This window comes from Streptomyces sp. NBC_01474 (assembly GCF_035918215.1).
Taxonomy (GTDB): domain Bacteria; phylum Actinomycetota; class Actinomycetes; order Streptomycetales; family Streptomycetaceae; genus Streptomyces; species Streptomyces aureus.
The window spans coordinates 1-115,343 of record NZ_CP109449.1 but is presented as its reverse complement, the minus strand read 5'-3'; the positions used below and the strand labels follow the sequence as shown (position 1 = coordinate 115,343).

Sequence of the window (115,343 nt, the reverse complement as noted above, 5' to 3'; positions counted from 1 at the left end):
AGGCCGCCGAGCCGGCGATACCGAGGCCCCCGGCGATCAGACCGAGCAGCAGCACCCAGCGGAAGACTGGGCGCCCGCGCCGCTGCGCCGGACGGGCCCGGACGAGGGCGGTGGTGCCCGGGACGCGGACGACGCCTCCGCGCTCGGGGGTGCCGGACCACCACAGGGGGCCGTCGGACGCCAGCGTCCGGGAGTCGACGAGCGTGCACCTAAGGTGGACCGACTGGTCGGAGTCCGGCGTGCGCAGGGTGACCACGGGCCCGCCGAACCTCCGGCGCCGTACATACGCGGGGTATCGGGTCCAGGGGTGAACGCGCAGGGCCCGCCTCATGTGGTGGGCGTTGAGCGTGAGGATGACGCCGCTCGTGAGCGGCCCGGCGCAGGCGACCCAGTAACCCTCGCCGTCGAAGACGCCGGCGACTTTCAGGACTACGGTGAGCCAGAGGATGATCGTGCCTGCGGCGAGCGTGCGCGTGGCTCGGCGTTGGTACGCGGCCAATTGCTGCGCCGTCGCGTTGTCCTGCACGGCCGGAGCGTCCTGCGCCGCGACAGCCGTTCTTCCTACGGCCGGAGCGGTCTTCTCCGCCCCGGCCTCGGCTCTGTCCTGCTCGCCCACCGGCCCCCCAAGTCTCGGCGGAAGCAGGATAGTTGACTGCACCCCGAATCGTCCCAGCAAAGGCGCCGCCCGCTCCACATTCAGCGTCACGAACATGCCTGCGGTACCTGGCAGCGTGGCGACAAGGAGCACGCCCGCCCGGCCTCCGAGTCCGCAAGGGCGTTGTATGGGCGGCCACCCTGCCCTCCGACAGCCCCACCGGCGTTTTCCGCAACGGCCAGCCCAGCAGCATCCCCTTCGAGACCAGCTGACATCCCATGCCGGAGCAACGACCAGAGGGGCGCGGTCTAACTCGACCCGCCATGCCTCCATCCCGCCCGCGCCGGCCCCACGCAGCGCACCTGACCCGTGACGATGGGGCTCGCCACGGTGAGCCAGCGCTTCGCTCGCCTGAGTTGTGTCAGGCGAGTTGCCCACACTTCAGCGGGACGACGCACCGCCCTGTGTCCCGCAGAAGTGTGGGCACTGCAGGTCACACACTCGCCATACCCACGGTTTCCCTGAGACAGGTCACGACCTGCAAAAATCGCCCAGTGAGTAGGAGCGAGCTGTCCGATGTCGAGTACGCCTTCGTGCTCAATGCGAGTGAGATCGACATTCTTCCAGGAGTCCGGGGCGACCTGGAGGAGCCCATGGCGTCCGGGCCAGCGGCGGACTTGGCGACCATCCTCCTGGCCCTCGTCGATCGCGGAATGGTTGAGGTCTGCCGCTACATTCCTTGGACAGCACCAGACGGGGCCGTCGGCTACCAGCTGGGTCCTCCGATCCCGCGTGAGGACCTTCCCGGTGTGCTTGCCGTAACTGAGGAGTGGGAGTACCCGGACGACTTCGAGTGGCTGGGCAAGCTCACGCTGGTACTCACCGAGAGCTACCGGCAGGACCACTGAGCACGCACCTGGCCCGACGGGCCAACTGAAGCGCTCAGTGTGCGACACGAGGTCGCTCCGGAGAAGTAAGGACAGCCATGTGAAGGAGGTATCGATTGGCTGAACTTCGGGCCAGCGTCCAGGGCCCGTCCCCGCGCTCACATGCGTCGCTGGTAACGGCGGGGTCTGAAGCTGACTCGCCGCGGCGAGGTTGTCCTCGGCGAGGGCGTGCAGGGGCACACTGTCTGGTGCGGTCATCGTGCTGATCTCCTTCGAGGCTTCGACACTTCGAAGATCAGCCGGTGGCCGTTCATCTATGCGGGCACCATCCCGATGCCGGAGTAAACCCCCGGATCAGGTCCAACCCGTACACCACTTCCCTGGACGCAACCTCTCACACAAGTCCGGGCACCGCAGGTCAGAGCGCTGCATTGCCCGGAGAAGTCTGAGACCGGACAGCTGTCGTCGCTGCAAGAGGGGCCCGAATGTGGGTGGCTAAGGCGATCACTAGGCTCCGCGTCATGGCCAGTACATTCGGATTCACCTGCTCATACGGTGGTGTGCATCGACCTGAACGGGAGATCGCCGCCGCGGTGCCGGCCTCCTCCCGCGAGAGGCAGGAGCCGTGACGACGGACAGCCGAGTGCCGCTGACCCCTCAGGCGCCTGAAGGCTTGAGCCGACGAGCTCGGTACTTCGTTGAGGCGCACGGGCTGCGTGTTCCCCGCCGCGACCTCACGCTCTGTCGGGCGGTATGGCTTGAACGCGGGATACCCGCTGCGGAGATCGACCGGGCTGTGGCCTTTCAGGAGTGCTGGGGTGGCATCGCTCTGCCCCCTGCCCCCGCATACGAGGGCGGCCCGCGCGTTCTGGAAGCCCGTGCGCCCGAAGGCTCGGCCGCGGACGGCTGGCGGTTCCCGGCCGGCGGCTGTCGGGTCTCTATGGCTCACGGGTTCATGATCGGGCCGGGAGGCGAGTTCGGGATCGACGCTGACCGCTGGACACCCCTGCACGCCAGCACAGAGGGATGGGCGGAAGCCCTGGCGCTGGCCGATCACGCGGGCTACTGGGCCAAGACCATCACGAAGATCAAAGGCAGCGCCGTCGAAGGCCTGGACCTCGACGGATTCGAGCCGGTACCTGAAGTCCAGGGACTCACTGACGCCTGGTGGCGGGGCAAGGACTCGCTCATCGCCGTCTACCGCGGCGAAGCCTCAGGCTTTGACGCCCCCCACTGCCTCAGGGCCCACATCTACGGTGGACTCGATGCATGGGGCCTGGGCTGCACCTGACTCCCGAGGGCCAGACGCCTCGTCTGCCCGCCCGCTGAGCGCTCTACTTGGCCGTAAGGGCCAACTACGGCGCTCAGTCACAGGAGGACTGTGACTTAGTGGTCGGCTCCGGAAGTCCTTCGGGGGTGGACGTGTCGGTGACTTTGTGTAAGTTCCTGGGGTCCACCTGGTGTTGAGTCGGTTTTCGAAGAGCGGGGGAGAACTGGTTCAGCGTCTTCTTCCGGCGTGCCCGGGGGCGGATTGGCGCGTGTCGCTGGGGTCAGCGGTAGGCAGCGGTGAAGGCCCGGACGCCGGCGTCGGCATAGCGGTCGAGTTCGCTCTGCGTGTGCTGGGGGCTGCCATGGAACATGGCCTTGTTCACGGGGATCCACAGGAGCAGGCCGGTGAAGTGGTTGGCGGCCAGATGCGCGTCGGTAACGCGGAGGAGACCCTGGTCGGCGAGGCGTTGGAAGGTGGCTGCCAGGGTGGCGAGGACGCGCTCGAAGCCCTGCTCGTACCAAGTGGCGCCGAGTTCGGGGAAGGTGTCAGCGTTGGCGATGATCAGGCGCCGCAGCTGGAGCACCTTGGGCTGGGTGAGGGCGGCCAGGAACTGGCGGGCCAGGCGGGTCAGGTTCTCCTCTAGTGCCTCGGCGTCGGCCGGGATGTCGGCCACCAGGTCGACCATGGCGTCGACCCGGTCGGTCGTGGCCAGGACGATCTCGGCGAACAGCTTCTCCTTGTCCGCGAAGTGCTTGTAGACGGTCTGCTTGGAGACCGCGGCCTGCTTCGCGATGTCGTCCATGCTGGTCCCGGAGTACCCCTTGGCCATGAACGCCTGGGTCGCGGCGTCCAGGATCGCCTTGTGCTTGCGTGCGGACCGGCCTTGCTCGCTCGCTTCCATCGCCAACCTTTCAGTACTGGACAGTCCAGTTCTTGAGTGACTAATCTAGCGCCTGGCTTCGACGAGTACCACACCGTCTAGTTCTGCGCATGGGGGAATCGCATGACCCAGACCATCGGCGTTCCGGTCACGGCCCGTTTCGCGCCGGCATGGCCGACGACGCGGGTTCTGCTGGCGGGCGGCGTCACGGCAGGTCCACTGTTCCTGGGCCTCGGTGCCGTCCAGGGGCTCACCCGCGACGGCTTCGACTTCACCCGCAACGCGATCAGCCAGCTCAGCCTGGGCGATCTCGGCTGGATCCAGGTGACCAGCTTCCTGCTGACCGGCATGCTGGCCGCCGCAGGTGCGGCCGGGATCCGCCGCGCACTGGACGGCGCACCCGCCGGCACCTGGGCGCCGCGCCTGATCCGTGTGTTCGGCGTCTCGTTCACCCTCGCCGCGGTGTTCACCGCGGACCCGGGGGCGGGCTTCCCCGCCGGTGCCCCCCAGGCTCCCGTCGCCTCCCTGAGCTGGCACGGCTCCGTCCACATGCTCAGCGCCATGGTGGGCTTCCTCGCGCTGTCCGCGGCGTTCCTCGTCCTGGCCCGGCACTTCGCCATGCACCGGCAGCGCGGATGGGCCGTGAGCTCACGCCTGGTACCGCTGGGGATTCTCGCCGGATTCGCCGGCTCCTCCGCCACCGTGCTGGCCTTCACCGCCGGAGCCGGACTCGGCCTCCTGTGGCTCACAGCTGTCACCGCCCGGCTGATGACGGCCCTCCCTGCAGCACAGAAGTAGCAGCACCCGCCCACGGATCGCGGGCGCAACCAGGACAACAATCAAGATCACTACAGAGAGACAGGACACCGCAATGACCGGACCGGTGAAGGGCCCCGCCAGCTACTTCCCTTCGATCGAGAAGAAGTACGGCCGCCCGATCACGGACTGGAAGGACCTCATCCGCTCCTCGCCCCTGACCAAGCACATGGAACTCGTCACCTGGCTCAAGACCGAGCATGGACTCGGCCACGGCCACGCCAACGCGCTGGTCGCACACACCCTCGCCGAAGACAGCGGCAAGTAACCCGAGCATCCGCGCCGCCGGACCTGTTCAAGCAAGCCTGCAACACGGTCGCGGCGGCGGGTGCTGCGGCAAGGGACGGCCAGTGAGATCCACTTCTGCTGATCGGCCTGCCTGCCTTGCCTGTTGCCTCCGCCCGCCCGATATCGCTGACAACCTCGCAGAGGCATTGGCTCAAAAAGATGGCCTATGGCCACAAGACCCCCTACCAGGCCCGGATGCGCGCGCACATTGTGCTGCATGCGGCCAGGGGCCGCTCCAACGCGAGCATCGCCCGTCAGACGGGCCTGCACCTGGACACCGTGCGGAAGTGGCGAGGCCGGTTCGCCGAGGACGGCATGCCCGCGCTGGCCGACCGCCGGCGCCCCGGCCGCCCGCCTTCGTTCACGGCGCTGCAGGCCGCCCAGGTCAAGGCGCTGGCCTGCCAGTTACCCGCTGAGACCGGGGCGCCGCTGTCCCGCTGGTCATGCCCGGAGCTGGCCCGCGAGGCGATGGCTCGGGGGATCGCCCCGTCCGTGTCGGCCTCCACTGTGCGCCGATGGCTGGGCCAGGACGCGCTCAAGCCTTGGCAGCACCGCTCCTGGATCTTCGTCACCGACCCCGCCTTCCGCCCCAAGGCCCAGCAGGTGCTGGACCTGTATGCCCGCACCCGGGACGGCGTCCCGCTGGGCGAGAACGAGTACGTCATCAGCGCGGATGAGAAGACCTCCATCCAGGCCCGCTGCCGCTGCCATCCCACCCTCGCCCCCGGCAAGACCCGGGCCATGCGCGTGAACCACACCTACGGCCGCGGCGGCGCGGTGGCCTACCTGGCCGCCTATGACGTCCAACGCGCCCGCGTGTTCGGCCGCACCGAACCACGTACCGGCATCGCCCCGTTCATGAACCTGGTCACGCAGGTCATGAGCCGCGAGCCCTATGCCAGCGCCAAGCGCGTGTTCTGGATCGTCGACAACGGCTCCTCCCACCGTGGGAAGAAGTCGGTCGACCGCCTGGCCGCCGCGTTCCCAAACGCGGTGATGGTCCACACCCCGGTCCATGCCTCCTGGCTGAACCAGGTGGAGATTTACTTCTCCATCGTGCAACGCAAGGTCGTCTCGCCCAACGACTTCACCGACCTTGCCCAGGTCGGGAACCGGCGCCGAGCCTTCGAAGACCGCTACAACACCACGGCACAGCCGTTCCAGTGGAAGTTCACCACCTCCGACCTGGACGATCTGCTGGCCAGGCTCGACCGGCACACCGCCGATCACCACGAAGAATCCTCCGTCGCGGTGGCAGCGTGATCAACCCCCGAAGGACTTCCGGAGCCGACCACTTAGCGCCGTAGTTGGCCCTTGAGCGTTCTAGTTGTCCTGGCTGGGCCGTTGGCGCGGGCGCGGGTGGCTCGCGCCTGGCCCGGTAAGGGCGTTGTCACAGGTGGCGGCTATGTTGCAGCTCGTCACATACGCGAGCGGGGGAGCGGCGATGGTGGTCGAGGTGGGGTACGCGCAGGCGTGGGATCTGGAGACTCGCGTCCCATGGCGGCCGATATCCGTGGAAGAGGCCCGCGAGCGGGATGCCGCCGGGCTCCCGTACGTGGTGGTGTACCAAGCGGCGGGCCAGGAGGCTCCGCTGGAGGTTCGGCTCGTCTCCTGGCGGGATCACTATGTCGGGCTGTGGATCTACGACGCGCAGGACCGCCGAACCTGCGAGCTCGACATGCGGCTGCTGGACGACCCGACGCGGCTGCTGTGCCGGTACGTCGTCCGCTGGCACTACACCGGCCCGGAGATGACGGAATTCGACGAGGCGTGCCCGCGCATCACCGTGGAGCTCTTCCCGGACGGAAGGGGCCAGCGAACGGAGGAGTCCCAGGGCAAGCGCGGGGGCTCATACATCACCGTGCCCAGGGCCGGCGAGGACGAACGCTGGACGGACCGGCCTGCCTTCGGAGAATGGCCGCTGTTCTCCGCCCGGTCACACGGGCTGACGGAGCCACCGGTCTTCGAGACCACTGAGCCGGCCACGGCGGCCACCGACGACAGCGGGCTCGCACCCACCACCTGCTGGCGTCCGCCCCGCCCCGCGCAGCCCGGACCGATCGGTGAGCTGTTCCGGCCCGGGGTGCGCGTGACCGACGGATACCACCCCGACATGACGGTCGTGGAGCCGCGCCGCATCGGCACCCTGCGCGTACCCAGCGGGCTGCTCGCCGTCTCCGGCCCGGACATCGACCACAAAGACGGTCCGCACATCACGGTCCCCGTCCCACCCGGGGAGTACGTACTGCAGGAGGCGCAGGCCAGACACACCTACCACTGCGAGTGGGAGGAGAGCGAGGTCACGCGCACCGACACCACGGCCGTCCGCGTGCTCGTCAGCGAGGCCCCCGCCGCGACCTGGGAGATGGCGCTCAGGCCCGACGACGACCTCCGGCTGTTCATCGAGAACCAGATCTCCGGTTTCGACACCGACGGCGCCACCGGCTGCTTCGCCGATGCCGGAGCCTGGGACCCCCTCCTCGCGCTCTTCGAGAAAGGGCTGATCCAGGGAGACCCGGACCTGGACCCGGACGTCTACGAGGACATCAGCGACTCCATGTACCTGCTGCGTACCCGGGACCAGGCCACCGGCGGCGAACTGGCGGCCTTCGCGACGACAGGCGACGGCACCTATCCCGTCTGGGTCGGCCGTTCCGAGACAGGCGAAGTGGTCGCGGTCGCGGTGCTGGTAGAAGGGATGCCCGAACTGCTCCCAGAAGGCGGAGCCACCGCCGGTGCCTGACGTGGCCTACACGTAATCCGGGACCCGCCGCCGCGTCCCCCCGGACGGGACCTCCATGAACAGGTAGGGGAAACCGGGAGCCGAAGCATTCGCGCGACCAGGAGGACCGGGCCGGGCGGCGAGCAGGCTGCTAGGGGAAACGCCACACTCAGGGGCCGGAGCCGGCCAGGGGGTAAGGGTGCGTGTCAGGCCGCCTCGGCGTGAGGGTCGGGGTACCGCACAGCCTTCTTCAGGGCAGCCTCGACCTCGTAGCGTGATCCGCTCTCGTTCCGGCCGATCGCAGCATGGACTTCGACGGCGGCGTCCCGCCATGCCTTCCACGCCGCGTCATACTCGGCGTGCTGTTCCTCGCTCCAGCCGCCCTCCTGCGAGGGCGGGCCGAACCGTTCCTGCAACGCCCGCACGCGCGCGTGCGCCTCGTCAGTTGCCTGCTGCTTCTTCATCAAATCGTCGGAGATGTCTGCCACGCCCAGGGTCTTAAGCAGCCCTGCGACGATCCGACTTACCGCTCTCCTGGGTGACACGAGCGCGGTCTGCGGCACGTCCTGCGCTCCGAACTCGCTACGAAGATCACGACCAGTTTCGTGATCTTCGAGGAGCCCCGTGCGTATCTTCGCCCCGCACCGCCACCCTGCTCACCGCCGTCACCGCACTCGCCATCCCCACGGCCACTGCTCAGGCTGCACCCGGCCCCTTCGGTAGTCGTGGTGACGTCCTCACCCTGCCGCTGTAGAACGCTCTGAAGGCGATCCCGGTGCAGGCCGAGGACCGCACCGGCTACCAGCGCACCAGCTTCAAGCACTGGATCGACGCCGACAAGGACGGCTGTAACACCCGTGCTGAGATCCTCAAGGCGGAAGCGTTCATCACGCCCGAACAGGGGCCGAACTGCAAGCTGTCCGGCGGCGAGTGGTACTCCGCCTACGACAACCAGTACCTCGACGCCCCCGGCAAGCTGGATGTTGATCACAGCGTCCCGCTCGCCGAAGCCTGGGACTCCGGAGCCAGCCAGTGGACCGCGAAGGAGCGCGAGGAGTACGCCAACGATCTCGGCGATGACCGCTGATCGCCGTCTCCGCGAAGATGAACCGGTCGAAGGCAGACCAGGACCCGTCCACGTGGATGCCACAGTGGGATGCTCATGGTGAAAGGTGCTGTTCAATGCCCGCACATGTCGAAAGTCGTGCTCGGGCCGAGGCCGGGGCCGGCTAGCTCTCGCCACGACAGTCAGCCACCTCACCAGAACTCACGGGGAGCTGGCCGGCGGTCCGTCAGATCGCAGCGCGGACCGCACCTCATCGAGGGTCGGGGGGCCGGGATCAAGAACGGGCTGACCGACCTCAGATGGCCAATTGGGACGGAAACGTGTCTCGGAGTCTGCGAAGTCATTCCGCTGATACCGAGCGTCCAACGGCCGCAGCCGGATCTGTTGACGGCTGTCTGCCCACCAGATCTCGAAATCCGCAACCGTGCCTTCCGCCGGCCAGTCATCGCTCTGTTCCGGAAGCCACAGGACGTCGACGAAGCCTCCGACGCTCAGGCCGATGTCCACGAAGATCCCGATCGCACCGGGCCGGGGAACCTTCACAACGGTGCCCTCGAAGACCTGCCCGAAGCACAACCCCCGGCGAATCCGAGCCCACTCGGCATCTGTCACCACGAACGCATCTTCGCACTCTCGTCCGGGTCATGAGCAACTACACCCGAGCGGCAGGGTCCAGTCACGGACGTCGATCACCCGCCCGTCTGGGCGACACAGCACTGTCGTCGACCATTCCCCGACAGATGTTCGACTGCTGCTGAAACTCATCGACAAACGCTGTCGCTGATAGTGAACGAAGCCAGCACCGCCGTGGAGACGCCGAGCGAGGCACCGCGGCGGGCTGAACCGCTCAGGGCTTTCCGTGCCCAACCAGGCACTCCGATGGCTCCGCGGGATCTCATGCAGCCGAGCCACGCTGGATGCGGGCTGAGTCGTGGTTGAGCAGCAGGTGTCCAAGGGCACGCGAAGCGTCGACGAGTTGACCAACCATCACGGTGCTGCAGCGGTGACTCGCCCCGTCCAGAGCCAGGACGGATGCCCCGCAAAACGCCTTCCAGGCGTTGTCAGTGCCGGGTGGCAGGATGGCTCACGGTTAGTCCGGGTCGCCCGGCGGCCAGGACGCAACGAGATACGGAGAGTCGAATGAACCGCAGTGACCTGGTGGCTACGCTGGCCGACCGCGCCGAGGTGACCCGCAAGGACGCCGACGCCGTGCTGGCCGCGTTCGCCGAGACGGTCGGCGAGATCGTCGCCAAGGGCGACGAGAAGGTCACCATCCCCGGCTTCCTGACCTTCGAGCGCACGCACCGTGCCGCTCGCACCGCCCGCAACCCGCAGACCGGCGAGCCGCTTGAGATCCCCGCGGGATACGGCGCGAAGGTCTCCGCGGGCTCCAAGCTCAAGGAAGCCGCCAAGGGCCAGTAGCACCGGCACACACCAAGACCGTCCCCGGGGAGTGAGCCCTAGCCCACTCGGACTCGCTCCCCGCCGATGCCGGTCCTCCAGCCCCACTCGCAGCCCGCAACCTGCCGGCATTCTGCGGCCGGCCGCTTTGGGACTCTGGTCAGCCCGCTGGCGCAAAGATGAGGGCGCGCCTGGCTACTTTGGGACGAGGACAGGGCAGCCGCACGCGACGCCCAGTACGGTCGTTGCACCCCCAGGGGCACTGACATGGATGGAGCGCTTGGCCGCGCTCGCTGGAAAGCCGTCGTGACGACCGTTGACGGGGTCCAGCCGCGGGACCATCGGGGCCGGTGGACTCGCCGGCCCGGCTCGTCGGCGCCGCCGTGGTGGTTTCTCGTCGCGGTCGTGGCGATCGTGCTGATCGTCGCCGCCACGCAGTAGCGGGCTGCCGTCGGCGCATCGCAGGCCCGTGGCAGAGTGCGCCTGTGGATGATCAGACGCAGTACCGGCTCACCCTCCTCTCGGGCGGCCGCATGGTCATGGAAGGCACCTGGTGCGACGCGGCAGTCGCGGATCGCAAGTTCCGGTCGTGGATCGGCGACTACAGCGGCCTGAAGGACACGCGGATCGTCCTCGAGGAGCAGGTCGGCCCCGCCGGGGAGTGGCTGATCGTGAAGACCTGGCCGCAGGAGACGGGCGCTCAGTAGGGGTTCAGCCGAGATACGCGCCAAAGGGGACGACTCAACAAGCAGGGGCTCAGCACTCGCTGAGCCCCTGCTGCGTATTGCCAACCGCACCTTCCCCGGCCGCGCTATCTGACCCGCGTCACCGTCACCACGGAGTGCCGGGTCGTCCCCGCGAGGACTTCCACTACGAGACCCTGGCTGGTCGTCACGTAAGCGTCGCCGGCCGACGTCCGCGCCCTACGCCCAGGTCCCGCGTCGAGGACGTGACGGGAGATCTCCGCAGCGACGGAAGCCGTCAGCGCCTGCGACAGCACGCGGCTTCCGTCAGGTAGCCGGACCGCCACCCGGTGGGGCCGGGACGCCGGGCCGACGTACCCGACGACGTCGGCGTCGACGGTGTCCGAGTGCCGCACCTTCTTCCAGATCCGCCCTGCCCGGTACGGGGATGTGGCGCGCTTGCAGACGACGCCCTCGATGCCTTGGCCCTGGAGCGTGTCGTACCAGAGCTGCGCGACGTCCGGATCATCTGTGGCGGGAACGGCCTGGATCGGGGGCGGCACGTCGTGGAGCAGGTCGAGCAGGAGCGCGCGCCGCTCGGTGTACGGGCGGCTGCGGACATCGCCCAGTTCGGGGTGGGCGAGGAGATCCCACACGGAAGCGCGCGGGTTCGTGGAATCTGGGAGCGGCCTAACGGGGAACCCGTCCGCCAGCCTGGTGTTTCCGACCCAGAACGAGTGGGCTCGGACCGGCTGACCGCATGGTGTGGGTGCCGGTGCCTCGGAGGGCCGGACGAATCTTGATGTCCATTCGCCAGGCCATGAGTCTCGGCACGAGCCCCTGTGCTGCCTCAGGCTCCTAATCCTCAGGCGGGGCGCTCAGCCATAACGACCAGACCCGGCCCGCTGAACTCATCTGCCGGGAGCCGGAGTTCGGCGACAGGGCGCAGTCCGGCCTGCTCGATCAAGCCGACGAACTGTTCCGGCCGCCATTTGTGCGTCGTCCAGCGGACGGACACACCTCCGTAGGCCTCCGTGCGCACCGCGTCCTCGTCGCCGACGTGCGTTCCGGTGATGAAGTGGCCGCCTGGCTTCAGGGCCCGCGTGAACAGGGCGAGGACCTGGGGAAGGACGCCGCGCGGGAGGTTGAACAGTGACCACCACCCGAGTACGCCGCCGAGGGACGCTTCTTCGAGGCTGAGGTCGGTGGCGGAGGCGACGCTGAAGCGGCAGTGCGGATACAGACGGCGGGCGTTTTCGATCATGCCGGGCGAGAGATCGACTCCGGACACGTCGAGTCCGCGTTCGGCGAGGTAGGCGGTCACCGTTCCGGGCCCGCAGCCGACGTCGAGGACAGGCCCGAGTTCGCTCACGGTGTCGGCGAAAGCGTCGATCGATGCCTTGAGCCAGGGATGGCGACGGATGTCGCCCATTCCTGTCGTCGCCACCATCTCGGCGTAGTTGTCGGCCACACGGTCATAGGACTCGCGGACCACGTCGAGATCGGCCGGTCGGTCAATTTGGTGTGCACGCATCAGCCAACCATAGGGCGACGAGTTTGCTGGGGTAGGAGGCTAAACAACTCGGTTGGGTAGACAGGGCACCGCTGTGTCGCGGCCGAACGTCGCGGGCAGTGGCTCGGCTGGGGCCGCTTGCTGCGCAGGTCGCCCGGGACTCGTTCACTTCGCATCGCAGACCCGGCGGGAAACCGCAGATACACCGAGAACGGGGCACTTGAGCGGGAGCCACCTCTTCGGCCGCTACGCCTTCACCCGGCCGGCCGCACGCCCGGTCTGCGGCAGCTGCGTGATCCGCACACCGATGGCGAGAACGACGACGGCGAGCAGGACTGACCGTCACCGACCAGGGTGCTGATCACCTTGCGCGCCACCACTTGGGTCAGCCGCGTCGCGGCGGTCGCAGCCGGTAGCGGTGGCTGGTGCGTTTGTGTTGGTTATGTCCCTCACCTGGCTTGTGGTGCGCTATAGGAGAACTTGTACCCGGCGAAGTCGGCGACGTGGACGTACCCGATGCGCTGGTAGAGGGCATTGCTGGTGGGGTTGTCTGGATCCGTGAACAGGACGACGTCTGTCGCGCCCGCGGCCAGTGCTGCCCGGCTCGCCTCGACCGTCACGGCGCCCGCGTAGCCGCGGCCCCGGAGGTGGGCCGGGGTGTAGACGGGATCCACCCGGACCATGCCGCCGACCATCGAGGTCACGGCCGCCATCGCGACGGGGGTGCCGTTGGGGGTCTCCCAGAACGTGAAGTGCCTGTCGCCGAAACGCGAGTCGTCCCAGGAGCCGGCGTCAATCAAGTCGATGGAGGGCTGCTCCCCGACGTCGACACAGAACTCACGGCACCAGTGCACGACTTGCTCACGGTCCTGCCCGCCCGTGATGCGCCCCCGGCCCTTCGGGCGCGGCTGCGGTGGGGTGAGCGTGCCGAGACGGTAGAGATGCGTCCGCCAGAAAGGCGGTGCCAGCGCAGCGCCCGTGTGCCGCTGCCATGCCTCGGCGAAAGCGTCGGCAGTGTCGCGGTCCGCGATGACGTGGGAGGGCGAGTGGCCGAGGCCGGCCAGGTGAGCGGCGAGGGCGTCGGTCTGCTCGACAGAAAGGGGGGTGAGGCCCAGACGGCCGCCCGGAGTGAGATAGAAGACCGCGTGCACTTCACCTCCTGGCTGCAGTCGGCCGAAGACGGGGGCTGCGGCGTCGGGTTCGGCCGCCCCGCGTATCCGCAGTTTCTCGATGTCCGTCAGCGGCGTGTTGTGTAGGGCGGGGCGCGAGCGCAGGAAGTCCCCGGCTCGGGCGAGGAAGTCGTCAACGTCTTGGGTGAGGTGCCAGTCATTCGGGAGCATGCTTCATGATCCCGGATCTCTCCGGCACGGGGAGCACTTGCTCAATGCCTTTCAGGTTCGGCCGCGTGCCGCGGGTGGAGCGTGGGATCGGGTGTGGGGGTGGCGAGCATCGGCTCCGGCAGGGACCACGTCGAGGACATGATCGACGCCTTCCCCTTGAGTAAGCGGCGCCGGGCGGTGTCGCCCGGTCAGCGGATGCGGGGCAGGGCCTTGTCCGGGTGCGCGGTCTGCACGTACTTCACCGCGACGCCGGGGTGGATGCCGAAGAGACGGACCAAGTGGACTGGGTCGGCGGTCTGCTGGGCCTCGTAGAGGATGCGGTCGGCCCATACCTGGCGGGGCAGCAGTCCGATCTGGTCGAAGGCGGCCCTGCGTGCGCAGTAGCTGATCGGCGGCGAGGCCGGGTGACGGTAGGTATGGGAAGTGATGAGCAGATGCGGATTGGTGGCTTGTGGCCAGCGTCGTCGCCGTTCGCGCAGCCAGTCGGCTGCGAGATCGGTGCTCAGGTCGTCGAGGTAGACAGTATGGGTGTGTTCGCCCCGCCGAACCGCGAGGGTCCGGTGGGCGAGGTCGGCGTCGGCCAGGACGAGCCGGGCAACCTCCACGGCGCGCACGGCGTGAATGGCGACCAACCCGACAATGAGCCGGGCTGCGGGCCCGTCGAGCCGTTCGAGGGCGCCGGCCAACCGGTCGCTGGACAGCGGAAGCGGCAGATGGCTCCCGGCGTGCAGCCGCAGTCCAGCGGTGGGGTTGCGGAAGATCAGCCGTTCTTGTTTGACGGCCCGGAAGATGCTGCGCAGCGCGGTGAGCAGCTCGCGCCCCGGGCCGCCGGGGCATTTGGCGAGCTCCGTCCGCGCATGCTCGGTCGTGACCTGCCGCAGGTCCATTCCTGCTGCTGACCACAAGGCAAGGGCGGGCGATGCGGTGCGCAGGTAGCGGCGGATGCGCGTGTAGTCGGCGGGCGCGTGCCGGTAACGTCCGAGCCCGCGCATGACCTTTGCCCATGCGCGTAGTTGTTCGGCCATCGGCTCGGGAAACTGTGCGATCCGCTCGTGCAAGGCCCTCTCGCCGTGCCGGTCGCGTCGCTCCGCGCTCAGGTCTGGGACGTGTGAGCGGACCTGCCTCTGGACGTCGGTGAGCAACTGGGCCGGAGTCTCGGAGAGGGCGTCCGGTGCGAGAAGAGCGCGCCCGTCGAGGAAGTCGATCACCCGGCGAATCGCGGCGGCACCGGCTGGCACTGTCCTGGCCAGGGAGCGCACCTCCCGTTCGGGGATCGCCGCGTGCGGCCCCAGCCAAGCCAGTAGAGCGTGCAGGACGACGGCCGCACAGCCCGGCACACTGCGCTTGTCGACGGGCCAAGTATGCGGATAGCTGGCGGTGAACGCGTTCAGCAACTCCTGTGCCGGGGGCGGCAGGGAGGACACAACGGCGGCGGCAACGTGCTCGCGCCGCCAGGTGCGGGGCATCGCGAACAGACACAGCTGCCCTGGGCCGGTGGGCGCTGGCATCACACGGCCGTCTGCGGTGTCCGACGTACGTGCGCGTGCGTGGGCGCGCATGACGGGGCCGGACCGGTTGTGCACGACGAATCCAAGCTCCCCGGCCCGTCGTTTGAGGTGATGCGCGAGCGGTGAGGCGAACGTGAGTTGCGTGAAGGGCGCCGCCACCGTCTCGGGACCGCATTCACGCACGTACGCCAGGCAGCCACGGCACAGGCCCTCCTCGCGGTGCACGGGCAGCTCGTCGCACAGGCATCGCGGGCATCGGCCCACTGGGTAACGGTCTGGGTTGTACCACCAATCTCTGCAGCCCCGGCACCGCGTCGTGGAGATGCCCCAGCTGGCGCAGTCCGCGCATGCCCCCACCGGCCACAGCGCGGGCGGCGGGGCCGTGCGGGGCCTCAGCATTCCGGCCTGGGCGAGGATCTCAGCGGCGGCTGCCTTCAGCGGCAGCCGCACTTGGTCAAGGAACTCCTGCGCAACCAGGGCCTCGCCCTCGGCGTCCCGGATCGCCAGGGCACAGCGGATCAACCGCATCACCGTGTGCGGCCACGACGTTGTCAGGCCCGCACTGACCGCACGCTGCTCGGCGAGCGGGTACAGGGCCGCTTCCTCTGGCCATGTCCGGGCGCTGATGCGTTGGGCATGGACGCCTTCGATGCTCCGCCAGACGGGAAACAGCGTCTGCTGCCCACGGATCACCGCAGGACAGATCCGCGAGTCGTCGACCAGGCGCTTCACCTCCCGCGGCCCGAGATAAGGGCTGGCCGCACCACGAGGGCGCGGGAGATTTCGTGCCCCCTGCCGACCGAGCCCCAGCACATACAGGTGCAGCTGGTGCGGGCCCGGAAACACAGCATCGACGCCGTCCCGGATCGCTTCGCGTACTGCGATCACGCAGGGCCGGCACAGTCCGTCGCCGTCCAGGTACTCGTTCCGGCAGCACCGCGCACAACCCGCCCGTACAGCACGCTGTTTCAGCCACCCGCCGCAGCTCCAACACAGCCCGTCAACCAGGCGGTGCACTCCCCAATCTAGGCAGAGCCCGCACTGCCGCGCCGCCACCACGGCCGCCGTCAGTTCGGCGGCCGCAGCCGGCGCGGACCATCCCGGCGCGCAACCGGGCGCACCGGCCCCGCCTCGCCGCCGACCATCCGCTCCTGCTCGTCCTGGCCCGCAGCGCTCGCTACCGGCTCGGCTTCCATCAGATCGGCCACTGTGCACTCCAACGCCGTGCAGATCTTGTCCAGATCATCCAGCCGTACCGTCACCGGAGTACCGCCCCACAGGGCGGCGACCTTGCTCAGCGACGGCGTAAAACCCACCCTCGCGAAGGCCGCCTGCAGATCGACCGGCCGCCAGATGTCGCGCTTAGCCGCCGCCCAGCGCAGATTCCACTTCACCGCAAGCTCCCCATGTCCGCGACCAGCCGTTGCCCGGCCCGCGCCGCCGACGACCGCGAGCGGTCCGCCTGCTCCGGATCGGCCTGGGCCGTCGCCAGATAGTTGACCGTCGTAGTCGTCCAGCTATGTCCGAGCAACCGCTGCACCTCCCACAACGTCATCCCTCGCTCGTAGTTGTGGGTCGCGCACGCGTGCCGCAGCAGATGCGGGAACAGCTCCGCCACCGGCCCGGGCAGGTACAGCCGCGACGCCGTCTTCAGGGCCCGACGGAATGTCGCCGGGACGACCGCCGGCGCGATGGGCATGTTCAGCGCTGCCACCGGCTTCGGCAGCCGCTCGGAGGGAAACAGCAGGGCCGCCGGATGCTCCGGATTGTCCCGGAACATGCCCCGCACCTCCTCCACGTACCACCACAACAACTCGCGGCCTTCCTCGAACAGAAACGCCTCCCGCGGCCGGGGCCCGGACCCGCGGGCGCCCTTGCCCTGAACCACGAACCGGCCCCACCGTCCCGACTCCCAGTGCACGTCCTTTACCGCGACGCCACACAGCTCCGCCGCCCGCACCCCGGACAGGTAGGCGATCTTCGCCATCACGTAGTCCCGACACGCCACTGCCTCCTTGCGCGCCTGTGGCAACGCATTCCGCCACACGGCGAAGAACTCCCGCATCGCACGCTGCGAGGGAGGCACCCGCAGACCGAAGTCCCCGCGGTGGCGCGGCCGGTTGAACGGATCGACCGGCGATTCCACGACCACGCCGAACAGCCGGTGGATCTCCCCGGCGTACCGCTGCTCCAGGAACGCGAAGTACGCATCGATCTTGTTGATCTTCGCCAGAACCGTCGACCGTGCCCTCTTGCCTGGCCCGGCGAAGTACCGGTCCAACGCCGCCGGCGTGAGCTGCCACGGGAGAACGTCGTAGTGGTCGCACAGCTCGATCACTGGCTTGACCAACTGGTCGATCGACGCAGGCATCAGTCCGGCCGCATCCCTCGCCCACTGATACTCCGCGAGCGTGTCGAAGAAGTACGACTGCTCGTCCCGCTGCCCCGAGCGGCTCGATCGGTAGGTATGAAGAGAGAAGACCTCCGCCAAACCGACCGCATCACGCCCAGGGGCCATGGAACGGGTTTCGAATTCCCCCATGAACCAGCAGATTACGAAGACCACTCGCGAAATCTGCTAGCAACTACGGGAATCTCACACCCTTGAGGGATGCCTCGAACACTGGTCCTCCACCAGCCGACTTCGTCCGCTCACGGCCCTACTGGCGATGGACGAACCCGTGCGTACTCCAGTTGGCAGCGAGGCCGGCAGCCGCTCGGCCGGCTCCGCGCCCGCCAGGGCCCCGAGCCGCCCGCCATTCGCGCCAAAAACGGGAGAAGGTCCGCTGTGCACTCGACGTTGCCGACGGCGTTCCGGTGGGGGGCTCGACGCCCGTGAGCGCGGCTTGGTTTGCGACCCTGTTCGTCGTACTGGGAGTGGCGCTGCGCGCGGGGAGGGCCGACCGCGGTCGAGTCCCTAGCTGGAGAAGAACGCCGTCAGGGAGGCGAGGATCGCCAGCGCGGGCTGGGCAATGTCCGCGCCGGAAGACAGCAGGGCCCGCAGACGTTCGATACGGGTCCTGGCGGCTGGCAGGTCCGGTTCCGGGTCCGCGCCGATGCGGGCAAGGTCGTGGATCTCGCCGGCCGCGGCGTCCCGGTCAGCGGCGGCCACGTCCCGGCTCTCCAGGACGAGTTGGAGTAGCCGGGTGAGGCCGTCGGCGTGCTGGGCGGTGCCGTAGGTGTTCTGGAAGTCCCGGATCACCGTGTCCTGTGGGCGGTTGATGAACGTGGTGTTTTCGCCCTGGAAGTAGAAATTCTCCGTCACTTCAGCTCCTGAGGTCCTTGAGACAACGACGACTTGACTGTTGTGCACGGCAAGCCCTGCCGGGGGCGGAACCACGGACCGTAGCGCCGACTTGATCGCCTGTTCGGCCTCGCGGACGGCGGCGAACGCGGCGGCGTCGGCGGCACGGCCGCGAGCTAGGAGGTTCTTGAGGGCGTCGGGCGCCGGAGCGTGTTCCTTGGTCTCGAAGGGTGCCGCGTAGTAGCGGTAATAGTCGGAGGTGGGCCCGTACCGTGCCAGCCAGTGGCGTTCCTCTGCGGTTTTCGGAGTCCGCACGGAGGCCGTGACCGGACGCAGGACCCTGTCGATCCCACCGAAGAGGGACCGGAAGTAAGCCGTCGAGGTGTGCTCGATCCGAAAGACGATTTTCTCGCCTTCATGGAGCGGACCCTGCGGCGAATGGAAGAAGACCAGGCACGGGAGGAGTTCGGGGTCGAGACCGAGCAGCGAGGCGATCTCATAGGCGCCCTGCGGGTCGTACGGTGTCCAGCGTAGCCAGCGCAGAGTGGACATGACGCGGTACAGCTCAGGCTCCAGATGCCGTCGCCAGTACTTCTTAGCCGCCGGCCAGTCGGCCCGCCGTTCCACGACGAAGACCCGAGTGGCGGGCCCTGACAGCACGTTCAGGTCGTCGAAGTGGGTGCGTACGTACGTCGCGAGCTCAACGTCGGCGTCGGTGTAGAGCAGCATGCCCCACAGGCGGGGGCCTCCCGCGGGGGCATTCGCGTTCTCGGCCAGTTGTAACCATCGCAGCAGTTCGGCCGGGTTGGGCGGCCCGGCCATCATGTAGGCGCCCTCGGCCGGGTGCAAGATGCACAGGGCCAGCAGATCGCCGTCGGTCAATCCGGCCTCGCCCACGGTGAGGTGCCCGGGTAGACGTTCGTCCGTCGCAGAGTCGGCCAGCCACTCGTCCAGGACGTCACCGGGCCGGTACAGCGGTCGGATGATCCGAACGGCCTCGGCTGGCTTCGGCCGTGCGACTCCGAGACGACGAGCCTCGCTCAAGCACCGGGACTGGAGCTGGTGCACGGTCATGCCCTGCGCGTCGGCGTCGGGCACGACGATCTCGAAACCACGTGCGCGCCGATCCAGCTTCAGCCATCGTCCGGCATCGGCCCCGGCGTCGAATTCCCCAGAACCGATCAGAGCGTCCAGGGTCCGCGAGTAGCGTGCGCCGTACGGACTGTAAGTGACCTTGGACCAGTCTCCCTCACGGACATCAATGTGCAACCGCATACGTCGTCTCCCTCGCGAAGTCCCGTTTCCTGTCTGGATTATGGGGGGGCGGTATGCGGAACGCGGTATCGCTTCGTGAAGGGACCAGCAGTAGGGCTGGGCAGATCGGTATTGGTTCTGGCGTGTTGCGGGACAGGCTGGGCCGCTATGACCCAGACGACGAGGAGTAACTGCAGTTCGCGGGCGAAACTGGTACAGGCTTAAGGCGCTCGCCCCGCAACAAGTCGAACCGTACGGGAGCAACGGCCTAGCTCCCGTTCCCCTTCGAGATCGATCCCGTAGGCCTCGCAGTCCAGTAACCAGACTTCCGCGGTGGGGGTGGCGGTAGCGGGCCACAGGCCGGGCGGAGACGCCCCGGAGGGCCTGGCGGCCCGCCGGGGTGGACGTGGTCGAAGTGGCGGGTCGTCAGCACCCGGTGCCCTCCCCTGGGTTCGAACCCCGAGCGGGATTTCGTGAGGCACAGGATAACTGTAATTATCCTGTGTGAAGTGCCGTGAATTGCATCAGGTGAGAGGACTCGCCCCTGGCTGGTAGGGGGCGCCTGAGCAGGCAGGCATCGGCTGGTCGCAGTCCGGAGACACTCCGACGATCCGCCCTGACCGCCTGAAGGCTGCCCGCGTGACCTGCGGCAACCTCGCTCGTTCTCATCTAATGAACGATTCATTCGCCTTTCTCGCGGCGTGTTGGGGGTTGGCGTGGGCGGTTCCTCATGGAATGTGCCGGGGGCGGCACCGTCACTGTTCATCGTGGGCGGCGCTCCGCTGCTGCACCCGGAGAGCCAGGTCTTCGAGGGCATGCTGGCGGGGTGGCGTGATCAGCAGCTGGCCCGGAATCTGAGCAAGGACACGATCGCGGACCGGCTCCTGGCGGTACGGCGGTTCCAGCGCTTCACCAACGAGTGGCCGTGGACGTGGCGCCCTACGGACGTCGAGGAGTACACCGGCCACCTGCGGAGCGACGGGCGGGAACGGTCCCATTCCACGATCCGCGGCTATCACGGCCACGTCCGGTTGTTCCTGGAGTACGTCGCCGACCCTCGCTACGAGTGGACAGCGGTCAGCGAGCGTCTCTTCGGCAACCATCCGGCCCAGGTGTTCTTCGAGTGGAACACCGCCGTGCATGCCGCCGAGTACGAAGGCCGGCCCGGGCGCCGTGCTCTGACCAAGGCCGAGCTTCAGCGGTTCTTCGACTACGCCGATGACCAGGTGGCAGCCGCCCGAACCTCGGGCCGCAAGGGCTGGCTCCCGGCCATGCGAGACGCGACCGCCATGAAGGCCACGTACGCCTGGGGGCTGCGTCGCCGCGAGGTGATCAAGCTGGATCTCGCGGACTTCGGGCACAACCCACACGCTCCCGAGTTCGGTGAGTTCGGCGTGGTCTACGTCCGCTGGGGCAAGGCGTCGAAGGGTTCCACTCCCAAGCGCCGCAGCGTTCTGACGGTCTTCCCGTGGTCGGTGAAGGTGATCGAGCAATGGCTCGGCAGCTATCGCGCGGTGTTCGACACCGCTGCGAAGAGTGATGCCCTCTGGCCGAGTGAGCGGTCGCCGCGTCTGGACATGGGGGCTTTGGGGGACCGGTTCGCCTCCTACCGGGATGCGTTGGGGCTGCCGCAGGAGCTGACGTTGCACTGCTTGCGCCACTCCTACGTAACGCACCTGATCGAGGCCGGCTACGACCCGTTGTTCGTCCAGCAGCAGGTGGGGCACTCCTACGCGTCCACCACCGCGCTCTACACCTCCGTGTCGTCGGACTTTCGCACCCGCACGCTGCGCAAAGTCCTGGACGGCACGATCGGCCGAGCGATCAGCACTGCGACCGGGGAAGGACCGCGATGATCAGGCGACTCGGCTACCACTGGCACCTGCGACGGATCATGGCCGCGCACAACATCTGGAAGACCACCGAACTCATTCCTCTCCTGCGCGAGCGAGGCATCAACCTGTCCACCGCGCAGGTCTACCGCCTGGTCACCGACCGGCCCGAGCGCCTCTCTCTGCCGGTCCTGGCCGCGCTCTGCGACATCCTCGCCTGTTCGCCCGCCGACCTGATCGAACCGTATGTCGAAGCAGACCGGCGCAAGCGCACAGCCGGTGAGGCGGCCGTCATCGAGATCAATACCGACTTCCGTCCCGAGCGGGCTCGCATCATCGAGGACTGACCATGCCTGCACCCCGGAAGTACACCTCTGACCCGAGCAGGCACCCATCCTGTGTGCGTTGCGGCTCCTGCTACCCCGCCAGTCGGCACTGGCCTGAGGGCATCGTCTGTTTCTACTGCGTGCGCGCGGCGCGCAACCGCCAGGGAACCTGCGCTGCCTGCGGACACGAGGGCATCCTCCCGGGGCTCGACACCGAAGCGCGTCCCCTCTGCGTCCGCTGCTGCGATGTGCCGCTCGACGTGCGATGCAAGCGATGCGGCGAGGAGAACCTGGCCAATGATTCCAACATCTGCTGGCGCTGCCTGCTCACGGACAGGATCAACAGGCTCCTCGCGGGTCCGGACGGGGACATACCCGAGAGTCTGCGGCCGCTCGCGGAGGCGATCACGGGAATGCCCCGGCCGAACAGCGGATGGGCCTGGATCCACATGAACCGGCGCGTGCCAGAACTCTTACGCGGTCTGGCTGCTGGAGACATCGAGCTTAGTCATGACGCACTCGATTCACTGCCACGATCCAGAACGATCGAATACCTTCGGGGTCTCCTCGTCGCTCACGGCTGCCTCCCCTGGCGCGACGAGCACCTGATCGCTTACGGCCGCTGGCTCACCTCGAAGCTCGACACGATCGCCGATGTTGATCAGCGGCGCCTCATCGAGCGCTACACCCGGTGGCACGTGATGCGGCGTTTGCGACGAGACGACTCCGACCAACGACCCGTGACCGCCAACGCCTTCCTGCGTGCCAAGCAGCACACGACCGTCGCCATTCAGTTCCTGAGTTGGCTCGGCGACCGCGGAAGGAGCTTGGACGAGTGCAGTCAACATGACATCGACGCCTGGTTCAGTAACGGCACCACCACGCGTGGACACGCGAACAACTTTCTCTACTGGGCTATCAAGCAGCGGCTGGTCAGCAAGCTCGCCGTTCCCTGGGCACCTCACGGCAACGGCCCACTCGCGAGCGAGAAGGACCACATCGAAGCGCTCCGCGCTCTGCTTCTCCATCAAACCCTGCCGGCAGCCCACCGGGCCATCGGCATCATGCTCGTCCTCTTCGGACAGCCCCTCGCCAGGGTCGTGACGATGCGCATGGACGACTTCCGTGAAGGCCCGAACGGGCTGGAGGTGAAGCTCGGCAGAGACTGGATCGGGGTTCCGGAGGCGGCAGCCGCCGTGATCCGGGTGCATCTCGCTTCTGGACCCGGCCTCAGCACGGCCGCGAACCCGGACTGTCCGCTGGTGTTTCCCGGGCGCATGCCCGGGCGGACGATGCACGTCTACAGCGTTGCAACGATTCTCCGCGAATCCGGAATCCCGGCCATGGCCTCACGCTCCAGAGCCTGGATCCAGATGGTCCGTCAAGCCCCGCCGGCCGTCCTGGCAGACGCCCTGGGCGTGAATCCTCAGACGGCGATGCGCTATGCCGAGCGAGCCGGAACGGACTATCTGGGCTACGCGACCCTGCGAAGTCTCCAGGGACCCGAAGGCGCTTGAGGCGCTCGACTCAAGATCAGGACGTGGCCCAGGCTTCAGCGCGCCAGCCCGGCAGTTCCTTGTCCAGCCACTCCTCGACGGTCCTTCGCCAAGGATCCGAGGGATCGCTGTCGGCGACATCGGCCCAGGCGTCCTCCGCCATATCGGGGTCGATGAACAGGCTGTCGAGGTACGCGTCGAAGTTGTCGGCGACCTTCGTGAAGACATGGTTGCCCAGATACCGCGGCCAGGCGATGGCGTGGACGAACGCATGGAGCTGACCACGAGTGGCCGGGTTCAGGTCCAGGAAGAGGGTGTCGCTGCCGCCGTTGCGGGCGATGGGCAGCAGGCCGGTCAGGGGCACGTTCTCGGCGAGCCAGCCGTCGCGACTGCGCCGGTACTCTCCCAGAAGAGTGCCCCAACCGTACTCACCGGCGTCGTCACGGCCCAACTGATAGAGGTCGTCGAAGCTCTGGACCGGTTCCGGTCCACAGGCCGGCAGACGGACTGAGTAATCCAGCTTCCCCCCGCCCGCAGCTACCAAGAACGAGCGGTATGCGGGCGGCAGGGGCAGCCCGATCTCCCGCTCGAGCGCGGCGCACTCACCCAGGTCAAACGGCCTGAACGGACCGCCCACCAGGCGACCCCGATACCAACGCGAGAGCTCTTCGGACACGAACAGAGTGTCGCACCCCGCTCCGACATCCACGAGGCGCTATTCACCCCTCACCAACAGCCGTCCATACCAACATTTGTTTGAGTCACGCGGACGGAGGAATTCGGACGGAGTGTCAAGGAAACCCTGACATTGCGATGTGTCAGGGGTAGCTTGACAGCAAGCCTGAGACTCCCGGAAGCCGATCTGGCGACGACAAGACGGAACGCGATCTTCCCCTCGCTCCGCTCGACGAAGCCGTCCTCGCCACCGCCCACACCCGCTACGAGATCGTCAACGCTGTCCTGGACGACCTGCCGCACACCGGACACGAGAACGCCGACGTCCTCGCCGATGCCCTGTACGTGCAGCGCCTGGCCGACCAGCTCGTGCGGGAGGCCGTCGTCGTCGAGTGCGAGCGTGGTGCCAGCTGGGCCGACATCGCCAAGATGGCCGGCGTCTCCCGCCAGGCCGCGCATGAACGCTGGTCGCCCGTCGTCGTCGAGGGCTGGGCCCTCATGGGCCGCAAGCGCACCGGCATCGGGACGGGCACCGCTTCCGCCGAACTCGCCGAGAACCTGAACGAGTGGTTCGCCGAACTCGACACCGAGCACCGCACCGACGCCATCACCGCCACCCTGCCCTCCTACGCCGATCCCGCTGCCCGCACGCACGCGCAGGGGAAGCGCGAGCAGGCCGCCGAACTTCGTTCCCAGGAAGACGACTTGCGGCGCGCCGCCGACGACGCCTCCCACGCGAGCATGGCCGCCATCGGCACCGAGGACGCCGAGCAAAAGCGTGCCGCATGGGCCACCGCCCTGCTCGCCCGCGCCAGCGCCTACGACCGCCTCGCCGCCGTCGAGGCGCCCCTGGGCCGCGAGCACAAACGCTCTGCTGGGACCCAGCGCGCCCTTGCCCAGGACGTCCTACGCGGCGCCACCACCAAGGCCACGGGCATCGCGCAGAAGGCGACCGCGGAATGAACCGCAGCCGACAAGCCTCCCTCCTCGCCGTACAGCTCAGCGACCTCACCGGCGCGCCAGTCTCACTGGAGTACGACAGGGGGCCCCGATGGAACATGAACTGGCCCGTCGGCCCGTCGGCCCGACCGTCGACCAGATGCGCGCCCACCTCGCCGAGGCACTGGTGGGTCATCGCCTACCCGACATGCGCGACCGCACGCTGCACCTGCACCGGGGAACATCCCCCCGGGCCTGGGCCGCGCGCGCCATCGCCTCCCGACGTGAGGGCACCTTCGCCCCCGCCGTCGCGGAGGGAACCGCCCGCCACCGCACCGTGACCGACTCACCCATGGTGCGCCGGAGCGGCATGTCCCCGGCTGACTTCGCGGTGCTGGCCCACATGCGCCCCGATCACCGTGGTACGCAGTGCGCCGGCGGACGCCACCGAGGTGTTGACCGGACTGCCGAGTGACACACTGGGCCCGTGCTTCTTCCTCGCGCGGGGCGGCTCGCTGGTCTTAGAGGTTGAGCACCACCACATCGGACATCCCATCCTCTTCCCTCCCTCTCCGCCCGAGCCGCTGCTCGACGCAGCCGAGATTCCGTGAGCGTGCGCTGCAGGTAGATAATTCCGCCATGGCACGTACATCCCGAGCGCGATCTGCGGACGACGCGAAGCTCCGACTGACCTCCCCCCTCCGTGAAAAGCTCAAGGCCTTGGTGTTCGACGCGAACGCCTACGGACAGGCACGGCCTGACCTCGACCATCTTGGGCGCCTGGCCAGCCGGTTGGCCGGCATACACGTCGAGACCTGGGTACCCGAGCCTGTTGCTTGGGAGTGGGCGGAGCACCTGGCCAGCGACTGGCAGGTTTTGAAGAACGCGGCGGCCGCTGAGCGAAAGCGGCTGCTAGACGCCGGTCTCGAAGTCCCCGCGCCGACTGGCTACCCTCTCTGTCAGCCTTGGGTGAGACGTTCCGCTTCGGCGGGTTAGCCTGAGAGGGCACGACAGGAGAACCACCCCCTCATGACCAGCACCAAGCCCGCCGGATCCGACCCGGCTCCCAGGCCAAAGCGCCGTTCCTTCAGCCCGGAGTACAAGCTGCGGATCGTGGCCGAGTACGACGCCGCACCCAGGAACGAGAAGGGCGCGGTCCTGCGCCGCGAGCGCCTGTACCACTCGCATGTCAAGGAATGGCGGGCTGCGCGGGACGCCGGGGCCCTGGAAAAGCTGGTCGACAAGCGCACCAGCCCGGCCCGTCCGAAGAAGTCGGCCGCCGAGGCAGACAACGAGAAGCTGCGCCGCCAGGTGGAACGGCTGGAGAAGGAACTGGCCCGGAACAAGGCCGCGCTGGAAGTCATGGGAAAAGCTTCCGCGCTCTTGGACATGCTCTCCGAGAGCGCGGACTGAAGCCCGCCGCCGACCCTGTCGTGGACGAGGCGTTCACCGGCGTCGAGGCTCAGCTGGGCATCACGGCCACCTGTCGGCTGACCGGCCGCTCCCGCGCCACGCACTACCGCCGGCTCCGGCCCCCGCCACCACGCAGAGCACGCGCCCCGCAGGTGCAGCCGTCGGCCCTGACGGCCCAAGAGCGGGCCGCGGTACTGGAGTTGATGAACGGCGACGAGTACGCCGAGCTGGCGCCCGCGCAGATCTGGGCCCGCGAGCTGGATGCCGGGCGCTATCACTGCTCCGTCTCGACGATGTACCGGATCCTGCGCGAGCAGGATCAGTCCGGCGAGCGCCGAAGACAGGCCACCCATCCCGCCAAGGCAGTGCCCGAGCTGGTCGCCACCGGGCCCTCGCAGGTGTTCACCTGGGACATCACCAAGGCGTCCGGACCGGTCAAGGGCATCTGGTATCACGCCTACGTGATCATCGACATCTTCAGCCGGTACATCGTCGGCCACACCGTCGAGCGGGCCGAATCGGCCGTGCGGGCCGAGGAGTTGATCCGCGAGACCATCGCCCGCAACGGCATCGTGCCCCAGACCGTGCACGCGGACCGCGGCACCTCGATGACGAGCAAGAAGGTCTCCCAGCTGCTGATCGATCTGGGCGTGACGCGGTCGCACTCGCGGCCGAAGGTCTCCAACGACAACCCTTACAGCGAAGCCCAGTTCAAGACCACGAAGTACATGGCGGACTACCCCGAACGGTTCGATTCGCTGGCCCACGCCCGCGAGTGGTTCGACGCGTTCATCGCGTACTACAACCACGAGCACCGGCACTCGGGCATCGGCTGGCACACCCCCGCCTCCGTCCACTTCGGAACCGCCGAAGAGGTCCGCGACCAGCGCGCGGTCACCCTCGCCGAGGCATACGCCCGCCACCCCGAACGCTTCGGCCGCCGCCCCCGACCACCCGAGATACCCCAGACCGCCTGGATCAACGACCCGGCCAAACGCCAGGAACCCGCACCACAAACCTCATAGCGTCACGACCGTCTCACTGGACTTGAAATCTTCCGCTACGCCACCCGCGACGAAGTGATCGCGGCGGCGCTTGGCAACCTGGCGAACACCCCCAACGTGAAAATCATTGAGCTCTCGGGCCGAAGCGCGATCGAGGGGTTGAAGGACCAAGTCCTTCTCCGTGATCCGGCCAAGCGCAAGGGCGGAAGGGCCCCTGACCCCGAGAAGGGAATCAAGGGCGTCACAGGGATTAAGACCGGTGCAAGTGACAGTGCCTGGATCCGCGATGTCCTGGCGCTTGCTGGCCCAGATGAAGTCGTGATCGTTTCCAGCGACCGTGATGTCTCGGCCGCCTTCGAGGCCTGGAACAAGCAGATACCGGAGTTGCGATCCCTCACCGAACTGCGGCCAACGTTCTTCGACTTCACTGTGGACGACGGGCACGCCCGCTCCGCCATCGTCCGCTACCTCCGCGAGCGGATGCCGGCGCAGGTTGAACGGGACGGGATCGACATCGGGCGGATTGTAGGCCTCGAAGCGGCCTACACCGCTACGCGGGATGGCGACGGCACCAGCCTCAGCAGCTATGGCGCGCGCGTAACGGGCCTCGTGGCACTAGCCGGGATCGGTAGCGTCAGGGTCGAAGCGAACCAGCCCTCCGCGCCGACCCCAAACAATCGCCGAAACGGACCGGCCGACCCCGGTACGGCCCTATTGGAGGCCGCTGACGCGACGGTGTTCTTTCTGGCTACCGGTGAAGCCACTGTGCAGACCCTGCTGAACGGCGGTGATCCTGAAGTGGAGGTAGTCCCGATCAACAGTGTCCTGGTGCGTGCCCAACTCACCTTTCAGTTCGTTGACGGAGTCATCACATCCATGGCTGCCGACACCGACGCCACCGCGATGATCCTTGAGGAAGCCTTTGACGATGATGAGGCCCTTGAGGAAGCGCTCATCGAGGCGCTGAACACAGTCCCGGGTATCGCCTTGGACTCCGGCCCTCTGGAGGACCAAGTGATCGACATCCCGGGCACAAAGGCCCATGTCGAGCTCAGCACGAGCAGGTTCGGCGACGGTCAGTGGGCGACGGAGATCAACCTTTGGTTGGGCAACGACGAAGAGCAGGAGCTCGAAGGGACAGTGGGAGTGGAGTGCGAGTACGACCCTTCTTCCTGGTGGGGCGGTCGAGAAGGCTTTCAAGGGCCTGACGCCTACCCCGTATCCGTCTGGGGAAGTGGACTACACGACACCCACAAGGTTTGGGCCTTGTCTGCCTGGCTCATCGACCGTATTGATTGGCCGCAGTTCCTCGTCCTTACACCTGAGCCTGTAGCGGCGACAACCGACGAGTCCGCCGACGACTAGGCCGTGTTTCAGAAGTGATCTTCAGTCGCCAACGAAGATGAGGTAGCGATGCGGCTTGGGTTCAAGCTGCTCGGCCAGGGCGAGCACTTCTGCTGCGGCCTCGGCCTCGGGCGCTGAGGCGCTGTTCATCAGCGCCTCCAGCTCAGGGACCACGAGCCGCATCTGTGACTTGTTGAACCAGGTGTCGTCATAGGGGTCGACGTAGCCGAGCATCGGCAAGCCCAGGGTCTCGGCTCGTCGGCACAGGTCGCCGATCGCTGGGTGGGTGCTGGTTGCCAAGGCCTGCTCGGTGTAGGTCCGCGCGTAACCGCAGCGGTGGTTGGAGGCGTGGTCCTGTCCTACCTCCGTGCGAGGCAGGCCGGTGACACTGTCGCCGGCAGCGCCCCGGAAGGGCACATGACCACGGAGCCACTGAGTTATGACGAGCAGGAAGAGCTAGTCGTGATCTTGTCCACCAGTATCGAAACGATGCCAGAGGACGAGTTCGAGGCGAGCTACCAGCAGCTCGACCGGGACCACCGGTGGGAAGTCGACGACGCCATCCGCGAGTTCGCGGACAATGCCGTCGGTTCCGACACCTGGGATCAGTAGGAGGGGCGCGATCAGGGCGCGGTCGTCATTGTCTAGGTTCTAGCACTCGGTTCTACCGGGCGCTTTCGCCGGCGGTGGAGGGCGAGCCACTCAGCTTCCACCTGGAAGACTGATGGGCGCGGAATGTTCGTCCGGACTCCACGGCCGTCTTGTTCTTGGCGAAAGCCCGCTCAGCGGCCGTGGTATCCCACTGCCTCGGCGGCCTGGGTCCTGTGGGCTTGGCGTTCGGAGTGCCGGCGGCCGTGGCCTGCTTCAGACAGGAGGTGTGACAGGCCTTGCCCGACTTCGCCTTCGCGGTGGGCTGCCTGCCGAGGGGCTTGCGACAGATCACGCAGGACCGGGCGCCGGAACGTGGCTTTCGTCCTGCGTCGGCAGTGGCCTTGACCGGGGAAGCTTGTTGCGCTGGTCCTGCGCTGGTTGTGGTTGCCCGATACTCGTCCGCGCGAGCCCGGTGCCCGCCCTTGGAGGGTGCGCGGCGTGCCGGCCGGGGCACTGCAGGCGGGGCAGTTTACCGATTGCATCTGCTTGATGGTGGGCGTCTTCGGCGTCTGCTTCACGGGCGTGCTGCGGCTAGCGCTGCCGTACCGGCTGGTTCGTCGAGCCAGGAGGACCTCTGGATCTGAAGGGGCACTGGGCCCGCTCACGTGCTTGGGCGGCACGCTATCGGGAACGGTCCTGCCTGCGGAAAGCTCGCCCATCCGCTCGGCCCGACAGACGGATCGGCAGGCAGCCGATGTCGCGTGGCAGCGCAAAGGGCCAGCTTGCATGTGGATCGTTGTCGCTGCCGCAACTGACTTCCTGACCGGCTGTCAGTGCTGGGCCTAACCTGTGAGAGGCGTCTGGCTGCAGCCGAGTTGCTGCAGCAGACGGGCGACCCCGCGGCGCCCACCTGGAGAAGAGCATCCGTTAATCACGATGATGCCGGTTCCGCAGCGAATGGGCACAGGCTCGGGTACGCCACGCCGATCGGGTCGACGGATACGGATCCGTGCCCCGACCGGCAGTGGCGCGCGCAGGAAGAGGCGAAGGCGCGGGAGTTGTCGATGACGGAAGTCGACGCGCTGACGTGGCAGGACATCGACAGCCTCACTGATGTAAAGCACGTCGGCGATCTGCCTGGCTGCTGAACAGCGGGTCCGTGCACCCAGCGACTCCACATCGCCGGTGCTTGTGGCGGCCCTGACGACGGCGCGGGGCTGATGTTCGGCCCCTGGAGCCCCCGACGGTTCACGGCCGGGGGCTCGGCTGTCCTACGGAGCCGGGCTGATGGCGCCGTTGGTGTCCATGTCGAAGATGCCCTGGGTCTTGCCGTCGACCTTCAGGTGCTTGAGCCAGTGCTTTGAGAGGTCGTGCACGTTTTCGTGCTGCATCTCCCACACCACCGAATGCCCGGCGCAGTCCAGCTTGACCATCAGCTTGTGGTCGCCCGCGATGGCGTTGTAGAGCGCGGGGACCGAGAAGTTGAGTTCCGGATCTTCGCTGGACGTGTTTGCCTGCTTGTCGTACTCCCCGTACGCGATGAGGACCGGGACGCTGCCGCCGAGGACGCCGCCCTGGGCCGCGGTGGTCTTGTTCCAGCCCCACCGGACGAAGTTTCTGATGCGGTTGAGCCCTTCACCAACCGGCCCCCACGTGCTGCCCACCGGATCGCTTTTCATGATCGCGTCCCACACCACGTCCTTCATCGCGGGTTCGCGCTGGCCAGCGCAGAGCGCCTCGTTGCCCCATCCATTCCAGGTTCCCGATTTCGTGCTCACGAACATCGGGAAGCCGGGCAGCGGCAGCGAGGCGGGGGCGTTCGACGTGCCGTCGGGCGGGAAGATCGGCGCCAGCAGGAACAGGCTCGACACCTTGCCCGGGTTCTTGACCGCGTACGGCCCCATCGTGAACGCGGCCGCAGACCAGCCGATGAAGGCGACCTTCTTCACCCCGCGATTGTGGATGATCCAATCCACGACGGTGTTCAGCTCGTCCCGGTCGCTGTTCGAGTTGGTCAGCTGGAACGGATAGTGCGGCTGGCCTCCCGGGAAACCTGGAGGTCTCGGCTTCAGAAGGCTCTGCTGGGCGGGGTTGACGTTGTAAGGGTCGTCCATCTTCGGCCGCGGCGACAGCCCCGAGCCCTGGAGGTCCATCATGAAGACGTCGTAACCGGCCTTCGCCAGCGCATCCGCCCAGCTGTACGACTTGTACTCGAGATCAAAGCCCGCGAGCACCGGAACGCTCCGGCCGTGGAGCATCAGAACGGCCGTACGCTCGTCGAGGTGGCCGTGGGGCGTGCCGTCACGCTCCCGCACGAAGAGCTCGACCTGAGCCCCCTTGTTCGCGGGGACGGTGGACGTGTGGGGTATTGCGAGGTTGTGCACTTCGACGGGCATGAGGATCCGTTCTGTGAGCTCGGCCGGGGCGTCGTTGCCCTGCCCAGACCACGCTCGAGGCGCGGGACCGTCCGCGCCACAACAGGGGGGCCAGCAGTGTGACGTGCGCTTTCTCCGTGCCGGCGGCGGCCTGCTCCTGTAGTCGTCGTCCTCGAACGGCGACATCGAGGCGCCCCGTCGGCGGTCAGCTCGCCCGCCAGCTCCGCCAGCCCGGCGTGCAGCGTGGCCACCTCCCGCACGATCCGCCTCGGCGTGTTCTCCCCGCCATCCAACGAACGCAGGAGCCGTCTCGGTAGATGCGGTGCGCATCTGGCAGGCCGTCGTGCGGAGTGTTGAACGAGGTCCCGGTTCAGGCGGCGGGCAACTGGCCCAGGCGGCGCCCTTGATCGGTGGCAGCTGCTGCGAACTGGGCCAGTTCGCCGTCTTCGAAGGTGGGGCCCTGCCAGCCGGAACGGGCTGCGACGGGGGCGAGGCTGATCTGGGTGCGGTAGCGGGACGCCGCCTCGTACAGAGTGTTCAGCGCGGTCAGTGCGCCAGCGTTGAGGGCGCCGATGCGCACCACCCACACGTCCCGGGACGGGTCGAAGAAGCCGACGGAGCACAGGAGTTCGAGCTGTGCGTGCCAGGCGGATCCGTTGTCGTGTGCGGCATGGCAGATGGCCTCCAGCAGCCACCCGGGTGAGGCCGTGCGGGAGGACGTAGTCATGGTGCTGACCGTATCCGGCGGCATGACAACGAAGCTCTTTGCACAGTGGCCGGGGCGTTGATCCAGCGTGGGCGCCGGAGCTGCGGTCAGGGCCCCCACGGCCGTCGCTTGATCTGCAAACTCCCGCCACGGGAGGCAGACTTCTGGATCGCGAATGTTTTCGATCAAATTCTGTCACTACTGAGCGCGACATGCGTGGTGAAGGCTTCAGCTCGGCAGGCGTGGACGTATGTGCGCCTCAGATATATGCAGCAGGCGTTGTGCGCGGTGGCTGATTTCATCGCCGTGACTGGCTGAACTTCCTGCCGTGGCTTGTCAGGGGGGTTGTGCCCCGGCGGAGGGTGGCGAATCGGTGGCGGTAAAACGGGAGTTGGCGTGTCCTCGGCGTGGCATGTATCACACCAGGAATTTGCGCGGAGCGTGACCCGCAGGTCACACGCTGTGTAACTGAGTTGATGATCATCTTCCGTATCCTGCTTCGCCAAACGGTTAACTCTGGGCTTCTCGCGATCGGTTCTATAGGCACAACGCAGAGTCGCGTTCGCAGGAGCATCCGTATCGAGCGGATCCCTGCGTGTCATCCGAGGAGAACCTGTGAGGCCGAATCGCCTCGGGCGCTGGGACGGTTTCCGCACCCAGCGCTCACACCGTGCAGCGACCGCTGCCGGCGCCACGACGCGCCTGGCCAGCCCGTCCCAGGGCCTTGCCCTGTCGCCTGCAGCCCGCCGTGCCCCCGCCCGCACCGGCACGTACCGGCCGTACGGCGCGGGAGCGTCGCGATGCGAGGGGGCGCGGTGAACGACGCAGACGCCTTCGACCAGGAAGGCCCCGTGGCCCAGCCGGCGCACGATGCCGCCTTCGACCGGTTCTTCCGCCAGCACAAGCAAGACCTGCTGCGCTACCTCGTCTCGCGGGCCCGCACCGTCTACGACGCCGACGAAGTCCTCATAACGGCCGCCCTGCGGGTGTACAAGCGCTGGCCCTACATCGAAGCCAGCGCCAACCCGCTCGGCCTGGTCCACAAGATCGTTCACGACTGCTGGATCGACCACTACCGCAGCCAGGCCCGGCGTGCCGGCCGCGAAGTCCTCGCTGACGACCTGCAGCCGTACGTCTCCGACGGCGGGACCGTGGACGAACTCCTCAAGCTGCGCGGCTACGAGCAGCTGGATGAGGCGATGTCCACGCTCGAGCGCACCGCGCCGACGCAGGAACGGTGCATCCGTCTGCACTACTTGGAAGACCTGCCGCCCGTAGAGATCGCGGAGCGCATTGGCAGCACTCCGGCCGCGGTGCGCACCAACCTCAGCAAGGGGCGCCAGAATCTGCGCCGCCTTCTCCAGCCGACCATGAAAGAAGGAGACCGATGACGAGCCAGCACTGCCCCGACTCGCTCGGGTCCCGGGCGGCGGAGCCCGACGAAGCCGACATCGAGGAGGTGCTGCGGGCGGAGGCACGCGTCGTCGACGACATGGTCCTCACTCACGACACCGACGACTTCATGCGACGCCTGGCGCACCGGATCGCCGACCAGGCCGAGCAGTCCCCGCGCGTGGGCCGCGCGGCCAGCGAGAACCCTGTGGAGCGCAGCGAGGAGACGGCGCCTACCGCGCCGCCGACCACCGCCCGCCACGACGCCGTTCGACCACGCGGGCGCCGGGCCCGGCGCCGTCGGCCCACCCCCGTGGTGCAGCGAGACCTCATGGCCGATCCCAGGGCGACTCGCGCCTACCTGCTCGACGTCTGCGAAACCGTCCTATGCGATGTGCAAGAGGACGAGTTCGACCTCTACGAATGCGACGGAGCACGCGCCTTCGCCTGCATGCTCTATCTGCTCGGACGGCGTACAAGCGCAATCTTCTGGTGGGGGTTCGCCGCAGGCGCCGACGATGCGCTCGCCGCTCACCTGCTAGCCACCCACTACTCCATCGACGATGCCTGCCTCAACAAGGCCCGGGCCTGGCGCTGGTACGCCCGCCTCCTCGGCTACCGGGGCCGCAGGCATCTGCCCCATCTCATCCAGGACAGCCAACGCCTCAAGGAGCAGGTCGCCGCCGAACTGGCCACCAGCTACCCCTGGCCCCAGATCATGCGCACCTTCATCGACACCCCACCTGTGTGAGGGGCAGGGCCCGACAGAGGTCCCTGCCATCACCAGGAAATCCGCCCCGCCCTGCCCAATTCGTATCGCCTGCTCCAAGAAGGAGTCCTCATGACCGCATCAGCCGTCCCCTCCGAACCGCCGTCTGCTCCGCAGCGCAGACGGCGTGCGGCCCGGGTCGTGCTGGCACATCTGGTGCGAGGCCTCGCCTACGGCGCCGGGACCGCCGTTGCCGGCCTGCTCGCCTACTGGGCCCAGCAGTACCTGTGAACAACCGCACCACGCACGGACGCTGACTGGGCACCAGATACCGCTGCCGCAGCAAGTTGCGGCAGCGGGCGTCTGGCCGACGCACCCAGCCACGGTTCTCTGAAGCCGACGTGGCCCGCGCCTCTGCGCGCCGCTGCCACCCTCTGCTCGTTCTGCACCAAACCACCGCCCGCCACCGCCCCTGGGAATCCCCGATGCCTTCCCCCAAAACTCAGCCCGCGTCCCGCCGCCCGTACTTGTCCCGCCACGTCCCTGACCTGGCCCGTCACTCCGGCCGGGGGTATGGAATATCTGAAGAGCGCGGGATGCACGGGCGCGCAACTACCCCTCCGCGATACCAGCTGGCACTCGAAGCACTCGTCCTCACCACCGCCGACGACAAAGCTGTGCGCGCACTGCCTGACGCGCACCGCGACATCTGCCGATTGTGCCGCGACGTGAGGTCCGTGGCCGAAGTGGCCGCGCTCCTGGACCTCCCCCTCGGCGTCGCCCGGGTCCTCATCGCCGACCTGGCCGAGTCCGGCCTCATCACGCTCACGCACCCCGACGACACAGTCACCGACGGCGTCCGGGACACCGCACTACTCGAACGCATCCTCACCGCTCTCCACGCCTGCGCATGACAGCTGTGCCCCGCAAAGCCAGCTGACACCCCGCCGGCCAGACAGCAGAGTTCATGGCCAGAGACGTAGCCGGGAGCGGCCGAGATCACTCCTCGGCAGGCAGCCCGCTGGCGATGCGTCCCGCCAACTCCCGTGCCGCCACCGACAGGTCGCGCTTGACGCGGGCCTAGTGCTGCAACAACGCCACCACCGCCTGCGCCTCACCCAGGGTGATCAGCGACTGCCGGTCCTCTAACGGGCAGGTGAAGCCCAGCCAGGCATGGACGAGGGTCCCGTGTAGCAAGTTCTCTTGGCCCCAGTTCGATCGGGTGGCTGGAGGGTGGCACGCCCCCACCAGCCCGCCAGTGGAGCCAAAAGAACCTGGAACTCTGGTCCCATAATGAGTGCTTACAAACACGCCAACTCCGAGCGAGCGGGCCCGCGTCCGGCGCCGCTGCTCGTCGAGAAGGCTGAGAAGGGTGAGGTCTTCACTGACGACTGACCGTCTCGGCGTTCCGCGCCGGGGGCTCAGCCCTCGGCGCGGAACGCCTCGCGCAGCTGCTCTTTGAGCGACCGCTGGAACGCGGTCACCAGGGCCTGCACCACCATCGGTTGCATATGGGCCGACAGGGCCTTCATCACCGCCCGCCAGGCCGCGGTGACCGGGCCCGCCGTCCGGCGCCGGGGCCGTGCTGAGAAGGCGGGTCGGGAAGTGGCCGCGCCGCAGCGCCTGGAGCATACGGCGTGACGCTCCGATTGAGAGTCCCACCCTCCGTTTCCGCAGGTAAGGGCATTGCCGTGCGCGGCTGTGGTGTGACCAGGGCCTGCGCATGCGGTCCTGTGACAGTGATCCTTGAGCGTGTGCCATTGAAGATTGAGCACGCCTATTCTCGTGTCCATGCCATGGATTGCGCTGGTGTCCACCGCGCTTGGAGCCGTTGTGGGGCTTGGATCAGCTTTGCTGTCGGACCGCGTGCGCTGGGGGCGAGAACGCAACGAACGCCAACTGACCACACAGAGAGACATGTACGTCGCTTATCTGTCCGCCCTGCACGAGGTCAATCAGGCTCTACGCGGGGTTTCGTTGGGCGATCACCCTACGGAGGTCTCCCGAGACCTGGCGGCACGAGCCGCCTTCCGAGATGCCGGGCTCGTTCAGGCCCGCGAGCACATAGTCCTCACGGCATCAGAGCCGGTCGTCATGGCTGCGGACGCTGCCTTCCGGGCACTGCGCGCACTGCGCGACCGCATTGCCCAAGGCCAAGGACTGCGCTCGCCGGGCTATGTGGCAGACCTGACGAGCTACGACGACCGTCTCCAGTCACTGCGCAACGCCATCCGTAAGGACCTTCATGCCGATGCATTGAGCTTCCAGATACCGAGGTAGCCCATCGTGCGCCACTCAATGTTCGATGACACCCGCTCGGCTGCTGAACGGGTGGGCCGCGAAGCACCCCGCCCACGGAACTCCCGCCGCGCCAGCCCCGGTGGCTGCGCCGCAGATGCCGGAGAAATTCACCGGCCCGGCCACGCCCGAGGGCATCGAGCAGGAGACTGTCGCGCCAGTGGAGGCTCCGGCCGTCCAGGCTGCGCCCGAGCGTCCCGCCCGCCCGGCTGCGATGTCGCGCCGCCCGGCGGCGAAGAAGGTGGCGAAGCCCGCGACCGACCCGGGATTCCCGCACGGCCCGCTCGCGGTGCTGGACGGGGATGGTTCCGCGTACGGCGTCGACGGCATCGTGCTGGACTGCCCGGCCACCACCGTGCCGGAACTGGTGGAGTGGACCCTCAAGGAGTCCGGCCTCGGTGCCGCGAAGCTCAACCGGTACGGCAAGGACTCCGACCCGCTGATCGTGCTCACCGCCGAAGCCGCCGTGAAGCTCGGCCTGCCGGAGCGCCTGGAGGGCCACGAGCAGCGCCGCTCCCTCCGCCTCCCGGAGGACCACCCGGTCGTCAAGCAGGTCGCGAAGGCGAAGTGGCAGCTCACCCAGCGCGGGTTCGGACCGTGGGCCCGGATCTACCGCAAGGTGCAGGGGCGCGAGCGGCAGTGCGTGCAGTTGGCGATCCTGTCGTGGGACGCCCTCGATGAGCGGTCCTGGCCCGGCGTCTGTGAGATGGAGCCGGCCGACGTCGCCCGCGTCCTCGGTGTCTACGCCCAGCGGGTCATCACTCCGCGCGGCTCGACGGCAGTCTCGGGCCTGGAGTTGATGACGGCGCTGCGTCCGCCGACGAAGGCCGTGCAGGATCCGACGACCGGGAACTGGGTGTCCGGCTACAACGCGGGCTCGCTGGGGACGGAGTCGATGGACCCGGCGCCGCCGGAGGCCACCCCGGAGCACCCTGTCGTCGTGAACTCCGGCTGGAGGGGCGGGTTTCTCAATGAAGAGGCGTACCAGTGGGTGCGGTCGGTGGACTCGCTCAGCGATGAGGAGTGCATGCTGCCCTTCGCGGTCGGCCTGGACCTGAACACGGCGTTCCTCGCCGCCGCGGCCCGCCTGGTCGTCGGCTTGAGCGCGCCCGACCACTTCAACGCCCCGAAGTTCAACCCGAAGATCCCCGGGAGCTGGCCGGTCGACCTCTCCCACATCGAGCTGGATGCGCGCCTGCCCAGCCCGTTCACCCCGGACGGCACACGCCCGACGGGACCTGCCTGGTACCAGACGCACACCCTCGCCTACGCCCAGGAGCTCGGCTACAACATCGAGCCGATCGAGGCGTACCTGCGCCGCGAGACCGGCGCGTACCTGGACCCGTGGCACGACCGCCTCAAGACGGCGTGCGTCGACACCCTCGCCGACCTCGGCGTCACCCGGGACCTGGACGACCGCCAGTTCCTCGCCGCGATGGAGCAGCACAAGCAGGCCGACCGGGCCCTGGCCGCCGTCCTCGCCGCCATCAAGGCCACAGTCAAGGGCGGTGTCGGCAAGCTCAGGGAGCGCCCGCAAGGCCGCCACTACAAGGAGGGCGAGACGTGGCCGGCCCTTCAACGGCCCACGTGGCGGCCCGACATCAGCGCCGCCGTCATCTCCAAGGCCCGGGTCAACATGCACCGCAAGCTCAACAACATGGTGAAGATGACGGGCCTGTACCCGCTCGCCGTGCTCTCCGACTGCGTTGTTTACCCCTCGCCGGGGGAGAGCCCGCTGGACTTCCTCCCGTACGCCGCGTCCGGCAAGCCGCAGCCCGGCGCCTTCCGCCTCGGACCCACGCCCGGCCTGGCGAAGCTGGAAGGCGTCCAGTCGATGCTGTGGGCCGTCGACCTGATGGAGAAGGGCCTCAACCCGGCCCGCCACATCAAGGGCGGCGACGCCGTCCTGGACGAAGGGGAGTAGGCCGTGGCGGAGATCGAGGACGCGATCGAGCGTGCCGACCGGGAGTCGTTCACCCGGGAGCCGCCCAAGACCCTCAAGGGCCGCATCAACTACCTGCTCAAACAACTGGGGAGCGCGAAGGCCGTCGCGGCGGAACTCGGCATCACCGCCGACTCCGTCAACCGCTACCGGCGCGGCGCCCGCAAGCACCCACCCACGGACATCACCTCGAAGATCGACGACGCGGTGCGAGTCCGCTGGCAGCCGCAAGTGCGCAAGCGCCGGCGCAACCAGGCCGCCGCCACCGGCGGGATCACCGTGGAAACCCGAGCCCGATTCGGGTACACCGCGCCGGTCGGCACGACCGACGACGGACGCTTCCGACGCCTCACCGTGCACCTCCCCGCGGCCTATGCGCAGCGCCTGTTCGACGCCCGCGACGCCGGGCCAGCGACCAGGAGATGCGCGGAATCATCGCCGAAGGATTCAAAGACATCTATTTCCAGGACGGCGGCGGTCGCGCTCTTGGCCTCTCGGACGTCGCTATCAACGACATCGACTACATGGATTTCGACTTCTGAAGAGAGGAAATCCGGCGCCATCGACCGCGACAAGCGTGACTGAGCAATCCAGTTGGCACTTGAGCAGCTGAGTTGGCACCGTGAGCGCCACTATTGGCACGTGCAGCCTCCTGCACACCGCTGATCTGGAGGGCTCGTGCGGTGCTCATGCGACAGACGACGGATGGTCCAACGCCGTGCGGGCACACGCTTCGAACTCACGAACCCGCCTCCAGTTAAGTCGGACAGCCCGGCCACGTCGGTCGGGCCGTCGTGGAGCACGGACTGTATGGAACGAGAGATCGCTGGGGCGGCCAACGCTGGGATCACTGCGCAGTAGGTCGCCCTCGAGGGGGTAGCGGGTCGCCAATCGTGGCCGGATGCCCTCACTCGCTACCCGTTCAGTGCGTTGGCCACCAGATCAAACCGGCCGTTGGTCCTCGATGCGTCGCAGGGCGCGTCGCGCCAGGTTGGCCAGGTCGCCCTGGGGCTGCGCAGCAAAGTGGGTGAGACGCGGTGTCACGGCGTCATAGTCGTGGAAGCGGCACCATGCGTCGAGAATCGCGATCAGGTGCTTGCTGTCCTCCAGGTTGTCAAGGAGGGGGAGCAGAACTGGGAGGAGGGACACGCGTGCGATGGAGGAGGTGTCACCGAGGGCTTCCGCAGCAGCAAATGCCTCCTTGTGGGCATCGGTGTCTGCCTGGCTGTGTACCCGCAGGGCGCGGGCCACGAGATCAATGGCTTCGTCAACCTCCCCCCTCAGGTTGAGTCGCTCGACTACCTCATTGAAGGGCTGCATCATCCATGGGGTATCTCCGATCCGTTTGTCCACGGGCAGCGAATCGATGATGGCAGTGGCCATCTCGCCGCTCCAGGGCAGTCCCGCGTCGAGACCGGCCAGCACGGCGGAAACCCGGACCGGTACCGGTTCCTGCGCCTCGAGAGCATCGGGAATCAACTCCGTAGCGAGTGCCGGCTCCAGGAGCGTGATACCGAACAGCAGGTCGCCCCGCATACGCGGGGCGGTCTCCACCCGACAGCGGGCGAGGAGAGCGGGCAGGGCCATCTCGGTCGCACGGCTCTGCGCGACGGCCCACACCGCCAACTCCCGTACGGAAAGGTCTTGGTGAGCGAGCAGGGGCAGGAGGATGCGTAGTTGAGCGGCGACTGCGTCCCTGACGCCTGTGGGTGGGACACCATCGTCCTCGTCTTCGCTCTCGGTCGCGGCCATGGAACCGAGCAAGTCCAGCAGGATCACGCTCTGGACGCCCGTCGCAGCCAGTCGCGCAATGAAGGGAACAGCTGGGGGCGCAGAGGGGAACACCGTCTGAGAGTTGTAGATGTGCGAGGCCAGTTCGTACACGGCCGCCCGCGACGCACGCTCGTCTGATGACGTCACCTCCCGCAGGATGCTTGGGATTTCGGTTGCGTCGTACGCGGCCCACGGCTGAGAATCCAGACCATCAAAAACTGAATTCATTTCCATGTGGCAATGTTACCGGGGCTCAGTCTTGCGACCTCGAAATTTGATAATTAAGCCCATGCCGACATCATGAGGGAGAATGGGGCGGTTGCCGCTGGGCCACCGCCTCGTTCCTTTGGCTGCAGAGACTTCCTGCAGCTGGGTTTACTCGGGTTCGCCAACTGGCTTTGGGTCAGTGAAGTGCAGCATGAATCTGGGGGCGTAACCGCTTTACCGTTTCGGGTCATGCCGGAACGCCAACGCCAGCCTGGCAGCAACCCAACCCGGGCCACAGGTCGACTATCACAGTTACCGCTTACGTGGCCCCATTGTGCCCCCGACTCCGTGATAGCCCGGACGGCGGGCGGCTCACACACTCGCTGCGTCGCGCCACACCAGACGTGGTTGCGTGCGGAGGCCCGGATTCCGCCTGAGCTCCCCCTTGGGTAGCACGGGCGCCAGCGTCTCGAATACCCGTGTCATGACGGCGTCGTCGTAGCCTGTGATGGTTTCGGCTGTCTGCAACCACACTGCACCAGAAAGGAGTTCGTCCACCCGGTAAAAGGCGCCGCTCGCAGTCAGAGCGTTCGCGCCGCCGAGGATCGAAGCCAGCTCCCGGGGCACGATCGTCACCCAGGAGTATCCACGCAGGATCTCCCGACCCAACCTGATCGACCGCCGGACACCGCGACGCCCCCCAGCGGTATCCCTGCCCGTTTCCTTCCAGTTCACGGAATCGTCACACAGGTGACCGAAGGTGGGGTCCACGCGCAGGGCAATCCCGTGGACGAAGTCCGCCCAACGGTGCGAGGACGCGGCAAGGTCTCCTTCCCATGAGGGCGACAGGCTCGACATGACTTGCAATTGTGCGTGGCGTGGCTCGTCCTCGTCGGCAGTCAGAGCGGCCCGGATGACCTCACCGCCCGATTCGGCCGGCACACCGCCTTCACCCAGAATATGCAGCAGGACGTGGGCCTCCACCGGGTGACCGGTCAGTTCGCCCGCCATCCATTGCAGCGAGTGCGGCGACAAGGGCAGTGTCTCCATCAGGCCGCGACCGGGATTCCATAGCGTCAGTTCACGCCACCACCGCTGTCAGCATCCTCCGCATCTCGGGGGAACCTCACTGGCGCGTCGTTGGCTGGCCGTGGGGTGATCCAGCTGGTTGTCGCGTCAGATTTGTGCGTATCTCTTTCAGGGGCGGCAGCGATGCCCGCCTAGGGCGAGGGGCGAGCCCTGGCGGGTACTGGGGGAGAGGCGCAATGATCAGGCCCATGCGCATTCTTCTCCTTGGCGGCACCTGGTTCCTGGGGCGCGCGGTCGCCGAGAACGCCCTGGCGCGCGGCTGGCAGGTCACGACGTTCAACCGCGGCCGCAGCGCCCCCGACCTGCCGGGGACCGAGCCGGTGCTCGGCGACCGCACTAGTGCGGACGACCTCAAGCGGCTTGCCGGTCACGGCCCGTGGGACCTCGTCGTTGATACCTCGGCCTCCGAGATGGCCCCGTGCCAGGTCCTCGACGGCACGCGCGTGCTGGCGGCCGAGGCGGAGCGGTACGTGTACGTCTCCACGGTCAATGCCTACCGGGGATGGCCGCATGAGGCGCTCACGGAGGACAGTCCCGTCTATGCGGCGCCGCCGGACGCGTCCCGCGAGTACGGCGACGGCGGCGGTGTGACTGTGCATTACGGCATGCAGAAGGCTGGATGCGAGGCGGCTGTGTTGTCTCAGTTCGGGGACCGGGCGACAGTGTTGCGGCCCGGGGTGATCCTGGGGCCTGGCGAGTATGTGGGGCGCTTGCCGTGGTGGCTGAGCCGGGCCAGGCGGGGAGGCGCGATCCTCGCCCCGGGCGGGCCCGGCACGCACGTGCAGCCGGTCGATGTCCGGGACGTCGCCGAGTTCGCGCTCACGGCATCGCCCGGCGCCTACAACGTGGCTGCGCCGCGCGACCGGGACACCATGGGGGACCTTCTGGGGGCCTGTGTGGCCGTCACCGGCAGGCGCGGGCGCCTGGCGTGGGCGCCTGACGAGTTGCTCACCGCGCACGGTGTTCGGGAGTGGACCGAGCTCCCGTTGTGGCGCACGGCAAAGGGCACGTGGGCCGTCGACAGCAGGCGCGCTCAAGCTGCTGGGCTCGTGTGCCGTCCGCTCGCGCAGACCGTAGCCGACACCTGGGAGTGGCTTACGTCGGGGTCGATGCCGGTGGAGCATCCGCGCTGGGATGACCACGGCATCGACCCCGACAAGGAGATGCGCATCGTCGCCGAGCTGTGTTAGCCCTCTATGGCCAGGCGGCTGCCGGGCAAGGGCCGGGCGGCCGCGCGGGCGACGAAGTCCTCGATCTGTTCAGCCAGCGTCCGTGCCGCGGGCGCCTGTTCGAGCTGGGGCCGTGCGAGCTCGCCGCGCAGCTGGGTGACCCGGTCGACCAGGCCGATGGTGCGCCATTCCACGGGGGTGGCCAGCACCGGTTCCAGGGCTTCGTCGGCGCCGTCGAGTTCGCCGCGCAGCAGGCGGGCCCGTGCGAGGTCGACGGTTACCTGCATCTGCACCGGCCGGTCCGCGCGGGGATCGGCGTCGAGCAGCTGCAAGGCGTGGAGTGCGGCTTGCTCGGCGCGCTGTGAGTCGTTGAGGAGGAGGTACGTCGTGGCGTGGCTCATCGCGGCTCGGGCGGGCCCGAACGCGAACTCGCCGCCCACGTCGTCGTGCAGCTCGTCGCGCACGTCGGGGCCGGGGTCGAGTGCCTGCTGCACGGCGCGTTCGGCGTCGCGGGGGCGTCCCAGGTGGGCGTAGGCGCGGGCCTCGATCGCGGACAGCCGCATGTGTCCCGTGGCGCCGACTCCGCCGAACGATTTCGCGATGTGGATGTTGCGCATGGCGGCCGTCGGGCGGCCGTCCCAGTAGGCCAGGTACGCCAGTACGCCGTGCGCGTAGGCCTGGAGCGGTCCGTGCTCGATGGTCTGCCCGTACATGGCGGCCGTCCGGGCGAACTGGGTGGCTGGACCGAGCACGCCCAGGTCGAACGCGGCCACCGACAACAGGGCCCCGGCCTGCCCGGCCGCCAGGTACAGGCGCTCTTGTTGCCGTGGCCGCTGTGTGCGCTCCAGCTTGTCCTGCACGTCCAACAGAAGGGCTTCCGCGCGCCGGAACGCCGCGACGGGGTTGGTCGTCTCGTAGTCCACTGCCAGCGTCTGCACGTCGTCGTCGATCTGGTCCAGCGTCATGTCCGGCAGATGGGCCGAGGCGGCGTTTCCGGCGTGGGTGGCGGCGTCACGAGCAGTCATGGCGATATCGCTTTCGTTGAGCTCTGGGTGCAGGGTGACCGCTGCCTGGACAGGCGCGAATAAGTCCAGCACCGACGCTCCGAACATCCTGTGCAGGATGAGGGGCGCCGGCGGATTCGGCGCCCGCCGCTGCTGGCCGCTTGTCCACCGTCTCCACGTCGGCTCGGAGACATCCGCCGACCGGTAGCGGGCTTCATCGAGCTCTTTGCCGATGAGCCGACCGATCTTGCGGTACTCCTTCGCGGCCTCCTCGTAGGTCCACGCCCGCTCCAGGACCAGCGCGTGAAGCAGGTTGCGCGGCTGCTGCTGCGACATGAGGTCCTCCTGACGGACGCGCCCCGGTGGTGACAGCCGGTCAGCATCGTGAATATCGCCCGTCCAGACTGCCCGGGAACCACCCACGATGGAGGTGATACCCACCTGATAGCCCGTCTGAATTCGTGAGACCCAGGTGAGACCCCGGGCGGATGGTGCCGCTCCTGTCCCGCCGGGAGGCTAGTGGGCCAAGCACGCCAGTCCAGACGAGGGGGCGCCGTGAGCATCGTGGACTCACACCACGCCGGAACACGTGAGGGCACTGAGCCCGGCGACGTGAAGGAGCCGATCGACTTCCGGGCCGTGCGAGCTGCCATCGCGGAGGTCAACGACACGCCGCTGGCCGCGCTCGAACGTCCCGGGATCGAGGAGCGGACCCGGTGCATGGCCGCCCATGTGCGGCGCATGATCCGCGAGGACGGCCCGGAGCGCCCTGCGTACGCGACGTCGATCTTCCGCGCCGCCTACCGCGTCCTGGACTCGCCGACCACGCCCACGACGCTCGACTCGGACTGGGCCGCCTGGAAGCACCTGCAAAACCTCGCCTACAGCGCCGCCGCGCTTGTCGAGCTGCTCGATGCGGACACGGCGTGAGGGCCCGCATCCGCCTCGTCGAGGCACTGATCACCACCGTTCTGGCTGCCGCCGGCGTCGGCGCGATCGGCATCGCGTTGTGGCACAGCCTTTCCTGAGCCCCCGCCGCGTCTCGCACAGGAAGGCCGAGGCGCGGCGGGCTGCAAGATCCCGCTCCCCGGGCAGCTCCGCAAGGCATTCGGCACCCGGGGAGCGGGGCCCCTGGCACCATCCGCTCCACATCCATGGAGGATCCGATGAGCACTGCCACCACCATTCCGTTCGCCGCGCGGTCCGCGGCCCCGCCCCGCCTCGTAGAGACGTCGATCACGGGCGTGGCCTGGAACGAGGGGCTCCAGATCAACCAGCAGGCGGACGGCAGCCCCTGGCACACCGGGGACATGGCCGCCTCGACGACGGACACCAACCACGACGGGCAGGGCGACGACGTCCAGGACCCGTACTACGCGTCCGCGTCATGACCGGCGCCGCCCGCCCGGTGCTCGTGGTCGCCCAGCAGCTGGACGCGTCCGCCGACATGGTCGTCGACCAGCTCAACCGGCGCGATGTCCCGGTCATCCGCTTCGACGTCGCGACCTTCCCTCAGCAGCTCACCCTCACCGCCGCCCATGCAGCCGGTGAGTTGGGCTGGAGCGGGATCCTCGACGACGGGCGCCGGACGGCGCGGCTTGAGGACGTCCGGGCCATCTATTGGAGGCGGCCCGGACGCCCCCTCATCGCGGACACCGTCCCCGAGCCTTACCGCACGTGGGCCCAGAACCAGGCCGATGCCGCCCTGTTGAACGTCCTGGCGGCCCTGCCGGGCGTCCCGTGGATCAACAACCCGCACGCCGACCGCGTCGCCGCCCACAAACCGCAGCAGCTCGTCGCCGCGACCCGTTGCGGGCTCACCGTGCCGCGCAGCCTGATCACCAACGACCCCGCCGCCGCACGCGGCTTCGCCAAGCAGATCGACGCTCCGCTGATCTGCAAACCGATCCTGGGCGGCCGCCTGCCCATCGAGGAGGGCCGCGCACTGATGGTGGCGACCCACCACGTGGACCCGCTCGACTTCGACGACAGCATCCGCCTGACGGCCCACTACTTCCAGGAGAGGGTCGAGAAGGACTTCGAGGTACGCCTGGTCGCCGTCGGCGACCAGGTCTTCGGCGGGACTCTGCACACCACGTCCGCCCAGGCCGCCACGGACTGGCGCACCGACTACGAGCACATCGAGTACGGCACGATCACCGTCCCCGACGACATCGCGACGGCCGTACGCCGCTTCCTTGCCTACTACGGCATCGTCTTCGGAAGCTTCGACTTCGCCGTCACTCCGCATGGGGAGTGGGTGTTCTTCGAGAACAACCCCGCCGGCACCTGGGCCTGGGTGGAGAACCGCACCGGCCTCCCGATCGCCGCCGCGCACGCCGACTACCTGCAAGGAGTCACCGAATGAATTCCTGGCCGGACACCGGCACGTCGGCCGCCCTGCGGCACAAGTACGCCACGGATCTCGCCCTGGACCGCGACGGCGGGTGGTTCCAGGCGTTCGCCGACGTCCCGCGGCACGTCTTCGTTCCGCGCTTCTTCACGCAGGGCACCGACGGGGCATGGCAGCCCGTGTCCTGGGGCGACGTCGGATATCTGGAGGTGGTCTACGGCGACGCCGCACTGACGACCCAGCTCGACGAACACGGCTTCCCCACCAGCTCATCGAGCCAGCCGTCCCTGATGCTCACCATGCTGCAGGCCCTCGACGTCCACGACGGCAACCGGGTCTTCGAGCTCGGCACCGGAACCGGCTACAACACCGCACTCCTGTCGCACCGCCTCGGCGAGAAACGCGTCACGAGCGTCGACGTCGACCCGGAGCTCGTGGCCGCAGCGCTCGGCCGCCTGAAGCAGGCAGGCCACATCCCCACCCTCGCGGCCGGCGACGGCACACTCGGCTACCCGCGCCGGGCCCCCTATGACCGCATCATCGCCACCGCAGGCCTGCACGCCATCCCGCCCGCACTGCTGGAGCAGGCCACCGACGGCGCGGTCATCGTCGCCCCGCTCGGCTACGGCATCGTCCGCGCGCAGGTGACCGGCCCCGGACACGCCACCGGCCGCTTCCTGCCCACCCCCGCCCACTTCATGGCGCTCCGCTCGCCTGCCACACCGCCCAATCTCGACGCGGTCCGCAACGAGGAACCCCGGACGACGTCCGTGGCACCCCACGACGTCCTGGGGCGCCTGAAGTTCCCCCTCTCGCTCGCCCTGCCCGGCTACACCTCATGCACCTGGAAGGACGACCAAGGACAGGTCACGGCCGTCGGCCTGTGGACCGCGGACGGCTTCGTCGCAACCGTCGACACCACCGGCACCGTGCGCCACAGCGGCCCGGTCCGCCTGTGGGACCGCGTCGAGGAACTCGCGAAGACCTTCACCGACGACATCGCCCGCGACGACTTCGTGCTGACCATCACCCCGACCCGGCAGACCGTCACGTACCGCGAGCCGGACGGCCCGAGCTGGCACCTGCCCACGCTCAGCCACTGAGCCATCCCTGAACCCCGCCGGTCCGCGCCCCCCCCGTAGCGGACCGGCGGACGCAAACCGGGCCCCTGCACCTGTCGGAGGTGCAGGGGCCCGGTTGTCTTGGGAGGGCGCTCGTATGGTGTCACGGCCAGAGACAGATGAAGTGATCTCCTCATCATGGGCATCGTCTGAGCTGCGACACCTCAGAAAGAGATTCGGACAACATCCGGATGTGACTGAGCTGCAGCTTCTCTGCTCAACTGCCCCTTTGACCTGGCGCGTTGAAAGTAGTTCCGGACACGCATCTGGTGCTGGTGGGAGGGACGGTGTGCGTCAGTTCTCGTACGCGTCCAACGAAGGGCAGGAGCAGACCAGGTTGCGATCGCCGTGAGCTCCGTCGACGCGCCGCACGGGGGGCCAGTACTTGTCGTGCTCAGATGTGGCGGCCGGGCGGATGGCTTCTTCCCAGCTGTACGGTCGGCCCCAGTCACCGATCAGCGTCTGCGCCGTGTGTGGTGCGTTGACCAGTGGGTTGTCGTCCTGCGGCCACTGACCGGAGCCGACCTTGTCGATCTCGGCCCGAATCGCGATCATGGCGTCGCAGAACCGGTCGATCTCGCCGAGGTCTTCGCTTTCGGTCGGCTCGACCATGAACGTGCCGGCGACCGGAAAACTCATCGTCGGCGCGTGGACGCCGTAGTCGATGAGCCGCTTGACGACGTCGTCCACGGTGATGCCGGTCGCCCGGGTCAGCGGTCGCAGGTCGAGGATGCATTCGTGCGCGACGAGCCCTCCCTGCGCGGTGAACAGCACAGGGAAGTGCGGCGCCAGGCGATTGACACCTGTTGGTGGCCCGTCGTCGGACACAGGCGCCGGGCCGATCAGCGCGAGCCTTGCGGACCGCCTCGGCATCATCGTCGAGGACCTGGCCCGGTCCGAGACCGTGGCCAGGGCAGGCGGCTACGCGGTGCGCCCCAGTGTTTCCCGGCGCACCGCGTGTCGCGGCGGTGCTCCCGCGGCGAGGCGTTCGACCTCGCCGACAGCGAGGTCGCCCATGCGGAGCAGCTCCGTACCGCGTGAGCCCGCCACGTGCGGGGTCAGCAGGACGTGGGGGTGGCCGTGCAGTGGGCTGTCGGAGGGGAGTGGTTCGGGAGAGGTCACATCGAGAACGGCGTGGAGCCGTCCGCCGATGACCGCCTCCGTCAGCGCGTCCGTGTCGACGAGGTCGCCCCGTGCCGTGTTGATCAGCGTCGCGCCGGGAAGCATAGTCGCGAGCCGCCGGGCGTCGATCATGTGCCAAGTCTCGGGCAGGGACGGGGCGTGCAGCGACACGACGTCGCTGGTCGCCACGAGCTCGTCGAGGCCGAGCAGCTGTGCGCCCAGTTCCCGGGCTCCCGCCTCGTCGAGGTAGGGGTCGCTGACGACGAGGTCGAGGGCGTAAGGGCCCAGCAGCCTGAGCGCGAGGCGGCCGATCGCGGACGCGCCGACGATGCCGACGCGTGGTGCCCGTGGGGAGGACGCCGCGGTGGGCCTTGTCTGGCGCATGGGTTTGGGCGCTGGGGGTGTCGAACTCGACGGGCGAGGCGCTGTTCCTATGGCCTGCCTTTAAATTTTCGTTTGCCCCGCGAGTCCGGTCGGAGTCCCGGCGCCCCGCAGCAGGGTGTCCACGACGCGGGTGGCGAGCGCGTCCGTGTCGCTGCCTCCGGCTCCCTCCTTGGCTGCCTCGTGGATGAGGGCGTAGTAGACGCGCCGGGTCCAGTCGAGGTCGATGTCGGGGCGGAGCACGCCTGCCTCCTGGGCGCGGCGGAAGAGCCCGATGCAGGTGGCCCGGACCTCGGCGTGGATGCGGGCCGCCTCGGGGTGGGCGTCCTCGGCCGCGCGGTTCATGGCGAACGACCAGTCGGTCTTCACGCGGAGGACGTTGGCAGTGACCTGGTAGAGGGCGACAAGCGGCGGGGCGGCGTCCGGGCGGGCGGTGTCGACGGCGGCCGCGAACTGGCGGGCGGCCCAGCCGGTGAGCTCGTCCAGGAGCGCTTCACGGGTGGCGAACCGGCGGTGGACCGTGGTCCGGGCGACGCCGGCGGCCCGGGCGAGCTGCTCCATGGTCGCCGCCGGGTTGGTGGCCAGGACGCGCTCGGCCGCTTCGAGGATCGTCTGCACGGTCCGTTCGCTGTCGGCCCGGAGAGGCCGTTTCGCCTGCGGTTCCGTCTGCTGCTTCTGCACCGTCACGCCGACATGCTACATCTGCACTCCCTCAGGGGTCTTACTTGCGTCATCCTTGTCGCATGTTCTACGTTCATGGCGTCGGATAGGTAGCAACTCCGCACCCCGTCCGCGGGGAGAGACGACATCAAGGAGCAGTGAGTGATGCAGCACAGGAAGCTGGGCCGCACCGGCATTTCGGTCAGCAGGTTCGCGCTGGGCACCCTGCGTCTGGGGGTGTGGGGGAACACGGATCACGACGATGCGGCCCGGCTGATCCATACGGCCCTGGATGCCGGGATCAACCTCATCGACACCGCCGACCAGTACTCGGGCGGCGAGGCCGAGGAGATCGTGGGCAAGGCCATCCGCGACCGCCGCGACGAGGTCGTGCTCGCGACCAAGGGTCACTTCCCCGTCCGCTTCAAAGATGAGGACCCCAACCGGCAGGGAAACTCCCGCCGTTGGCTCACCAAAGCTGTCGATGACAGCCTGCGCCGCTTGGGTACCGACCGCATCGACCTCTACCAGGTGCACCGCCCGGACCCGAGCACGGACATCGACGAGACGCTCTCGGTCCTGTCCGACCTGGTGCGCGCGGGCAAGATCATGGCCATCGGGACCTCGGACTTCCCCGCCGAACAGCTCGTCGAGGCCCAGTGGACCGCCGACCGCCGAGGCCACATCCCCTTCCGCACCGAGCAGCCCCCGTACTCCGTCCTCGTGCGCGGCATCGAAGCGGACGTACTGCCCACCGCGCAGAAGTACGGGCTCGGCGTGCTGACCTGGAGTCCACTCAACAGCGGCTGGCTGACCGGGCAGTTCCGCCGCGGCGAGCCGATCGAGATGAACTGGTTCCGGCAGGCGATCGCCCACAAGTTCAACCTCGACCTGCCAGGCAACCAGCGCAAACTCGACGCCGTCGAGCACCTGTCGGCCTTGGCGGACGAGGCGGGAATCTCTCTGACGCACCTGGCGCTCGCCTTCGCGACGACCCACCCGGGCGTCACCTCGGTGATTCTCGGCGCCCGTACGGCCGAGCAACTCACAGACCAGCTCGCCGCCGCCGAGGTCCGGCTCGACGACGAGATCCTCGACCGCATAGACGAGATCGTCGCCCCCGGAGTCACGCTCAATCCCGCGGACATCGAATATAGGCGGCCGGCTCTGACCGACTCCGAGCAGCGCCGCAGGCCCGCCCACCACCGCTGACGGCGGTCCGCCGGCGACGAGTTCCTGCGGCACACGGTGCTGGCCGCGCACGGCGGTGAGGGCTGGCTTCGTTGATCTCCAATGACAGCGTTTGTCGACGGCTTCCGAAGGCAGTTGGCGATCAACCGGCCCTGGAATGTGGATGAGAAATGACGGCACTGCTGGATGCGAATGTGGGGACGGCCAGCTGCCCGAAGGGCGGCTGGCCGTCGAGGCAGGTAGCGACAGGTTTCGACCGGCGTTTAATCACTTGACCCGGTCCGTACGGTGTTCGAGTGAAGGACATTCTGATCGACGGACTCCGCACCGCCTATGACGCCCAACTCCGCGGTGTCACTCCGCCTGGCGGCAGTGCCCGCATCGAGAAGGACGGCCCGTTGACCCGTGTCGTCGGTTGGCACCGTGGCTTCGTCACGGGCCCACGCGACCTCGGTGTGTACGGGGCAGAACTCGACAAGCTCATAGCGCGGCAGCGTGACTTCTACGCTGCCCGTGGTGAGGCGGTCGAATGGAAGACTCGCGCCCATGACCTTCCCACTGACCTCACGGACCGGCTCACGGCGGCCGGCTTCGTCGCCGAGGACAGCGAGACCGTGCTCATCGGGCAGTCCGCAGATCTTGCCGCCGACCCAGTCCTGCCCGACGGCGTGACCCTCCGCCGTGTCACCGCCAGATCAGACCTCCAGCGCATCGCCGCCATGGAAAGCACCGTCTGGGGCGAGGACTGGAGTTGGCTCGCCAACGACCTGACCGCCCGGATCGAGAACGCCCCAGAGAACACCATCGTCCTCGTCGCCGAGGCACGCACTGAAGTCGTCTGCGCCGCCTGGCTGGTGTTCAAGGACGGCGTCGACTTCGGCGGCCTCTGGGGCGGCTCAACGCTCAAGGAATGGCGCGGACAGGGCATCTACCGGGCCATGGTCGCCCACCGAGCCCAACTCGCTGCTGCCCGCGACGTCCCCTACGTCTACGTCGACGCCTCAGCCGACAGTGCCCCGATCCTCACCCGCCTTGGCCTGCATGCGGTCACCACGACGACACCGTATGTCTGGTCGCCCTGAGCTCAGCCGGCCTTGGCAGGCTCTTCGGCTCGCGCTCGGGTGCTGCCCTGGCAAGGACCTCAGCGCCTCCCAAACTCATCAACATCACCCGACCGTGGTTCTGGGCGCCTCCCAAACCCGTCGACAAGTGACGTCACTACTGTTCGATAAAGCCACTCCCGCCGATCCTGATCGACCGACGATTCCTGGGCCGGTCAGACAGTGGGTTACAGGTGGTGGAGGGCAGAACACGCGTCGGTGTCTTACGCGGCCGCATGCGCGAGGGACTACACGTTGCGTCCCACCATCAGGCCTGGGTCGGGCACCCTACGGGGTCGGGCACCCTACGCCAGTGCCAACCGTGACCCTCAGCGCAGCAAAGTGACGGCGGCACTCGTGGCTGTACTCTCAATCTTCGGCTGGACCGCCCAGACGCCTGCGGGGATGGTCCGGCCAGCGCCGGCGAGATCCTCGGCCGTGATCCGTCGCCCCTGTGCCTGCGGGGATGGTCCGCTGGCCAACCTGGGCCGGACCAAGGCTGAGGAGTCGTCCCTGCGCCTGTGGGGATGGTCCGGCGTTTTCGGCGCCGGGCTGGAGACCGAAGTCGTCGTTCCCGCGCCTGCGGGGATGGCCGTGAGGGTATGAAGCCGACAGCCGCCCCAGGGAGAGTCCTTCAGCTGAGGGGTTTGCTCGACCGCCTGGCGTCGCGTAGCCCGCGTTTCTACTGCCGCATCAGGCAACGTTCGCCCTGCCGATGGCTACTCTGACGATGTGGCCGATGAAGAGGACAGTGGGAGCGGCTCGATCCGACGTCCCTCGTGGGACCACCCGGTAGTGGCCACCGTCGCGGCGGAACTGGGCGGCCTTGCTGTCTCCGGGTTGGTCGCTCTGGTGGGGTGGCCGTTCGGGTGGCTGCCCGACACTGGTTTCGTCCTCATCGTGACGGGCTTTATCGCGTTCGAGCCTGCGGCTGAGTTGTACCGCGGGGCGGGCCCGCCGCGTCGGCTTGCTGTTGTCGCCGCTCTCCTTGCGCTGGCAACGGTGAGCCTGCTCGTGGCTGCAGCAGTGAACTGGGCCTTTCCTGCGCTGGCTGATCCGGGCGTCGGTATCCTCGTCGGCTACCTTGTTGCGTTGCCCATCGCCGTGGCTGTGTTGGCTTGGTTCCTCACCAGGGCGAACGATGCCTGATGCGGCACTACCAAGGCGGTGTGATGCTCGCGCTGGGCGCTGGGCGCTGGGCGTGGTGTGGGGGCGTAACCCGGTGGCAGGGATGGTAGTTGGGCCGTTTAGGTTGGGTTCGGCAGTCGCCCTGCGCCTTGTCTTATCCCGAGCGTCTGGGGCTCGGTACAGGAAGGTGCAGGGCTTTGCCGAGTTCACCAGGGTGTCGCCCCCGCGCTGGGAATGAGTGAGGAACGTCTGGTCCCTCGAACATCGTCGGTCCTGTCCCGGCAGGGCCGGCAACAGGCTGACGAAACCCCACCGCGAGATCGGCGGATCTCTCTGAACGCAAAGAACGGCGCTGCCGTAGCCACTGGATACGGTGCGAGGGCCCGCGGGTGCGTCGTCACGAGAGCAGGGCCGACACGCGTGTCGCTCTGCCAGTTGGCAGAGCGCGAAGCCGAGATACGCGGCGGGTATCTCCCCGATTTCGTACACCATGCCCCCTGGCGCGGGCCCTGCGCTCGATATGCAGAGGCCTCGTCGGCACCGAGATCGTGGGCTCTGCTCTCCGGCCTGAGGGATGCCATGCTGCGACATTTCCCTCTCTGCTGGTGAACGGCGGCCATGGTAGGTCGACTTGGTAGCAGCCGACCCGATTCGAAGATCACGATCAGCCGGGATACTTGAGGACAGGGGAGGAGGTCCTCGGCGCATCACCACGTCGGCGGGGGCCTGTTCGAAGAGCGAAATGGCCAGGGGTAAGGCACCCTAGCGCGCCTGAGGTTGTCCGGGGATGGTGACGAGGTCGATGCCGGTCAGGTCACGGCTGGCTTCCCACAACCGCGCCGCTATGGAGGTGTCGGTGAGGTGGTTCCACGCCCGTTGACGTTGAGGCTTGCCGCGCAGGCTGAAGGCACGCGGTCCCCACAACTGCCCTCCGCGCACAGTGGGGTCCAGCACCGCTCGGACCGCGGGCCATGCGCCGGCGTGCTTGCCCTGGACAAGAAGGGCCGCTGGTGCACCGCAGAGCCGCGCACCAGCGGTCCGCACATGGACGGGCGGCCGTGACGGGGTCAGGGAGTCCAGCGCGCCACCGGGATGGACCACCACGCTTGCCACCGTGCTGTTGACGGCGCGCAGGCGGCGGTCGAGTTCGAGGCCGAAGTACATCTGTGCCAGCTTGGAACGTCCGTAGGTGCGTTTGGGGCGGTAGTTCTTCCGGGACTGCAGGTCGCCGAGGTCGAGCCGCTCGGACTTCGCCGCGATGCTGCCCATGGTCACGATGCGGGCCGCCGGTGCGGCCGAGAGGAGCGGCATCAGCCAGTGGGTCAGCGCGAAGTGCCCGAGGTGGTTCGTGCCGAACATGAGCTCGTGACCGTCCCCAGTCACCCGGCGTGGCGGGGCGTCGAGCGCGACGCCGGCGTTGTGGACCACCGCGTCGAGGTATTGCGTATCCAGTGATTCCACCGCTGTGCTGAGCGATGAGAGGTCGGCGAGGTCCAGCCGTACGGCCCGCACTCGCGCGTCAGGGACACGCGAGCGGATCGAGGCCGTGGCGACTTCAGCCTTTGCGGGATTCCGGCTGCCCAGTACGACAGTGGCTCCGGTTGCGGACAACTGCTCCGCGACGAAGTACCCGATGCCGGCGTTGCCTCCGGTGACCAGGAAGACGCTGTCATGGGCACGCGGCAGTTGTTGAACATCCCAGGGCGGGGTGGAGGAGGTGGACGACATGGCGACGAGGCTCCCTTTCTGTTGAGGGCGACTGCGACTGCCCTGCAGGACAGCTCGACACCCACGGTTCCAGCTGCCCTCGACACATCGCCTACGGATCACCGACGGCCTCGCCGGACGGGCCGACATCCTGCCGACGTGGTGCTGGCGTAATCAGGTGTGGGAGACCGACCACGTCCAAGCGGGCCCACGGCACCTCGCGGCTGTGGGTGTCGCTCTGGATGAACCACGACGGTGTGCTCGACGATCAGGGCAGCACCGTGATCCGCTCGCCCGGGATGCCGCTGGAGGAGAACGGGCTCGTGACCTCGTACCGGATCGGCCGGCTGCGGTACGACGGGCTGCGCCAGCTGCTGCCCCTCAAGCTGGAGGCTCTGCGGCGCGCGGTTGACGCCGAACGCCAGCGCACCGCCGCGTAGCCCCCTCTTCATGCCGCTCATGCACGTGCCAACATGTCGCTCGCACGCTCAAGAGCAGCCGAAGGGGTGGGGTCATGGGCAGGGAAGCGGCCAGCAAATGGTCCGGCTGGCGAAGCCGGGTCGTGGAGATACCCGGGGCAGGGGAGGGCAAGCCGGTCCCATTGAGGATCCGCGGGGGATTCATGACCAGTTTCGAGCTGTCTTCCGTACGCAAAGGCCCATATCACCAACGCGCCCATGAATCCCTTGTCAGGATCAATGGCCGTAGCCCTTCGCACATCATCCTGCCGGCCAACTGCAACGCCGTCGACATCCGGCGCGTCATAGTGGGGGAAGAGGCGTCCAGCGGCATGGCCAGATGGAAGCTGCGCGTCGTAGACAAGGACGCGCTGCCTTCGCTCCCCGCCAACGAGACCCGGGGCAGAGAGACCGAGACGTTCAGCTACTTCGCCCCCAAGCCCTACTACGAATACGCGCCGGTCCTGCATTACGACTTCATTGACCACCCGGGCTCGATCATCTACACACCGGCGAACGGCGGGGAAAGAAACCTACGAATCACCTCCCATGCCAACCAGAGGGGCACACTGCGCCTCCCGCAGCACGGGTACGTCACCTTGTCCTGCGACTACGGCAGATGGCAGATTTCGGTTACCTGACCCACACCCGTGCATGGCTTCAAGGAAGCCGTGTTGTGCGCCGCCTGCGACCAGGACAACCCGGCCGCCGCCGAGCTGCTGGCCCTGTTCGCCAAGAACGACGGGACTTCCCCTGGCACCATGCAGGCCTTCGGCGAACTCGCCGCGGCCTGGGTCGAGTCGGTGCGTCACCGCACGGTCGACGAGGTCGCACTAGACTTCGAGCACAAGCAGTGGCAACGCGGCGAGCTCTAACGCTCGTGAAGGCCCCGGCAGATGGCTGCCAGGGCCTTCGTCGCACTTCTCAGCGGCCCAGGGAAGCCCTACCTATCGTGGACTACGTCGACCGGGACGCCCGCTGCGAGAATCCGCGAACTTGCGCGGTTCCGCGTTCGATGTCCTCGCCTACGACGGCCAGGACGTCTGCGGGCATCCGTACACCGAGCGCCGCGCCCTGTTGCTTGATCTGCTTCACGATGTACCGCCTCCGATCCAAGCCGTTCCGGCTATCCGGCATCGCTCTGCTATCGGTTGGATCGGCTTACGGCGTCCGTCCAGCATCAGTTTCCGCAGATGGGCAGTCACGCTTCGCCTGCTGATCCTTGCGTGTGCGGGTGTGGCGGCGTACTCCGACGTGGTGTCGGGGTGCGCCGCCACGGGGTGGTGGGGTAGGGGTTGTGCTGCCGTCACGGGGTGGTGCGTGCGGGTTTTGCGGGTGGGTCCGCGTGGTCATGCGGGCTATTTCGGGTCGTTGTTGAACTTTGCTTTGGACCAGTAGTAGCCGAGGACGGTGAGGCCGAGGCTCCAGGCGATGGTGAGCCATCCGTTGTTGCCGATCTCGCTGCCGAGGAGGAGGCCGCGGAGGGTTTCGATGGCGGGGGTGAAGGGCTGGTATTGGGCGATGGGCTGGAACCAGCCGGGCATGGTGTCGGTGGGGATGAAGGCGCTGGACAGGAGGGGCAGCAGGATCAGGGGCATGGCGTTGTTGCTGGCAGCTTCGGCGTTCGGGCTGATCAGTCCCATACCGACGGCGATCCAGGTGAGCGCCGTCGCGAACAGTACGAGAAGCCCGAACGCGGCGATCCATTCGAGGGCGGTGGCGTTGGTGGAGCGGAAGCCGATGGCGACGGCGACGGCGCCGACGAGGATGACGCTGGCGATGGATTGCAGGACGCTGCCGATGACGTGTCCGATGAGGACGGAGCCGCGGTGGATGGCCATGGTGCGGAAGCGGGCGATGATGCCTTCGGTCATGTCGTTGGAGACGGACACGGCGGTGCCGATGGTGGTGGAGCCGATTGTCATGAGGAGGAGGCCGGGGACGATGTAGGCGATGTAGACGGAGCGGTCGGCGCCGCTGCCGCCGAGGCCGGCGCTCATGACGTCGCCGAAGATGTAGACGAAGAGGAGGAGCAGCATGATCGGCGTGAGCAGCAGGTTCAGGGTGAGGGAGGGGTAGCGGCGGGCGTGCAGGAGGTTGCGGCGCAGCATCGTGGTCGAGTCGCGTACGGCGAGGGTCAGTGAGCTCATCGGGCTTCCTCCTTGGGCTGGTTGGGCTGGTTGGGGATGCCGGCGCCGCCGGTGAGGGCGAAGAACACGTCGTCGAGGTCGGGGGTGTGCACGGTCAGTTCGTCCGCCTCGATGCCGGCCGAGTCGAGCCGGTCGAGGATGGAGCGCAGTTCGCGCTGGCTGCCGGCGCTGGGGATCTGCAGGGCGAGGGCCTCGTCGTCGCGGTGGGCCTCGTTCAGGGAGAGGGCGGCGTTCTGGTAGGCGTCGGGGTCGGTGAAGCGGAGTCGGATGTGTCCGCCGGGGATGAGCCGCTTGAGTTCGTCGGCGCTGCCTTCGGCGGCGATCTTGCCGTCGTTGAGGACGGCGATGCGGTCGGCGAGTTCGTCGGCTTCGTCGAGGTACTGGGTGGTGAGGAAGACGGTGACGCCGTCGGTGACGAGTTCGCGGATGATGCCCCACATGTTGTGGCGGGCGCGGGGGTCGAGGCCGGTGGTCGGTTCGTCGAGGAAGATGATCCGCGGGCTGCCGACCAGCGTCATGGCGATGTCGAGGCGGCGCTTCATGCCGCCCGAGTAGGTGGAGGCGGGTTTCTTCGCGGCGTCAACGAGGTCGAACCGCTCCAGCAACTCGGCGGCGACGCGCCGTCCTTCGGATTTGGGCAGGTGGTGCAGGTCGGCCATGAGGAGCATGTTCTCCTCGCCGGTGATGAGGCCGTCGACGGCGGAGAACTGCCCGGTCACACCGATCGCGGCCCGCACGGCCTGCGCCTTGGTCGCGAGGTCGTGCCCGCCGACGCGGATCTCGCCACAGGCGGGATCGGGGGAGAGGAGGGTGGAAAGGATCTTGACCGCGGTGGTCTTGCCGGCGCCGTTCGGCCCGAGCAGGGCGAACACCGTTCCCTCGGGGACGGCGAGGTCGATGCCGTCGAGGACGGTCTTGTCGCCGTAGGACTTGCGCAGCCCGTTCGCCGCGATGGCCAAAGTACTCATGAAAGGCGCTCCTTGGAGGGCTGTGGGTGGGTCAGAGGCTGCGGGCGGTGATGTCGCCGTGGGCGGTGGTGGCGTGGATGTTCAGCCCGGCGTCGGTGCCTTCGGTGTTCTTCAGGGTGTTGTGGATGCGGCCGTAGGTGGTGCCGGCGTCGAGGGTGGCGGAGGTGCCGCGGGCGGCGCCGATGGTGATGTCGCCGGACTCGGTGCGCAGTTCGACCGTCCCGCTCGTGGCCTCGGCGATGTTCAGGTCGCCCTTTTGTGTGCTGATCTGCGCGGGGCCGTTCAGGCGGCCGACGAGGACGCTGCCGGCCTGGAGGGTGAGGCGGGCGCCTGCGGTCTCGTCGAGCTTGACCACGGCCTGCGCGCCGTCGAAGGTGACGTCGCCGAGACGTCCCACACCGCGCAGTTCGGCGGCGGCGGTCTTCGCCTCGACGCGGGAGCCGGCGGGCAGCTGGACGGTCACTTCGACGGATCCGGAGTTGCCCAGGATCCGGTTCTTCGCCGGAGCGGCCTCGATGCGCACAACGCCGTCGGCGTAGGTGACCGTGGTCTGTTCGGCGGCCTTGAGGTCGCGGCCCTTGGACTGGTCGGCGGGCAGGATCTCGACGCATGTGTCGGTGCGGTCGGCGGCGATGAACCGGATGCGCCCCGCGGGGATGTCCAGGACGGCGGTGACGGGGGAGGGGGTGTCGAACTTCTGCATGGTGTACTCCTTGAATCCGTTGTTTCTGATGGGAGAAACGCTACGTTGCATTCAAGGATCGAGCAACAGTCTTGTTGCGCAAGAACCCTATAAGCGCAGGTAGTTGCAGGGATTTCATTGCAATGGTTTGGACTCTAATGCAACGGCCCGGGCCCCGTTCGTTGCAATGAAATGGAAGTGAACGCTATAGTCGGCCGGGCGGACCTCAGTTGCGGACGTCGGACACGGGGCGCGAGACAGGGATGCCAGCAACTGGCGCAAGGTTGCGAAGAAGAGGGAGACAGCAATGCCGGGAGGCAGACTCACCCAGCAGGAACGCCAGCAGATCGCCCTGGGGCTGGCCGACGGCCTGGCCTATGCCGAGATCGCCAGGAAACTGGAGCGGCCGACGTCGACGATCACGCGCGAGGTGCTGCGCAACGGCGGCCCGACCGCCTACCGTGCGGACCTCGCGCACCGGGCGACGCAACAGCGGGCTCGCCGCAAGGAGCCGGCGGCGCCCCGTGATCGGGGCACGCCTGCCCAGCCGCATGGGCGTGATGCCCAGGCGGTGCGTGCGTACGAGGAGATGTTCACGACCGTTCTCATACAGTCGGGCACGCCGAAGATGATGGCGCGGGTGATGTCCTGCCTGACCCTCACCGACACGGGCAGTCTGACCGCGGCCGAACTCGTCCAGCGTCTGCAGGTCAGCCCCGCGTCGATCTCGAAGGCGGTCGCGTTCTTGGAGAGTCAGGGCATGGTCCGGCGGGAGCGTGATGAGCGTCGCCGGGAGCGATATGTCGTGGACAACGACATCATGTACCAGTCGATGATGGCGTCCGCCCGCTCCACCGCCCACATGGTCGACATCGCACGGCAGGGTGTCGGCGTCCTCGGGTCAGGTACTCCGGCGGCGACCCGTCTGGAGAACATCGCCCGTTTCCTCGACTTCGTCTCCGAAAGCATCACGCGCGCGGCCGAGCAGGCCCGCGACATCCTCCATACCCAGCCCGAACCGCCGAAGGACAGCACCACCTGACCGTCCCTCAGGGCCCATGCCGCCCGGATATGGGGAGATTATCCGGGATCCAGACGTGAAGCGGGGAGCGCGTTCGCCCCGCCCCGCCGGCCGTGGCGGCCTGTCGCCGACAAGGCTGCCAAATGTAGAAGGGTGCCGGGGACGGCAACTGTCGGCCGTGCTTGATCGTCCCTTGGTGTATGACCACACCGTCCTCGGAGCCTCCGCGTTGGCTTCACTGCGGTCACGGAGCTGTCCCGGACGATCCTGTGGGCTGTCGCGGCATTCGCGTGCGTGGCTACACCGCTTGTCTGGCTCATCTTGCTGACACCGAGCGGGATGCTTATCTGGCCGGCCTGCAGCCTGGAGCCGATGTCGACCACCGCGGCACGTCCTTCACTGCCCATCTTCTCCACGAGCTCCTCCGAGCTCTTCGTGACCCTGGCACCGGACAACCCCACGTTGGCTACGCCGAGTTAGGGTCGGCGACCTTCGAGGGCTACGCCGGGTTCGAGTCAGCGACCTTCAAGGGCTATGCCGGGTTCGAGTCAGCGACCTTCAAGGGCAGCGCCAGGTTCGAGTTCGCGAGCTTCGAGGGCGACGCCTGGTTCGGGGCGGCGACCTTCAAGAGTCCCGTTGACCTTGGGCCGTTTGTGTGTGCCGGAAGGGTGTCGTTGGTTGGTGCCGTGTTCGACGGTCCGATGACCTTGTCGTGCGTGGCACGTCGGGTGGAGTGCCGGCGAACCCGTTGGATGTCGACAGCCGAACTACGGCTGCGCTACACCACGGTGGACTTCTCCCATGCCGTCTTCGAGTACCCCCTCACGATCGCCGCGGAGGCTGCCCCCTTCGTGCTCTCCGACGGGCGGCCAGTGACAGAACAGGCTCTTGCTGGCGCGCCTGACGCCACGGTGCGGATGGCCTCGATGCGTGGGGTGGACGCGGCCCATCTGGTCCTCGCCGACGTCGATCTGTCGGAATGCCTGTTCACCGGGACCGTGCACCTGGACCAGATACGGCTGGAGGGCGCATGCACCTTCGGCACGGTTCCGCCCGCAATGCACTGGCGGGGCTGGCGTCCGATCCGGTTCACCCAACGCCGCACCCTCGCCGAAGAACACCACTGGCGCGCGAGCCAACCAGGGGCCGTCCCGGGCTGGAACGTGGCCGTGTACGGCGCCGGGCGCGTCGGGCCGTTGCAACTGGCGCCGGTGTACCGCGCGCTTCGCAAAGCGTTCGAGGATGGCAAGCACGAGCCTGGGGCCGCTGACTTCTATTACGGGGAAATGGAGATGCGCCGCCACGCCGACGACATACCCCGAAGCGAGCGGGGTCTTCTGACCGCCTACTGGGCGCTGTCTGGCTACGGCATGCGCGCTTCCCGGGCACTGGCGTGGCTCGGCGCCGCCATGCTCGTCACCATCGTGCTGCTGATGGGCCTCGGGCTCCCGAAGGACGCCCCGAAGCAGGCAGCGACCGGCACCGTCCCGGCCGGCGGAGGCAAAGTCACTTTCGAGATCGACAAGGCAGATCCCCAGAACCCCACCGGGGACAGGTTCACCGGCGAGCGCTTCGAACAGGCCCTGAACGTCACCCTCAACTCAGTGGTGTTCCGCTCCGCCGACCAAGACCTGACCACTTCCGGCACCTACATCGAGATGGCGTCCCGTGTGACCGAGCCCGTCCTTCTGGGCCTGGCGCTCCTGGCCGTCCGCAACCGTGTCAAACGCTGACTCGACGGAACAGAGAAGTCCTACCCGCGTGCTCGGGCACTGGCGAGTCGCGCCGCGAGCGCCGCCCGCGCAGCCTAGGCCAACGCGCACCCGCGGCTCGGCCGCCGCAGGCTGGCCAGGTGGAGTACCCCGTTGCTGTCGCCCTTGCCGAGGCCGTGCCAACGCTGCCCCGCGGCAGGGGCTGGTGGTACGAGATCGAGTTCGACGGTTCTCCAGACACCTGAAGTTGTCTCATCTGGGGGATAGCTCGGCATCTCGCCGCAGCGGGCGGGACGTGACGACGGTGTGGCCCAACCTCGCGGCGGCCTCCATGCTTATGCGCCCGGGCACGGTCCTCGACGTGAGTGCGTCATCGACCTCGGGATAGCAGTGGGGCCGACCTGCCGACAGCACGCTGAGATGAAGCCGAGGGTGAAGACTCTGTAGAAGCTCCCGCCGGCGCTCTGGATGCCTGCAAGGGTCTCCCGACTCGCCCAGCAACTGTGAGTAACGGAGACAGCAGTGACTCAGGTCCAAGGCGCAAAACCGCCTGTTCCAGCGCAGTCCGGTGGGAACGTCGGGACGCCGCCGCAGCCGCCAGACGGAACCTCAGCAACGCCGGAACGAACATGCACTTCGTGCGCCGGCGCCGGCGGCGAAGCGGCCGTGATCCAGCAAGGCGACCTGGTCGGCGACTGGGGCAATGCGGCCGGCGCCACAGTGCACATGTCGGCCGATCACAGTTTGACAGCGAGTGGGATCAACCATGCCGTGCCCGATTACAAGTGCTCCACGAGCATGGCGGCCGGCAGCTGGCAGTTCTGGGTGCAGGACGGCTCACCGCAGAGTTTCACAGCCTCGGACTCGGTGACCGAAGGCGAGTCGTTCACGGTGTCGGCGAACAACGGCGATCCGAACAGCTGGTGCGACCTCGAAGCCCAGGTTCAGCACGATGACCAAGGCTTCAACATCTGTCTCGTCCTGGACCCCGACCAGACCTGTACCACTGAAGAGCTCCTCCGTAAGGTCTCAACACAGCCCCGGTGAACGGTGCCTTGACGCAACTTTGATCCGAGATCACCCATCGATGGTTGCTTGTGGCCATTTCGAAACGATCGGTGAGAGCAACGGGGCGTCGGCCGAGGCCACCGTGCACAGCACCGACGTGACGGCGACGAACACCAACGTCGTGACGATCCAGGGCTCGCGCGGCGCAGAGCGATCGCGGACCACGACAAAGCCCCACCACGTCCAGCCGGCCGCCCCACAGATGGCCCCGGGGGGAGCGGAGAAGTGCGGGAACGACGGTGCCCGTCGGCGTGTGGCCGCCGGGCAGCGACCGTGGGGGCGGGGTGTCACTGCCAGGCGACGAGGACCCGGTTCAGGGGGGTGTCGATGACGAACCGGCCGGGCCGCTCCTCGACGGCGGGGGCATCGAGAGACTGCAGCTCGAAGGTGGCTTCCCGGCCGCGGTAGTCACGATCCCAGGTGCGGATGGCGTCGGCGACCTTCGCGGCCAGCTCATCACTGCCGGGTCCGTGGCCGATCACGCCGAACTCCCACAACGTGCCGCCCTCGGACGTCTTGTGGTCGGACAGGCGGCGGGCGAGATAGGTGACGGCGCCCTCATCAACGGCCGCGGTGGACGAGGGGTAGGGGTCCTGTGTCAGCAGCGTGCCCTTGGCGGCCTGCGGGAAGTGCATGCGGACCAGGCCGGACGGCACGCTGCAGGACACGAACAGCTCCATCCACTCCGGCGACTCCATGGCGTGGACGCTCATGCCGGTCCACTCCATGGTGCGCGGCTGCTCCAGCACCCCGGCCAGGGCGTCGGCATCGATGTTCTGGGCCGCAGGCGCGTGGAGCCGTACCGTGCCGTCCGCGGCGAGCGGGATGTCACGCCGGTCATCGTCGGCGATGCCCCGGCGCAGCGGAACGAAAGAGTTCATCGCGCTGCCGCGGGACACCCAACGGCCCTCGTGCTGCTCGTAGACGATGGAACGCGAGACGCTGCCCTTGAGCCGTTGCGGGGTGACGATCCGGCCGCCGGCGGCGAGTTGCTCGAGCCAGGCATCAGGGACGCCGTGCGCGCCGACGGTGGCGATGATCCGGTCATACGGTGCCCCTTCGGCGTGGCCGAGGGCTCCGTCGCCGGTCAGCACGTCGACGTTGGTGAAGCCGGTGGCGGCGAGGCGGGCTCGGGCGCCCTCGGCCAGGTCGTCATCGACGTCGATGGTCGTGACGTGTCCGTCGGGGCCGACGAGGTGGCCGATGAGGGCGGCGTTGTATCCGGTGCCGGCACCGAGTTCGAGGATGCGCTCACCGGGCTGGGCCTGGAGCTGGTCCAGCATGAGGGCGACAATGCCGGGCTGGGAGGCGCAGGAGACCGGGACCCCGTCGGTGTCGTACTTGATGTCGACCGTCGCGTTCGCGTAGGCGTCGGCCAGCGGCGCTTCGGGGACGAACCGGTGCCGGGGCACGGCGCGCAGGGCGGCCTCGACCGCCGGGGTGCGGGCGTGGCCATCGGCCTGGATCTTGTCGACAAGGGCGTTGCGGAGCCGTTCGGCCTCGGACGCGGCCTCGGCCTCGGACGCGGCCTCGGCTTCGGACGCGGCCTCGGCTTCGGACGCGGCCTCGGCTTCGGACGCGGCCTCGGCTTCGGACGCGGCCTCGGCTTCGGACTCGGTGAGCGTGTCGGTGTTCACCGCGATGACGCTATCGCCGGCACAGCCGTTCGCCGCCGTGGACGCGGTGTTGTCACTCGATCCCATGACGCCCTCGCGTGCGGCGTGCCGGTGCGAGGGCGTGTCCGAGGAGTCACCAGTGGCTGCGGACGGCGGTATCCCCGACTTCGCCGGGCTCCGGTCGGGAGAATGGGGAACCGGTTTTGACTACGAGATCGGAGCCTTTGTGAGTCTGTTGGGGCAGATACTTCCGTTGGTGGGTGTTGCGCTGGGCGCCGTCACGTCGTTCCTGGCGAGCAGTTTGAATGACCGGGCACGATGGCGGCGTGAGCAGTCCGTTCGCTGGGACGAGCGGCGTCTGGATGCCTATGGCGAGTACATCCACGCGGTCAAAGAGCTCGCGGGGCGCTATCAGCGCATCGCTGCGGGTCGCGGGCTGGTAATTGGTCCGGCGCCGCTGGAGCTCACCGCGGAAGTGCTTGCCGAGCTCGGCGCGGCTGAGTCCCGCCGTTCTGCGCTGGGGGAGACCTGTGAATTGTTGGGAGACACTGACACGAACACGGCGTCCAAGACGCTGAATCACTGCCTGTGGCGGCTGGAGCACCTGGCGCGGGGCGTGCCCACGGAATCCGAACAGAGCTGGGAACAGGCGTACTTGGAGTTCAGAGACGCACAGCGGAAGTACCTCGAGTACGCACGGGTCAGTCTGGGGGTGACCGGTCCGGTCAACCGGGTTGTCGCCTGGCCCTCGGCTTGGCGGCCCGTGGGCCGGCCGTCACGCACCGAGTGATGAGTGGGCTCTGTTCGCGGGAGGCGCCAGAGCCGGCTCCGGCGACGGTGATGGTGCCGTGGAAAATGTAGGCCCTCTTGTCAAAGCGCGTTGCCTGAACGGCCCGCAGAATCCTGTCCCACGTCCCATCGGCTGACCACCTGCGATGAGATCGAAGGACTGAACCTCACCCGCGCCCTCCTGCGCTCCAAGCGCGACGAGTCCCAGCCCATGGCACGCCGACCCGCTGTCGACCTCGGCATCCCTGCACGCCGCTGTCCGAACGAGTCGGAATGACTCTGCCCATGCCAGCGCCTGGAACCGAGGAACCGACCATCGATCATCGAAGGATGACGCTCACGCCCCGTTCCTCCAAGATCTCCAGGAGCAGGTCGAACAGCGAAACCTCGCCATCGCCGGTGGGCACACGCTCTGCCAACCGCGCCCTGGCCTCGGCCGAGGAATCCCAGTGCAAGGCGAACGGAGCGGTGGCGCCCCAGCCGCCGCTCAAACAGTCGTCCAGAGCGTCAAGGTTCCAGCCGAAGTATCCGCCCGGCCCATTGATGGCCTCACCGATCGCGCAGTAGAAGCTGTCCCTGTCAACGATGTGCCGGCCGTCCAAGGTGAACACCTGGCCCGCAGGAGTGTCGGGCCGTCCCTGACGTTGGTACTCGCCAGACCACAGTGCCACCGACAGCCACGCGTGTCGGTCTTCGGGCGCCAGATCGTGCCACAGGCCGGTGCGGTTCAGGTTCCCCGCGCGGATCAAGTCCCACACCGGTTCCGCTCCAGCCACCGCGTTCTCGCACCACAGCGTCACTGTGAGGTCGACGAGGCCCACTCCATGGGCGGATGGCTGGATGCCGACGACCGTGACCTCGTTGACGAAGTAGGACCCCATGGTGGTGCCGTCGCCGTCGAGGAGGTCGAGCCAGGCGTTGCCCGCCACAGCACGACGACCGCCGACGTGATTAACGCTCTTCAGCAGGCCGCCCTGCGGCAGGCAACCCGCAAGGCGCACTCGGCGTGCTCCCTCTTCATCCGCCAGCGGCGTGAACAACCCCTCGGCCTCGTGAGCACAACCCCAGAAGTCGTCGTCGTCCTCGTCCGAGTTCAGGGCGTACTTCTGCCCCTCGTCACCCCGCCCTGACGTTCGCATCGCACTCCCCATGAGGGCGTCGATCTTACGGGCAAGATCCGCCGCTCGCCGAACCCACTGAAGATGCTGGGCCCGGCGAACGTGAAGGACATGGCGCGCGTACCGCTCGGCGTCGCGCAGGCCCGCTCCCGGATCGCCGAATTCGCCCCGGACGTCGTCCTTGCCACGGGCGGATACGTCGCCGTCCCCGCCGGCCTCGCCGCCCGCCTGTGCCGGCGCCCCCTGGTCCTGCACGAGCAGACCGTGCGTCTGGGCCTGGCCAACCGGAAGCCCGCCGGGTCCGCCACCCGCATCGCGGTGTCCTCGGAGTCCTCCCTCTCCCTGCCGCCGCAGGACGTTGCGTGCAGCAGCCGTCGTCACGGGCAACCCGGTCCGGCCGGAGGTGCTCACCGGCAACGCCGACAAGGCCGTCACCGCGCTGGAGCTGACCGGCTTCGACCGGCGCTTGCCCACCCTCTACGTGACGGGCGGCGCCCAGGGCGCCCAGCAGATCAACCAGGTGATCGCCCAGTCACTGCCCTGGCTGCTGGAGCGCGCGAACGTGGTCCACCAGTGCGGCCCGGCGAACGTCGACGAGCTGCGCACCGTTGCCGCGTCCCTGCCCGCAGCACTGTCCGGCCGCTATCACCTGACGGGTTTCGTCGGCCCGGAGCTGCCGGACGTACTCGCCCTGGCCGACGTCGTCGTGTCCCGCAGCGGCGCGGGCACCCTCGCGGAACTCACCGCGCTCGGCAAGCCCGCCGTGTTCATTCCCCTCGCCTCCTCGGCGGGCAACGAGCAGGCGCACAACGCACGCCACCTGCAGGAATCCGGTGCCGCCGTCGCGCTGGAGGGCGAGACGAGCCCGCAGCGGCTGCAGGCGGCGCTCGGACCGCTTCTGACCGACCCGGCCCGGCGTGCGGGCATGGCTCAGGCCGCCCGCGAACACGGGCGGCCTGACGCGGCGGAGCGGCTCGTCGACGTGCTCCTCGAAGCCGCCCGCACCACAACACGCGGCCTCGCCGAAATCTGACGGCCTGGACATATGACGGGCCTGTGATCACTGAGGAACGGCGCAGAGTGGTCAGTCTTCCCGCGGCCTGGTGCGCAGTGCGACCGGTGCCCGGGTTACGGCCTGCGGCTGCGCAGCGCCTCGTGGGAACCCGTACTCGTTGCGCAGCGCCAGTGCGCAGCGCCAGTGCGCAGTGCCAGTGCGCAGTGCGCAGGTGTTCGGGTTCGCTGCGCAACGGGGCTTCGGGTGTTGCGCAGCAGGCCTGTCAGGCCCGGACTCCGACTGCGTAGTGCCGACTGGGGCGGGTTGCGCACCAGGTACTTGTGCAGCCCGTACCGGTCGACGGTGAGCGGGTGGTACGCATTTTGCGGTGCCCGCCAAAACGCGTGCCGGGCATCTGAAGCGGTACGGCGAAAGGCGTACCCGTACCTGAGCGAACCGGTTGCGTTCTGCTGGCCGTGGGGACGTCTGGCAGGTCTGTGACCTGTGCTTTCTGCAGACCGGTACGCGTTTCGGTACGCGTTTTTTCGCCCCTTGTAGAACGCGTACCGGTCACCGGAGCGCGGCGGGCGCGGCCCGTCGCCGTGCCGTCCTCGAAGCCGGGTGACGCGGAATGGGCCGAGGCGGCCGGTACGCGTTGGGAAACCCAACGCGTACCGGTGCGGGGGAGTGCGCAGTGACCGCGACTGCGCACCCACGATGCTGCGCACCCACGATGCTGCGCACCCACGATGCGCAGTCGCAGTGCACTCTGACTGCGCACTCCGGGATCCCCGCTGCGCAGCGTCCCCGCCCACCGCTGCGCAGCGTCCGCGCTCACCGTTGCGCAGTGGACGATCGGATCGTGCTGCGCAACCATCCGCGAGCCCTCGCGCGGGCGGTGACTGGCTGCTGCGCAACCGGTGCGCTGTCGCGGCCCGGCGGCCCGGCGGCGTGCTGCAGCGAGACGCGTACCGGTGTGCGTACCGGCCGGCGGTAGTGGAGGGTGATGTGGCGTCGTTCGCCCTTGCCGCACTCGCTGTGCCGGCCATCGCCAGCTGGGTTGCGCACTTTGGGATCCCCGCTGCGCAGCGTCCCTGCCCACCGCTGCGTAGTCCGGGCGCAGATCGTTCACGGCCGCCCTGTGGGGTGCCGGCGTGCTGAGCGTCGTGTTGTGGCTGGTGATCGCCACCAGGCCCGCGTGATCGGCTTCGGCGACGTGTAGCTCGCCCTCAGCGTCGTCGCGATGCCTGGCTGGTGGGGATGGAGTGTGCTGTTCCTCGGTCTTTGCCGGCTGCCTCGCCGTTGCTCTTTGCCGTTCCCGGTCATCGGCGCCGCCTTGAGCCCGCCTGCACGAGCGCGGACCGTGCAACAGGACGTGGTGGAACACAGCCGGTGGTGGCAGTTGCCAGCCTCTGGACCAGGCACTTGTGTTGACCTTCACCGCTGGCCGTGTGACGGCCTGCGAATCAGATGAATAGCCCCAACTGTCCGTCATGGGCTGGGCAGTTGGGCGGAAGCCGACGGCGATCAGGCGGTCAGGCGGTCAGACGGCCAGGAACCGGTGAGGGTCAGGATCGAGCCGATCACCACGGAGCCGTAGTGCCCGGGCAGGGGAGGCCCAGTGCCTGTGGCGCCCCGCTCGAGCACCGCGGCCGCCATCAGCATCGCCGACAAACTACCCCTCAAAACCCCCAGCAAAGTCACCCGCAAAGGGGGCCTCAAACTCCCTAGTGCACCCTCCATCGCTGGAGAGAGGAAAACGGCAGGTCAGACCCGCCGGTACGGGCGTACCGGTCGTGCCGACAACCCCTCTCACGCACACTCCGACCCGGCCACAGGTGGGGAAGGAAGAAGAAGGGAAAGAGCAGACGGCAGGGCGAGGCCGGCGCGTGCGTGCTCGGGGTCGGAGCCGCGTCGTGTCGTGTTGCGCGTCGGCCGGGGGCCTCCGCGCTCGCGGCCCGATGAGACGGACCGCAGCGGGGAAGAGGGGACGGATGCGGGTGCACACCGCCTCCGGCTGCCGCACCACGGCCGGCTCTGCTGCGATGGACGCAGTTGCGCCGCCAGGCGTGACACTTCACCCGGCAGTTGGCTCCGGTCCCGTAACTACAGGCGGACCGGAGCCGACCTCTCGTGCGGTGTGCCGGCGCTAGACCCAGCCGTGTTCTGTCAGGCCACCGTCATCGTTGAGGTAGCCGAGGAGGCCTTCCTTCGGATACTCGATGAGGTCCTCGGGTAGTTCGTGAACCGTGAACCACTCCAGCCCCATGCACTTGTCGGGTTCCTGGTTGACGGGCGTGCCGTTCCACTCGGTGGCCTCGAAGAAGAACCCGATCCGCTGCACGGTGTCGTCCTGGTGGTGGTGGACGACGTGCACCAGGCGCAGGTGGTCCGGGTCGACGGTGACGCCGGTTTCTTCGCGCAGCTCCCGTGCGGCGCCCAGACGCAGGGGCTCGCCCTGATCGAGCTTGCCCGACGGCAGGTGCCAACGGCCGTGGCCGTAGGGGCCGCCGCGCTGGGAGAAGAGCAGCTGGTCGCCGTCGCGGAGGATGACATGGGTGTCGATCACGGGTTGTGCGACTTCCGGGTTCATGGTCCCTGGGGGGTGTTGGGGTCGGAGACAGTGCCGACGCTACTGACGGGTCGGGGGTGCGCGTCGGCGATTGCGGATTCGACGTCCGATGGGGTGGCATCGCCGGCGCCGAGGGTCAGCCGAGGCCACAGTAGGAGGCCGGTCTACGGGGCCGGAACGGATTCGAGGTGCTCGATCGCCCCGTTGTGGTTGTAGACCATCGCGTTGATGGCGAGGGCTTGGAGGCCGAGAAGGGCGCGTGCTCTCGCGGGTTCCGTCAGTAGTGAGACGGCCTCTGTGGTGCGCAGGACGTCCGTGTCTGCGCGCGGATCGCGGTAGACGAGGCATTGGGCTTCCTCGACGGTGAGAGGAGCGGTCACAACGAGGTGCGAGATGATCTTACGGCGCCTGGTGTGCTCTTCGTCTACGGCGACTCGGCGCTGGATGGGCAGGTCGCCAGGCATGCCGGACAGGACCAACTGTGCGGCGTGCTGCGGGCTTTGGCCGTCCTCGACGGCGCCTGTGGGCAGCACAAGGCCGCCCATCAGGCAGGGAAGGACGAGGTTGTCCACGCCGACGAGTGCCAGGACGGTGACTCCGGTGATCGCTGGGCGCCAGTTCGCGTAGCCGGAATGCTTTCGCAGCGCGGTGGCGTCTGGCTTGGTGGCCAGCATCATGTCCAGCCGCCTTCGTCGACCGCTTCCACGATGGCCTGGAGGTGCCGGGGGTTCCCTGTCCCTGGAATCGGAGCGATGTGCGGGCCGCGGGCGAGGAGCCAGGCAAGGGCGGTGGCCACATTCCCGCCGTGTGCCGCAGCGCCGGCGTCGAGGGGCCGGTAGGGCACGTACGGGATGTCCTGCGCGCGGCACAGGTCGACGACGGGGTCGTACCGGTCGTGGATGCTGAGGGTGTTCTGCACGGCCGCTACCGCTGTCTCTTTCTGTGCCAGAGCAAGGTCTTCCGGCGTGACCTTGGACAGGCCGATGTGCCCGATCTTCCCCTCGTCCTGAAGGGCGAGGAGCGTGCCGAGCTGGTCGGCGAGCGGTACTTCGGGGTCGATGCGGTGCAGGTAGCACAGCTCCAGCCGTTCGGCCTTCAGACGGCGCAGACTCGCCTCGACACACGCCCGCAGATAGGCCGGATGCCCGTGCGGGGCCCACACGTTGGGCGCCGGCCGCAGGAGGCCGACCTTGGTCGCGACGAGGAGTTCGTCCGGGTAGGGGTGCAGTGCGTCCGCGATCAGCTCTTCAACGGTGTGCGGGCCGTAGGCGTCCGCGGTGTCGATGTGGGTGATGCCGTAGGTGTGGACGGCCTGGCGGAGCACGCCGAGTCCCTGGCCGCGGTCGTCGGGGTCGCCCCAGGTTCCTGCTCCGGTCAGGCGCATGGTGCCCAGGCCGAGGCGGGAGACGGTCTTCCCGGCGATCCGGATGCTTCCGCCGGGCAGGGAGCTGGTCATACCGGTGCCTGCGTCAGGCAGAGCGTGAGCGCGTGCTCGATGGCGAGGTCGTAGCCGGCCTCGCTGTTGGTGACGCGCACATGCGGCAGGTTCTCCTCGCGCAGCAGGTCGTGGGTGTGGCGGTCGACCAGCGTGCGGTAGCGGGCGTCGTCGTCGTGTTTGCGCTTCACGGGGGCCTCGGGGTCCAGGACGGTCGCCAGGAGCAGGTCGTAGTGCCCGCGGGCGGAGGCGAGCCGGTACAGCGATTCGCGGTCCGCTCGCAAGATGGGCTGCCGGCGCCACTCACAGGCGGCGCGGAAGTAGGCGAGCGCGTCCCAGGACGCCCGGTCCGCCAAAACGACCTTCACCGGTTCGTCTTCCAGGCGGGCGCCGGCGGCGATCTCGTCGGCGATGCCCATCGCGGCGACCCAGGCGGTTGATTCCGCCGTGTGGTGCTGCATCTTGGGCAGGGGGACCAGGGCCGCGCGGCGGCCGACGTTGCCGGTGCGGGCCACCGGTACCCCGTTCGCGCGCAGCTCCATCTCGATGCGGCGCAGCAGCAGGGTCTTGCCGGTCGAATGGGCTCCCATGACGCCGATGCGCAGGGGAGTCGGGTCGTTCACCACAAGGTGGGCTCCTGTTCTGGTTCGGGGGTGCCGGGCAGGCCGGGCGGGACGGCGGCCGCGACGATGTGGTCCCAGCGGTCGTAGTGCTGGGCCATGGCGATGAGGAGCTGCGCGGTCGCGTATGCGTCGAACGTGGCGCGGTGACGCTGCGCGGGGGCCTGGCTCAGGTCTGGCTTCACGTGCTTGATCAGGGCGTCAAGGCCGTACTTGGGCAGGTCGGGGTAGGTGGCCTTGGCCAGCCGGACCGTGTCGATGACTCCGGCCGGCCGCCACTGCGGCAGGTGCGCGCACAGCACGCGGTATTCCACGTGCGCGCTGTGCGCGGCAATCCATGCAGTGCCCAGGCGCGCATGCACCTCTTCGCTGATCTCCTCCCAGCGCGGCTGCTGTTCGAGCATCTGGTTCGTCAGGCCGTGCAACTGAGCGGCAACGAACGACGTGACGGGCCTGCGCGGTCGGGTCAGCCAGGCGCCGGCGGTGCTCTGGTCGGGCTGTCCGTCGCGTACGGGCAGAGCGGCGACCTCCACCAGATCGGGCGGGTGGTGCCCGTTGCCTTCGACGTCGACGACCAGCAGCTCGGGCCAGGAGGAGAAGTTCATGGGGTGGTGGGTCCGTTCTCCGTCGTCCAGCCGATGTCTGCGCGGCCGTGCTGGCGGTGGTGGTGGGGCTTGGCGCGGTCGTGGCACTGGTAGCCGAAGCCGTGCTGGAGGTAGTAGCGCGGGGCTTCGTCCAGTCCCTCCACGACGATGGCACGATCCGTGATGGCGATCGGGCCGCTCGCGCCGAGCTCTCGCGCCTGTTGGGTGACGGCCGTCAGCTCGGGGGTGACCCATGCGGCCTCGCACCTGGCGAGTTGCTCGGGCGGGCAGATCTCGCACAGTTCATGGATGCCGAAGTGCCCGTTGTAGTCGGCCTCCCCGTGGGCGTAGGCCACGCCGCATGAGGTCTTGCGGAACAGGGCGCCCCATCCGCTGTCGCGCTCGAAGGCGGCGAGAATCCGCTGCTCGGCGACCTCCGGCATGATCTTGCGGCGAGCGGTCTCCTCGTACGGCATGGGCATGTCGTGGGCCTCGTAGTACGCGGCGATCTCCTTGCGGAAGAACAGGCCGGTGAAGACCGTCGCGTGCGCGGATTGGGACAGCTCGCGGGCGCGGGCGATGTCGGCGTCGCAGTCGTTCAGGCCGGGCACGATCGGCCGCCAGTACAGGACGGTGCGGTACCGCTCGGCGTGCTCGTACAGGGTCCGCAGACTTTTCGCCGCGATGTTGCTGTTCACCGGCTCGATCTTGGGTTCCTGGATGTTGGAGTGCGTGACCAGGACCGTCAGGCGCAGGTGCGTGAAACTGTTGAGGACGGCGCAGTCCTCGGGCGTCACCCGCCACCGGGTGATGACCAGGACGTGGTTGGTCAGGCCGCGCTCGTCGAGCTGCCGCAGCACGTTGAACAGGTGCGGTTTGACGACGGTCAGCATGGGGTCGGTGGCGCGGTTGAGGAGCTGGATCGGCGTCGTGTGCGGCCGGAAGTACGGGTGGCGGACGAGGCGGTTCACGGCGTCCTCGTCGCTCATCAGCCGCCGCGGGACCTTCATCGAGTAGTTCTCGAACAAGTGCCGCACGCAATAACCGCAGTTGAGCGGGCAGCCGATGATCCAGTTCAACGACAGTCCGGACTTGCGGTACTCGACCACGTCCGCGAGTTCTGGCTTCAAGCTGGTGATCTGCTCGACGGGAAGGATAGGCAGGGGGCGGCGATTGCCGATGATGGGAGTGCTCATCACGGTCTCCTGAGGTCAGGCGTCAGCAGATGTGCTCTGCGCCGGGAAAGCTGGGGTGAGAAGGTCGCGACGGCCGGCACCGAACCAGGTGCCAAAATCGCGGCGGGCCGCATCCGCGTCGTCGGAGGTGTGCACGAGGTTGCGCACGAGCCGCTTCTCGGCGAGCGCCGCCTCCAGGCTGTCCTGGCCAAGGTCCGCGCGGATCGTCCCTGCGGCAGCGTGCGCGGGATCGAAATCGCCCAACAGGTCGCGCAGCCGTGCGTGCATGTCCGACTCCCCGTGGGCGAGCGCAACGGTGACGCGCTGCCCCACGTACGCCTCGTCCAAGCACGCAGCGATGTCCCGGTCCAAAAACCAATCGCGGTCCACCAGCAGGTCCCAGTAGTGCACGTGCGCCTGCCACGCCGTTGCGACCAGCTCCAAGCGCCCGACAATGGACACGCCCGCGCTCTCGATCCGGTCCAGGACAGCGTCGACCAGGCCGCGTTCCACAGCGTCCGGCTTACACAGCACGACGGCCCACCGCTCGAAGTCGATACCCCTGACCACACCGCCCGCCGGCGGCCTGCCGCTCACCGCGCTCCCTCCGCCCTCGCGCAGGCCTCCCACTTGTTCTCGCACAGCCACCGCAGACCCGGATGCAGACAGTCCAGGACGTCACGGCCGACGGCGTCGCTCTCGTCATGCCTGATCTGCCGGTACACCTCGAACAACAGCACCGCTTGCTGCCAATAGGCATCGAGATTCAGGCGGGCGACCTCGTCCACGCTGTACTTCACCGTGTTGGTACGCAGCAGCGCCTCGTGTTCCAGCAGCCGCATGATCGTGTCAGGGCCAGTCGTCACCGACATCGCAGGGAACGGAAACGCGTGCGGAGCCCGGCGCAACTCCGCCTCGTTCAGCACACGCCGGACTCGCTCCACGTTGCACTCGTTCACGTGCGCCGAGCCGATGATGTGGGTGTAGTGGCCCAGCTCCAGGCCGAGTTGAATGGCCGCGTACTCCTGGATCATCGTGAACGAGAACACATCGGACAGCAGGCCGCAGTCCAGATCGTTGGCCCGCATGGTGCACACCATGTGCAAACGGCCATCGCGGACAAACAGGTGAAGACCGGCCAGGCACGCCATGTCCGGGTTGCCGGCAACAGCCAGTTCAGCGGCCGAGAACACGGGCAGGTACCCGCGTTTACTGTCGGCCTCGGTGCGCAGCAACTCCAGCACCCGCTCGAACGGGGACCATGTGTCCCCGACAGCGGGCGGATTGAACAAAGTGTGGCCGTAGGCGGATCCGCCCAGGGTGACGCCGTCCTTGGAACTGGAGCGCATCGACGGCGCGTAGTAGCCGATCATCTCCAGGTCCCGGCGGCCGGCCAGATACCAGAGCGCTTCGGCGAACTGGAAGACCGGGTTGGCCTTCCGCGCGGCGATGTAGGGCAGGCGCTGGCGCGGGTTGGGCAGTCGGAAGCTGACGCCGATGACCTCTCGTGCGTCGTTGCCGCGGGCCACGATGTTGAACTCGGGACTCTCGCAGGCCAGCCGTAACAGATCAAGGTAGGCGCCCTCGACGGTGCGGTAGGTGGGTGCGGTGAGCATCATTTCTCCAGGTCAGCGGGCAGCCGAAAGCGGCTGTTAGGCAGGGGGTGTGCTCGGGGAGGTGGTGCCGCTCGGCGTTCCGCCATCAGCACAAGAACGCCGAGCGGGGCCTAGGTGGCGGGCGTGAGCTCCGCCAGGTCCACGACTTCAAAGTCGGACAGCTCGCGCACGAGTTGGGAGGCGAGGAACCAGCGCAGCCGCGGATCGCCGTAGGGAATCGGGGTGTCGTCGCCCGCCAGGACGCGCACCCCGTCGCAGGCCAACGCGTGCGGAGTTCCGATCACTCCGTAGAGGCGAAAGCGGCGGGCCAGGAGCGCGACGTGCCCCTCGCGGCCCAGGCGAGGGCACCGGGCGGCGGCCAACTTCGCATGCTCGACACAGACGGGCGGCTGCCAGGTACGAACAGGCTGCCCCAGGCCGCTCTGGGCGGTGTGCAGGAACAGGACACCGGACCGCTCAGGCGCCTGACGGCGCACGGCTTTAGTGCTCGCAAAGCACACCTGGCAGCGCAGGCGAAGCATGGTCTCCCGCTGCCGGGACGGGTGGACCAGCTTCCAACGGGGATCTCCCGTCGGCAGCCTGTCAGTGCCGAGAGACTGCGAGACACGGGACCAGAGCACACCGTGCAGGTCACGGTCCTCGCGTCCCTCGTCCATGTAGGCGAGCCGCATTTGTCGGTCGTCTTCCATGCGGGCGCAGAGCATCAGGAAGCTCTCGGCTTCCTCGTCCCGACGGAGGGTGATGTACGGAATAGCGATGTCGGCAGAGGCGCTCATGCGGCACCCCGCTCGCAGGCGAGAGGGCGGTGCGGGGCGATGACCGTCCCGTTGGGCAGCAACTCGCCGGTGTCGTCGAAGAGCAGGACACCGTTGCACAGCAGCGTCCAGCCCGAGATGTCGTCACGTGCCATTCTCTTGGCCGCATCGCGGTCGGACTCGTCGGCCTTGGGGCAGGCGGGCATGTGCTGACACATGTGGGTTGCTCTTCCTCTCGGTCGTGTGTGGAGGCTGGGGAAGCTGCCCTCGTCGGCAGGCGCCGGTCGTCGATGGAGACACGGGATGTCGCTCCGTAGACCGATCCAAGTCCCGTCGCGGAGCTGCGCGCCGCCCCACGGGCCGGACTGCACTGCGCCTGCACTGGAACGTTCAGCCTCCTCCTGGGCGCCTGGGCCAGGGCTGGACGACTGGGAAGCGGGTTTGCGTGGCACCGCCGAACGTTGACGGGGTGCTGGAGGGATTGGCATACCTCCGGGCGACCGGTCTATTGGTCCATCGCGAGGACCATGCCGATCACCAGGCCGCACGATCCGCTGATGCAGATGATGAATAGGAGCCCGGCGTACCGGCCGATGGCGCGCATCACAACCCAACCCGCCTGTTGCCGTTCTTCACGGCCAGACGCGCGCTCAGTTCCTTCCGCACACTGAGCGGTACCACGTTGTCCGGCACGGCATCCCACTCGACGCCGCCACGGATCGGCCTCATCTGCACACGGCCGCCGATCTCACCCATGACGACGCCCATACGGTCCCTGGCGTTGTCCATGGCCAGCTCACCGATGCCTGGTCTGGTCTGCTGGTTGCTCTCCATGAATAAGAGGATCGCGATTTGGGTTCCGGCGCCAAAAGGTCCAGCTGATTACCCAACTTGGGTAACATTGCGGCAAGTAGAGAATCCGCGACGTTGCGTAGCCCTCGCAGTGTGGGAGCTTGCCCAGTGCCCGACGCCGACCGGCCCCAGGAACTTCCTGCAAAGCTGCTCACCGACCCCGAGATGATCAACGCATGTCGGGCGCGAGACTTCGCCAGAGTCTTCCGGCTGGTGAAGACCAAGGCGGGCATCTACCCGTCGATGATCGCCAGACGCTGCGACCTGACGCCCAGCCGAGTTGGCGAAGTCATCGCAGGCCAACGTCGGTTGTCGCACATGGACGTCATCGAACGCATCGCAGACGGATTACGAATCCCGGGGCACATGCTTGGGCTTGCCCGGCGGACGTGGGAAACGCCTCAGGCCCTCGTGGTCACAGAGCGCGAGGCGCCTCAAGAGCCAGAGTCAGGACAGCGGACACCCGCTTCTCTGCCAGGGCCCGATGTGGATAGCATCCTGGCATTGGCCACCCGAACAAGCCTCAGTGCAGCCACACTTGAAGCGTTCCGATCGTCCATCGAAGACTACTGGCGACGAGACGACCAGCATGGCGGCGAAGCGCTGAGGCCAGCAATCGTCGGCCAACTCCGATACGTGGTTGGACTACTCAAGGAGAGCCGACCACCGTCCATCAAGAACGGCCTGTACCAAATCGCAGCCGAGCTCGCGTGCCTCGTCGGCTGGACCTACTTCGATGCCCGCCAGTACAACCAGGCCCGCGCCTACTTCACTGAAGCACTGCAACTGGCCACGGAAGTCGACGACCGCCAGTTCATCGCTAACGTCCTTGCCTGCATGAGCCTGCAGGCCACGTATCAGGACAGGCCCGCGGACTCTCTGGCACTCGTCGCCGCCGCTCAGGACCAAGCGCGGTCATCTCTCGGCAGTACCCCACGCGTTTTGTCCATGCTGTCCATGCGCGAAGCCTTCGCTCATGCCACTTTGGGCAACCGCGATTCCACTCACCGGGCGATCGGGGAAGCCCACCATCAGTTCGGGCAGATCCAGACGAGTGACCTGGACCCGTCTTGGGTGACCTACTTCAACGAGCCGAAGCTCATAGTGGACACGGGCATCGCTCACGGCCGACTGGGTGAAGCAGAGACTGCTGAACCCTTGATCGCAGACGCATTACGAAGGGAGGACCGTACCAACCAGCGCGGGCGGGCATTTCACGCGTTCTGGCTGGCACGTACACAGCTCGACCAGGGAAAGCTCGACCAGGCGTGCCGCACCGCCACGCAAGCTCTGGAGCCGGCATCGGCCGTAGCCTCCGAGCGAGTGTCAGGCCATCTCCGCGAGTTCTACGACCAATTAGCCCCGCACCGGCAGGAACCCGTAGCCCTGGCCTTTGAGGCGCGACTACGGGAGTTCCTCCCACCGGTGTTAGCGGATTGATTCGTCCATAAGCAGGTACAGCAGGCCGACCAGCGACCCACTGCTCACGATCTCCCGACGGTCGATCATCCCCCGTACCTCTGAGAGCGGAATCCACTCGATGCGGTCAGACTCGTTCTCTTCCGTGGGCGGCCCGTCGTAGGTCGCGCCGTCCGCCCGGAAGACGTGGTGCTGCGAGTCGGTGATCCCGTTGGCAGGCTCGGCGTAGATCAGGGGCTTGATGGGCCCAGGACGCCAGCCCGTCTCCTCCAACACTTCGCGGGCCGCGGCGTCTTCTGGAGACTCGCCCTCCTCAACCAGGCCCATGGGCAACTCCCAGGCCCATGAGTCCGTGATGAAGCGATGCCGCCACATCATCAGGACCTCTTGTTGATCATTGACGACGGCGGCCACGGCCAAGTGCCGGAGGCGAACGACGTGGTACTCCCATCTGCGTCCGTCAGGCTGTTGGACATCGACCAGACACAGATTCACCCACTTGTTGGTGTAGATCTCTCGCTCACCGTGAGTCTTCCACTCCATACCTTCGGCCCCTCTCGATCGGTCTCTAGGATCTCAGACCAATCGGGGGGCGGACGTAAGTTCGCCGCTTTTCGCGTCAGCTTGACGAGATGGCGGAGTGGGGCCCGCGAAGACCCCCTCATCTTCACCATTCCCCAGTCGTCATGATGCCGTCAGTCAGCATGGGGCACAGGAAACGATCGCGTGCTACAGCACCGACCCGCAGCCGGCCGGATGCACATCCACATGCCCCGCTCGTTTGACCGGCGCGCGCCGTCCCGCATAGTCCCGTTCGGCGATGCCGATGTTCCGGTCGTCGAACTCGATGACGGCAAGTTGGGTAGGCAGTACGCCTCCGTTGGTGTTCCGGCTGCGCCTTCGCCGGTCGTCTGGGTCGTCGCCCGAGCGACCGACGGACAGGCGGTCCCGTACAGGGGAGGGGATGTCGCGGGCGAAGTCGGTTGCGTCGAAGTTCGAGCATCCCAGTATCAGTTCGTGCAGCGGTGCCGAGGGATCGAGTGTCGGTGTGACGAACTCACCGAGGCCCTCACGTACAACTACCTTGCCGCCGGTACCATCACCGCCTACCTGCAGCAACGAGGTGTCGACAAGGACCTGTTGCGGCGCCACCTCCAAAGCCCCTGCCCGGACCGGTATGTCACTCAGGAGGCGCTCATCTCGCGGGTCTGGTCGGACCGCTACCGACCTCCAGTGCCGTCCCCAATTCCGTAGAACCGGCGTGGACGAGCATCGGACGCCAGATCGCCCAACGCGCGATGGAGAAGTGGCGGCCCACTTGTCTGCAGACACGCCGCCTCGAAAGCGGCGCGTCCGGGCGGTGGCTTGGCCGGCGAACCGGGCCTCGTAGTCGCTGCGGAGTAGACGCCCAGCAGCGTGCTACTCCAGGGACCTCAGCGTGAGTACGGCTCCGTTGTAGTGGATGTTCCAGCCGTTGCGGGTGCGGTGTCGGTGGGCACCGACGAGGCCAGCGGTTGGGTGGGTGAGTGCGATGGCCAGGTCGTCGGGGAAGGGGTAGCCCGTCCAGGCCAGTTCCCATCGGTCTCCGTGTCCCTCAAGCCGGCGCAGGCCCTGTGTCACCGAGCGTCCTGGGGCGCGATCGAGGGGGTCTTGCCACCACCCGCCGATCGCCCACGTTCTGCCGCGGTCGCGTAGGGAGATGCGGACGGTGACGGCAGCCAGGAGCGTGGTGCTGGCCGGGGTCATCGCTGGGACGGCTTGGAGGGCATCGTGCTCGGCGTCGGTGAGGGCAATGCTTGCTGGTCGAATCCAATCAGCGTCTACTGCAGGGGCTACGAGCTGACGGGCAGGGCGGTGCTTCTCGGCGATGGTGAGGGTGGCATCGGTGGGCAGGTGCCGCAGACGCCACGTGTAGCCGTCGCTTGACTCGAGCCGCATCCCTGGAATACGGCCGGGCCAGTCGCGGCCTCCGGGGACGAGCCAACGCACCACTCCCTCAGCCCAGTTCGTCTCGATCTCAAACCCATCATTCCGAGGTGAGGGAGTCAAGGTGTAGGAAAACAGTCCGTATGCGCACCAGTGGCCGTGTGCCGTGTCCAGGTCGGAGTTGAACCAGCCCAGCGCCAGGAGCGCCCGTAGCCTTTGCTGCTGCGCCGTGCACTCGTCCAGTCCGAGCCCAATCCGGCCCGCCCGCACTGCGCGCCCCGCAGCGGAGGAGTTCTCTCCTGTGTACATACGCCGCACCGCAGCGGTGCGGCGACGAAGCGAATTCGGCATAGCGTGACCCTCCAGGCCTCCCGGGTCAGCCCAGCCACGCGTCAGCATCCAGCTGAAACAGCGAAGCGAAGAGAAGTGCGCAGTGGGTGCCCCACACCCTCTGGCGCTCAGCCCATCCCCGGGAGATGACCCGCACGCACACAGCCGGAGCTACGCGCGCCGGAGGCCTCAGCAGAGCATTCTTGGGCCAGCGGTGAGCACGGACGCGCCGCGCTCCTGCCTGTTCGTATCCGAAGAGGTGAATCCGGCCCGGTCTGGGTCAGGCGAGCCGAACGGGCAGTTGCCTGGTGTCGCCGGATGCGCCGGCATCCGGCGACACCAAGTTCAGGGTGGGGAACGCAGTCGTGCATGCGCCGCGAGCGTCGGCGTGCTCTTGGCCCGGTGGCTGCGAACGACCAGTGCACCCGCCGACCATCGGGTGCGCTGTGGCGTCGCCAGGTTCTACCGGGTGACCTCTTCCGGTGCTGCGCTTGTCTCGTCCTCGATCAGCCCGTAGGGAGGATGGTCCTCGTTGCGGCTGTAGCGGGCCACCACGTCGCCTTCCGTGAGGAGCGGCGGGCTGTTGTCGGCGATGATGAGCTGTGCTTTGGTACCTCGGTCCGCGAGCCAGACAGAGAGGTGATGGTAGAAGTCGTCGATCGCGACGGCATCGGCGATCAACGCATCAAGGGTGCCGCCGCCGCCGTGGCCAAGGTTCTTCTGCGGGCTGTCGATCATGAGGAAGCCAGGGTGCGCGGCGCCGGTCTCGACGGCGATTTCGAAGACGGCCAGCTGCCAGGCCAGGGTCAGCAGCGTGCGGGCGCCAGAAGACGCCTCCTGGTACGGTCCCCCGCGGACGAACGGTGTGAGGTCAGGCTTAATGAAGGGCTGGCTGAGCTTGGGGTAGCGCCACTCACGCAGGAGGTCGCCGAAGCGGCTGCTGACCTGGGCGATGATCCGGTCTCGGTCGTACGTGGCGTCACCGAGCTGTGCGCGTTCCTCCTTCAAGCGGGCGATCTGCGCCTCGTGCCGCTCCACCGCGGCGGCGCGCTTGGCGAGTCCCTCCTGGAGTTTTGCGGTGCTTTCGACCTGGTCGATGAGGCGGAGGACCTGCTCTCGCCGGCGGTGGAGGTCGTCGCGGGCGGCGAGGAATGGCGATACCGAGGGCGAAGTTGCCTCGTCCAGCGCGGCGGCAGCCTGCTCCTCAAGAATTGCCGCCTCTTCGGCCTGCAGCTTGAGCGAGACCAGTGATTCGTCCAGGTCCTCGATGTAGTTGGTGATCTCTTTGAGGCGGGCTTTGGTTGACCGGATCTCGGCCGCGACATCCATGCGGTTGCCCTCGGCTTGGCTGCCGGCGTCCGCGGCCCCCAGTGTCTGTGCCCCGTCAGCATCGGTCAGTTCGCGGCTGCACATGCTGCACTGCCCGCTCGCGGCGGTCGGGGGTGCCGGCAGGCTCTTCAGACAGGCCGGGCAGGTGGTGACGCTCAAGGGGTCGAAGAGCTGCTGTGCCTCGCCCAGCATGCCGAGTTTCAGCAGATCGTCCGCGTACTGCGCTCGCAGCGGCATCAGGCGCGCGAGCTGTGTCTCGCAGTCCCGAAGCACCGATGCCGTCCGGCGGGAACTGCGTGCGGCTTGCTGGTGTTCACGACGTAGTTGGGCGGCAAAGGCTGTCCCCGCCTGAGCTGCTTGGTCCAGTGCCTGGAGCTGGGAGGTGATGTCGGCCAGCTCCCGCTCGAACGTGAGGGGCGATGGGATGGTCTCGTCGTGGGCGACGGCGGTGGGGGCTTGTTCCTGGACGAAGGAACGCGCTGCCGCGAGTTCGACATTGGCCTGGTTGAGCCGGTCGCCGAGTTTCCTGATCCGCTGGCCGAGCTCGACGGCACGGTCGTCGTGGACGCCGAAGACGACGTCAACCACCTGCCGCAACTTGTGCTTGCGCATGTAGTGGTTCTCGAAGAGGAAGTTCTTGTCCGCGACGCGTTCGTTGGGCAGGAATGCCAACCACATCAAGTCACGGAAGCTAAGTGGATCCGTGCGGGATGTACGGCTGTTCGGGGCTTCCCGTAGCTGGACACCTTCAAGCTTGCAGTGGCTCAGTAGGAGGGCCGACAGACTGTCCGGTGCCCCCGGCGGATCGATCGGCCTACTCTCGCCCTTAGCGGGTTTACTGTCCAGCGTTCCACGACGTACGAAGGCGAACTTCGAGGGCTCACCCACCGACCGCTCGATTACGTGTGGTTCTCCGGAAAGCTCAATCTCTAAGAGGCAGGAGCGGACTCTTCGAAGCACCTCCTGATGACGAGGATGCCGCTTGGCGCCAAGCCCGTACGCAATGAACTCCAGCACCGCGGTCTTGCCCGAGCTGAACGCCCCGGCGATCACGGACAGGTTCCGCACCCGTTGTTCGATCGTGAAGTCGACCTCGTAGGACCGGTCGATCCCGGCCAGCCGCAGGCGGCGGATCCGAATGCCGGGAAGCGGCTCCATAGTGATCATCCCTCCCAAGACGTTGCCGACGCATGAGGACTCGGGCCCAGGACACTCATGAGGGCGGCTGCAGGACCGCCGTGCCCGTCCGGCCGAAGCCACCGTGCGGTCTGCTCCCGCAACCCCTTGTCGCTCAGCCTGCGGAGCCGACGCACGACGATCCTGGCCGCTGTACGAAACGAGGTGGCGTAGGTGGCTGTGAACTGTCCTCCGAGCTCCTGCCCAGCCAGCGTGATGGAGTAGACGAGAGAACCATTGCGGTTGTGGACCTGGCAGCACCCATATGCGATCAGAAGCGCGAGGTCGTGCTGGATGCGCTGCCTACGACTGGTGAACCGCTGCGAGGAAGAGGCGTACGCCAAGACTTGAGGGTCGAACCCGGCCAGCCGAAGGAGGCTGGCCTCTCGGCCCTCGGAGGGGACCACTAGGAAAGGGTTCGCGGATAGGAAGTCGTAGTAGCCAATGCGCTCCAAGCTCGCGCCGCTCGCGTCCTGCTCGGTAACAGCGGTAAGGAGCAGCAGCAGCTGAGCCAGCCGGAAGGGCACCTCGTCCTCTGGCATCACTACCGGCCGGTGTGCTTCCACAACGTGCTCCTCATCAGTTGTCTAGCGGGGGCAGGCTGTCGTGAGACTTCAGACGTCGGGATGACTGCTCGCGATCTGCCGCCAGTGCTTGACCCAGCCAGCCCGACGGCTGTCGACCAGCCGGTGCACCAACCCCCAGCTGTGCACCAACTCGAGACGCAGTACTTTCGGCAGCTTGTCGTGCTCGCTGCGCACCTCGCGCCAGACCCGTCCATGGAGAGCCTTGATGGCATCCTCGGCAGAGCACTCGTTGAACTGCATCTCCCACACGCCGTGCAGAGTGGCATCAGCGGAGCGCAGCGCAGCCACCTCTGCAGGTACAGCCTTATGCGCGATCTCCCGCGCGACCAGATCGGCATTGAAGAACTGCTGTTTGGCGGAGCCCAGCTCGATGTGGCCAGCCTCCGTCATCTGCCGCACGAAAAGAGCCGAGTCGAGCGCCGCCGCCTTGTCATCTTCCACGTCCAGAACCAGCCGAAGCTGTTCCTGGATGGGTGCGGCAGGCGCCGGTGTGAAGGGTTCGTAGTAGGCGCGGCGCACCTGGTCGCCTTCGGGGCTTTGGAGCTTCTTCACGAGCGAGGTCTCGTCCCACAGCTCGATGACGATGTTGTGCTCCCTCTCCTGCTCCTTCTTCCAGCGGTCCCACCAATTCGCCGCAGGGCCGTCCATGCTGGAGGGAATACACAAGATCCAGATCTCGATGGTGTGACCGTTTGCCGCTGCTGCCTTCAGCGCGTTTGCGAGCGACTCGCGGATCTGTCGCGACTGCTTGGTCGTGGTGACAGGCATGAAGTACTTGGACTGCCAGACGGTGATGGCGCCCCCGAGGTCGCCAGCAAAGGCGTCGATTCCCCAGTCACCTGGGTTAGCCGCGATCATGCGAACGTTCGGAGTGGTGGCGCTGGCGAGCTGAGCGAGCATCTTCTCGAAGTCTGCTCGTGCCCCGTCCGCGCTTCCGGTACGGAGCTCGTGCACTCCGAAGTGGATGGGGGGAACGCCCGCTGCCACGGCTATGGAGCTATTCAATCCGGCCACCCCCACGTCCGGCAGACAGTCCGGCCAGCGGCGTTCGGCCGACTGTTCTCGTTGCACGACGCACAGTAACGGTCGTCAGCGTACTCGTCCTGGAATCAACCGATCAAGGCGTTGCCCACCGGCTCCTGGCTGCCGGTCTGGGCGATTGACCTCCGTGACCGTGATGCCTTCAGTGTGCAGGTAGCGGGTCAGAGGCCGTAGGGGCCCGTGCATTCCACTCATGCACGTTGCAGATTCCCGAAGGTCGCCAGCATCAGCAAGATCTCCTCGTGCTTGACCATCACCGGCAAGGATTGGGACGGCGCTTGGTACGCCGCGCGTTGGCTGATGGCCCCGGCTACCGGTGGCAGACCACCTTCCAGTCGCCCGAGGTGAGGAAGTTCTTCCCTGCGCTCCACAACGAGCTGGGCGTGGAATTTCCCGGGCATGGTGGGGTTTGTGAGCACTTGGAATCTGGCCGTCGCCCGTGGATCGCAGGCGACCGGCCGCGCGTGGCCTTGGACCGCACCGTGTGACGGCTACGGCACGGCCGTCAGCAGCGAGGAGGCGTCGATCATAGCTTCCAGGTGTGGGCGGGCAATTGGTCGGCGAGGGGGGTGAAGTAGCGCTGTTCTTGCCAGGTTTCGCGGTTGCCGATGACGAAGAGGCGGCGTTTGGCGCGGCTGACGCCGACGTTGAGGAGATTGGGGCGTGAGGCGGCCCAGGCGCGGGCGCCGGGGCGGCGTGGGCCGCTGCCCAGGATGAGGATGACGACGTCGGCTTCCTTGCCCTGGGTGGTGTGGATGGTGCCCACGCGCTTCTCGGGCAGCAGGCCGCGGCTGGCGCGCTGGGCGCCGTGGACCACGGCTTTGAACGGGCTGATGACATACACGTTGCCTGCGAGGTCGACGCCGCCCTGGTCGCGGAGCTTTTCCAGGATGCGGCGCACGGCCCGGCCTTCTTCGGGGATCCAGTGGCCGTCTGTCGGCCCGTTCACCGCGAACACCCCGCCCGCACGCTGAAGCTGGGCCCACATGGTGTTCACCGCGAACTGCTGGCACAACGCCAGCGGATGCCCGGGCTCAGCCGGCCACCGCCCCGCCGGCGTGCACGACGGGCCGACGCCACCCAACGCGGCCTGCGGATCACGCCGCAGATCCACCCGCCGCGCAGTGTCCACCTCAGCCGCCGACGCGAGCCCCGCCCCCGGCGCACCCGCGCCGAGTGCATCGGCCACCAGCCCTTGACTCGCCTGCGCTGAGGGCCGGTGACGGATAAGGCCCGCCGATCCTCAGGGCCTGCTCGTCACGGCACCTCTTGAGTGTGCTTAGTGCATGGACGATGCGGGTTTTGGGGGAGTGCTTCTGCGGCCTGCCCGGCAATGTCAGTGCTCTGGGCTAGCGTCGTGGAGTCCCGCTCTCGCCTGGCCTCCATCAGCGGCCAGGCGAGAGCGGTGATTGCTCGCTCCCAACTTCTCGGCACGGGAGCGGGCCCTTCCGGATGGAAGGCCGACACCAATGGCGTCCGCTTCCATTGACGGGGGTGCGCGCCGCGATTGCAAGGAAAATCGGGAACTTCCACTCGGGCGCGCCGACTGGCCCCTGGATCCGGTCATCGGCGATCGATTGTCGGTCGTGACGCGATACTCATTGTTCCGTGATTCCATGATCACGTGGCGTAACAACTCCCCATCGTTCCATGCTGGTTGCCCTCTCCGGGAGACGGCCGGCACCCGCCCTCCGGAGAGTCCCCGCGGCGTCCGGATGGGCCGCGGGGCCACAGACGGCCGACACAACGGAGTGATCGGAATGGAACGCAAACAGATGGGGCTCATCGTGGCCACCACAGGGGTTCTCACATGGAGCATCGCCTTGGTGGCCCTCGGGGAGGCCGCGGCGATCGCAACCCTCGCCCCCGCCCTCGGCCTGACGGTGCAGCAGATCATGCATGCCTCGCGCACAGACAGCGCCTCAGGCCCGGGGCATCGCGCCGCGTCCCTGCCGGACAAGGAGGGCAAGGCCCCGTGACCTCCATGGACTCGCCCGGTTTTGGGAGACCACGCCCGGGACGCAAGCTCGGACCCATCGCAGACAGCGTGGGCAGCGCCCACCGCGCCTGGCTCGAGCCCGTACGTGAGACCTACCTGCGCAGCGGACTGACCTTGAACGACCTCAGCGGCCGTGCTCGGGTGGCCAAGTCCAAAATCTCCGAACTCCTGCGCGGCACAGGTCTATACCCGCGCTGGGAGATCGTCCTGAGCCTGGGCGCCGAGCTCAAGCTCCCGGACTGGCCGCTGCACTCCTTGTGGCGCCAGGCCGCCCTGGAGGCCCACAAGAGCAGGGAGTGGGTCGAGGGCTGCAGCGAGAAGACGCTCACCACCTCGGCCGCCCCGCCGCTGGAACACTGCGCATTCCGCGAGCTGGTCGAAGACCGCTACAGGCGTTACGCCCAGTGCTTCCTCGAGGATATTCCGCGCGACATCGCCGTGTCGAACTCCTTCGACATTCTGTGGCTTCGCTGGAACGACGCGCTCGCCAGCCCCGACCATCGGCGGTTCGCCTGGGAGGTCCTGCGGGCCACCGTCATGTCCCGCACCCCCCACCTGGACGGCCGGCCCGAACTCGGCTCAGTTGCCTTCGACACCGTCGCCCTGCGCTCCGTGTCCACCCTGACCGACCGCATGGACCAGTTCACCGAAAGCTTGGAGTTGTTCAAGGCCATCAGCCGCCTGCCTGACCACCAGCTCGACGTCACAGTGCTTCGCTCCCTGTGCGGGTTCACGCAACGGGGTGCGTCCGCCCTCCTGGGCGTCTCGATGGCGTCGGTGCGCTCCGACGAACGCCACGCCCGCCGGTTCCTGGAGAGCCTCATCTGCCCGCCGTCCAAAACCGAAGGGAACACCGCATGACCCGCATCGACGAAATCCTCTCCAGGGCCCTGCTCGTCCCCGAGCGCACCGTGCCCCGCGACATCGTCCCGCCCTGGCACCCAGACCCCCACTCAGGCGACACCAGCACCGAGCCCAACGCCGCCGCCGAAGACCTCCGTGCCCTGTGCGAAACCGTCGTCACCCACACCCCCGCTGCCGACGTCGCTGACTTCGTCACCGAACAAGTTCCCCAACCCCGCAGCGCCCTCGTCCTGGCTTGTGTCCTGCAGCTCACCGACACCAGCGAAGGCGCCCGCTTCTGGTGGGAGTACGCCGCAGGAGCCGGCCAACCCGCCGCCGCCTACTGCCTCTACCTCCACCACCTCGCCCTGGGCGAGAGCGAAACAGCCAACTGGTGGCACAGCCAGACCAACGACGTCCAGCCCCCACCACAAGACGCCGAGCAGAAGGAATCGCTCCCCACGCCCGGGACGGAATGGCACCCGGCAACCCACCCAGTCACCCAGATGCCCACCACCACAATCCTGCGCCTGCTGCGCCACCTCGCCCGCGACAGCGAACGCACCCACTCCACTGCAGTCAACGAACTCATGGACTACATCCCCACCGCCGTCGCCGTCGGCTACCTACGCGAGCCCGACCTCGACCTCCCCATGCCCGGCCCTCACTTCGCCGACGACATCAGCGCCTTGCTCGACACCGCCGCGAAGCCGTCCGATGCCCCCAGCACCCTGCCGGCACGCACGGATCCCGACGCACGACCGGTAGCTCGCAAGTCTCGCCGCGCCCGGATTCCAGAAGTCCCCGACCGTCCCTTCATCCCGAGCGGGGAGAATCCGCCAGTCGGTGAATGCCATTGAAGGGGCGCACAGCCCCGTGGTTTCACGGAGGTCTGGAGATGGACCTGAGTAACGGCCGCCAGGTTGTGTCGAAGCGCCGCGGTTGACGCCCACCTTGGTCGGCCGGACCAGCAGCCTCGCCGGCCGGGGTAGGTCGTCGAGGATGCCGCCGGTTCAGAGGGTGCGGGGACGGGGGGCCGCCGCACCACGCTGGCCTACGTGAGAGGACCTCGAGTAGCTGCCTGCCAGCTTGGCCAATCCCGGTCTACCTTGTCCCGTCCACGACACGCATCTCCTCGCTCCAGAGGGAGCCCAGCGCCGTGTCCGTGGTCGCGGTTGTACTCGGGGTACTCGTGGCCGCCATCCGCTGACCGATCTGCTGTTCGCTCCTGGAGCCGTCGGAGCGAGCGACAGCGTCGAACTGCCTGTCAAATATGGCCCATTGGACTCCCGGGATGTGACATCCCCCACGGGCAAAATGCTCAATTGCGGAATGACCTACAGAATGCGGGCGCAGCTTTGTCCCTTTTGCTCTCAAAGGGTGAAGGCCTCGGGCTACTTCTCTCCGTCGCTTAGTTCGACGCGCGCCCCGCGGCGCGCCTGAGGCGAAGGAAACGCTCATGCCCCTGTCCCAGTCCGTGACCGCTCTGCTGTTGGTCGTGATGGTTCTGGCTTTCGCGGTGGGGAGCGCCGTAGCGGTCCATCTGCGGCCGTCTTTGCAGGCTCCGCTGACCGTGGCGTTCGGTGCCGTGACCGTGGCCGCGGCCGTGCTCGGGACGCTTGTGGCCGCCTCCCGCTGACGCGCTCCCTCTGCTCGTCGTGGTGGCCGGCGGCGGGCCGGCGGACGCCTCCTCCGGCCCGCCTGGAGGCCTCGGCCTGTCGGCCGTCCAGGCGCGGTGAGATGCGACGCCGTCATTCCGGGGTACGACGCGTGGCGCTGTGCGCTCGTTCGCGGGACTGATGTAGCGGCGACGCCAGTTGGGTACGTTCAGTGGCAAGTAAGCCAGTCTCGGGCGCAGCGAGGCTCTCCCACACTCCGGTGATGCGGCCGTGGGTGCTGTTCGCAGGGCCGATCCCTTCGGGGGTCGGTTCTGCGTTCAGCACCCGCCCTGTGGAGGAGTTGGAAATGATCTTTCATGCCGTCGCTGCGCGGATTTCGAGATGGAAGCAGCCCTCGTCCGAGGGCTCGGCCCGAAGGAGTGATACGTGTGAACGGAACGGGTTAGATTCGCCGCCTTGGAGGCGACTTAAGAAGATCGTCGTTTGTCTGAGCCTGACGGGAGCCCTGATCGGCCTTGGCGCCAACGCCGGGGACTTCCTCCTGATGACCGAACGAGTTCACGATGCCGGTGGACTCTGCGCCCTAGAAGTGGTCCGCGACGTGGACCTGGTCCATCGCCTCTGCCTGTGCCCCGAGAGAGAACCTGCGGTGCCAGAGCGGGAGGACACGGAGCTTGATCCACTTTGTCTGATTGCCCAATACGTAGGTCTGATGCACCCGGCCGTGGCGGAGAAGGAGGTCGAAGCCAGCCGCCCTATCGCAGCATCAATGTTTCACTAGCGAACAATATTTAGCTTTGGTGAGTTGCTGAACGCAGGCCCCGGTCTACGCGACCGGGGCCTTTTCGCTGCCGGACCCGGGCACACACTCCTCCCATTCCGGGCCAGGACACGAGTTGATGTGCTTGGGGGGTCCGAGCACCACACCCCCTTTCGCCCGCCGGCTCAAGTCCTGCCGGGTCATGGGCCTTGGCGAGCTGGTGCAGGCACTGGCCGCGCGGCCGCACCAGCGGCTCAACTCCCATCAGGAGGCACTCTGTGGTCCCCCACGCCGTTATTACCTGGCTCTCCACCGCTCGCGGCGGAGCGGAGAACTCGGTCATCGAGCTTGCCACGCACCTTGCCCGCCTGGTGCCGAACGTCGAGGTCGTGTGGTGGCGCCATGGCGGCCGCGCCGCCGAAAACCCGGGCCCCGTACGGGTGTACGAGGTCACCGACTGGAGCGGGCATCCCGTCCATCGTCCCCGACACAGGGGCCAGCCCGGAACTCGTCGTGGACGGCCTGACGGGTATGGCCTACGACCCGCACGACCCCGTTGACCTCAGTTCTGCGCGCTGCTCGAACTGCCCGTCACCGCCATCACCCCCGGCAGCCTGACCGCGTTCGTCGAGTGGCTGTGGTTCCAGCCCGGCTGGAAGAAGGGCACCCGCACCGCGCCCTCGGCCATCGACCGCCGCCTGTCCGGCGTGGTCGTCACCGGCCGCACCGACCACCACCTGGTCCAGCTCAAGGCCAAGGTGAAGGCGATGGAGAAGACCGAAGAGACCCGGGGCCGGGGACCGGCGCCCGCGCTGCTCGCCGAGCACCTGCGCGCCACCGTGGTGGCCGCGCCCGACAGCCAGCTCGGCATCCGCGACCGCTCCATCGGGCTGACCGCTTTCGCCATCGCCGGCCGCGAGCACGAGGTCGCCTGCCTGCGCGTACCGACTTCACCGAGACCGAGCACGGCATGGAGGTCGACGTTGCGGGTCTCGAAGATCAAGCCGAGGAAGGTGCGACGCAGGCCGGCCGCGTCTCGGTGATCCGGCAGAGTCGCGCCGCGCGGTCCCCGGTCGGCAGGAGCCCATCTCGCGCACACCGCCGCAGATCGGGAGCCGTGAACAGTCACGTCCGTCTCCTTCTCGCCGCCCGCCAGGTCCGGGGCGTGTAGGCGTTCTTCGTGCGGGGTTTCTCGCCCGGATCTCGGAACACGGCTTCCCCCGGGATCTTGCCGCGGCCGCACAGCGACGGACGGACGTACGTCTCGTGGACCTGGTCCAGCCCTACGGCCGTTGACGAACCATGGCGTCCGTGCGAACGCGTCCCTGGAGCCCTGACCGGCCTCAAGCCGTCCTTCCGCAAGACCTGCGGCACGGCGACCGGTTCGAGACCGAGGTCGAAGGAGAAGCGGAGACGACGCCAGGACCGGCCCTGCACCCGCACCGCGGGGGTGCATCCACGCTGGCCCCTGGTGCGGACGCGTGGGGCGGCGTCATCGAGGACCTGGCCTCGTCCGGTTCACGGACATCGAGCACCTCGAGTTCGACCTGTAGATCTCCCAGCAGCAAGGGCCCGAACCGCCTTCTTGCGACTGAGCACTTCAGATGGCGGATGAGCGTGTGAGTCGGCGGACTGAGCGCCCGAGCGTCGGGACACCGGGCGAGCCGAAGCGCTCAGTCACACCGTTGTCGAGGAGGGTTCCTACTTTCCAAACCCTCGGCGGATCTCCTCGGCGAGGACGCCATCCTCTTCGCTCAGGCCGAGGTAGGCCCACGAGATCCCGGCGTCGGCGAGCGCCTCAGCGATGGTGGCCCTCCCGGGGTACCGGGCTTCGACAGCGTCCAGTTCGGCCGAGCGTTCTGCGATCCGTTGCATGGACGCGAGGCGAGCTTTGGCGGAAGCCGCCTCATCGACCCGCGCACGTGCCTCCTCCATGGCAAGGCGGGCGTCGACCTTCTCCCCCTCGAGGACGTCGAAGGCCATGTTCACAACCTCCTGCCCCTCCAAGTCGGGCCGTTCGGCGTGGATCTGACGGAGCTTTGCCTCCAGGCGGAGCACGGAACTCTCCGGCAGCATGTCGCGCACATTGTCCAGGGCTTTGTCGAGCTGGGCGTCGAACTGGTCAGTCATAACCAGGAAGCTAGACCTGTCCGCTTTCCGACACCAGGACCGCTCTCGAAGCCGATCTCCCCGGGCACGCCTCAAGCCGCCAACTCAAATACTCAGTCTCACTTCTGGGTGAGTCAAAGCACGATAGGTGTGACAAAGACAGCCTTGTTGTCCCCAAGATCCGAAGGAGCGCCCTGTGCCTGCCCGGAAGCGAGAAGCCCTGCCGACCGGTACCCAACTCGGCATCTATACCGTCACCGGCCCGCCGGTCGCCAAGCAAGTACTGGGCCGCAGCGGGCAGTCAGCGATGCGCAACCGGTACTTCGTTCCTCTGCGCTGCCGCAACTGCGGCCGGGAAACCGATGCACGAGAGGACGACCTGGAGCGCCGCATCGCCACGCCGTGCGGCCACTGCTACGCCGGTGTCAACGTTGACCCGGAGGAGCGCATCGCGGTCACACGGGTGTGGAACGGCCGACTGCAGTACTACGAGCGCTACCGCTTCCACGGGCAGTCCCGCACTCGTCTCCACTCCGTGTGGACGAACATGCGCGAGCGGTGCTCGAACCCGGATTCCGAGAAGTACTCCCGCTATGGCGGCCGCGGCATCACCGTCTGCGACGAGTGGAACAACTTTCGTTCCTTCGCCACCTGGGCACACACGCACGGCTACGCCGAGGGCCTCAGCATCGACCGGATCAACAACGACCGCGGGTACAGTCCGGACAACTGCCGTTGGGTGACCGACCTGGAGAACCTGATGAACCGAAGCCGCTACTTGCCCGAGCCCTTACACACGGCCCTCGAGGACCGCGCGGCAGCGGAGGGCGCAGACACCTACACCGTCATCCGCCGCGCCCTGGAAGCGGCCCGCACCAGCCCTCGACCGGCCGCTGGCGGCGCCCGGTGAGCACGACCTCCGCCCTGCCGCCGACGCAGGTGGGCGACGTGTACGAGCGCCTGACAGTCATCGAGCTGCGGGGCGTACGCACCACTTCGACCGGCGCTCGCGTCAACTTCGCCCTCGTGCAATGCTCATGCACCGACAAGACCGTCCGGGAAGTACGCCTGTCCAACCTGCGTAGCGGGCGCACCCGCAGCTGCGGCTGCCTGGGGCGCGAGAAGACGACCACGCACGGCCAGCACGCATCACGGCTGTACGGAATCTGGGCCGGCATGCGTCATCGCTGCTCCAGCCCCAACATCCGTGCCGCACACCGCTATACGGGCCGCGGGATCACCGTCTGTGACGCCTGGAACGACTTCGCCACGTTTCGTGCCTGGGCCCTGGCCCACGGCTACGCCGACGGCAAAGAAATCGACCGCAGGGACAATAACCTCGGCTACAGCCCGGACAACTGCCGCTGGGTGACCAGGCTGGAGAACCTGGCCAACCGCGCCAAGCATCTCCCTGAAGACCTTGAGCAGTGGCTGCGCGCCGAGGCAGACCGGCAGAACTGCTCACCGTACGAAGTGATCAAGCAGGCCCTGGAGCAGTACCTCGGCGTTTCCCGCACCGGCTGCCCAGCGCCACCCGCGTAGGGACGGGCGACTGGCAGGACACCCCGTGCTGCGTACCTCGTCGACCACGCGGCCCGTCTCGGTATCGATCTCGAAACGTCCGCCACGCCCCCGGCACGCGCGGGCTCCACGGTGCTCCCGTGCAGGTGGGCGCTGGAGAGAACGCTCGGCTGGCTGATGTTCCACAAGCCGCCCGGCCCGCTACTACGAAGCCCTCCCGACCCGCTCCACCGCCATGATCTACCTCGCGAGGATCGCTCTCATGGCACGCCGACTCACCAGAGAATCAACCCCAACCCGGCGAGGAATCTGGTACCTCGTCAAAGCCGTGTATCAGGACGAAGCATCGGGAAACTCCCTCTGACGCCGAGACCGGTGTAGAGCAGCAGCTACGGGTGCAGGTGCGAAGGTCAGGCGGCGACGCGGTGCTGGGCGAGTTTTGCCAGCATGACGTGGTTGGCTTCCCAGCCGTCGGGGAATTTGGCCGGCACGGACAGGTGTACTGGGTCGGTGGAGGGGTGGTTGTCGAGGAGATCGGCGATTCCTTCACGGGCGACGACGATGCAGGCCTGTCGGTGGCGGGAGGCCAGCACGCACAGTCTTCCGGCCTCGAGGTGGAATGCTGTGGCGTCGCGGCGGCCGGACAACGGGTGGACGACGATGACGACTTCGAACTCGCGGCCCTGCAGTCGGTTCGCGGTGTCGACCGCCACTTCTGGCGCGTTGGGGTGGCCGGTCCGGGCGAGGGCGGCGCGGACCAGGTCGGCCTGGTCGCGGTGGGCGACTCCGATGGCGATGTCGGCGGCCTCCAGGGCGCGGCCGTTGGGGTTGCGTTCGCAGGTGGCGACCGCGCCTCGGGCTAGCAGCCGTTCGGCGAGGTGCGCGGCTGTCTGGATGGTTTCGGTGTCGGTGCGCGGGACGTGGCGGCGGGGCAGTTCGTGCAGGGCCCAGCCGGTGCTGAAGGCTGTCGCGAGGGTCTCGTCGAGGCGGGTGTTGCCGAATCTTGTGGTGCGGAAGTCCAGGGCGCGGGTGCCGGCACCGGTTCCGGCGGTGAAGTCGGTGAAGGGGTAGAAGGCCTGGGAGATGGTGGGGGCGGCGGAGGCCGGCAGGCGCCAGGACACTGGCAGTCGGTGCACGGGGATGTGGGGGTTGTGTTCCAGCATGACGGTGACGCCGTTTTGTGTCGGGTCGTGCGGCAGCCCGATCCAGCGTTCGGTGCCGACGATCGTGAACGGGTCCAGCTGGCCGGGGTCGCCGACGAACAGGCCGTGGTCGAAGCGCTCGACGATCTGCAGCAGCATGTCCGAGCGCATCTGGTAGGCCTCGTCCAGGACTGCCCAGCCGAAAGTGGTGTCGCGGACGGTGGCCCACTTGGCGGCGGTGCCGACGATGATCTGGCAGCCGGTCAGGTCGGTCAGGGTGCGTCCGATGGTGGTGTTCGTCAGTGTGCTCAGGGCCGGTGGTGGGCTGTAGTCGCTGGCGCTCAGGCGGCCGAGGGGGATGTCGGGGTGGGTGTTGGCGAGGCGTTCGATCAGGTCGTCGACCTGGTTGTTGGTCTGGGCGACGATGATCGGGCGTTCGCCGCCTGCGGTGAGTTCCTGGGCGGCGCGGACCACGAGGGTGCTCTTGCCGGCGCCGGGCGGGGAGTCGACGACGACGGCTCTGTGGTGGGTGTCGGCCAGGTCGGACAGGATCGCGGCGGTGGCGGCGCTCGCGGCGGCGCCTGGGGTGTCGTTGTCAGTTGTCATGGCCCCACTCCTCGGCGGCGGCGTTCTCGGGTACGGCTTGATCGTCCGGTCCGTCGGGGTCGGCGCTGTGCGTCCACGGGGTGTGGTCGGAGTCCGGGAAGTTCGGTTTCGGGCGCCAGCCCGGGTCGGGAAGGTAGGCGATGTCCTTGTCCAGGTCCGGTACGGAGCCCGCCTTGGGGGTGCGGGCACGTCCCATGCCGGCGCTGACCTCCACCGTGACAAGGGTCGTGTCGCCGTCGGGGAGGACGGAGACGATGACGGCCTTGTGGCCTTTCGGCATGGACGGGCTGATCAACGTGGTGCCGGCGGCCAGGCGCAGAGGGTCGCTGGTGCGGACAGTGACGTGCGGACGTGGCACCGGCCTGTTCTTGACCACGACCCGGTCGGGCTCGCTCGCCACGACCGTTCCGGCGAATGCCTCTCCGCCGCTGCGCCGGTCGGCGAGCACAAACGGGTCGTCGAACGCTACGGCGGCCTCGAAGTCGGCCAGCGCACTCTCCAGTTGACTCAGGCGCCGTGCCGCGCCGATCGCGGTGTCCCGCTTGCGTTGCGGCAGGCCGCCGACGTCCCGGTAGTCGGAGTAGTTGGTGAAGAGCCGGCAGTCGCGATCGACGCGCCCGGCGTTCTGAGGCGCTTCGGGGACGGACCGCAGTATCGAGACGGCCCTCCATATCAGGCGCCAGGTGGGCTTGGTCTGTTCGGCGATCAGCTCGGTCAGCTCGGTCTGGGCGGTGGCCAGCGCGTGCGGATCGCCGAGTGTATGGGCGGTGTCGAATCGCTTGATCGCGGGCGCCAGGTCGCGGTTGTCGAACTCCGGGGAGGTCGTCGGCCCTGCCGGCGGGCAGACGTCCGGGTTCTCCGCATCTTCCAGAGCCTGGGCGACGCTCACCCCGGGCGGGGGGTCGATCCAGGCCATGAGTGAGGCCAGGTTCTGGTCCTCCAGTGAGCTTTGACCGGTTGCCCAGTGTTCGGTGAGCATCTTGGTGAGGGGCAGCAGCATGGAGGTGCCGGCGATCTCGGCTGTGTCGACCAGAAAGGTCAGCCACATGCCGAACTCGGGGACGACGTCCGGGACGGCGTAGGTGCCGGACGTCGAGCGGAAGCGGCACATGCGCCCGAGGTCTGCCAAGGCTTTGATGCCGCCGTGGTTGGGGACGAGGATCTGCGGCACGTCGGTGTACCAGGACCGCTCGCCTTCGCCGCGGCGGTCCTGACGATAGGAGTCGATGTAGTCCATCACGGCCCGGCCCAGCTCGGCGGCGAACGCGAACCTCTGGTCCCGGTTGCGGGGTTGGGGCACGACCAGCAGGGTCATGTCCCTCTTGGCAGTGCCGACCATGGCCGCCAGCGGGGCCCCGGCTTCTCCGGCCATCGTCAGCGGAATGATGACCAGCGGGCGGTCCGACAGGCGGTGGTGGCGGAACGCGGTCCGGGGGACCGCCGCCATGGTTTCCATCGCCTCCACGTGCGCCAGCGCCGACAGCATGTTCACGCGGCACCCCCGTACATTGCGGTCAACTCGGCACGCAGCCGGGCGGCGTGCCGCAGCGCGGCGGCCGTGTCGCTCTGGTCCGCCGTCGGCGTCAGCTGCCCGCGGGCCAGCCCCAGGGCCATCGTCGTAGTGTCGATCCCGCCGAGCTGCTCGCGTACCGCGGGGCCGAGTACGTCCAGGGAGGCCTCCGCCCGGGCGCGGGCGCGGCAGAAGAAGGCCATCTCGCAGTGGTTCAGGCAGTCCGGTCGGTACGTCGCGGGCACCTGTTCCACGGCCGCGACCAGTTCTTCGGCCGGGCGGCGGGGCCGTTGGTCCTTGTCAAGATCGAGGTCGAAGGTCAGCCCCTCGGGCAGCAGGTCCACGAGGTCGCTGATGCGCCCGATGCGGGCCAGCTGGCGGGTCAGGGCGGCGACCTGCTTGCGGGCGTCCACGAAGTCCGCGGTCGGGCGGTTGGTGAAGTCCTTCGGCGCGACCAGCACGATGGTGTCGGACACGGTCTCCGGGTCGATCCCCTCCTTCGTGAGGAGAGCCCGCAACGCGAGGACGTACGCGCACGCCTGCGTCGTCGCCGACCGCACCTGCATCGGGGCGGCCTGCCCGTCGATGATTGGGAAGCTCTTGATCTCGACGACGTAGAAGCGGCCGTCGATGCGGAAGGCGACCAGGTCCGGCTCGAGGAACGCATCCTCGCCGCCGACCTGGAGGTGCAGCATCGGGTGGTCGAACAGGGTGCCGTCACCGGTTCCCCGGGCCGCCTGCAGGAGGACCCGGGCGGTGTGATCCCTGCGGTTGCGGTTGCGGTCGCCCTTGCTGTTGTCGCCGGCGACGCCGACGTCGTTCAGGTCCAGGTACGCCACCTCGGGCAGGGTCAGTCCCAGGGTCTCGCGCAGGACACGCAGGAGTTCCGCACAGCCGTTGTCCTTCACCATTGCCTCGAAGGCATTGCCGCGAGCGAAGGCGAAGGCGGACTGACCGAAAGGGGACGGGTGGCCGGTGCGCGCGGCGATCGCGGCCTTGTCGGATCCGGAGGCGTCCAGCAGGGCGCGCAGCGTGCAGCGCGGGTTGTTCTCCAGGGCGGCCAGCGACCGGGCGTTGTAGGGCCGCCGTGATGCGGATCCGCGCAGCGCGTTCAGACGGTCGTCGACGTGTGATTTCACGGTGGTAGAGATCCTTGCGGGGGAGGGGACGGGGTGTCAGGCCCGGGCCCGCAGCGGTGTGACGTTCTGCGGGGGCGCGCCGAACAGCTGCTGGGCGTCGCCCAGCGATGTGCGGGCCCGCCGTGAGGCCTCGGCCCGGGTTGCGCGGTCGGCATGGAGGTGCACGTCCAGCTCGGTCTGGGCGGCATCGATCACCTGCTGCGGGTCCAGTGCGCTCTCGTGCCCGGGAGCGCCCCTCGGCATCGCGTCGGGGATGTTCGCTGCGAAGCGCCACAACAGCCGCAGCGCCGCCGGGCGGGGCTCTCCCTTCGTGGACGTCGTGGGAGCGTGGACCGCCTCGGCGACACGGATGGCGCTGGTGAGGAAGTCGACGCGCGGGGACAGTGGGCCGATGATGCGCTGTTCCAGCGTCCAGGTACTGATGGTGACGAGCGCCCGTACCGGCGTCAGCAGGTCGTGTGACAGCGCCGGGCAGAGGTAGTACGGCCGGGCTCCGGGGCTGGACTTGTAGGAACGCTCTTCGTCCCGGCGCAGGCTGGACAGCTTGGACGCGGACAGCTCGCCGAGGAAGAACGCCTCGTGCACCCCCACGATCAGCTTGGGGGCGGCCGGCGTCCCGAGCAGCATCAGGGCTCGGTGGACGTGCTCGCGTGCTGGAAGCTGCGATCCGAGCGCAACCGGCGGTACTCCCGCCACGGTGCGCGGCGGTGGCGCGGGTACCGGGTCTCCGGTATCGATCAGGGTGTCCCAGGCCCGCTCGGCGCGGCGGAGCTGCGCCCGCAGCTCACCGGCACGCTCGCTGTCGCCTGCGGCGGAAGCGGCGCGGATCGCACGGCGCAGGCTGCTGATGCTCTTCTCCAGGGCATCCAGAGGATCGCTCATGCCGTAGACGTTACCAGAGTTCCAGAGTTTCCAGACTTTTTCCCGTGTTTCCGTGTACAGTCGGCGCCATCGAACCTCACCCGGCCCTCCTGGAGGCACCCGTGACGGGACGCATCTTCCACACCTCCGACTGGCACCTGGGCAAACCGCTCGGCCGCCATCGACGCGACGCCGAAGTCGACGCCGTCCTGGATGAAATCGTCGACATCGCCGACGACTTCGCCCCCGACCTGATCGTGCACAGCGGTGACCTGTTCGATGCCTCCCGGCCGGGACTGGACGACCTTCGCCGCGCCGCGCAGGCGCTGCGCCGCCTCGGCGAGATCGCCCCCGTGGTCGTCGTCGCCGGTAACCACGACACCCGCAACGTCCTGGCCTTCCTGGAATTCATCTTGAACGGCACGGGCATCGGCGAAGACGAACAAGCCCGGGTCCGCTTCGCTACCGACGCCCGCCCCGACGGCCTGCTGGTGGCCGACTACCCCGCCCAGAACGGTGAGTTGACGCTGCGCATCGGCGCGCTGCCGTACCTGCACCCCAACCGGTTCGCCTACGACTTCACCGACCCCGCCCTGACGACCGCGACCTACGCCGAGCGACTGCGCACCGTTCAGGCCGACGTCTACCGCCGCCTCGCCGCAGGACGCGACGCCCGGGACATTTTGGTCTTCGCCGCCCATCTGTTCGTGGAAGGTGCCCTCCCCTCCTACTCGGAACGGAAGATCTCCATCGCCGACGAGTACGCGACGGCCGCCGCCGACCTGCCCGACGTCGCCTACGGCGCCCTCGGCCACATCCACAAACCCCAGCATGTCCAGCGCGCCGGATACCCGGCCCACTACGCCGGCAGCCCCCTGCAGATGGACTTCGGCGAGAGCGGCGACACCAAGAGCGTGGTGCTGGCCGAGGTCGGCCCCGACGCCACGCCCCGCATCGACCCCGTTCCCCTGACCTCCGGCCGCCGCCTGGTCCGCCTGGAGGGCACCCTGGAAGAAATCGCGCAACGCGCCGCGAGGGTCAACGACGCCTGGGTGAAGGCGGTAGTGGACGTCGAGGTTCCCGACCCATACCTTCCCGACACCCTGGCCAAGATGCTGCCGCGGGCAACCCTCGTCGACGTCGACGAACGCCGCGCCGGGGCCGCCGAGAGCGTGCCGGGCCAGCGGAAGGCCCCCACCGAACTGCCCGGCATCGAAGAACTGCTGCGCGACTACCTGCGCGGCCACGGAACCACCGGACTGGCCCTGGACCGTGCCATGAACGCCCTCGCACATCTGCAAGCCGAACCCGACCTCGACGACCCGGCACCGTGCTGCGAGGAGACCCTGCTGACCGCAGCCATCGACGGTCGGCCCCTCAACAGCATCGACCGCTCAGGCCTGCTGTCCGGCACCGACACCACCGCAGCGGAGACGACGCGATGAAGCCCCTGACGCTCACCCTCACCGGATTCCGCAGCTACCCCGGACAGGTCACCGTCGACTTCACCGGCACAAGCCTGGTCGGCGTCGTCGGTGACACCGGAGCCGGCAAAAGCAGTCTCCTCGACGGCATCAGCTACGCCTTGTTCCGCAAGAGCTCCTGGAGCGCCACCAAGCCCGGACAGCTCATCGCCGACGGTGCCCAGGCCATGAGCGTGGACCTCACCTTCCTGCACGAGGGGCAACGCTGGCACGTCCACCGCACCATGCATGCCACCAACCCGAACGCCGGCCGGCACCATCTGAAGAACCTCGACACCGGCGAGGAAACCGACAACGCCAATCACGTCGACGACCGCCTCGAAGCGGTGCTGCAGATGAGCTACGAGACGTTCCTGCGCGTGGGACTGCTGCCGCAGGGCAAGTTCGATCAGCTCCTCATCGCGGCCCCCAAAGAACGCGGCAAACTGCTGCGGGAACTGTTCGGCGCCGAGTCACTGGAAACCATCCAGCGAACCGCCGCCCGCCAACGCGAGACGCTCAACAGCCTCCTGGCGGTCGCCAAGACCAAGCGCGAGGCCATGCCGGACGACCCCGCACAGGCCGCCGATGAAGCCGGGGCGGCCGCCGCACAGGCCGAAACCCGCGCCGAGCACCTCAACGCGGCCGTCGGCCGCATCACCCAGCTGCAGAAGGAATCCTCCACGGCACAGGCCGCCACCGCAGGGGCCACCGCCGCTGCCCACATGCTCTTCGCGCGCTCCGTGTCCGACGCGGGCACCACCCTCGAGGCCCTCGAACCGGTCGCCGCCGACATCGCCGCGCGACGCGAGGCCCTGAACATCCAGGCCACCCGTGCCGCAGAGCAGGAAAGCGGCCTGACGGATGCGATCGCTGCCGCAGACGCGGAAGGCGAAGGACAAGACGCCCTCAGCAAGGCCGCGGTGATCCTTGAAGCCCTCGCGGCGGACGCCGAAGAGCACCGCGGCGAACGCGACCGGCTCGCCCAGCAGAACGAACAACTCACCGACGAAGACGAGGCCATCACCCGCACCGAAGAAGAACTCGTCGAACGCGCCGCACAGATAGAACCCTCGGCGCACAAGGCGCGTGCCGCCGCCCAAACGGCCAAGCATGTGCGCCAGCAGGCCGCCGCGGCCCGCACCCATCTGGCTGCGGCCCTCACGGCAGCCGGCCGCCTCGCCGATGCCGTACGCGGCCAGAGCGCCGCGGCGAGCCAGCATCAAGCCGCCCGCGGGCGGTGCGGCGAGATGCAAGAGGCACACGCCTCAGCCGAAGGAAACCGTGACGCCGCCCGGACAAGCGTGGAAACGCTGCAACAACGCGACCAGGCCGCCGCAATCGGCGCTGACCTGCACGACGGCGACGACTGCCCCATCTGCCTCAGGCAACTCCCGGACGGCTTCGAACCGGCGCCCGGGAGCGATGCCGCCGAACTGGCCGAGGCAAGAACCCAACTCACCCACGCGAACCGTGCACAGGAAAACGCCGCCGACCAGCTCGCCCGGGCCCGCGCCGCCGTGACGGCGGCCGAAACAGCCATCCGCGAACGGGACACGGACCACGACACGGCGCAGCAGACCGCGCGCGAGACCGAGGCCAAGGCCAAGAGCGCCTTCAGCGATCTCGCGACCACCGCCGCCGCCGGCCACTTCGACGACGCGGCGGCGATGGCGGCACTAACCGCCGTCACCACCGCCCGGGCCACTCCTGCCGCCGACGGCTCCGCACACCACGAGGAGCTCCTCGAGCAGGACATCGCACCGATCACCGACGCGCTCACCGCATGCGAACACGCAGCCGAAACCGAAGCCGAGCAGCTGCAGGCCGACGTGCACCACCGCACCGCCCGGATCGACACGGACCGCGCGACGCTCAACGAGCGCAAGAAATCCCACCAACGCGCCGTCGAAGGCCACCAGACCGCTCTTTCGGCACACACCCGCGCCGTGGCCAAGACCACCCGCGCCCTGGCCGCGCTGCCCCCGCGGATCCGGGCCACACTGCCCGGCGATGCGATCGAGGTGACCGCCGATGCGGCGTCCACCGCACTCGATGCCGTGGCCGCCCGGCAGACCGCACTCCAAGAGTTGTTCGACCAGCGGGAATCAGCACGACAGGAGAAGAACGCCGTGCTCAGCCGGCAGCGTGCCCTGGACGAGGAGACCCGCACCGATGTGGACCGCCCGCTGAGCGAGTTGCGCGGCAACCTGGACGCCTGGGCCCAAGCCGTCACCGACGCCGTCACCTACCTCGACGCAGCCGAGGCATGCCCCGCGCCGCAGACCCCCGCCGCGCCAGGGATCCCCGCCACCTGCCAGTTCGCCGCCGAACTGGCCACGGCCACCGCGACGTTGAACGACAAGCTCGCCGAGCACGCCGACGCCGCCGCCCAGCGCGCAGCGGCCGCGACGGCGAGCCTGCGTGAACAGACGTCCGCACTCGCCGAGGTCGACGGGTTCGACCCCACCACCGACCTGACGGCAGCAGACGCCCTGCACCCCCTGGTCACGGCCGCCGCACAGGCGGGTATGGAGGCCACGGACCAGCGGCACAAGCAACAGACCGCACAGGACATGATCAAACCGGCCGCCGACCTGGACTTCGCCGTCACCGCCGGCACCGCCCGGGCCAAGGCGCTGGACGTACTGCGCCGGGAACTGGTCGACGCCAAGTTCCTGGCTCACCTCACGATGCTGCGCACCCGCGCGCTGCGCGACGTCGCCAGTGACCTGCTCGGCCAGATGTCCGACGACCGGTTCGGCTTCGCCGACAACTTCGACATCATCAGCCGCACCTCCGGGGTCAACCACCACCCGAACCGGCTGTCCGGCGGGGAGAAGTTCCAGGCCTCACTCGCCCTGGCCCTGGCCCTGGCCGAACTGCACTCCCGCAGCGGATCGAGCCTGGGCTCCCTGTTCCTCGACGAAGGTTTCGCAGCGCTTGATTCGGCTGCACTGGACTCGGCCCTGGACGTGCTGCGCGCCCGGGCCGGCGGCGACCGCCTCGTCATGGTGATCAGCCATCTGCACGCCGTCGCCGAGGCCGTCGACGCGGTGCTGTGGGTGGAGCGGGGGGCCACCGGGTCCAGCACGCGCTGGCTGACCCCGGCAGAGCGCGACGACCTCGTACAAGCCGACCTGGCCAGCGGCCTGCAGACACTAACGCAATAGCGGTGCCGACGGGCCGGGGCGCGTCCGGAATCCACGCAAGGCCCCCTGGCCCTCAGGCCCCCGACAGGCCACCCTCATTTTGATCGTCGTGACGGCAGTTCATGGGGCGGGAAGGGAACTGGATGTCTGAAGCGGGACTTCGCGGCCGCGACACGCTGGGACTTGCAACCCGAGTGAAGGCACTCGCCGTAGCCGACCCGGTCCTCGACCTGGAACGCCGCAAGCCACTGCTCACCTCACGCGAGTGGACCGGCTACCAGATGGAGGAGCTGGCACTCACCGCCATCGACACCGTCACCCTGAAGATGGACTTCGACGACGGCGCACGACACGAAGACATCGTGACCGCCGTGGCCCGTGTCGCCGGCCTGCAGATACCGCAGCGCGACCGCGACGAACACACCGACGTGGCCCGCTGGGTCCTCGACAGCCTGCTGAACGTCGGCACCGTCGACCGCGACTTCAGCCACGTCTACGGAATCACCTCCAACGGCACCTACACCTCGCACCGCTTCTCCTTCAAGCTGCTGCGCGAAGTCCCGGGACCCGATGGGCGGCCACGGCTGCGCGCCTCCAACGAGGCGATCGCCGTACTCGTCGGAGCGGTGGACCTCGACATCGCCTCCGAACAGGTTGCCGCCGACGCCAAGTTGGAAGCCCTGGTCCGACGAGGGCGGCTCACCGACGCCCACCGCGCCGCGGAGATGGCGCTGCGCCGCACCGTGCAATACACCGAGCACATCCGCACCCGCCTGGAGGGGATGCGCCGCGACATCCGCTCCGTGGACTGGGTCCGTGACGTGCAGCGCATGCAGACCGAAGCGCTTGAGCACATCGAGGACCGCATCAACGCCGAAAACACCATCAAGGACAACCTCGTCCGGATGATGGAGAACAGCACCGAGGACACCACCCCGGCCCAGGCCGCCGAGCTGATCGCGATCCTCGAGGAATGCCTGCGCCGGCACGCCTCACTTCAGGCGAATCTGCAGGAGATCGGAGAACGGTTCCGCGCCGAACAAGAACGCCAGAGCTTCGTGCCGCCCCCGAGCCGGTCCCACATCAACCTCGAGCGCCAACTACTCCAGCCGGCCCTGCAACTGCCGGTGCGGCAGGCGTATCCGCTACTGGACCAGTTCGCGACGGCGGCGACACCGCCGCACCGCCCCGCAACCATCTACCTTCCGGACCTGATCGCCAGCCTCATGACGCCGCCGGCCGAACCTGACGGCGACGATGGCCTGATCATCGAGCCGGAATTCGGCGACACGCACGACACCAGCGTCTTCTCCGACGATCAGTACACAGCCGTCGAAGGATTGCTGGAACAGGCCGACACCGACGGGGTGCGCCTGTCCGAGCTCCTGAACACGGCACGCCGCAGCGCTACGACGGCCGGGCAGCCAGACCTCGACCACCTGCTCGCCCTGCACGTGCTGGGCCTGTTCGGCGCCCCGCGCTACGCCCCCGACCGCGGCACGGTACTGGCGGCGCTGGCCGACGACAGCGAACTGGACGACGCCTTGTTCGCCGGCCACGACCTGCTGGTGGTCCGGGGCCCCGCCGCCACCGTCCTGACCATCGGCACCGACTTCGAGGAGGGCGCGGCGTGAACAACATTGACGACACGGCCGCCGTCACCAGACTGCTCGCCTTCGGCTTCCAACCCGGCCTGACACCCCGGCGCAACGCCGAGTACGCCACGCTGATCGGCCGCTGCCGCACCGATCCGCAGTTCGTGCAGCAACTGCACGCCGCCGCACGCGGATTCGACCTGACCGTGATCGCCGCCGACCCACGGGCCGGACTGGTGCTCGGGGCGACCGCTGAAACACAGTTCGCGGTCAGCGTCACCGACCACATCAGCAAGCCCGCCGACCGGCCGATCGCGGCACTGGCCCACCTGGCCATCGCCGCGCTCGCCTACTACCGCCCCGAGGACCTGGACGACGAATCCCACGTCGGCCGCGTCACCGTCCGTCACATCGACGCGATGGTCGAGCAAGCCACCAAGGAACTGGAACGCCAAGCCGCTGACACCGACGCCGACGACGGAGTCCCGGTCGACCACCCGGACCTCATCCACCTGTGGCGCTACTACCAGCGACGCAACCCCGTGGCCTCCACCGGGGATGACCGTGCCCACTCCAAGAGCAGGCACGCGATCATCAAGCGGGTGGCCGAGTACCTCGCGGACAACGGGATGCTGAGGCGCGCAGGCAAAGAGAACGCCGGCACCTACACCACCACCGCCCGCTACCAGATCCAGGTACGGGAGCTGGCCGGCCAGCAGATGCTCGGCCAGCTGGCCGAGCTCGGGATCACCGTCGGGCTCGACGGCGAGCCCTCGTTCCACAGCCCGCACGCCGAATCCACGGACACGGCCGATGCCGCAGCACCCGCCTCCCTGCCCGCAGCCGAGCCAGGAGCCTGATCCCAGCGATGTACGAACTCAACCGCGTCCGCCTGTACAACATCGGCCCGATGGGAGCCCGGTACGACGACGTCCCGCTCGATCTGTCCGACGGCGGCTTGCCGATCCCGGCCCACGCCCTGATCCCCACGGCCGGGCAGCTGTTCCGCCGTCCCGCACCCGCGACACTGCTGGTCCTGGAGAACGGCGGCGGGAAGTCCGTGTTCATCCGGATGCTCCTGTCCACGGTGCTGCCCGAACGGCAGTCCCGCAAAGGACGTGAGGCACTGCGCGCCTACGTGGTGTCCGCGGCGGCCCCCTCCCATGTGGCCCTGGAATGGGTCAATGTCCGCACTGGCGAAACCCTGGTGACTGGGCAGGTGCTGGCCCCGACCACGGACGACAAGATCGACCGGATGTTCTACTCGCTGCATCCCAACGCAGCAACGACCTTGGCCACGCTCCCGTTTGCCGAGGGTCGGCGGCGGCTGCGGATGAATGCATTCCACGACGCGCTCAAGCGGCTGGACGCCGATGACAAAACACTGCACGTAGAGATCGAGAAACGCCAGGGGGAGTGGGAGAAGCACCTGCGCCGGCTCGGCCTGGAGCCGGACCTGTTCGCCGTCCAGCAAGCGATGAACGTGGACGAGGGAGACGCGGCCGAGGCGTTCAAGACCACCACCGGCCGGCAGTTCGCGGAATGGATGCTGAGCAAGGCGCTGGACGCCGATGACTTCACCGAGCTGGGTGACGCCTTCGGCGCCTACGCCAAGAACATCGGTCGGCGCGAGCAGCTGCTGCTGGACCGCGACTTCTCCACGGCCACCGGGGCAGCCGCCGAGCAGTTGGCCCGACGCAAGGACGCGCACACGGCAGCGGCCGCCGCGGCCCGCACCGCTGCGACCACCTTGGGGCAACTCGCTGCGGAAATCCGCGAATTCGTCCACCGCTCGGAAGGAGCCGTGCAGAAACACCGCGCGGGCCATGAGACCGCCCGGGCGCACACCGAAGAACGACAACAGGCTCGTGACCACGCCGACCTGCTCCACAAGGAAGTACGACGCAGCACCCTGTTCCTGCGTCGCCATGCCGCACGCGCCCAAGCCGCACAGGTTCAAGAACAGCTCGACGCCGAACGCGACGAGCTCACCGCATGGATGCTGGTCCCCACGGTGCTGAAAGCCGCTGCCGCACACGAGAAGTACCGTGTGGCCAGCGAGCTGCTGGACGCTGCGGAACTGGCCGCAGGCGCCGCCCGGCTCCGCCGCGACCAGGCCGGGGCCCAGTTCGCCGGCAGCCTGCGCGGCAGGGCGCAGCAGTGTGCGACGCAGGCCGACGACCTCGACCACACAAGCGCCACGAAAACGGCGCAAGGGGGCGAGGCCGAGGACCGTGCTGTCAAGGACGAACGACTGGCCGCCTCGCACACAGCCCGGGCCGAGCTGCTCGCCCAACAGATCAAGAAGGTGGACCTCCGCCTCGAGCAGGCACGGCAGACCGGGCTCCTCGAGGAGAACGAGTCCGTTGCGGAAGCCGATGCCCGCCTGGGTACCGAGGCAGCCCGCCTCGACACCAGGGCGACGGAGGAACGCGCCGCTCACCAGCAGCTCGAGCGGGACGCCCGCCGACTCGAGGAGCGGGCGAACCAGCTGATCGAACCCGAGGTGACCGCCCGCGCTGCAGCCGAGGCTGCAGCGCGGGCGGTCACGGACACCCACAGTGCCGCAGCAGAACTCACCTCCCACACGCTGCTGCGGGAACTCGCCGAACTCGATGACGGCGAGGACGTGCCCGGCGGCGACCCCGTCCTGTGGTTGGAGCACAACGCCTCCCCGCTGCGTCACCTGGCAGCCTCGGTCCAGGCGTCGGCAGGGGAGCAGCTGGACGCGTTGAAAGCCGACGACCGGGCGGACCAGCGACTGATCGCCGCCCTCACCGTCGAGGACGATGCCCTCATGCCGCCGCGCCAGGCCGTCGAGGACCTCCTCGAACTGCTGGCCGGCCACGGCATCGACGCAATGGCCGGCTGGAGGGCTCTGGAACAGCTGGTGAACCCGCGCCTGCATGCCGCAGCCATCCAGGCCCACCCCGCAGTGGTCGACGGCATCGTGGTGACCGACCAGGAAACCCTGCGCAAAGCGCAGGCCGTATTGACGCAGAACCCGCTGCTGCCGGCAGCAGCTGTACTTGTCTCCACCCCCGAACCGTTGCACACAGAGCCGGCCCCACCGAACAGCGGCTTCGTCGTCGAGCCGACCCCCGCCCTGCACGACTGCGACGCCGCCGCCGCGCTGCGGGAACAGGCCGAAACCCGCATCGCCGGTCGCCGCCGGCCCCTGGAAGACCTTTCCGCACGCCAGACGGCGGCCTTCCAGCTGGAAGGCTGGCTCGACACCTGGCTGTGCCACCACCCGCCGGGGAACGCCGAGCAGACCCGCTCGGCGGCGCAGGCCCTGGCCACCACAGCACGCGAGGCCGAGTCCGCGCTGAATGCCGCACGCAACGCATACACCCAGGCCCTGGAGACCCTCGACGAGCATGGCACCGCCGTGTCGGACGCCGAACGTGCCGCACTCAACGCTGCCCGGACCTGCGAAGCCCTCGGCCGGCTCGCACAGGAGGTCGCCGAAGCCGACACCCACCGTGCCGAGAGCGGCGAACTCCACACCCAGGCCGAAGAGCGTCGAGCAACAGCCCAGGACCACCGCGACACCGCCGCCCGCCTGCGGCGCCAGGTCACCGAATGCGCCGTGCAGGCCGAGTCGCTGCGCCGCGATGCCGCCTCGTACACCGCCCGGATGGACAAGGTCGTCTACGGAAACCAGCCCCTGAACCCTCCCGCAGGCGAACCGGACCTGGCCGCTCTTGAGATCGCCTACGAGGAAGCAGCGGCAGGCCTGGGCGCCGTGGAGGTCGGCGAGGACCTGCTGCGGCGCGTCGAGGAAGCGCAACAGGAAGCATCCAACCGTGACGGCGAACTCCGTGGCCAACCGGCCGACATCGTGGCCCGCGCCGAAGTGCTGGCCGCCTCCGCCCAAGCCGGCAGCACCGAAACCCTCGAGGCCACGAAACGGCGCCTGGCCCGCACGGTCAAGACGCTGGAAGGTGAACACCACTCGCTCAGTGAGCGCAGCGGCCAACTCCATGCAGAAGCACAGGCCGCCGGCCAGCCCAGCGGCCTGCCCTGGACCAGTCTCGACACCGAATGGACCCCGTCGAACCCCGCCGAAGGCACCCACCTCACCGAACGGGCCGGTGCCGGGCTGAAGGACACCGAGACCCAGCTCCAGGAAGCCCTCGATGCCGAACGCTCCAACGAGCGCAAACTCCGCAAGACCGAAGCCGGGGCACGCGAGATGACCGTCGTCCACCGCGGCCTGGCGTCCGCCATCCGCAGACTGGACCTCCCCTCCCACGCCGCACCGTTCGCCAAAACCGCCGACGAGGCGCAACACGCTGCCGATGAGGCGACCAAGGCGCACAGCGATGCGATGGACCAGCTGCGCGACGCGAACCAGGACCTGGACGAGGCGATCCTGGAATTCCGTGACACGGCCAACCAGAACCGCTTCGGCGCCCTCAAGGCGCCGATCTACCACCAGCTCACCGACATCGACAAAACGTCGCTGGTCGAGCGCGCCGCACAGTGGGCGGCCCAACTGACCGACCGGGCCGCCAGCCTGACCACCGACCTGGAGAGCTCCGAACGCCACCGCAGCCTGCTCATCGACCAGCTCAAGCACCGCACCAGCCACGCGCTGAGTCTGCTAGAGAAGGCCGAACGGCTTTCCTGCCTACCCGAAGGCGCCGGAGTTTGGGCCAGACAGAAGATCCTCAAGATCGGCTTCAGCAAGCCCGAAGCACAGGTCCTAGCCGTACGCATCGCCGAGACCCTGGACGAGACCGCCCGCACTCAGCCCAGCCTGCCCGGCCGTGACCTCGTACTGCGCTGTGTCGGGGCCGCGGTCCCACGCGACTTCAAGGTCGAAATCCTCAAGCCTGACGCCGCCGGCCGCGCCGACTACGCCTCCATCAGCGACATGAGCAAAGTGTTCTCAGGAGGCCAGGAACTCACCGGCGCGATCATGCTGTACTGCACTCTCGCAGCACTCCGCAGCAGCACCCAGACCGGGACCCGCAGCACCACCCGCCTCGGCGGCATGCTGATCCTGGACAACCCGATCGGCAAGGCGAACGCCGACTACCTACTGACCCTGCAGATGAACATGGCCGCCGCCCTCGGCGTCCAACTGATCTACACCACCGGAAACATGGAGGACCGCGTGCTGGCCACGTTCCCCCTGTGCATCCGACTGCGCAACGACGCCGATCAGCGCACTGGGACACGGCACCTGCACGTCACCGACCGCGTCACCCGCCCCACGCCACCGGACGAGGACGGCGTCACCGGACGGCTCTCCGCAGCACGGCTGCTGGTGAAACCACGCGATGCCCACACCCCGCCCGACCCCGTCGAGGTGACCCCGGCAGACAGCCCCTCCAGCGAGACGGCCTCGGGCCGATGAACGATAGCCAAGGCGGCAACGACACCGAGCGGCAACCGCTGTCCTCGTCGGCGGCCTGCCTGGCCGCGACCCTCACCGCGACCACCCACCACCGGGTCGAACAGGCCACGATCCTCACGGCCTTCGGCCAGGCCTGCCCCGGCACAGCCGGCACCACACAGGGCCGCCCCGTTCTGTCCGCCCTGCTTGACGAACTCGCCGACCACCAGCTCATACAACTGCCGCGCAGCCGTGACGGATGGGACACCACACAGCCACCGCTGCCACGCTGGTTGCGTCTGCCCAAGACGACCGAGAGCAGACCTCCGCGCACGACAGCACCTGTGCTATGGCGCCGCGAGCTCTCCTGGGCGAACACCGCCACACTGACCACCTCACAAACCGAAACCCTCAAGACCATCAACCGGTGGCTGCGCGACACGCATGGGGACGACCGACAACGGACCGTCGTCCCCATGCGCGAGCGCTCACTGGAGATCTTCGGTGACGAAAAGCGCCTAGACGCACTGACATCCAGCACGCTCTTCGCACCCCGCCGCCTCACCCTGGCCACACTGTCCGCCAAGCGGATCCCGCCACCCCTGGCCCACAACCGCGTCGGTGACGGCGGCACCGTCCTGGTGATCGAAAACAGCGACACCTTCGAAACCGTCAGCTCACTCCTGGCCGACAACTGCGGTCGAGTGGGCCATGTTGCGTTCGGCGGCGGTCACGCCTTCGAAGCCTCGATCACCCGCATCGCACAACTCGAAGGCGTGACGGACATCGCCTACTACGGCGACCTCGACGACGACGGCCTCACCATTCCCCAAAGAGCCAACGTGTCAGCAACCGCATCACAGCTTCCGCCAATCCGACCCGCCCGTGGCCTCTACCGGCTCCTGCTGAGCGAAAACCTCCAAGGGCCGGCCCCGAAACGAGTAGAACCGCTGACCGCCGAACGACGCGTTTCCTGGCTGCCGGCCCCTCTGCGGTGCCAGGTAGCCGAAATCCTCACCGCCGGGAACAGGCTCGCCCAGGAAGCCACCGGAACGCTGACGCTACGACGCGACAACTCATGGCGTGACGACCTGTGAACGTTCTCCCCGCCGATCCATGACCTGCACGGCATAGACGGCCTCCAACGGCCAACTCCGCGAGCCGGACCGCCCGTCTCCGCCCTCAGCTGAGCGAAGCCGCGGAATAGCCGCCGGGGCGGATGCCACAATGCCCCCAATTTGCGCCGCCACAACCGAAAGCCACCACCCCATGGCCACCGCCAAGCTCCTGCTGCGCCAGGCTTCGCGTCGCCGGATCGAACTGCGGACGCGGACGGCCCTGCCCGACCGTGTCGGGGAAGCCGGTCTCCACCTCCCGCAAATGCGTGCTGCCACGCCAGCGCCCGCACCTCTGCCGGCAGCGCCTCCAGCAGCCCGAATGGTGGGACTCTCCCCGGCGTCGGCCCGCCTTCTACGTCGAAGGACGGATCGGAGAACAGGTAGGACAGCAGCATTACCGCCGCTGTACGCCGGGCCCGGATCAACACGACATACAACAGTCGCGACCCGTCGGTGAATGGCTCCTGCTCGTAGCCGTAGAACTCGTCTGGCCCCAGGAGGAGGATCGTCGTGTCCGCCTCGCGGCCCTTGGTCTGATGAAGGTTCATCAGGGGGATGAGCGGGCTGTCTCCGAATGCCCTACGCCCTGGCCCACTCCACCCCCAGCTCGGCGAGGGTGGTGCGTTGTTCGGGGGTGAGTTTGTCGCGGCGGGTTTTGGTGTTGGTGATCCACACGCCCAGCTTCACGACCACCGGAGCGGCCTCGCCCTTGACTGCGATCTCCTCTGCGTGGGCCCTGGGAACACGGTGGTGGCCCTCACGGGCGACGTACTGAGCGAGAGCCTGGATTCCCCGCTGGAAGGCTGCTGACGTCTTCCCCGGTGTTTTCCCGGCGCCCTTGGCCGCTGGGGCGGGCCGTTCAGCGGGCGTGATGCCCAGTTCGGACAGGCGTCGCTGCTGTTCGTCGGACAGTTCCGTCCAGGAATTCGCCTGCCGTTGGAGCCATTTGCCGAGGTCGTCGCCTTCGAACAGCACGCCGGGTTCGATCCTGGGCAGCACGCCGCTGGCCTCGGTGTCGATCAGGTCGGCGAGGACCCGGTGGTGGCGCTGCCAGTCCAGTGGCCAGGGGCAGTTCCAGTCCGGGTCGATGGCGGTGAGCTGGGCGGCCCGTGCTGCCGCGCGCTCGGGGTCCTTGCCGAGGCCGCCTTTCCTGCGGAGGTTGGCCATGTGCTGACCGACGGGCACGAGCTCGTTCTCAGCGCCGCCCCACGTGGTGTCCTGCCTCGGGGCGAGGTGGCCGTGAGCGTGGTGGTATGAGCGCAGCATGGCCAGCTTTGTCTCCCACGCTTCATCGCCCGGTTCCCACACCATGCCTTCGTCGTCCAGCTGCTCCTTGCGGTGCTGGTCCAGTTCGCCGGCTCGGTACGCCCGCCTCTGTTGGTGCACCCACCTGCCCAGCGGAAAAGCGTTCGTGACCCCGACTTCGGCCTCAACGTCGTACGGCACGGCGTACAGCCCGGTGACGCTGTTCTCGGTCCGCCAGCGGCGCAGGGCCTGGAACCCTTCGAGCCAGACGAGGGACTCCGGCCGGTAGACCCGGGTGCGCAGGAAGGCGGCGATCGTCGCCGGGTCGCGCGGGCTGGAGAAGTGCAGCAGGGCGGACTCCACCGCGCCCTGTGTCCCGTCTTGGTTCTGGCCCTCGCCGCTGGCCCCGACGATCCGCCCTTCGTCGTCACGCTTCACGTGCACCTTGCGCTCGTGCTTGCTGCGCGAGAGTGCGTGGGATGCCAGCTGCTCGACCAGCTTTTCGGAGTGACTACGCAGCCCTTGGAGCACGGCTACAAGGGGGCGGAACGAGGCTGAGGCGACCATGTCGTCCGGGTCCTCGCCGGGCTCCAGGAAGATGGGCACGATGATCCTGGCGACCTTCGTACTGCCGTCCGGGTTCGGCCTCAGCGCCCGGCCGATGTTCTGCACGATCTCCACCTGGGAGCCGCGGGTGTCAGCGAAGCACACGGCCTCCACTCCCCGCTCGCCCACGATGTCCACGCCCTCACCGAGGACCCGAACGGACGCGAGGAACGCGCGGTGGACCCGCCTGTTCTCCGCGTTGATGCCGCCTGCGAACTGGCGCAGGACCTCGCGCCGTTCGGACACGAGGTGGTCGCCGCACAGCCAGCTCGCCCACACTCGGTCTGCAGGGACGTGCCGGAACGGCTCCAGCTCGTACGGCTCGGCCCCGATCGAGGACGGCGGCAATACGGCCGCATCTTCGAGGAACTTGTCGGACGCCTCGGTCGCGTACAGCTGTGCGGCGGTCTGCGGCAGCTTCTCCGCGAACGCCGCAGCCTCCTCAACCCGCTGATGGAAGGTCATGACGGTGTGCAGGCTGTATGCGGCCGCGTGCTCCAGGAGCGCGGTCTGCAGCAGCGCCAGACGCCGCCCGCGCAACGCCTCCTCCGACAGTCCACTGACCGGCTCTGGGTCCCGAATTTCTAGGACATCAATCTCGAAGCCTGCCAGAATTCCTCGTTCGATGGCCTCTGAGAGCCCGAGCTCGAAAATCCACTCGCCGTAGGGTCCTGCCGGGTCGCTGAGCATCGAAGCGATCTCCAGCTCCTGGCCGTCCTTGCCCTTCTGCGGGCGGGGAGCGGCGAGGATCCGCGGAGTCGCGGTCAGGTAGAGCCGGCAGTCCGCGGGGATCCGCTGGTTGTCGTGGATCGCGGCCCAGGGCCGGCCGAGGTCCCCGGCGGTCCCGTGGGCTTCGTCTACGACCGCGAGGTCGAACGGGGCCATGGTCTGTCCGTACAGCCGCTCCCCGCCCGCCAGGGCGGCCTCCAGCGGCCCGCGCACCTTCCGCTGACCCAACGGGGCATCGATGTCCTCCCGGTCCACGAGAGAGGCGTACGTAGCGAACACGATCACGGCCCCCTGCCCGGCCCACAGGGCGAGCTGGATCGGGTTCGTGGTCGTCCGCACCCCGAGCTGCTCCAGGACGTCGTCCTTCTCCAGCGAGCACACGGCAACCATCGGGGAGCGGTGGCCGACTCGGCGCCACGCCTGGGCGGTCTGCACGAGGAGGTCCAACGTGGGGACCGTGACGAGGATCCGGCCGCCGGAGAAGCATTCCAGCGCAGCCGAAGCGGCCGTGATCGTCTTCCCGGAACCGGTCGCGGAGACGACCGTGCCACGGAGCCCCTCAGCGGGCACAGATGATCTTGCAGAGAATCCGACCCATTTACGGATTCTTGAATTTGCTTCTACCTGGTGTTCTCGAAGCTGGATCACAGCAATTCTCCGGGTTCGGGAAGGACCTGCTCGACCGAGGTAATCCGGTATCCGCCCTGCCGGTAAGAGCCGTCTGGGCGTCCGTAGACGGCCCAGGGCCGGTGGGCGGCTTCACTGAGGGAGGAGGCCATCAGGTGGACGGTGAGGCGCGGTTCACCCAAGGAGCCGGCCCGCTGGGCAACGATCCGGCAGACCCGATGGCGCAGCATCTCGACCGGTACCCCGCCATGTTGCTCTGCCGCGGCTACGTCAGCGGCCACACGCTGCATCCGCTGCTCCTCACGGCGACCTACACGCCGATCCTGCCCCGGTGCATAGACAGGCATCTGCTGCTCCGTCATCACGTGGGCGACACGCTTCCATTCAAGGTGCTCCCACACGGCGATCGCCAGCTCACTCAGGCTGAGGAGCTCTGCCGGTCCTTTGCGTGCGCGTTCCTCGCGTTCCCGGGAGAGCCGCACATGCGTCTGCACCTGGCCGAGGGCGAGCCCGGTGGCCTTTCTCGTCACACCGAGCCGCGCAATTTCTTCCGGAAGATATTCGTAGACTGACATGAGCCTCGTCCGCGGCCAGAGGGTATCCCTTATTTCTACCAACTCTACATGCTGCATCAAATTGATGATGCGTGGCATCGAAACCAGGACACGAACGAGCGACCCCTCGTAGCCAGTCACCCTTCCGCCCCCCTCCCGGGAGACAGGGGGCCGGAAGGGCATGGAGGTCTGGGGCGAAGCGGAGGGCACCAGTCCCTTAGGGTGCTGCCAGACCAGGGCTGCTCATGACGCCTGGCGGTTCATCACAGGGGGATGCGTGAGTAGGCAGGC

106 protein-coding genes and 9 pseudogenes (1 of these 115 running past the window's edge) are annotated in these 115,343 nt (G+C 67.9%); 57 read left to right on the top strand and 58 right to left on the bottom strand.

Going from position 1 to position 115,343, the window contains the following annotated elements; genetic code table 11:
* Positions 1-616 carry the 5' portion of a hypothetical protein gene (locus tag OG758_RS00570; protein ID WP_326708076.1) on the bottom strand. Its footprint begins 374 nt before the window's first position, so the window shows 616 of its 990 coding nt (coding positions 1-616); the start codon lies at positions 614-616; its stop codon lies off the left edge, out of view.
* Between the two features lie 533 nt (positions 617-1,149).
* On the opposite strand from OG758_RS00570, the gene OG758_RS00565 reads away from it, so the two are divergent.
* Positions 1,150-1,503 carry a hypothetical protein gene (locus tag OG758_RS00565; protein WP_326708075.1) on the top strand — a complete coding sequence of 118 codons (354 nt, stop codon included), beginning with the start codon at positions 1,150-1,152 and terminating at the stop codon, positions 1,501-1,503.
* Between the two features lie 604 nt (positions 1,504-2,107).
* Positions 2,108-2,773, top strand: a complete 666-nt coding sequence (locus OG758_RS00560; RefSeq protein WP_326708074.1) for a hypothetical protein — start codon at positions 2,108-2,110, stop codon at positions 2,771-2,773.
* A 259-nt stretch (positions 2,774-3,032) separates the two neighbouring features.
* On the opposite strand, the gene OG758_RS00555 is transcribed toward OG758_RS00560, so the two are convergent.
* Entirely contained in the window at positions 3,033-3,653 is a 621-nt protein-coding gene (locus OG758_RS00555; protein WP_326708073.1) for a TetR/AcrR family transcriptional regulator, read from the bottom strand.
* Between the two features lie 102 nt (positions 3,654-3,755).
* Between OG758_RS00555 and OG758_RS00550 the strand changes: the two genes are divergently transcribed.
* The 4 genes from OG758_RS00550 (at position 3,756) to OG758_RS00535 (ending at position 7,479) form a co-directional block, all read left to right on the top strand.
* On the top strand, positions 3,756-4,430 hold the full coding sequence (locus OG758_RS00550; RefSeq protein ID WP_326708072.1) for a DUF998 domain-containing protein: 675 nt from the start codon (positions 3,756-3,758) through the stop codon (positions 4,428-4,430).
* A 73-nt stretch (positions 4,431-4,503) separates the two neighbouring features.
* A complete protein-coding gene (locus OG758_RS00545) occupies positions 4,504-4,716 on the top strand; it encodes a DUF4287 domain-containing protein (RefSeq protein ID WP_326708071.1) in 213 nt (70 codons plus the stop codon).
* A gap of 179 nt (positions 4,717-4,895) precedes the next feature.
* A complete protein-coding gene (locus OG758_RS00540; protein WP_326708070.1) occupies positions 4,896-5,999 on the top strand; it encodes an IS630 family transposase in 1,104 nt (367 codons plus the stop codon).
* 142 nt (positions 6,000-6,141) lie between these two features.
* Positions 6,142-7,479, top strand: coding sequence for a DUF4241 domain-containing protein (locus OG758_RS00535; protein WP_326708069.1), 1,338 nt, complete (start codon positions 6,142-6,144; stop codon positions 7,477-7,479).
* 185 nt (positions 7,480-7,664) lie between these two features.
* Here the strand turns inward: OG758_RS00535 and OG758_RS00530 are convergent, their stop codons facing one another.
* The gene (locus tag OG758_RS00530; RefSeq protein ID WP_326708068.1) at positions 7,665-8,021 is read right to left on the bottom strand and encodes a hypothetical protein; all 357 of its coding nucleotides are present in this window, start codon (positions 8,019-8,021) and stop codon (positions 7,665-7,667) included.
* A gap of 197 nt (positions 8,022-8,218) precedes the next feature.
* On the opposite strand from OG758_RS00530, the pseudogene OG758_RS00525 reads away from it, so the two are divergent.
* Positions 8,219-8,607 (top strand): annotated as a pseudogene (locus tag OG758_RS00525) (GmrSD restriction endonuclease domain-containing protein); the annotation flags it as partial.
* 118 nt (positions 8,608-8,725) lie between these two features.
* On the opposite strand, the gene OG758_RS00520 reads toward OG758_RS00525, so the two are convergent.
* The gene (locus OG758_RS00520; RefSeq protein ID WP_326708067.1) at positions 8,726-9,139 is read right to left on the bottom strand and encodes a hypothetical protein; all 414 of its coding nucleotides are present in this window, start codon (positions 9,137-9,139) and stop codon (positions 8,726-8,728) included.
* Between the two features lie 525 nt (positions 9,140-9,664).
* Here OG758_RS00520 and OG758_RS00515 point away from each other — a divergent pair.
* The 3 genes from OG758_RS00515 to OG758_RS00505 all read left to right on the top strand — a co-directional run bounded on the left by OG758_RS00515 (position 9,665) and on the right by OG758_RS00505 (position 10,632).
* A complete protein-coding gene (locus OG758_RS00515; RefSeq protein WP_326708066.1) occupies positions 9,665-9,946 on the top strand; it encodes an HU family DNA-binding protein in 282 nt (93 codons plus the stop codon).
* 285 nt (positions 9,947-10,231) lie between these two features.
* Positions 10,232-10,366, top strand: a complete 135-nt coding sequence (locus OG758_RS00510) for a hypothetical protein (protein ID WP_326708065.1) — start codon at positions 10,232-10,234, stop codon at positions 10,364-10,366.
* A 44-nt stretch (positions 10,367-10,410) separates the two neighbouring features.
* On the top strand, positions 10,411-10,632 hold the full coding sequence (locus OG758_RS00505; RefSeq protein ID WP_326708064.1) for a hypothetical protein: 222 nt from the start codon (positions 10,411-10,413) through the stop codon (positions 10,630-10,632).
* A gap of 104 nt (positions 10,633-10,736) precedes the next feature.
* Here the strand turns inward: OG758_RS00505 and OG758_RS00500 are convergent, their stop codons facing one another.
* From OG758_RS00500 to OG758_RS00470, 7 genes are all read right to left on the bottom strand, one after another.
* A complete protein-coding gene (locus OG758_RS00500; RefSeq protein WP_442810223.1) occupies positions 10,737-11,264 on the bottom strand; it encodes an ATP-dependent DNA ligase in 528 nt (175 codons plus the stop codon).
* Between the two features lie 209 nt (positions 11,265-11,473).
* Positions 11,474-12,142, bottom strand: coding sequence for a class I SAM-dependent methyltransferase (locus tag OG758_RS00495; protein WP_326708063.1), 669 nt, complete (start codon positions 12,140-12,142; stop codon positions 11,474-11,476).
* 428 nt (positions 12,143-12,570) lie between these two features.
* A complete protein-coding gene (locus OG758_RS00490; RefSeq protein WP_326708062.1) occupies positions 12,571-13,461 on the bottom strand; it encodes a GNAT family N-acetyltransferase in 891 nt (296 codons plus the stop codon).
* A gap of 188 nt (positions 13,462-13,649) precedes the next feature.
* Positions 13,650-16,025 (bottom strand): hypothetical protein, encoded by a 2,376-nt coding sequence (locus OG758_RS00485; protein ID WP_326708061.1) that lies wholly within the window; start codon positions 16,023-16,025, stop codon positions 13,650-13,652.
* A gap of 11 nt (positions 16,026-16,036) precedes the next feature.
* Positions 16,037-16,363, bottom strand: coding sequence for a helix-turn-helix domain-containing protein (locus tag OG758_RS00480; RefSeq protein ID WP_326708060.1), 327 nt, complete (start codon positions 16,361-16,363; stop codon positions 16,037-16,039).
* Positions 16,360-17,487: a tyrosine-type recombinase/integrase gene (locus OG758_RS00475; protein ID WP_326715753.1), complete on the bottom strand. Its 1,128-nt coding sequence runs from the start codon at positions 17,485-17,487 to the stop codon at positions 16,360-16,362. Before OG758_RS00475 ends, OG758_RS00480 begins: the two co-directional genes overlap by 4 nt.
* 399 nt (positions 17,488-17,886) lie before the next feature.
* Entirely contained in the window at positions 17,887-19,488 is a 1,602-nt protein-coding gene (locus tag OG758_RS00470; protein WP_326708059.1) for a hypothetical protein, read from the bottom strand.
* Positions 19,489-20,183: 695 nt separating this feature from the next.
* Between OG758_RS00470 and OG758_RS00465 the strand changes: the two genes are divergently transcribed.
* The 3 genes from OG758_RS00465 (at position 20,184) to OG758_RS00455 (ending at position 23,142) form a co-directional block, all read left to right on the top strand.
* Positions 20,184-21,323 (top strand): tyrosine-type recombinase/integrase, encoded by a 1,140-nt coding sequence (locus OG758_RS00465; protein WP_326708058.1) that lies wholly within the window; start codon positions 20,184-20,186, stop codon positions 21,321-21,323.
* Positions 21,320-21,646 (top strand): helix-turn-helix domain-containing protein, encoded by a 327-nt coding sequence (locus tag OG758_RS00460; protein ID WP_326708057.1) that lies wholly within the window; start codon positions 21,320-21,322, stop codon positions 21,644-21,646. The genes OG758_RS00465 and OG758_RS00460 overlap by 4 nt, the downstream gene beginning before the upstream one ends.
* Positions 21,647-21,873: 227 nt before the next feature.
* Entirely contained in the window at positions 21,874-23,142 is a 1,269-nt protein-coding gene (locus OG758_RS00455) for a hypothetical protein (RefSeq protein WP_326708056.1), read from the top strand.
* 16 nt (positions 23,143-23,158) lie between these two features.
* Here the strand turns inward: OG758_RS00455 and OG758_RS00450 are convergent, their stop codons facing one another.
* A complete protein-coding gene (locus OG758_RS00450) occupies positions 23,159-23,797 on the bottom strand; it encodes an SMI1/KNR4 family protein (protein ID WP_326708055.1) in 639 nt (212 codons plus the stop codon).
* A 344-nt stretch (positions 23,798-24,141) separates the two neighbouring features.
* Here OG758_RS00450 and OG758_RS00445 point away from each other — a divergent pair, with 344 nt between their 5' ends.
* The 5 genes from OG758_RS00445 (at position 24,142) to OG758_RS00425 (ending at position 28,517) form a co-directional block, all read left to right on the top strand.
* A complete protein-coding gene (locus OG758_RS00445; protein ID WP_326708054.1) occupies positions 24,142-24,759 on the top strand; it encodes a hypothetical protein in 618 nt (205 codons plus the stop codon).
* A gap of 88 nt (positions 24,760-24,847) precedes the next feature.
* Positions 24,848-25,210, top strand: coding sequence for a hypothetical protein (locus tag OG758_RS00440; RefSeq protein ID WP_326708053.1), 363 nt, complete (start codon positions 24,848-24,850; stop codon positions 25,208-25,210).
* Positions 25,211-25,764: 554 nt separating this feature from the next.
* Positions 25,765-26,148 (top strand): hypothetical protein, encoded by a 384-nt coding sequence (locus OG758_RS00435; RefSeq protein WP_326708052.1) that lies wholly within the window; start codon positions 25,765-25,767, stop codon positions 26,146-26,148.
* 20 nt (positions 26,149-26,168) lie between these two features.
* Positions 26,169-27,173, top strand: a complete 1,005-nt coding sequence (locus OG758_RS00430) for an IS3 family transposase (protein WP_326708051.1) — start codon at positions 26,169-26,171, stop codon at positions 27,171-27,173.
* A 54-nt stretch (positions 27,174-27,227) separates the two neighbouring features.
* On the top strand, positions 27,228-28,517 hold the full coding sequence (locus OG758_RS00425; RefSeq protein WP_326708050.1) for a hypothetical protein: 1,290 nt from the start codon (positions 27,228-27,230) through the stop codon (positions 28,515-28,517).
* Between the two features lie 21 nt (positions 28,518-28,538).
* Here OG758_RS00425 and OG758_RS00420 read toward each other — a convergent pair whose 3' ends face one another.
* Positions 28,539-28,796, bottom strand: a complete 258-nt coding sequence (locus tag OG758_RS00420; protein WP_326708049.1) for a hypothetical protein — start codon at positions 28,794-28,796, stop codon at positions 28,539-28,541.
* Positions 28,797-28,985: 189 nt separating this feature from the next.
* Between OG758_RS00420 and OG758_RS00415 the strand changes: the two genes are divergently transcribed.
* Together OG758_RS00415 and OG758_RS00410 are read left to right on the top strand one after the other, a co-directional pair.
* Entirely contained in the window at positions 28,986-29,108 is a 123-nt protein-coding gene (locus OG758_RS00415; RefSeq protein WP_326708048.1) for a hypothetical protein, read from the top strand.
* Positions 29,109-29,962: 854 nt separating this feature from the next.
* On the top strand, positions 29,963-30,235 hold the full coding sequence (locus OG758_RS00410) for a hypothetical protein (RefSeq protein WP_326708047.1): 273 nt from the start codon (positions 29,963-29,965) through the stop codon (positions 30,233-30,235).
* Between the two features lie 123 nt (positions 30,236-30,358).
* On the opposite strand, the gene OG758_RS00405 is transcribed toward OG758_RS00410, so the two are convergent.
* Together OG758_RS00405 and OG758_RS00400 are read right to left on the bottom strand one after the other, a co-directional pair.
* Positions 30,359-31,402, bottom strand: a complete 1,044-nt coding sequence (locus OG758_RS00405; protein ID WP_326715752.1) for an alpha/beta fold hydrolase — start codon at positions 31,400-31,402, stop codon at positions 30,359-30,361.
* Between the two features lie 430 nt (positions 31,403-31,832).
* Complete coding sequence (locus tag OG758_RS00400; protein ID WP_326708046.1) at positions 31,833-32,189, bottom strand: hypothetical protein; 357 nt, start codon at positions 32,187-32,189, stop codon at positions 31,833-31,835.
* A 794-nt stretch (positions 32,190-32,983) separates the two neighbouring features.
* Here OG758_RS00400 and OG758_RS00395 point away from each other — a divergent pair.
* The 4 genes from OG758_RS00395 (at position 32,984) to OG758_RS00380 (ending at position 35,183) form a co-directional block, all read left to right on the top strand.
* Positions 32,984-33,559 (top strand): RNA polymerase sigma factor, encoded by a 576-nt coding sequence (locus tag OG758_RS00395; protein WP_326708045.1) that lies wholly within the window; start codon positions 32,984-32,986, stop codon positions 33,557-33,559.
* Positions 33,556-34,311 (top strand): hypothetical protein, encoded by a 756-nt coding sequence (locus OG758_RS00390; RefSeq protein WP_326708044.1) that lies wholly within the window; start codon positions 33,556-33,558, stop codon positions 34,309-34,311. Before OG758_RS00395 ends, OG758_RS00390 begins: the two co-directional genes overlap by 4 nt.
* Positions 34,312-34,401: 90 nt before the next feature.
* Positions 34,402-34,560, top strand: a complete 159-nt coding sequence (locus OG758_RS00385) for a hypothetical protein (protein WP_326708043.1) — start codon at positions 34,402-34,404, stop codon at positions 34,558-34,560.
* 305 nt (positions 34,561-34,865) lie between these two features.
* A complete protein-coding gene (locus tag OG758_RS00380; protein WP_326708042.1) occupies positions 34,866-35,183 on the top strand; it encodes a DUF742 domain-containing protein in 318 nt (105 codons plus the stop codon).
* Positions 35,184-35,690: 507 nt separating this feature from the next.
* Here OG758_RS00380 and OG758_RS00375 read toward each other — a convergent pair.
* Positions 35,691-35,807, bottom strand: a pseudogene (locus OG758_RS00375) (transcriptional regulator); the annotation flags it as partial.
* Positions 35,808-36,060: 253 nt separating this feature from the next.
* Between OG758_RS00375 and OG758_RS00370 the strand changes: the two are divergent.
* From OG758_RS00370 to tpg, 3 genes and pseudogenes are all read left to right on the top strand, one after another.
* Positions 36,061-36,549: a hypothetical protein gene (locus tag OG758_RS00370; protein WP_326708041.1), complete on the top strand. Its 489-nt coding sequence runs from the start codon at positions 36,061-36,063 to the stop codon at positions 36,547-36,549.
* 37 nt (positions 36,550-36,586) lie between these two features.
* Positions 36,587-38,491, top strand: a pseudogene (gene tap, locus OG758_RS00365) (telomere-associated protein Tap); the annotation flags it as partial.
* 3 nt (positions 38,492-38,494) lie between these two features.
* Positions 38,495-39,051: pseudogene (tpg, locus tag OG758_RS00360) on the top strand (telomere-protecting terminal protein Tpg).
* 400 nt (positions 39,052-39,451) lie between these two features.
* Here tpg and OG758_RS00355 read toward each other — a convergent pair.
* Positions 39,452-40,516 carry a hypothetical protein gene (locus tag OG758_RS00355; RefSeq protein ID WP_326708039.1) on the bottom strand — a complete coding sequence of 355 codons (1,065 nt, stop codon included), beginning with the start codon at positions 40,514-40,516 and terminating at the stop codon, positions 39,452-39,454.
* 345 nt (positions 40,517-40,861) lie between these two features.
* Entirely contained in the window at positions 40,862-41,539 is a 678-nt protein-coding gene (locus OG758_RS00350) for a hypothetical protein (protein ID WP_326708038.1), read from the bottom strand.
* Positions 41,540-41,766: 227 nt separating this feature from the next.
* Between OG758_RS00350 and OG758_RS00345 the strand changes: the two genes are divergently transcribed.
* Positions 41,767-42,768, top strand: a complete 1,002-nt coding sequence (locus tag OG758_RS00345) for an NAD-dependent epimerase/dehydratase family protein (protein ID WP_326708037.1) — start codon at positions 41,767-41,769, stop codon at positions 42,766-42,768.
* Here OG758_RS00345 and OG758_RS00340 read toward each other — a convergent pair.
* Complete coding sequence (locus OG758_RS00340; protein ID WP_326708036.1) at positions 42,765-44,087, bottom strand: hypothetical protein; 1,323 nt, start codon at positions 44,085-44,087, stop codon at positions 42,765-42,767. The genes OG758_RS00345 and OG758_RS00340 overlap by 4 nt on opposite strands.
* A gap of 219 nt (positions 44,088-44,306) precedes the next feature.
* On the opposite strand from OG758_RS00340, the gene OG758_RS00335 reads away from it, so the two are divergent.
* From OG758_RS00335 to OG758_RS00320, 4 genes are all read left to right on the top strand, one after another.
* Positions 44,307-44,681, top strand: coding sequence for a hypothetical protein (locus tag OG758_RS00335; RefSeq protein WP_326708035.1), 375 nt, complete (start codon positions 44,307-44,309; stop codon positions 44,679-44,681).
* A gap of 236 nt (positions 44,682-44,917) precedes the next feature.
* Positions 44,918-45,142: a hypothetical protein gene (locus tag OG758_RS00330; RefSeq protein ID WP_326708034.1), complete on the top strand. Its 225-nt coding sequence runs from the start codon at positions 44,918-44,920 to the stop codon at positions 45,140-45,142.
* A complete protein-coding gene (gene tgmB, locus OG758_RS00325) occupies positions 45,139-46,119 on the top strand; it encodes an ATP-grasp ribosomal peptide maturase (protein ID WP_326708033.1) in 981 nt (326 codons plus the stop codon). The genes OG758_RS00330 and tgmB overlap by 4 nt, the downstream gene beginning before the upstream one ends.
* The gene (locus tag OG758_RS00320; protein WP_326708032.1) at positions 46,116-47,207 is read left to right on the top strand and encodes a methyltransferase domain-containing protein; all 1,092 of its coding nucleotides are present in this window, start codon (positions 46,116-46,118) and stop codon (positions 47,205-47,207) included. The genes tgmB and OG758_RS00320 overlap by 4 nt, the downstream gene beginning before the upstream one ends.
* A gap of 312 nt (positions 47,208-47,519) precedes the next feature.
* On the opposite strand, the pseudogene OG758_RS00315 reads toward OG758_RS00320, so the two are convergent.
* The 3 genes and pseudogenes from OG758_RS00315 to OG758_RS00305 all read right to left on the bottom strand — a co-directional run.
* A pseudogene (locus tag OG758_RS00315) lies at positions 47,520-48,020 on the bottom strand (glycine dehydrogenase (aminomethyl-transferring)); the annotation flags it as partial.
* 126 nt (positions 48,021-48,146) lie between these two features.
* Positions 48,147-48,731: an NAD(P)-dependent oxidoreductase gene (locus tag OG758_RS00310; protein ID WP_326708031.1), complete on the bottom strand. Its 585-nt coding sequence runs from the start codon at positions 48,729-48,731 to the stop codon at positions 48,147-48,149.
* A 60-nt stretch (positions 48,732-48,791) separates the two neighbouring features.
* Positions 48,792-49,415, bottom strand: a complete 624-nt coding sequence (locus OG758_RS00305; protein ID WP_326708030.1) for a TetR/AcrR family transcriptional regulator — start codon at positions 49,413-49,415, stop codon at positions 48,792-48,794.
* 138 nt (positions 49,416-49,553) lie between these two features.
* Between OG758_RS00305 and OG758_RS00300 the strand changes: the two genes are divergently transcribed.
* The 3 genes from OG758_RS00300 (at position 49,554) to OG758_RS00290 (ending at position 52,828) form a co-directional block, all read left to right on the top strand.
* Entirely contained in the window at positions 49,554-50,600 is a 1,047-nt protein-coding gene (locus OG758_RS00300) for an aldo/keto reductase (RefSeq protein WP_326708029.1), read from the top strand.
* Between the two features lie 275 nt (positions 50,601-50,875).
* Complete coding sequence (locus OG758_RS00295) at positions 50,876-51,661, top strand: GNAT family N-acetyltransferase (protein WP_326708028.1); 786 nt, start codon at positions 50,876-50,878, stop codon at positions 51,659-51,661.
* Positions 51,662-52,411: 750 nt separating this feature from the next.
* Complete coding sequence (locus tag OG758_RS00290) at positions 52,412-52,828, top strand: hypothetical protein (protein WP_326708027.1); 417 nt, start codon at positions 52,412-52,414, stop codon at positions 52,826-52,828.
* 741 nt (positions 52,829-53,569) lie between these two features.
* Here the strand turns inward: OG758_RS00290 and OG758_RS00285 are convergent.
* Entirely contained in the window at positions 53,570-54,535 is a 966-nt protein-coding gene (locus OG758_RS00285; RefSeq protein ID WP_326708026.1) for an SDR family NAD(P)-dependent oxidoreductase, read from the bottom strand.
* 221 nt (positions 54,536-54,756) lie between these two features.
* Here OG758_RS00285 and OG758_RS00280 point away from each other — a divergent pair, with 221 nt between their 5' ends.
* The 3 genes from OG758_RS00280 (at position 54,757) to OG758_RS00270 (ending at position 55,847) form a co-directional block, all read left to right on the top strand.
* Complete coding sequence (locus tag OG758_RS00280; RefSeq protein WP_326708025.1) at positions 54,757-54,954, top strand: hypothetical protein; 198 nt, start codon at positions 54,757-54,759, stop codon at positions 54,952-54,954.
* Positions 54,955-55,136: 182 nt separating this feature from the next.
* Positions 55,137-55,613 (top strand): hypothetical protein, encoded by a 477-nt coding sequence (locus OG758_RS00275; protein ID WP_326708024.1) that lies wholly within the window; start codon positions 55,137-55,139, stop codon positions 55,611-55,613.
* A 9-nt stretch (positions 55,614-55,622) separates the two neighbouring features.
* On the top strand, positions 55,623-55,847 hold the full coding sequence (locus OG758_RS00270; RefSeq protein WP_326708023.1) for a DUF6300 family protein: 225 nt from the start codon (positions 55,623-55,625) through the stop codon (positions 55,845-55,847).
* 82 nt (positions 55,848-55,929) lie between these two features.
* Here the strand turns inward: OG758_RS00270 and OG758_RS00265 are convergent, their stop codons facing one another.
* The 4 genes from OG758_RS00265 to OG758_RS00250 form a co-directional block, all read right to left on the bottom strand.
* Positions 55,930-56,067 (bottom strand): hypothetical protein, encoded by a 138-nt coding sequence (locus OG758_RS00265; protein ID WP_326708022.1) that lies wholly within the window; start codon positions 56,065-56,067, stop codon positions 55,930-55,932.
* Between the two features lie 263 nt (positions 56,068-56,330).
* Entirely contained in the window at positions 56,331-57,122 is a 792-nt protein-coding gene (locus OG758_RS00260) for an ABC transporter permease (protein WP_326708021.1), read from the bottom strand.
* On the bottom strand, positions 57,119-58,090 hold the full coding sequence (locus OG758_RS00255) for an ATP-binding cassette domain-containing protein (RefSeq protein WP_326708020.1): 972 nt from the start codon (positions 58,088-58,090) through the stop codon (positions 57,119-57,121). The genes OG758_RS00260 and OG758_RS00255 overlap by 4 nt, the downstream gene beginning before the upstream one ends.
* Before the next feature lie 31 nt (positions 58,091-58,121).
* Complete coding sequence (locus OG758_RS00250) at positions 58,122-58,793, bottom strand: DUF4097 family beta strand repeat-containing protein (RefSeq protein ID WP_326708019.1); 672 nt, start codon at positions 58,791-58,793, stop codon at positions 58,122-58,124.
* A gap of 286 nt (positions 58,794-59,079) precedes the next feature.
* Here OG758_RS00250 and OG758_RS00245 point away from each other — a divergent pair, with 286 nt between their 5' ends.
* The 3 genes from OG758_RS00245 (at position 59,080) to OG758_RS00235 (ending at position 62,552) form a co-directional block, all read left to right on the top strand.
* The gene (locus OG758_RS00245; RefSeq protein ID WP_326708018.1) at positions 59,080-59,814 is read left to right on the top strand and encodes a helix-turn-helix domain-containing protein; all 735 of its coding nucleotides are present in this window, start codon (positions 59,080-59,082) and stop codon (positions 59,812-59,814) included.
* 269 nt (positions 59,815-60,083) lie between these two features.
* Positions 60,084-61,526 carry a pentapeptide repeat-containing protein gene (locus tag OG758_RS00240; RefSeq protein ID WP_326708017.1) on the top strand — a complete coding sequence of 481 codons (1,443 nt, stop codon included), beginning with the start codon at positions 60,084-60,086 and terminating at the stop codon, positions 61,524-61,526.
* Between the two features lie 645 nt (positions 61,527-62,171).
* Positions 62,172-62,552 (top strand): hypothetical protein, encoded by a 381-nt coding sequence (locus OG758_RS00235; RefSeq protein ID WP_326708016.1) that lies wholly within the window; start codon positions 62,172-62,174, stop codon positions 62,550-62,552.
* 308 nt (positions 62,553-62,860) lie between these two features.
* Here the strand turns inward: OG758_RS00235 and fxlM are convergent.
* Positions 62,861-64,075 (bottom strand): annotated as a pseudogene (fxlM, locus tag OG758_RS00230) (methyltransferase, FxLD system); the annotation flags it as partial.
* Between the two features lie 121 nt (positions 64,076-64,196).
* On the opposite strand from fxlM, the gene OG758_RS00225 reads away from it, so the two are divergent.
* Positions 64,197-64,979, top strand: a complete 783-nt coding sequence (locus OG758_RS00225; protein ID WP_326708015.1) for a hypothetical protein — start codon at positions 64,197-64,199, stop codon at positions 64,977-64,979.
* 40 nt (positions 64,980-65,019) lie between these two features.
* Here the strand turns inward: OG758_RS00225 and OG758_RS48745 are convergent.
* Together OG758_RS48745 and OG758_RS00220 are read right to left on the bottom strand one after the other, a co-directional pair.
* Positions 65,020-65,124 (bottom strand): annotated as a pseudogene (locus tag OG758_RS48745) (IS5/IS1182 family transposase); the annotation flags it as partial.
* Between the two features lie 174 nt (positions 65,125-65,298).
* Positions 65,299-65,859: a barstar family protein gene (locus OG758_RS00220; protein ID WP_326715751.1), complete on the bottom strand. Its 561-nt coding sequence runs from the start codon at positions 65,857-65,859 to the stop codon at positions 65,299-65,301.
* Between the two features lie 285 nt (positions 65,860-66,144).
* Here OG758_RS00220 and OG758_RS00215 point away from each other — a divergent pair.
* Positions 66,145-67,129 (top strand): annotated as a pseudogene (locus OG758_RS00215) (UDP-N-acetylglucosamine--N-acetylmuramyl-(pentapeptide) pyrophosphoryl-undecaprenol N-acetylglucosamine transferase); the annotation flags it as partial.
* A 1,488-nt stretch (positions 67,130-68,617) separates the two neighbouring features.
* Here the strand turns inward: OG758_RS00215 and OG758_RS00210 are convergent.
* The 12 genes from OG758_RS00210 to OG758_RS00155 all read right to left on the bottom strand — a co-directional run bounded on the left by OG758_RS00210 (position 68,618) and on the right by OG758_RS00155 (position 76,681).
* Entirely contained in the window at positions 68,618-68,755 is a 138-nt protein-coding gene (locus tag OG758_RS00210) for a hypothetical protein (protein WP_326708014.1), read from the bottom strand.
* Positions 68,756-69,239: 484 nt separating this feature from the next.
* Positions 69,240-69,683 (bottom strand): NUDIX hydrolase, encoded by a 444-nt coding sequence (locus OG758_RS00205; RefSeq protein WP_326708013.1) that lies wholly within the window; start codon positions 69,681-69,683, stop codon positions 69,240-69,242.
* Positions 69,684-69,826: 143 nt separating this feature from the next.
* Positions 69,827-70,339 (bottom strand): hypothetical protein, encoded by a 513-nt coding sequence (locus OG758_RS00200; protein ID WP_326708012.1) that lies wholly within the window; start codon positions 70,337-70,339, stop codon positions 69,827-69,829.
* Positions 70,336-71,118: an aldo/keto reductase gene (locus OG758_RS00195; RefSeq protein WP_326708011.1), complete on the bottom strand. Its 783-nt coding sequence runs from the start codon at positions 71,116-71,118 to the stop codon at positions 70,336-70,338. The genes OG758_RS00200 and OG758_RS00195 overlap by 4 nt, the downstream gene beginning before the upstream one ends.
* On the bottom strand, positions 71,115-71,720 hold the full coding sequence (locus OG758_RS00190) for an AAA family ATPase (protein ID WP_326708010.1): 606 nt from the start codon (positions 71,718-71,720) through the stop codon (positions 71,115-71,117). The genes OG758_RS00195 and OG758_RS00190 overlap by 4 nt, the downstream gene beginning before the upstream one ends.
* On the bottom strand, positions 71,717-72,322 hold the full coding sequence (locus tag OG758_RS00185; RefSeq protein ID WP_326708009.1) for a 3'-5' exonuclease: 606 nt from the start codon (positions 72,320-72,322) through the stop codon (positions 71,717-71,719). Before OG758_RS00185 ends, OG758_RS00190 begins: the two co-directional genes overlap by 4 nt.
* On the bottom strand, positions 72,319-73,497 hold the full coding sequence (locus tag OG758_RS00180) for a radical SAM protein (protein ID WP_326708008.1): 1,179 nt from the start codon (positions 73,495-73,497) through the stop codon (positions 72,319-72,321). Before OG758_RS00180 ends, OG758_RS00185 begins: the two co-directional genes overlap by 4 nt.
* A gap of 15 nt (positions 73,498-73,512) precedes the next feature.
* Positions 73,513-74,073: a nucleoside-diphosphate kinase gene (locus OG758_RS00175; RefSeq protein ID WP_326708007.1), complete on the bottom strand. Its 561-nt coding sequence runs from the start codon at positions 74,071-74,073 to the stop codon at positions 73,513-73,515.
* A complete protein-coding gene (locus tag OG758_RS00170) occupies positions 74,070-75,092 on the bottom strand; it encodes a thymidylate synthase (protein WP_326715750.1) in 1,023 nt (340 codons plus the stop codon). Before OG758_RS00170 ends, OG758_RS00175 begins: the two co-directional genes overlap by 4 nt.
* 110 nt (positions 75,093-75,202) lie before the next feature.
* Positions 75,203-75,868: a hypothetical protein gene (locus OG758_RS00165; protein ID WP_326708006.1), complete on the bottom strand. Its 666-nt coding sequence runs from the start codon at positions 75,866-75,868 to the stop codon at positions 75,203-75,205.
* Positions 75,865-76,065, bottom strand: coding sequence for a DUF5999 family protein (locus OG758_RS00160; protein ID WP_326708005.1), 201 nt, complete (start codon positions 76,063-76,065; stop codon positions 75,865-75,867). The genes OG758_RS00165 and OG758_RS00160 overlap by 4 nt, the downstream gene beginning before the upstream one ends.
* Positions 76,066-76,450: 385 nt before the next feature.
* A complete protein-coding gene (locus tag OG758_RS00155) occupies positions 76,451-76,681 on the bottom strand; it encodes a hypothetical protein (protein WP_326708004.1) in 231 nt (76 codons plus the stop codon).
* Between the two features lie 126 nt (positions 76,682-76,807).
* On the opposite strand from OG758_RS00155, the pseudogene OG758_RS00150 reads away from it, so the two are divergent.
* Positions 76,808-78,150, top strand: a pseudogene (locus OG758_RS00150) (hypothetical protein).
* On the opposite strand, the gene OG758_RS00145 reads toward OG758_RS00150, so the two are convergent.
* The 8 genes from OG758_RS00145 to OG758_RS00115 all read right to left on the bottom strand — a co-directional run bounded on the left by OG758_RS00145 (position 78,128) and on the right by OG758_RS00115 (position 85,696).
* Positions 78,128-78,661: an NUDIX hydrolase gene (locus tag OG758_RS00145; protein WP_326708002.1), complete on the bottom strand. Its 534-nt coding sequence runs from the start codon at positions 78,659-78,661 to the stop codon at positions 78,128-78,130. The pseudogene OG758_RS00150 and the gene OG758_RS00145 overlap by 23 nt on opposite strands.
* Positions 78,662-78,847: 186 nt before the next feature.
* Complete coding sequence (locus tag OG758_RS00140) at positions 78,848-79,270, bottom strand: hypothetical protein (RefSeq protein ID WP_326708001.1); 423 nt, start codon at positions 79,268-79,270, stop codon at positions 78,848-78,850.
* Positions 79,271-79,537: 267 nt separating this feature from the next.
* Positions 79,538-79,864: a hypothetical protein gene (locus OG758_RS00135; protein ID WP_326708000.1), complete on the bottom strand. Its 327-nt coding sequence runs from the start codon at positions 79,862-79,864 to the stop codon at positions 79,538-79,540.
* A 972-nt stretch (positions 79,865-80,836) separates the two neighbouring features.
* Positions 80,837-82,861 carry a DNA recombination protein RecN gene (locus OG758_RS00130; RefSeq protein WP_326707999.1) on the bottom strand — a complete coding sequence of 675 codons (2,025 nt, stop codon included), beginning with the start codon at positions 82,859-82,861 and terminating at the stop codon, positions 80,837-80,839.
* A gap of 5 nt (positions 82,862-82,866) precedes the next feature.
* On the bottom strand, positions 82,867-83,421 hold the full coding sequence (locus tag OG758_RS48740) for an ABC-three component system middle component 2 (protein ID WP_442810406.1): 555 nt from the start codon (positions 83,419-83,421) through the stop codon (positions 82,867-82,869).
* 72 nt (positions 83,422-83,493) lie between these two features.
* Positions 83,494-84,366 carry a serine/threonine protein kinase gene (locus OG758_RS00125; RefSeq protein WP_326707998.1) on the bottom strand — a complete coding sequence of 291 codons (873 nt, stop codon included), beginning with the start codon at positions 84,364-84,366 and terminating at the stop codon, positions 83,494-83,496.
* A gap of 332 nt (positions 84,367-84,698) precedes the next feature.
* Positions 84,699-84,908, bottom strand: coding sequence for a hypothetical protein (locus OG758_RS00120; protein WP_326707997.1), 210 nt, complete (start codon positions 84,906-84,908; stop codon positions 84,699-84,701).
* Positions 84,909-85,033: 125 nt separating this feature from the next.
* Entirely contained in the window at positions 85,034-85,696 is a 663-nt protein-coding gene (locus tag OG758_RS00115; RefSeq protein WP_326707996.1) for an AAA domain-containing protein, read from the bottom strand.
* Positions 85,697-86,267: 571 nt separating this feature from the next.
* On the opposite strand from OG758_RS00115, the gene OG758_RS00110 reads away from it, so the two are divergent.
* From OG758_RS00110 to OG758_RS00095, 4 genes are all read left to right on the top strand, one after another.
* The gene (locus OG758_RS00110) at positions 86,268-86,486 is read left to right on the top strand and encodes a hypothetical protein (RefSeq protein ID WP_326707995.1); all 219 of its coding nucleotides are present in this window, start codon (positions 86,268-86,270) and stop codon (positions 86,484-86,486) included.
* A gap of 68 nt (positions 86,487-86,554) precedes the next feature.
* Positions 86,555-87,367, top strand: coding sequence for a sigma-70 family RNA polymerase sigma factor (locus tag OG758_RS00105; protein WP_326707994.1), 813 nt, complete (start codon positions 86,555-86,557; stop codon positions 87,365-87,367).
* Entirely contained in the window at positions 87,364-88,209 is an 846-nt protein-coding gene (locus OG758_RS00100; RefSeq protein WP_326707993.1) for a hypothetical protein, read from the top strand. The genes OG758_RS00105 and OG758_RS00100 overlap by 4 nt, the downstream gene beginning before the upstream one ends.
* Positions 88,210-88,808: 599 nt before the next feature.
* On the top strand, positions 88,809-88,988 hold the full coding sequence (locus OG758_RS00095; RefSeq protein WP_326707992.1) for a hypothetical protein: 180 nt from the start codon (positions 88,809-88,811) through the stop codon (positions 88,986-88,988).
* 1,302 nt (positions 88,989-90,290) lie between these two features.
* Here the strand turns inward: OG758_RS00095 and OG758_RS00090 are convergent.
* Positions 90,291-90,446 carry a hypothetical protein gene (locus OG758_RS00090; protein ID WP_326707991.1) on the bottom strand — a complete coding sequence of 52 codons (156 nt, stop codon included), beginning with the start codon at positions 90,444-90,446 and terminating at the stop codon, positions 90,291-90,293.
* Here OG758_RS00090 and OG758_RS00085 point away from each other — a divergent pair.
* The gene (locus tag OG758_RS00085) at positions 90,436-90,771 is read left to right on the top strand and encodes a hypothetical protein (protein ID WP_326707990.1); all 336 of its coding nucleotides are present in this window, start codon (positions 90,436-90,438) and stop codon (positions 90,769-90,771) included. The genes OG758_RS00090 and OG758_RS00085 overlap by 11 nt on opposite strands.
* Before the next feature lie 658 nt (positions 90,772-91,429).
* On the opposite strand, the gene OG758_RS00080 is transcribed toward OG758_RS00085, so the two are convergent.
* Positions 91,430-91,858 (bottom strand): hypothetical protein, encoded by a 429-nt coding sequence (locus OG758_RS00080; protein WP_326707989.1) that lies wholly within the window; start codon positions 91,856-91,858, stop codon positions 91,430-91,432.
* Between the two features lie 175 nt (positions 91,859-92,033).
* Between OG758_RS00080 and OG758_RS00075 the strand changes: the two genes are divergently transcribed.
* Together OG758_RS00075 and OG758_RS00070 are read left to right on the top strand one after the other, a co-directional pair.
* Positions 92,034-92,747, top strand: a complete 714-nt coding sequence (locus OG758_RS00075; protein WP_326707988.1) for a hypothetical protein — start codon at positions 92,034-92,036, stop codon at positions 92,745-92,747.
* Positions 92,744-93,379, top strand: a complete 636-nt coding sequence (locus OG758_RS00070) for a hypothetical protein (RefSeq protein WP_326707987.1) — start codon at positions 92,744-92,746, stop codon at positions 93,377-93,379. Before OG758_RS00075 ends, OG758_RS00070 begins: the two co-directional genes overlap by 4 nt.
* A gap of 389 nt (positions 93,380-93,768) precedes the next feature.
* Here OG758_RS00070 and OG758_RS00060 read toward each other — a convergent pair whose 3' ends face one another.
* The 4 genes from OG758_RS00060 to OG758_RS00045 are packed head-to-tail and all read right to left on the bottom strand — an operon-like array spanning position 93,769 to position 98,637.
* Positions 93,769-95,106, bottom strand: a complete 1,338-nt coding sequence (locus tag OG758_RS00060; RefSeq protein WP_326707986.1) for an AAA domain-containing protein — start codon at positions 95,104-95,106, stop codon at positions 93,769-93,771.
* The gene (locus tag OG758_RS00055; RefSeq protein ID WP_326715748.1) at positions 95,096-96,592 is read right to left on the bottom strand and encodes a hypothetical protein; all 1,497 of its coding nucleotides are present in this window, start codon (positions 96,590-96,592) and stop codon (positions 95,096-95,098) included. The genes OG758_RS00060 and OG758_RS00055 overlap by 11 nt, the downstream gene beginning before the upstream one ends.
* Positions 96,593-96,594: 2 nt before the next feature.
* The gene (locus tag OG758_RS00050) at positions 96,595-97,755 is read right to left on the bottom strand and encodes a hypothetical protein (protein WP_326707985.1); all 1,161 of its coding nucleotides are present in this window, start codon (positions 97,753-97,755) and stop codon (positions 96,595-96,597) included.
* A gap of 36 nt (positions 97,756-97,791) precedes the next feature.
* Positions 97,792-98,637: a hypothetical protein gene (locus tag OG758_RS00045; RefSeq protein ID WP_326707984.1), complete on the bottom strand. Its 846-nt coding sequence runs from the start codon at positions 98,635-98,637 to the stop codon at positions 97,792-97,794.
* Positions 98,638-98,738: 101 nt separating this feature from the next.
* On the opposite strand from OG758_RS00045, the gene OG758_RS00040 reads away from it, so the two are divergent.
* The 6 genes from OG758_RS00040 to OG758_RS00015 all read left to right on the top strand — a co-directional run bounded on the left by OG758_RS00040 (position 98,739) and on the right by OG758_RS00015 (position 111,270).
* Positions 98,739-100,061: a metallophosphoesterase family protein gene (locus OG758_RS00040; RefSeq protein ID WP_326707983.1), complete on the top strand. Its 1,323-nt coding sequence runs from the start codon at positions 98,739-98,741 to the stop codon at positions 100,059-100,061.
* Positions 100,058-103,252: an SMC family ATPase gene (locus OG758_RS00035; RefSeq protein ID WP_326707982.1), complete on the top strand. Its 3,195-nt coding sequence runs from the start codon at positions 100,058-100,060 to the stop codon at positions 103,250-103,252. The genes OG758_RS00040 and OG758_RS00035 overlap by 4 nt, the downstream gene beginning before the upstream one ends.
* Positions 103,253-103,374: 122 nt before the next feature.
* A complete protein-coding gene (locus OG758_RS00030) occupies positions 103,375-104,865 on the top strand; it encodes a hypothetical protein (RefSeq protein WP_326707981.1) in 1,491 nt (496 codons plus the stop codon).
* On the top strand, positions 104,862-105,686 hold the full coding sequence (locus tag OG758_RS00025; RefSeq protein WP_326707980.1) for a hypothetical protein: 825 nt from the start codon (positions 104,862-104,864) through the stop codon (positions 105,684-105,686). The genes OG758_RS00030 and OG758_RS00025 overlap by 4 nt, the downstream gene beginning before the upstream one ends.
* Positions 105,687-105,694: 8 nt before the next feature.
* On the top strand, positions 105,695-110,194 hold the full coding sequence (locus tag OG758_RS00020) for a hypothetical protein (protein WP_326707979.1): 4,500 nt from the start codon (positions 105,695-105,697) through the stop codon (positions 110,192-110,194).
* Entirely contained in the window at positions 110,191-111,270 is a 1,080-nt protein-coding gene (locus tag OG758_RS00015; protein ID WP_326707978.1) for a Wadjet anti-phage system protein JetD domain-containing protein, read from the top strand. Before OG758_RS00020 ends, OG758_RS00015 begins: the two co-directional genes overlap by 4 nt.
* 600 nt (positions 111,271-111,870) lie before the next feature.
* On the opposite strand, the gene OG758_RS00010 is transcribed toward OG758_RS00015, so the two are convergent.
* Entirely contained in the window at positions 111,871-114,519 is a 2,649-nt protein-coding gene (locus OG758_RS00010) for a DEAD/DEAH box helicase (protein WP_326707977.1), read from the bottom strand.
* A complete protein-coding gene (locus OG758_RS00005) occupies positions 114,516-115,151 on the bottom strand; it encodes a hypothetical protein (protein ID WP_326707976.1) in 636 nt (211 codons plus the stop codon). Before OG758_RS00005 ends, OG758_RS00010 begins: the two co-directional genes overlap by 4 nt.
* Positions 115,152-115,343: the final 192 nt, after the last annotated feature.

Coding starts and splice junctions, on each gene's coding strand:
- OG758_RS00555 (WP_326708073.1), bottom strand. CDS start 3,653: ATGGAAGCGAGCGAGCAAGGCCGGTCCGCACGCAAGCACAAGGCGATC.
- OG758_RS00550 (WP_326708072.1), top strand. CDS start 3,756: ATGACCCAGACCATCGGCGTTCCGGTCACGGCCCGTTTCGCGCCGGCA.
- OG758_RS00545 (WP_326708071.1), top strand. CDS start 4,504: ATGACCGGACCGGTGAAGGGCCCCGCCAGCTACTTCCCTTCGATCGAG.
- OG758_RS00540 (WP_326708070.1), top strand. CDS start 4,896: ATGGCCTATGGCCACAAGACCCCCTACCAGGCCCGGATGCGCGCGCAC.
- OG758_RS00535 (WP_326708069.1), top strand. CDS start 6,142: ATGTTGCAGCTCGTCACATACGCGAGCGGGGGAGCGGCGATGGTGGTC.
- OG758_RS00515 (WP_326708066.1), top strand. CDS start 9,665: ATGAACCGCAGTGACCTGGTGGCTACGCTGGCCGACCGCGCCGAGGTG.
- OG758_RS00495 (WP_326708063.1), bottom strand. CDS start 12,142: ATGCGTGCACACCAAATTGACCGACCGGCCGATCTCGACGTGGTCCGC.
- OG758_RS00490 (WP_326708062.1), bottom strand. CDS start 13,461: ATGCTCCCGAATGACTGGCACCTCACCCAAGACGTTGACGACTTCCTC.
- OG758_RS00475 (WP_326715753.1), bottom strand. CDS start 17,487: ATGGCCCCTGGGCGTGATGCGGTCGGTTTGGCGGAGGTCTTCTCTCTT.
- OG758_RS00470 (WP_326708059.1), bottom strand. CDS start 19,488: ATGCGGTTGCACATTGATGTCCGTGAGGGAGACTGGTCCAAGGTCACT.
- OG758_RS00460 (WP_326708057.1), top strand. CDS start 21,320: ATGATCAGGCGACTCGGCTACCACTGGCACCTGCGACGGATCATGGCC.
- OG758_RS00440 (WP_326708053.1), top strand. CDS start 24,848: ATGGAACATGAACTGGCCCGTCGGCCCGTCGGCCCGACCGTCGACCAG.
- OG758_RS00435 (WP_326708052.1), top strand. CDS start 25,765: ATGACCAGCACCAAGCCCGCCGGATCCGACCCGGCTCCCAGGCCAAAG.
- OG758_RS00415 (WP_326708048.1), top strand. CDS start 28,986: ATGCCAGAGGACGAGTTCGAGGCGAGCTACCAGCAGCTCGACCGGGAC.
- OG758_RS00400 (WP_326708046.1), bottom strand. CDS start 32,189: ATGACTACGTCCTCCCGCACGGCCTCACCCGGGTGGCTGCTGGAGGCC.
- OG758_RS00390 (WP_326708044.1), top strand. CDS start 33,556: ATGACGAGCCAGCACTGCCCCGACTCGCTCGGGTCCCGGGCGGCGGAG.
- OG758_RS00385 (WP_326708043.1), top strand. CDS start 34,402: ATGACCGCATCAGCCGTCCCCTCCGAACCGCCGTCTGCTCCGCAGCGC.
- OG758_RS00380 (WP_326708042.1), top strand. CDS start 34,866: ATGCACGGGCGCGCAACTACCCCTCCGCGATACCAGCTGGCACTCGAA.
- OG758_RS00370 (WP_326708041.1), top strand. CDS start 36,061: ATGCCATGGATTGCGCTGGTGTCCACCGCGCTTGGAGCCGTTGTGGGG.
- OG758_RS00355 (WP_326708039.1), bottom strand. CDS start 40,516: ATGGAAATGAATTCAGTTTTTGATGGTCTGGATTCTCAGCCGTGGGCC.
- OG758_RS00350 (WP_326708038.1), bottom strand. CDS start 41,539: ATGGAGACACTGCCCTTGTCGCCGCACTCGCTGCAATGGATGGCGGGC.
- OG758_RS00345 (WP_326708037.1), top strand. CDS start 41,767: ATGCGCATTCTTCTCCTTGGCGGCACCTGGTTCCTGGGGCGCGCGGTC.
- OG758_RS00340 (WP_326708036.1), bottom strand. CDS start 44,087: ATGTCGCAGCAGCAGCCGCGCAACCTGCTTCACGCGCTGGTCCTGGAG.
- OG758_RS00330 (WP_326708034.1), top strand. CDS start 44,918: ATGAGCACTGCCACCACCATTCCGTTCGCCGCGCGGTCCGCGGCCCCG.
- tgmB (WP_326708033.1), top strand. CDS start 45,139: ATGACCGGCGCCGCCCGCCCGGTGCTCGTGGTCGCCCAGCAGCTGGAC.
- OG758_RS00320 (WP_326708032.1), top strand. CDS start 46,116: ATGAATTCCTGGCCGGACACCGGCACGTCGGCCGCCCTGCGGCACAAG.
- OG758_RS00310 (WP_326708031.1), bottom strand. CDS start 48,731: ATGCGCCAGACAAGGCCCACCGCGGCGTCCTCCCCACGGGCACCACGC.
- OG758_RS00300 (WP_326708029.1), top strand. CDS start 49,554: ATGCAGCACAGGAAGCTGGGCCGCACCGGCATTTCGGTCAGCAGGTTC.
- OG758_RS00285 (WP_326708026.1), bottom strand. CDS start 54,535: ATGTCGTCCACCTCCTCCACCCCGCCCTGGGATGTTCAACAACTGCCG.
- OG758_RS00280 (WP_326708025.1), top strand. CDS start 54,757: ATGAACCACGACGGTGTGCTCGACGATCAGGGCAGCACCGTGATCCGC.
- OG758_RS00275 (WP_326708024.1), top strand. CDS start 55,137: ATGACCAGTTTCGAGCTGTCTTCCGTACGCAAAGGCCCATATCACCAA.
- OG758_RS00260 (WP_326708021.1), bottom strand. CDS start 57,122: ATGAGCTCACTGACCCTCGCCGTACGCGACTCGACCACGATGCTGCGC.
- OG758_RS00255 (WP_326708020.1), bottom strand. CDS start 58,090: ATGAGTACTTTGGCCATCGCGGCGAACGGGCTGCGCAAGTCCTACGGC.
- OG758_RS00250 (WP_326708019.1), bottom strand. CDS start 58,793: ATGCAGAAGTTCGACACCCCCTCCCCCGTCACCGCCGTCCTGGACATC.
- OG758_RS00245 (WP_326708018.1), top strand. CDS start 59,080: ATGCCGGGAGGCAGACTCACCCAGCAGGAACGCCAGCAGATCGCCCTG.
- OG758_RS00220 (WP_326715751.1), bottom strand. CDS start 65,859: ATGGGGTCCTACTTCGTCAACGAGGTCACGGTCGTCGGCATCCAGCCA.
- OG758_RS00210 (WP_326708014.1), bottom strand. CDS start 68,755: ATGCTGATGGCGGCCGCGGTGCTCGAGCGGGGCGCCACAGGCACTGGG.
- OG758_RS00205 (WP_326708013.1), bottom strand. CDS start 69,683: ATGAACCCGGAAGTCGCACAACCCGTGATCGACACCCATGTCATCCTC.
- OG758_RS00200 (WP_326708012.1), bottom strand. CDS start 70,339: ATGATGCTGGCCACCAAGCCAGACGCCACCGCGCTGCGAAAGCATTCC.
- OG758_RS00195 (WP_326708011.1), bottom strand. CDS start 71,118: ATGACCAGCTCCCTGCCCGGCGGAAGCATCCGGATCGCCGGGAAGACC.
- OG758_RS00185 (WP_326708009.1), bottom strand. CDS start 72,322: ATGAACTTCTCCTCCTGGCCCGAGCTGCTGGTCGTCGACGTCGAAGGC.
- OG758_RS00180 (WP_326708008.1), bottom strand. CDS start 73,497: ATGAGCACTCCCATCATCGGCAATCGCCGCCCCCTGCCTATCCTTCCC.
- OG758_RS00170 (WP_326715750.1), bottom strand. CDS start 75,092: ATGCTCACCGCACCCACCTACCGCACCGTCGAGGGCGCCTACCTTGAT.
- OG758_RS00165 (WP_326708006.1), bottom strand. CDS start 75,868: ATGAGCGCCTCTGCCGACATCGCTATTCCGTACATCACCCTCCGTCGG.
- OG758_RS00160 (WP_326708005.1), bottom strand. CDS start 76,065: ATGTGTCAGCACATGCCCGCCTGCCCCAAGGCCGACGAGTCCGACCGC.
- OG758_RS00155 (WP_326708004.1), bottom strand. CDS start 76,681: ATGGAGAGCAACCAGCAGACCAGACCAGGCATCGGTGAGCTGGCCATG.
- OG758_RS00145 (WP_326708002.1), bottom strand. CDS start 78,661: ATGGAGTGGAAGACTCACGGTGAGCGAGAGATCTACACCAACAAGTGG.
- OG758_RS00135 (WP_326708000.1), bottom strand. CDS start 79,864: ATGACCCCGGCCAGCACCACGCTCCTGGCTGCCGTCACCGTCCGCATC.
- OG758_RS00130 (WP_326707999.1), bottom strand. CDS start 82,861: ATGGAGCCGCTTCCCGGCATTCGGATCCGCCGCCTGCGGCTGGCCGGG.
- OG758_RS48740 (WP_442810406.1), bottom strand. CDS start 83,421: ATGCCAGAGGACGAGGTGCCCTTCCGGCTGGCTCAGCTGCTGCTGCTC.
- OG758_RS00125 (WP_326707998.1), bottom strand. CDS start 84,366: ATGCTCGCTCAGCTCGCCAGCGCCACCACTCCGAACGTTCGCATGATC.
- OG758_RS00120 (WP_326707997.1), bottom strand. CDS start 84,908: ATGCCCGGGAAATTCCACGCCCAGCTCGTTGTGGAGCGCAGGGAAGAA.
- OG758_RS00110 (WP_326707995.1), top strand. CDS start 86,268: ATGGAACGCAAACAGATGGGGCTCATCGTGGCCACCACAGGGGTTCTC.
- OG758_RS00100 (WP_326707993.1), top strand. CDS start 87,364: ATGACCCGCATCGACGAAATCCTCTCCAGGGCCCTGCTCGTCCCCGAG.
- OG758_RS00095 (WP_326707992.1), top strand. CDS start 88,809: ATGCCCCTGTCCCAGTCCGTGACCGCTCTGCTGTTGGTCGTGATGGTT.
- OG758_RS00080 (WP_326707989.1), bottom strand. CDS start 91,858: ATGACTGACCAGTTCGACGCCCAGCTCGACAAAGCCCTGGACAATGTG.
- OG758_RS00060 (WP_326707986.1), bottom strand. CDS start 95,106: ATGACAACTGACAACGACACCCCAGGCGCCGCCGCGAGCGCCGCCACC.
- OG758_RS00055 (WP_326715748.1), bottom strand. CDS start 96,592: ATGCTGTCGGCGCTGGCGCACGTGGAGGCGATGGAAACCATGGCGGCG.
- OG758_RS00045 (WP_326707984.1), bottom strand. CDS start 98,637: ATGAGCGATCCTCTGGATGCCCTGGAGAAGAGCATCAGCAGCCTGCGC.
- OG758_RS00035 (WP_326707982.1), top strand. CDS start 100,058: ATGAAGCCCCTGACGCTCACCCTCACCGGATTCCGCAGCTACCCCGGA.
- OG758_RS00030 (WP_326707981.1), top strand. CDS start 103,375: ATGTCTGAAGCGGGACTTCGCGGCCGCGACACGCTGGGACTTGCAACC.
- OG758_RS00020 (WP_326707979.1), top strand. CDS start 105,695: ATGTACGAACTCAACCGCGTCCGCCTGTACAACATCGGCCCGATGGGA.
- OG758_RS00015 (WP_326707978.1), top strand. CDS start 110,191: ATGAACGATAGCCAAGGCGGCAACGACACCGAGCGGCAACCGCTGTCC.
- OG758_RS00005 (WP_326707976.1), bottom strand. CDS start 115,151: ATGCCACGCATCATCAATTTGATGCAGCATGTAGAGTTGGTAGAAATA.